The organism is Rhodococcus jostii NBRC 16295 (assembly GCF_001894825.1).
Taxonomy (GTDB): Bacteria; Actinomycetota; Actinomycetes; order Mycobacteriales; family Mycobacteriaceae; genus Rhodococcus_F; species Rhodococcus_F jostii.
Genome location: NZ_BCWY01000017.1, coordinates 1 through 115,343, shown reverse-complemented (window position 1 = coordinate 115,343; position 115,343 = coordinate 1). Strand labels below are relative to the sequence as shown.

Here is a 115,343-nt window from a genome sequence, read left to right as displayed (position 1 = left end):
CAGAGAACTGTGATTGCCCGCCCGCCCGCTGCACGTACACCACCAGCCGTCGGGCGACGTCACGCGTCAGATCGGGGCCGTAGTCTTCCTCGACCAGTGCCAGCGCCAGGTCGATGCCGGCGCTCACGCCCGCGGACGTGTACGTGGTGCCGTCGCGAACATAGATCGCATCGGGCTCGACGACGGTGTTCGGGTGCCGGGCGGCAAGTTGGTGTGCGACTTTCCAGTGCGTGGTCGCGCGCTTGCCCTCCAAGAGACCGGCCGCCCCCAGGATGAACGCCCCTGTGCAGATGGAGCCGACCCGAGCAGCACGCGTCGCCAGGGTGCCCGTGGCCTCGACGAGGTCACGGGCGATGGCGGTTCGCGGGTAGATGTCGCCGCCGGCCACGAGGAAGGTGTCGGGGGCCGGCTCTGATTCTGCGTTGCCGTCCACGGAGATTTTTATGCCGATAGACGACGCGACGTCGGCACCGGTCGGTGACAACAACACGATCTGGTAGTCGGCGCCGCAGAGATTCGCCTCCGCGAACACCTCGGCGGGGCCGGCGACATCGAGCAGTTTCACCCCGTCGTAGACAAGGACCGCGACCCGATGCGGGTGGGGGCTCGAATGCACGCTCACCGCCTGTCCGGATTCGGGTGATTCATGGCCGGACCGAGGCGGCGCCGGACGCTCGATAGAGGGCACCGTAGAGGGACGGACACACCGTCCGTTCTACAACATCGAAACGTGAAAGTGCAGGGCCCATGACCGAGATCATCGCAGGAGTAGCGATCCCCCAGACGCCGGCGGCGGCAGAAGCCACGAGCTTCGTCCAGAAGATGACGAGCCCCCTCATCTTCCATCACTCACGGCGCGTGTTCATCTTCAGCATGCTCCGTGCTCACGCGCTCGGCCTGCAACCCGACCCCGAACTGCTCTACCTCGCCGCGCTGTTCCACGACACGGGCCTTTCCACCCCCTACTCCGACGTCGAGCAGCGGTTCGAGCTCGATGGCGCTGACCATGCCCGCAAGTTCCTGCTCGATCGCGGTTTCTCCGACACCGCCACCGAGGTGGTCTGGACGGCGATCGCGCTGCACACCACGCCGGGCATTCCCGGCCGGATGGGAGCAGAAGTCGCCGCCACCAATTTCGGTGTCCTGACCGACGTCGTCGGGCTGGGTCTGGGGGAACTGAACCGAGAGCAGGTGGAGGAGATCACCGCTGCCCATCCGCGGGGCGACTTCAAGAACGAATTTCTGCGAGCCTTCGTCGACGGGCTCAGCCACCGGCCGGACACCACCTATGGCACCGTCAATGCTGATGTCCTGGAGCACTTCGTACCCGGCTTCCGCCGCACGAGCATGGTCGATCGCATCATGGGGTCGGTCTGGCCCCAGTGACCAGCTCCACCGCGACACACCGCGTGTTGAAAGGAGGTGCCGTGGGCGCGATCCGAGCTGCCCTCACACTTCATGCACGTTCGTCAGAATGAATCCATCCCGCGACTGCTCGACCACCACTGTGGAAAGGACACCATGCCCAGCGTGAATCTCGGCAAACAGCACCCCACCGTTTACCAGAGCTTGATGAAGATGGACGCGGAAGTGAGGGCCGCCCTGGAAACAGCGGGAGTGGACCCGCTTCTCGTGGAGTTGGTGAAGATTCGCGTCTCGCAACTCAACGGCTGCGCCTTCTGCCTTCGCCTGCACGCGCGCGACGCCCTCGCCAAGGGTGAGACGACGGATCGACTCGCGGTCGTCGCAGCGTGGTGGGAGGCGCAGTACTTCAGCGCCCAGGAGCGGGCAGCGCTCGCTCTCGCCGAACAGGTCACAGCGCTCGCCGTTCCGGAACGGCGGACCTGGGATGACGGCTCCCTCACCGACGTACAGGTGTCCGCGATCAGCTGGCTTGCGACCGTGATGAACGCCTGGAATCGGGTTGCGATCACCAGTCATTACCCGGTGGCGCCGTAGCCTGAGGGATGCCGGGGCTCGCTCGTTCGCTGCTAGGTTCGCTCGACGGCGAGACCGGGCCACAGTGTCGCTGCGACCTTTTCGGCTAGGTCTTCCCGATCGCTGTCGCCGCGGAGGAAGGCAGCGTAGTAGCTGCCGAAGCATAGGGTGGCCACGGTATGGGTATCGATGTCCTGTCGTACTTCGCCACGACTTTGCAGATCCTTCAGCACCCCTTCGACCAAATTGACCCGTGGCTCCACCGCGTGCTCGCGCACAATCTCGAGCAGCTCCGGGGTTCGGAAGGTCTCGCCCATGAAGTTCCCCATGAGGATCATCGCGTCTGGATTGAAGTAGCAGGGATCGACCCGCCGAATCGCCTCGGCGAAGGCTTCGAACGGGCGCAATTTCGCGAGTTCCAGGTCCGGGTAGGTCGCGCGCTGTGCGCGGAAGCCGAAGTCGAGAGCGTCTACGACGAGTTCGAATTTTCCTGGCCACCGCCGGTAGAGGGTGGGGCGAGTGACGCCCGCATCTGCTGCTATATCACCCAATGTCATCTTGGAGTACCCGTCGACGACAAGGCGTCGACGGGTCGCCTGGATGATGGCGTCGTCGAGGCTCGGGTCACGGGGCCGGCCTCCGCGGGTGCCGGTGTCGGCTTCTGAATCCTTGTGCGGGTCTGTTCTGACTGCTTTCTCGGTCATAGCCACCCCGATCACCTTGTTTCTGTTACAATGAGCGATTGTAACCTATCGGGTAGTGCGCGTCGCACATACTTCAGGCTCGGCAGATTCTTGCTCGTGGGGCAGTAACAACGGCGCCGAGGCCGATGCCTGCCATGGCGATCACCACCCCACCGTAGATCCTCGTGGTATCGACGAGTCCGATGCGTCCGACAAAGTACCCGGCGATCAGTGCCGGGGCGCTGTTGGCGAGGTAGGCGATCATGTAGATGCTCGACAGGAGTCCGGCGCGTTCGTGAGGCCGTGCGAGGGGCATGACAGTGTGAATTGTGCCTTGAAACCCTGCGCCGAATCCCACGCCGGCAACCGCTGTTCCCGCGAGAAGCGTTACAGATGAGGTAGTTTCGGCACCTACGAGTGTGATTGCCACGCCGGCGACGAGCGCGGCTGCGCCGACCGAGAGGATTCGGTGGGGTGCTACATTGCGCAACAGGAAGACCGCGACAGCACCGGTGCCGGTGAGGGTGGCCACCATGATCGCCCCGATCAATGACGAGTGGACGCCGAGCGTGGTGCGTGCAAGCGATGGTCCCAGCGAGAGGTAGAAGCCGCCCAACGCCCATACTGCGATCAGGCACGGGCTGGCCCGTAGGAGCATGTGGAGGGCACCGGCGGGGACCGCAAGGGCGGGGCGAACCGATGCCAGGGCTCCGGGCTGTCGTGCCGCGGTTTCCGGTATGGCGCAGATTCCGACGATCTCGAGAGCGAACAAGGCGAAGAACACGAGGAATACCGTGCTGGTGGGCCGGGGTAGGTGCTCGCTGATGAGGCTGGATCCGATTGCCCCCAGAGCGAGACCTGCCGGGGCGGCGATGCTGTTGACGGTAACGCCACGGCCGGGAGTGCGCTCGAGGTCGATCAGTGCGGCGCCGAGCGCACTGATCGCGGCACCGGTGGCGAGGCCTTGTACGACGCGAGCCACGAGGAGTAGTCCGATCCCGTCTGCGGACGCGAAGGCAATCATCGATGCCGCTTCGACGGCCAGCGCGGTGAGAAGTACTGGCCGGCGGCCGATGTAGTCGGACAATGAACCTGCGGTGAGCAACGCCAGTAGCAGACTGGCGGCGTAGATGCCGAATACCAGCGTCGACTGCAGGGGTGTGAATCCCCATTGCGTCTGATAGAGGGCGTAGAGCGGGGTCGGGGCGGCGGATGCCCCGATCAGAGTGACAACGTCGACCGCGAGCAATGTGAAGGCGGCGGTGCGACGAAGTCCGCCGTGCCGAGGCGGCGGTTCCAACGCAATCGTCATGCAGGGACTCCTGAGGTCGAGGGGTATCGATTCACTTACGTTACACATCTTGACTGTAACGCAACTCGGTCCTAGTGTGGCTGTAGCCACAGAGAGTGGTGTGAGTCTCACCCAGGAGCGCGTCATGAATCCCAGTCAGGCCCTGATCGATCGCAGCATCCCGTTCCTCGACGAGGTCAGGAATCGGACCGCCGGCGGCGAGTTGGAGGGGTGGCTCAACACCACGTACGGACCGGGGACGGAGCTGTACGACGACCTGGCTCGCATGATCACCGAAGGCGTCGACGACGGCTGGGCTGCCAATGTCGAACTCGACGGACCGAAATATCGGCGCAGCCGGATCGCCTCGCCCAGCGAGGAGCTCCACTACTTCAGCATCACCGCGGTCTACATGAACAGCGTTTCCCGGTATCGAGGTCAGTACCACCAGCATCCGTACGGCGAACTCAACCTCGTGGTTCCGCTGGATCCCGGCGCCGAGTTGGCCGGCCCGCGCGGATGGTGCGGCGCAGGCTGGACGGCACCCGGACCGGGAAGCCACCACTACCCCGAGGTGAGGGGCGGCGCTCTGATCGCTCTGTTCTATCTGCCGGCCGGACGGATCTCCTACGACATCACGCCCGCCGTCACCGTCTGATTCAGGAAAGGGGGCGCATTCTCTATGAACAATGTGACCACCACCGCCCCGCGAGCGACTCGAGCCGTACCCGGCGCGAAGGGCCACGCGACCGTCGAGCAAGCGTTACTGAGCAGACGAAGCGTGCGCGCCTTCCTGCCGACACCGGTGCCGCGCCGCGATGTGGAACACCTACTCGAATTGGCGGCACGGTCCGCCAGCAACTCCAACTGCCAACCGTGGCAGGTCCACGTGGTCACCGGCGCAGCGAAATCGCGCCTGACTGCAGCACTTCTCGCTGCCCACGACTCCGAGGGACGCGTCAGCACTCGCGAGTACAACTACCAGCCCGAGCCGGACGGATGGGTGGAACCATTTCATGCTCGTCGACGTGCATTCGGTGAGGGCCTGTACGGCAGAACCTTGGGCATCGAGGCGACCGACTCGGCAGCCCGAGTGGGCCACCATCGGCGCAACTACGACTTCTTCGGCGCTCCCGTCGGCATCATTCTGACGGTCAGCCGGCACACGCTCGATGGTGCGCTGGTGGACGCCGGCCTGTTCCTCCAAGCGCTGATGCTCGCCGCCCGCGGCGCCGGGCTCGACACGTGTCCTCAGGCCGCATTCATCGACTTCTACCCGGTTCTGCGTGAACGCCTCGACATCCCGGACGATCAGCTGATCGTCTGTGGACTCGCATTGGGTTACGCGGACCCCGAGCACCGGCTGAGCAAACACAGCACCACCCGCGAAGCCGTCGCCTCCTTCGCCACCTTCTACGGTGACGCCCCGTAGAAAATCATTCATCGGCGTGACGATGTGCGCCCGGCCCGCCCGCACCGGATTCGAGTCCGGTGCGGGCGGACCGGTTGTGTAGCGCTCTACTTCCGGTGGCGCACGGACGATCGTTTCACGGTGATCGTCTCGCGAAACTGAATACGTCAGCGATGGTGCCGGCGCCTGGACAACGGAAGGCTCTCCGCACGTACGGCTTTGGCCCCCACGAGATTGTGGGGGCCAAAGCCATGTTCCGGGAGCGCGTTTAGGCCACCGTCTCGATCGTGGAAGGTCGATAGAACAGGAGAAGTTGGCCGACGCCGCCGAGGATCCCCAATCCGGCCGCAACGAGGAGGCCGGCCCACCCATCGGCCGGGTTGCCGCCGAACACCGCCTGATCGATGCTGATCCGTCCTGCACCGAGCATGGCAACGCACACCGCCGCTACCGCGATGACGAAGGTGTACTCCCAACCCGAGGTCATCACATAGAACCCCTTCGTGCGGTGCACCGTCCACGCAGCCACCAGCATCAGTGCCACAAACGCTGCCGCGGCGAGCGAGGTGAAGAGTCCGACCGCCAGCGCAATGCCGGCGGCGATCTCGGCCCCGGCCGCGACCCGAGCATGAAGGAGGCCGGGTCGCATGCCCAAGCCCTCAAACCATCTGGCATTACCGGCAAGTCGGCCACCGAGAAATATCTTGTGATAACCGTGGGCGGCCATCGTCACGCCGAGGCAGAGACGCAACAGCAGCACCGCGAAATCGAACGAGCTCATCGCTGTGGCCTCCCGGCGACGGCCCGGACAATGGGGCCGACCTCATCTCCGTCGGCCATCCGTGTCGGCCGGAGGCCATGCCTGACGTGTATCGACGCTGCCGGATCTTTCGTGCTCAATGGGTTCTCCTTGACGATGTTGTGAGGTGGGCCGCGGCCTCGGGGTGCCCAACGCGCCCCTCGCTCGAGGGTGAATGTGCCCCGACGATGACGAGACCCCGGCGAGCGAAGCCTACGTTCCTGTTTAATTACGGTCAACCTTTGTAACGTAATAGTGCGGACGTAGGCCTATCCGGCGCGCCTGCGAGCGCAACCCACCCTCGAGGCGTGGTCGGGGCAGGGCGTGCTGACACCTCAACTGGCTTTCCGTTACAACTATTGACTGTAATGAAAAGCACATCTACGGTTCCATCACCGGCGTCGATGCCCCTACTGCTTCCCGGTAGGCGCGGCGCGAGGACGGTCGCACGACCGAGATCAATCAACGCGCACCTCACCGAAAGTGAAATTGCAATGGCCTCTGAACTTTCGAGTTCGCACGCACCCGTAACCGGTGTCCGTGTCGGTGAACTCATCGACGGGCGGCCCGTGGGCCGCTTCCATCACCTGCTCCTCGCTCTCGCCGGCGCGGTCATGTTTCTCGATGGCTTCGACACTCAGGCAATCAGCTTTGCTGCGCCGGCCATCGGGCGGGAGTGGGGACTTTCCGTTTCCGCTCTCGGCCCCATCTTCTCCGCGGCCATCGTCGGACTGATGGTTGGCTATCTGTGCCTTGCGCCGCTCGCCCATCGATTCGGGCATCGGCGCACGGTGCTTGTCTGTACTGCGATGTTCGGGATCTTGACCCTGCAGTGTGCGCTCGCGGAATCATCGATTCAACTGATCGCACTGCGATTCCTCACCGGGGCGGGGTTGGGTGCGGCCATTCCCAGTCTCGTTGCCTTGACCAGCGAATTCGCACCCGCACGGCGACGCTCTTCGTTCGTGATGTTCATCTACTGCTGGTATGCCTTCGGCTTCGTCGCAGCCGGTGTCGTTTCCGGCATCGTCATTCCGCTGTGGGGCTGGCGCGCGATGTTCGTCGTCGGGGGCTCGGTCCCCTTGGTGCTGATGGTGTTCTTGCTTCGCTACTTGCCGGAATCTCCCCGATACCTACTCCAGCGCGGTGCCCACAATCGCGCGCACGCCATCCTGCGCCGCCTCGACCCGGACCTGCCCATCGATGCCATCGTCCTGGCGGACGCATCAGACTTCGCGCAGCCTGCCGTGCCCGCCAACGGCAAGGTGTCGGTGGTGCTCGACCTCGTACGAGGTCGCTGGTTCCTCAACACCCTCCTGCTCTGGCTTGCCTTCGTCGCGAACCTGGCAGCGTTCTATGCCATCCAGAGCTGGCTGCCGACAATCGTTGGCTCCCTGGGGGAACCGTCACGGGTGGTGATCGCGTCCACGGTTCTCACCACCGTGGGTGGCATTGCCGCGGCGATCATCATCGGCCCTGCCATGGACAGAACCAGCCCATTTCGCACGCTCGGTGTGGTCTATCTCGTCGGTGCCGGATTTGTGGCCCTACTCGGATGGGTGATCGGGGGAGGCAGCACCCGGGCGCTCCTGGGAGCGGCCTTCCTGACCGGAACGTGCGTGACCGGCGGCCAGATGAGCGTGATCGCGTTGGCGACAGTGCTCTATCCGACAAGCATGCGCTCGACCGGTGTGGGATGGGCGCTCGGCATGGGGAGACTCGGTGGTATCGCCGGGCCTCTGATGGTCGGTGCCGCGCTGGGCGTCGGTGTAGCGCCCCGCGACGTCTTCTTCGCTGTGGCGACGATCCTTGTCGTAGCAAGTATCAGCGTGCTGGCACTCGAACGGCGCGTGCGGTCACAGCAGCGCTCCGTGGGCTGATCGAAATGCCTGAGACGAGATGACGCCTCGATGTCCACGGCCATCGGGACCAGTTCGGCAACTGCCACCCGAGCTGGCCACGGCCCCTTCGCGCCACTGTCCTCAGCGATACGCATTCTGACTCGACCTGGCCATTACGAATTGCGAACAAGGAGATTTCATGTCCTTTCATTCCCGGGAACGCCTCACAGTCCTCCTCGTCCACGGCGCATGGCATGGCGCGTGGTGTTGGCAGTCCGTCAAGGAAGAATTGACCAGAAACGGGTTGGAGGTCGAAACCGTCGACCTCCCCAGCGCCAACCCTCGAGGGGGACGACGAGGAGGACTTCATGATGACGCGCGTGTTGTGCGGTCCGCTCTCGATTCGATAGAGGGGAACGTCATCGCGGTCGCACATTCCTACGGCGGCCTCCCACTGAGCGAAGGGGCAGCGGGCGCCACCAATGTTGCACACCTCATCTATCTGACAGCATTCCAGCTCGATATCGGCGAATCTCTCTGGAGCGCCATTGGGGGACAACCAACATCGTGGTTGCAGATAAGAGACGACGTCACGATGCCAACGGATACGCGAGATGTCTTCTTTGCCGATATCGATGAAGTCATCGCAGATGCTTCGACAGCGAAACTTTCGCCACAAAGCCTGTCCTCTTTCAAGGAATCACAAACTGCTGCAGCGTGGAAATCGACACCTAGCACGTACATCATTTGCGAGAACGACAATGCGATTCCGGTTCCGGCTCAGGAAGCCATGTCCGCACGGGCAGGACGTACCATACGCCTCGCCTCCAGTCACTCACCCTTCCTTTCCCGACCCAACGATATTGCGCAAATAATCACGGACCACGCAAACCCAACTCCAGCAGGATTCACTTCCTCTGGCCCCCAACCCCTAACCGCAAGAATGAAAGGCGATTGATCGCGACCCACCGCGGACGGAAAGGCGGCAGCTGAGGCGATCAACGGGGTTGCGCCGTCCGATACGCGACGGATGATCCGCACACCTCGTGCTGGCTCGTACCGACTGGGTGCGAGACGTTGCTGCGCGTGCCGATGTCCGTCCACCAGGCCGTGGGGGAGTCCAGGGTGGTACTGACGATCCCTGGGTAGTTGTCGGCAACACATCTAACGTGGAGCTATGGAACTTGGACTGCACATCGCCGACTTCACCTTTCCCGATGGCCCGTCGACCCTCGCGAACGACTTGCGCCGCATTGCCGTGACCGCCGAGGACGTGGGTTTCACCAAGATCAGCGTCATGGATCATCTCTGGCAGATCGAACCGGTGGGACCGATCGACACCGAGATGCTCGAGGCCTACACCACTCTCGGTTACCTCGCTGCCGTCACGAAGAAGATGGACTTGCTGGCCTGGGTCACCGCCGCGGTCTACCGCGAGCCGGGCCTCCTCGCCAAGGCCGTGACCACGCTCGACGTCCTGTCCCAGGGTCGTGCGTACCTGGGAATCGGCGCCGCCTGGAACGCGGCCGAGAGTGTGGGACTCGGGCTCCACTTCCCGCCCACGGCCGAACGCTTCGAACGACTGGAGGAAACACTGCAGATCTGCCTGCAGATGTGGAGCGAGAACGACGGACCGTTCGAAGGAAAGCACTACCAGCTCGGCCGCACGATGAACGTGCCGCAGCCGCTACGGCGCCCACACCCGCCTATTCTGATCGGCGGTGCGGGTGAGAAGAAGACGCTTCGGATGGTCGCGCAATACGCGCAGGCCTGCAACCTGTTCGGTGGACCGGAGGTCGCGCACAAGCTGGAGGTGTTGAAGGGGCACTGCGACGCACTCGGAACCGACTACGACGCCATCGAGAAGACCGTGATGTTCCCGCTCGACCCGGGTGCGGGCGGACAGAACGTCGACAGCCTTCTGGGTCAGCTCGAGGACTTGTCGAAGCTGGGCATCACCCACGTTCACGGATGGGTGCCTCAGGTCGCGTCGATCACGCCCCTCGAGATCTTGGGCGAGCGCGTCGTTCCGGTGATCGCGGACTGGTGATTCGACCGCTCGGTCACTGACCGGATCGTCTGAATGATCCGTCCTGAGAAGCGGGTTCTGGTGACGCTGAGGCAGGCCGCGGGTGGGTGTGGCGGGGGGATTGGATGACGTCGGCATCGGGTCGTCACCAGCGTCCTCGTCGGAATGTTGTCGACCGCGCGGCCGCGTGATAGCCACCGCGGGCGGATCTCCTCAGCGCGGGGCCCGGCCGGGTTGCTGCGAGTCCGACCGCGAGGTTGTCGAAGCGTCCCGGTTCAGCACTCACTTCTACTGGTCAACAGTGTCATTCACGTAGATGACAGTGGTCGGCTGGGCTGAATCGACACGCTGACACCGTGTGGCACCGACGGCGACGTGTAGTTTGCCGGACGTTGTCCATGGGTGAAACGAACCGATTAGTATGCGCAGTTGGTGCGACGGACGTCGGTAGTCGGCTCAGCGGCTGTCCGGACGCGCAGGGTTGGTGCGGTTCCGGATCGAACGAGGGTGGTTCTGGTGGAGTTTCCGATGTTGTCCAAAGGGCAGAATCTGTCGCTGCCTGCTGATGTGGAGCAAGTCGACGTGGTGCTCGGGTGGACCGAGTCGGACGTCGAGGTCGATGCGTCCGCACTGTTGTTGAACGCGGATGGGAAGGTCCGCTCGGATGCGGATTTCGTGTTCTACAACCAACCGGAGTCGTCGGACGGGTCGATCCGGTTCCTGGGCACGAGCGGTACCGAGGAAGGCGCGCAGGCGAGGATTGCAATCGACCTGTCCGCCGTGCCGGAGGACGTGCACACCGTGGCGTTGGCCGGCAGCATCGGGTCCGGTAGCTTCGGGGATCTCGGGAAGCTCGCTCTACGCGTCGTCGACGGGGCCGGGCACACCCTTGCCGAGTACGTCACCGCCGATGCCACAACCGAGTCGGCGTTCGTGTTCGGTGAGGTGTACCGCCGCAACGGTGAGTGGAAGGTCCGGGCGGTGGGGCAGGGCTGGGAGTCCGGGCTGGCGGGTTTGGCCACGGATTTCGGTGTCGACATCGATAACGACACGGATCCCGAACTCGCCGCCACCCCTGATGACTCATCCGACCATGGCGAATCCGCCGAAGCGGTGGCGCACGGCTCCGCTGGCGACGCCACGCAGCTGGTGCCCGAACTGCCCACCACACCCGCCGCACCGGCGGCACCGGCGGCACCGGCGGCACCGGCGAAGGCGAAAACCCGGGGCGTCCGCACCGCCAAACGAATCGTGAAGAAGTCGAAGCCAGTCGAATTCGTACTCGCCGAACACGACACCTGGCAGCCGGCGCGGTTGTTCTCGGTCATCGGCGTCGGAACCGGGGAGGAACAGGAACGTAGGGCAACCTCGGCGTTGATCGCCACCATGCAGGCGGTGCGCCCCTTCGCACGCGCGGTGTGCGCCCGGATGGGGGCCCCGGCCGGTGCCTTCGAAGGATATGTGGAGGTGGCGTACGAGCGGGGTGAGACGAAGGTGATCCCCGACGCCGTGCTGAAGGTCTCCCGCGGCAGCCGGTTGTGGACCGGTCTGCTCGAAGTCAAGACCGGCAACGGCAAGCTCAAGAAGGAGCAGCTCGAGAACTACCTCGACGTGGCGCGGAAGAATAAGTACGACGTGGTGGTCAGCCTGTCGAACGACGTCCCCGCCTCCGCCGGTGAGCTCCCGGTGGAGGTCGACCGCCGCAAGCTCGCCAAGGTCGCGCTTCGCCATTTGTCGTGGGCGGAGGTGGGTCATGAGGCGCGGATGTTGCTCTCGCACGGCGGGATCGACGACGATCTGCAGGCCTGGATTCTCGCCGAGTTCCTGCGCTACCTCGATCATCCGCGCTCGGGGGCGGCCGAGTTCGTCGACATGGGCCGGCACTGGGTGACCGTCCGCGACGCGGTCACCGCAGGCACCCTGCGCGCTGGGGACCAGAAGGCTGTCGCCGTGGCGGACACCTGGGTGTCGCTCTCACGTCATCTCGCGTTGCGGTTGACCGCTGAGCTCGGTGTCACCGTCAAGCACATCCTGCCCCGCCGCCACGGCAGCGACCCGGCTGCTCGGAATGCGGCGGTAGCGGAAAGATTGGCGACGGATGGGGTGTTCGAGGCGGTGCTGCGGATCCCGGAGACGGCCGGGGATTTGGGGGTGATCGCGGATGTGCGGACCAACAAGATCCGCTGCCGCACCAGCGTGGAAGCGCCGAACGAGGGAACGTCGGGTCGTCGGCTGTCGTGGCTGCTCAGGCAACTCAAGGACGTACCCGGGGATGTACAGGTCGAAGCGGTGTACTCCGAGCGAGGCAACGAAGCGTGCGAGCATCTCGATGCGGTGCGAGCGGATCCGAAGGTACTCACCGACGGCCGGGCCGGGGAGATCGTCTCCTTCTCCCTCGAGCAGTCTTTCCCGATGGGCGGCCGGCGGTCGGGTACCGCCGCGAGTTTCATCACCAGCGTGACGTCGTCGACCGAAGCCTTCTACGGGACCGTGGTGCAACAACTACGGGAATGGGTGCCCGCCGCACCGAAGCAGACCGAACAACCGAGAACCGACACCGCCGAAGCCGAAGGCGACTAACGGATCTGAACGCGTCGGCTACCCGACCACGTCCACCATTGCACCGACTATGAGTGGGCGACCTGCGGAAGCCCAATGCGTCGATTGCAGGAGGCTGCGACCTGCGCAAGAGGCGTCCTCGATCCCAGACCTAGCGCGTGGAAGGTTAGGAGGCGGCGACTGAAGGTGACGAAACTGCAGTCGCCACAGCGACAATGGGTACGAGTTCGCGTGCGGGCTCACTTTGTGAGGCCCTACGCCCGGCGCCGTTCGCTGCCGCAACCGCCGCTACTTGCGGCCCGCCGCCCACTTCATGCCCCAGCCGTAGGTCTTGTCGAGATCTGCTTGGCTACCTTCGACGTACTTCACCTCGCGCGTGACGGTGATGCCCTGTCCGGTGTTGTTCAGCATCGCGATGGCGCAGATGCGAGCGGAGCTGTTCGACGAGTCGAGTCGAACCTCCACCTCGGGACCGCTGGTGGGGTAGAGGGTGACAACACCATCCACGGCCGCCCAGTTGGGGGCACCGTCGTAGATCATCGCGAAGATGAGGATGCGCTTGAACATCTCCGGTCGGTCGAGGTTGATATGCATGTTCTCGCCGCCGGTGACCGTGCCGGTGCGGTCGTCGGCGTCGAGCTTGATGAACGGCGGGTCCTGGAGCGAACCGAACGTGTTGCCGAGTGCCTGGACCACGCCCTTCGACCCGTCGGCGAGTTCGTAGAGGCAGCCGAGGTCCAGGTCGATGCCGTTGTTGCCGCCCGCGGCGGCCGCGAGCTTCGCAAAGAAGCCAGCCTTCTTCGACTGCGGTGTCGCGCCCGTCGACCAGTTGAGGTTGACCCGCATCGCACCCTGCCGCTCACCTGACTTTGTGAGGCTGACCGACGGCGCAGCCTTCGACAAGGTCACCTTGCTCAGATTGACCCCACCCTGCGGTACTGCAGGAGTGGACGGGCGGCGGGTGTAGTCGATTGCCACAGGGGAGAACCTTCCGATTGACTGACCGGGTCGTGTCCGACCGTTGTCCGATTTGCACGATTTCGGTCCAGAGTAGCCGCAGTCGTGCGCGACGCACTTCAGCCGGCCACGGTCACCCTGAATCCCGCGCACCCCACTCGATCGCCGGGCAGGTGTCCATCACCATGGCGACGCCCGTCGCGGTCGTTCGCTGGAAGGCAGCCTCGTCGATCACGCCCAATTGGAACCAGACGCCTTTCGCGCCTACCTCGACTGCCTGGTCGGCGAACTCCCCGGCGGCCTCGGATTTGCGGAAGACGTCGACGACGTCGATGGTGAATGGGACGTCCGCGAGGGTGGCGTAACCCTGCTCGCCGAGCACCGTCGGCGCATCAGGATGGATCGGGACGATTCGTTTCCCCCGGCGCTGCAACAGCTCCGCGATCCGGTACGCCGTCCGGTCGGGATTACCGGAGAGTCCGACGATCGCCCAGGTGTCCAAGTCGTCAAGTATCGACGACACGGCGTCGGGGTTCTGCCATGGAGTGCTCATAGGCGCAAAACTACTACTCGGATGCTTCGCAGAGATATCGGAATGCCATCCGACTTCCCGTGAATCTGAGCGGTCGAACGCGTCCGAGAGAATCGGGATGGCCTCGCTGGGTGCACACCGGCGATACGCGACAGCGAATCCGGCAGGTCGAGTTCAAGTTGTTTTAAGCACTTCAAGCGGAGTCAGTCGCAGACATCCCGCGACCCTCATACGCCTCTATGTGATTACAAGGAACCATCCCGACGCTCGCTGCGTTTCGCGTGATGGACGCCCGATCGCCGAGATCCGCTCGCGGCGTTTAGTCAGGATCGATACTTGTCCTAACAGTCCGCTACTGTCGGTCTGTTGGGCGGGAAGGCTGAGTACGTGGAGGAACAGTTAATGGCGGATATTTCTCAGGGTACCGACGTCGCACCGGATTTTGATACACGTCTGCGTAGCGAGGCGATGCGATTTCTAGCAGTCCGCACAAATGACGGTCTCGATTCGATCAGCAGACAGGAACTGCTCGACTTCACTATCGACGGCGAGATGTTTCGATTGATGGATCCCACTCGCGGCATTCGCAAGCCACGCCAGCTCTCCTCCGCACTGTCGATTAGCACCACGTACCGTCGCGCTGGTGAAGAACGACCGTACGAGGATACTGTCGGTGCAGATGGGCTCCTTCGCTACAAATGGTCGGGGAAGGATCCCGAGAACATGGACAACCGGGGTCTTCGTGCGGCAATGGAGCTGAAGGCCCCGCTCATCTGGTTCTATGGCGTGGGTCCGAGCCGCTTTCAGCCCATCTACCCTGTATCCATTGTCGCTGAAGAAGCTGAGCAGCACCAATTCGTTGTCGCAACGGAAGTCGCGCGTGATTTGCACCGGACAGAATCGCCTGTGGAGGAGCATCTCCGCCGATACATCGTGGCGGAGACCAAGCGACGATTGCATCAGCCTGTCTTCCGGTCCACTGTGATGCGCGCGTACGACACCCGCTGCGCGGTGTGCGCGCTCGGGCATAGCCAACTTCTGGACGCGGCGCACATTGTCCCAGATACCGATGAAGGGGGTATCGCTTCTGTCCGAAATGGTCTGGCAATGTGCAAGATTCACCATGCAGCCTTCGATGCCCGCATTCTGGGCATTCGGCCGGACCTTGTGGTTGAAATTCGACAGGACCTGCTCATCGAGATTGACGGACCGATGCTCGAATATGGGTTGAAGGAACGACATGGTCAGAAGCTCATGGTAATTCCATCTGTGCGGGCCGAGCGGCCAGACCGGGAACTGCTTGAGGCGAGCTACGACAAGTTCCGATCGGCGGGGTAGCCCGTCCATCGGCGCGAATTTCTTCGGATGCATGTTCGAGCGTTCGAGTACGCCGGCGGGCCTAGTTGAAGCGAATGGGATGCTGTCTGGCCCGAGGTCCAGACAGCATCCGTTTCCACGGCCGCGTTCGGGACGTAGGGGCTACGAACTCTGCGAAATGTTAGCCCAATCGCAACTCTCCCAATGTCGGCGTAGAGCGTCGCGGTCCGGGTGATGGCTCGGGTTCTCGGGCAGCCTCAAGGGCTTGCCCTCGTGACTTCCGTACTCGGTGTGAATGAGGTCAGGTCCGACCCGTATCCGCACGTCCTGGTCGATGGTTATGCGTTGGAGGTCGAACAGCGTGTGAATATCGGCGCGAAGTAATAGGCCGTTGGTCACGTGATTTGTGTGGACCCCGTAGTAGCGGTCGATGTGTGCCGCCTCCAATACGGCGAGAACCGTTGATCCAGTAACTGCACAGGTGCTGTCGTAAGAATCAATCAGGGAGTTGCGAAATTGCCCCTGTCCTTGACGTACTGCGATGTCTCTCTGCGCACGTTTGCGTAGATCGTCACCGGGTGCATAGGCAGCGAGGCCGTCCGAAAAAGCCTGATCGAAATCGGGCTCCTTTTCGAACAAACCGCGCAAATACGCCCGTCCCTTCGGGTCCTTCACCTCGATGCGACCATTGCTCGCCGGCACCGTGATTCCGGTAGCCGCGGCCATCTCCTTCCATCGTGGCTGTCGCACCGGTGCTGAGCTCTGCGACTCCAATGTAAAGCGCCACCGGTATCCTCCGGTTGCCACGTCATGCCAGTGAGCAGGTGGATGGGACGAGGTCAATTCGAACGTTGCGGAGGTCGCTCGTGCGCATCCGATGAGACCCGTACCCGCCATCCAGAAGGAGATGTCATCGGCCGGTTCGATCTTGGTGCGCGGCCGCGTATCCCAAAAACCATCTTTCTGCGCCAAGTCCCAGTGATCTGGGAAGTCCTTCGATATGACCAGTGCCCATGCAGTCAACGCTCATGCGCCTATCCCGTATCGCACCGGGTAGAGGCATGTCCTGAAGCGGAAGCGTCTACGTACATCTCATACTGTCTGCCACTTGTGTGGCGGGCGTGGGAGATAGACGTGTGTCACGGCTACCCGCATTACCGTGCGGTGGTGTGGGTTTGACCGTGTCCCACACCGACGCTTGTGGTGCAGGAACATGCTGTTTCGGATTCACCCCCAACCGCTGTGTCACGTCAGGGAGGCTGTGGCGGACCCGGCGGTGCCGTGGTCTGCTCGGGGTGGGACCGTTCTTGTCGCGGCACCGGCGCACCGGTGCATGTTCGGCGACCCGGATCGCGGGCGTCTGCCCCCGCCTACGGGTGGGCTTGTTTCTGCCGAGCAGTGCGCGTTTGGCCAGGTTCACCCCGGCGACGTGGTCGCGGTTGCCGCCGACCCGGCAGCGTGAACACCACGCGGTGTGGTAGCCGCCGGGTCGGGAGAGGGGTTCGTCGCAGCCCGGACATTGTGCGGAGGATCCTCGGGCGGGCACCGAGACCACTGTGATTCCGACCCCTGCGGCGGTGTGGGCCAGGGCGGCGACCGCTTGGCGGCGGGCGGACTGCGCGGCCCGGTTGTTGTTGACCCGTCCGTGTCCGCGGGTCTCGAGGGTGGTGAGATCCTCGACCGCGATCACCTGTGCGCCCGCGGCGGTGGCGTAGTCGGTGGCCTGGCGGGCGAAGTGGAACGCGAGTTCCCGGTTGACCTTGCCTCTCTTGGCGCCTACCGCCTCGCGGTGGGCGTCGAGGACGGCGATCTTCGCCTCCAGCTCGGCGCGGACCTCGGGTGGGGCGGTGGCGGACAGTTGCGTCAACCGGGCCGCCTTGGCGTGCAGCAGCTGCCCCTCGGCTTGCAGGCGCGCCAGTTTGATCCCGAGGCCGCGGTCGTCGTAGGTCCAGCCCCGGTAATCCGAGGACAACCCGCCGGAACCCTCTGCCACGATGGCGGCGGCACCCAGAGTGGTCGGGGACCAATCGACCCCCATCGCCATGGTGGTCGATTCCAGGTCGGCTGCGGGGACGAGTTCGGTGGCAGCGCACCGCCAGAGCAGGCCCCGGTGGTCGAGGACCAGGGTCGGTAGGTGCCAGTCGGTGATCGTCCGGCCGTGCAGGTGCTCGGGGATGGTCGCGGTGAGCCGGACACTGCGCCACTGCGCCCGCCCCGCCGGGGCGGGGCAGGTCGGCAGCTTCACCGTCAACACCAGCTCACGGTCTGCCATGGTGATCTGCGCGAGTTGCCGGTCGGCGGAGGAGATTCGGGCCATTGCCGCCATCCGGGGTGGTCCCTGTATTTCGGTGATCCGCAACGGGACGGCCGGTGCCCCGCCGTCCCTGCGTGAGCGTGCGGCGAGCTGACGTCGCACGCCCCGGAGGAAGCCCGACGGCACATAGTCGCTATGTTCGGTCGGCGGCGCCACAACCCCGGTGTCCGGGTCGAATCGGGCCGAGAGTGCCGTGATCGCGGTGTCCCGGTATGCCAGGGTCCGCAGGGTGGCCATCACCTGCGCCGTCACCACCCGCGTGACCCGCGACGGCACATAGACGCCGTCCGGGTAGATCGGTGTCCAGCCGAGGCGGGCCGCGGCAACGTGACCCTGTGCGGGCAGCCTGCGGTCCTGGCGGTCGCGGCCGGCGGCGAGGACATCGAACGTCGCCGGCTGCCACAGCCGTGACACCAACTCGGCGCCGGCCGCGGTGATCAGGTCGAGCAGCCACCCCACCCGGGTGTCGACGTCGTCGAGGCCGATCGGCTCCCCGGTCGCGTCATCGACCGCCATGTGGGCGCGGGTGGTGAACGCGAACTGCCGCGGCGCGGTCGATCCCGGCCCGGTCATGCTGGTCGACCAGGAACGAAGGGCAGTCGAACGAACCGGGTCTCGCCCAGCTGACGGCAGTAGTCGCGGCCGCAGCAACCAATTCCGAAGGTTTTGCGGATGCTGTCGCATCCGGAGGTGTGGAGCGGCCAGGTGCTGTGATCGCCGGGATCAACTCTCACAACCCGCAAGGCCGACAGCTCTCCACCGGAGAGATCGTCCGCCGATGCCCCCCGGTGACCCCATTCCCAACCGTGCGGCGGCGTCGCCCCGAAGCCTGTGGTGATGATGTATCGACCGCAGCTGAGAGAACCGGCAGGACAACGATGCCGGCACCACCCTGACGTCATCAATCAACCCTCCCACCAGCGATGTGTCACCCCTGTCTCGTAAGACCTCGACTGTAACGCCGACCACCGACAAGCAGCCCCGAACCAGCCCACCGGCGAACCAGGGCCAACCGATCTCGCCACACCACCCGCACCACCGTCTACCGACCCTCGGCCGCGTGGTCGAGCATCCGGCCCACTCCGCCCGCTGCCCCGCCGACTCGAACCGTGATCCATGCAGACCCCCGATGCACCTCACCAGTAGCGCTCTCCCGCAACATCTTTTCCTGATTGGCCAACGACGCTGTTGTCCTCTCGAACCCCACACCCGGCAATACACTGCCTCCACCCTCTCCGGCGTCGCTCCCGCACACTCCCATCCGGGCCTGCCCAGGTAGGAGCCGAGGTCCGGGCGGTCAAAGATTCGGTGACCCGAAACCGGTGCGCCGAGAAGGTCACCGGCCCTCCCATGCCGCCTTGCACACCCCAACCACCGACATAACAAGTATTCCGCGGCCTCACCAATTCACACCGGCAGACAGTGTCAGAACCTATTAATTAGTGTTAGATATATCGGCAACAGTTGAAAGCCTGTCGGGCCGTGCTCGTGTGCAGTGTTGTCTTTGGTAGTGCTGTGTCTCAGTTGGATTTGTTCACCAGCGCGTGCAGAGCGTCGCGTGTCTCTTCGTCTGCCGAGTAGATGACAGTGCCTACCATCCCGCGGGTAAGGAGCACCTTGTAAACATTGCGCACCAATTTGTTGAACCGGGCATCGCCGACTCTTTTCGAATTTCGCATATCGGGATCTCGATTAGCGGAGCGAATAGTTGTGAACTGGCCGTCGCGCCACACGAGATCGGGCCCGAGGATGACGCCATTCCAGTCGTATTCAAATCCTTGGGCGGTATAGACGCATCCGACCTGGTCGAAGCCACCGTCCTCGGTGGCCCACAATGGTGCTGATGGTGCGTCTCCGACACGTCTGTCGCTCTTACTGTTCCAGGGCCGTGACCAGTTACCGATCTGGACATTTGCGGGTAGCGAACCGTCCTTGTTGGCGTCGCTCCACGGCCAGCAATAGCCGGCTGTCATTCGGGCGGTGTAGCCGCACTCTTGCTGCTGCGAGAGGAGATGCTCTAGTTCTTGCGGTGTATCGGCAACGCGAACCGCGAACTGCGGATCACCCCTCCACTCGTACGGCCCACCCTCGACTAGCCCGAGTAGGCGCTTGACCCAAGTACGTACTCCTCACTAACACCGCAGCGAAACTGTTCGCCGAGGTGTACGTGCTGTGTCACGAGGCCGATGGTCGTGGCGTGACGCTGGATCTGTTCGAGCGAGCCCATTTCACCGGGACGAACCACCTGATGCTCATCCAGGAGAAACACCGGTACGCGAGCGGCGGCGATCAGCTCGTCGATCTGAGGACGGTCGGTTCGCAGTTCTGCCTTGGTGTACCGGTCAACGGACGTTTCGCGGATGCGGTGTGCCTCGTCGAGAACGAGCACGTCGAGCCCGTTGCGCTCTGCGGTCATGAACTGGTTGAAGTACTTGAACATCTTCTGCACTCGCGGGGAACGTGCGCCCGCGACCTTACGGAGCGTCTGCGTGAATGATCGAGATCCGTTTGCGTGCAAGACGGTTCGGCCCGCGTCGGGCGAGCTCGCCGACGAGAGACAATGCGATCACACTCTTGCCGCTGCCCGGCCCGCCTGTGACGATGATGATGCGTTTGCCGTCGTTGGCGCGCGCCCGCTCGACGGAATGCAGCACCAGGTCGACCGCGAGCTGTTGCTCGCCGAGTAGGTGGAACTGTGGTCGGTCGCGGACTTCGGCGGCTGCAACTTTGAGGAGTTGTTGGGAGGGAGCAACCGCGGAGCGGATAAGAGTGTCGCCCGCCGTGTGGCCCGTCGTGGCGGACAAACGCGTCTTGAGGAATGTGACCATGTCGCCCCGGTCCGCGGCTGTATACAGTCGTGCGGTCGCACTTACAGGGAAGGCTCGTAGATCGGCGACTGCGCCGGGATCAGTGGCGTTGTGAAGGTACGCGATTCCTGCGAGCGCATCGGGCTGATCGGCGAGTGCTTTTGCGAAGTCGGAGAGATAGTCGCAGTAGCCCTTCACCTGAGCAACGGGGTGCAGCTTCGGCCCGCCAGGTATGCCTGGGACGTCGACGAGTTCCACGCTGTCTTCGTAGCGGTGTGCCGCTGACCACTGTTTGAGTTCGACGACCACATACGACGGCTCACCCGTTCTCGAGTGAGTGCCGGCGAGGACGACATCGGCCCGCTGCGAAGTCAGTGGGAGATGGTATTCGACGAGCATCTCTACGCTGCCTAGTGTCCCGCGTCAGAAATTCGTGAGATATATTTGGCGAGGGAATCGAGGATCTCCTCGGCGGTCTTGTGCCAGACGAACGGCTTCGGGTCGTCGTTCCAGGTCTTGACCCAGTTGCGAACGTCTTTCTCCAGGCGCAAGTCGATGCAGCCGATGGCGCAGCGGCTGCAGGTGGATCATCAGCGGTTGCAGCAGTTCGTGACCACCTCGAAGTGGGACGTGGCGCCGGTGCGGAAAACCTTGTCGCGCAGGGCTTGTGATCTGATCGCCCCGGATGCCTGGGTCATCGACGACACCGGGTTCACCAAGGACGGTGATCGCTCCCCGGGCGTGGCCCGGCAGTACTCGGGCACCCTCGGCAAGGTCGGCAACTGCCAGATCGCGGTCAGCGTGCACGCCGCTTCCGATGCGGCCTCGGCGCCGTTGGGCTGGCGCCTGTTCCTGCCCGAGAGCTGGGACGACCGGTCCACCACCGACCCCGACGCGATCGCGGCGATCACCGCCCGCCGGAAGCGGTCCGCGATCCCCGACACCGAGCATCACCGCACCAAGTGGGAGATGGCGATCGAGATGATCGACGAGCTGATCGAGTGGGGTCGCATTCCGCCGGCGGCGGTGGCGGACGCCGGCTACGGCGACGCCACCGCCTTCCGGCTCGCGCTGACCGAACGCGGCATCGACTACGTCGTCGCCGTCAAGGGCGCCACCAGCGCCTATCCCGGCGACGCGGTCCCCGAGGCGCCGCCCTACAGCGGCCAAGGGCGCCCACCGGCCCCGCGCTATCCGGGCCCGGCCGCGAGCTGCAGGGACCTGGTCCTGGCGGCCGGACGTAAGGCCCTGCGGACCGTGACCTGGCGGCGCGGCAGCAAGGCCGACCCGGCCAATCCGACCGCGGCGATGCGCTCGCGCTTCGCCGCGCTGCGGGTCCGCCCCGCGAACCGGGACATTCCCCGCGCCGAGGACGGCGCCCTTCCCGAGGTCTGGTTGCTCGCCGAGTGGCCCACCGGCGCCGACGAGCCCACCGACTACTGGCTCTCCACCCTCCCCGAGGACACCCCGCTGCCCGAGCTGGTGCGCCTCGCCAAGATCCGCTGGCGCATCGAGCACGACTACCGGGAACTGAAAACCGGACTCGGACTGGACCATTTCGAGGGCCGTTCCTGGCTGGGCTGGCACCACCACGCCACCCTGGTCACCGCCGCTCACCTGTTCATCACCACCCTCCGCCTCACCGACCCAAAAGCGACTGGGCAGGACTGACCCTGTACGGCATCGTGCGCGAACTCCAACGCGCACTTGCCCGTTGGATCGGTACCTGCCCACTGTGCCACCACACCTTCCCGACATAACAAAGTACTACTAGTGTCCTGAGTTATTGATCCGTTGAATATGGTTGGTAGCATCGGGTAATGGCACTTTCTGGTCGCCCGAAGGCGGAATTGGTTCTGTCCGATGTCGAGCGTGACACGCTGCTGGGTTGGGCTCGACGCGCGAAGACGTCGCAGGCGTTGGCGCTGCGGGCGAAGATCGTGCTGGCGTGCGCGGAGGGCGTGACGAACAAGGATGTCGCTGCGAGGCTTGGAATCTGGCCCCAGACGGTGTCCAAGTGGCGGGCCCGGTTCGTCAAGGATCGACTGGCGGGCCTGGCGGACGAGCCGCGGCCGGGTGCGGCTCGCACGATCACCGACGAGCAGGTCGAGACGGTGATCGTCAAGACCCTGGAGGAGACGCCGGCGAACGGGGACACGCACTGGTCGACCCGGTCGATGGCCCGCACCACCGGCATGTCCCAGACCGCGATTTCCCGCATCTGGCGCGCTTTCGGCCTCAAGCCGCATCTGGTGGACACCTGGAAGTTGTCCACCGATCCACAGTTCATCGAGAAGGTTCGCGACATCGTCGGCCTCTACCTCGCCCCGCCCGACAAGGCACTGGTGCTGTGCGTGGACGAGAAATCGCAAATGCAGGCGTTGGACCGCACCGCCCCGATGCTGCCGATGATGCCCGGCGCGCCGGGCCGCAAGACCCACGACTACATCCGCCACGGCACCACAAGCCTTTTCGCCGCCCTCGACATCGCCACCGGCAAGGTCATCGGCCAGCACCAGCGACGACACCGCCACCAGGAGTTCCTCCGGTTCCTCAAGACCATCGACAAGAACACCCCCGCCGAGCTGGACCTGCACCTGATCTGCGACAACTACGCCACCCACAAGACCCCGGCGATCAAGACCTGGCTGGCCGCCCACCCGCGGTTCCATCTGCATTTCACCCCGACCAGCGGTTCCTGGTTGAACCTCGTCGAACGCTGGTTCGGCGAGCTGACCAACCGCAAACTCCGCCGATCCACCCACCGCAGCGTGAAAGAACTCGAGACCGACGTCCAAGCCTGGATCGACGCATGGAACGACGACCCAAAACCCTTCGTGTGGACCAAAACCGCAGACGAAATCCTGGACAACCTCGCCAACTACTGCACGCGGATTAATCAACTGAACAACGACTCAGGACACTAGCCCTGCATCGCTTAAGTCGCGGGCCAGAACTGGGAGACTGCGACTCCAGGACTTCTGCTCTGCGTCGCTCGCCCGGCGACCGGTTCGAAACAGCATCTGTTCAAGAAGCTGTTCAGCCAAGGACTCGGGATGAGCCATGCCGACGATTCTGTCGGCAGAGGTACGAAGCAAGGTCACAGTGGGGTCTCCCGGACAGCACGAATCAATTCGTGCGGGTGGGGGCATGTCCGTGGCTGTGAATCACAGCGGAAGTCCGTCGGGCCGCAACACACAGATTAGCTGAGTTGCGCACTCTGCTCGTGCAGCGGTGTGCCGTTCCAGCCGAATGGCCCGCGATGTCCAAGCCGTGGCAGCTTCCACCAATTGGTCGCCAGCACGCCACGTTCGGACGAAGAGTCCTTTTCGGTCTCGGATCCAGGTCACCATGGACATCTCATTCCATGACTGGCCGCGAGGTCGCCGACGCCGAGGATCAGCGCCTCCAACCGCGGCGGCACCTTCCGCTTCACCCGCGCGGTTGTGCCTCACACATTCTGTGGTCAGGTGCGATAAGACCGATGCTTCATGCGATTACCGACGCCGGGTCCGCTGTCACGGTTGGGACGTTTGGCGGTGACCAGTTCGGCAGCACCATCGCTCGCGCCCGCATCACCGACCTTGTTGGCTACTGCCAGTCGGCAGTGGTCGGTGCCGCGGCCCGGACGCAATCGGCGAGTGACACCGAGTCGCGACCGTGTCTTGGTAGTGCCTCTGCGACTTCTCGCTGCCAGTAGGCTGCAGCACGGCGAGCGACATCAGCTTCCCTCCAACTCTGTGTACTTCGTGGTCTTGCCCCGCGACTCCTCTTCTGGGTACTTCTTGTCGTTCAGCTCGACCTTTTTCCTCACGACCTCGGCGAGGTCGACGTCTAAGACCTCAGCCAGCCGCAGCAGGTAGATGAAGACATCGGCGACCTCTTCCTCGACATGCGCACGCGTCTTCGCATTATGACCGACTGCTTCGCTTTGCTGGGGAGTCAGCCACTGAAAGATCTCGGTGAGCTCGCCGACTTCGCCGCTGAGCGCCATTGCAAGGTTCTTCGGGGTGTGGAATTGGGACCAGTCTCGGCGTTCGGAGAAGTTCGACACCAGTGACTGGAGATCTTTTATTCCCATGTCGAATTCTTATCACGCACATCGGGCTGGATTGTGAAGACGCGGAACCTCCCCGATGCGCGGTGTCGTGTGGTTCTATGCCGGCAGGGTCGGTTCGACAAAACGATAATGGTGTTCGACCCTGTCCTTCCCAATCTGAGGAGTCTCGCGGCCCCTCAAGCCAGATGAAGTCATCTTGATCGAAGGTGCTTGCTGGAACATCCTGTTTGGTCACCGGATCACGGGGTCGAGTCGAACATGCTCGCATCGTGGATTACGAAACCCAAAAAACCTTAAGGGGACCGATCTGTCATTTGCCGCGCCCAAGTAAGGTTTCGCCGCGGAGTGTCGGCCGGGGCGAAACCACTCCTCGTTTAACGACTCGCTGCCTATCCTCGCTCGTCTTCGATGTCGTCGATCCGCCGAACCCAGTCATCGAACAGGCCCTGGCCGTCCATGAAGCGCTGGAGCGCCCGTGAGATCTTCGCGAGAGGCTTCCTCAGATCTCGACTCATGGAAGCGACGCGCTGGGCGCTATCGTTCATGCCGTCCAAGCCCTTGACTGCCTTCTCGCCGCCATCCCGAAGGCCTCGAATTCCTGCGGTGAATGTCTCGAACTCGCTGTCGTCTCTCACGTTCGAGAAATCGTCGGCGATGTTGAGCAGGATTCCGGAGATCGCGCTATCCATCCGGAGCGCCTGATCGGCGTACTCCGTGGCGGTGTCGAGGATGCGATCAGCCATTGGGTCCAGTTCGCTTGCCAGTCGTCGGGCGACGGCCAACTTGGCCGCGGCCCCTGTGGACCGTCCGGCGGTTTCAAGCTTCGGTGCATAGTCGGTGAAGACGGCGCCGATTTCTGTAATTTCCGAGGACAGCGTCTCGATGGTCTTCGTCCATGTGGGAAACAGCACCTCAACCTCGGCCATGTCGTCGAGAAGGCCGGGTGCGTCATCGCCGACTTCCTCTGTGAGTGTCGCGTCGTCAGCGGCGGCGGCCAGCACTTCCGGCCGCTCGGAGATTGTGTCCGCGATTTCGGCGAGTCGGAGGGCGAGCTTGTTGACGGCCGCTCGGTAGAGCGGGCTCTGCTCGTCTTGCAGTCGAAGCGCGGTCCAGTCCTCGTACTGCGTTGAGGCGATGATGGCGTTCACCTCATCGTCGGAATCTTCCTTCAGGTTCTGGACCACTGTGTACAGGATCGGAAGCAACAGTTCCTTGACCCCACGCCTTTCGGCGTGCTGTGCGAACTGAATCAGTTCGCGCCTGCACTCGGGCCTCTTGAGATACCGGGCGGTGACGATCGGAATGAAGAAGGTGGTCGCGGCGAGTGCATCGTCGATGGTGTCTCGCCATCGGGCGGGCACCCCATGAGATGTCGTCTCTGTCCACGAACATGTGGATTTCGTTGCCTGTGATGAGGGAGTACTCCGCCTCAATTCGCTCGCACAGTCGGAGAATCCGTCCATGCTCCGCATCGTTGTCGGCGTGGACGTAGCTCCAGAATCCTGCAGGCTGTTCACTTGTCGCCATGCGGCGAATCGAACCAGACAAACTAGTCGGTCGGTATCCGTCGCCCGAATGTATCGCGAAGTGTCACATACCTGATTGATGCCCCGGCCCGGCTTCCGACTTGTATGGCGGGGCGGTCTCGTGTTCGAACCGACGGGTTCGTAATGTGCAGTGGGAGAACGTGGGACTGGCTCAAGGTCGCTTCCTGCCACCCGACCGGCCGGAGGGTTGGCTCACGGAGGGTTCTGCTCTTCCCGCGGTCTCCGTTCGCGGCCTGGCTCAACACAGGAACGTTCACCCGCGGTGACCGAAAGTCGGAATGCTGGCCACGAATACCCCGTCCACCAGCACGGAAAGAGGCACACCACGGTGATCGTGATCGGCATCGACCCGCACAAGCCCACCCACACCGCGACCGCGGTCGACTCCACCAGCAATAGGACCTCGGCTCGATCCGGATCAACGCCGCCTCAAACGGCAGATCGCGAAAAGACTGTGGCGCACCATGACAGACGACCACTTCGACAAACTCAACGCGATCGTCTCCGAACCCGCGTAGGTGTCTTCTCGTCTCGTGCACCTGTGGGAGTCCTGGCTGACTGCGGATGGCGATACGCCGTCAGTTACCAACGAGCGGCGATAGGGGTCGTGTGCCCGAAATCGCGAGTCGGCGACGCACGCAGCCACCGCCGCTGCGTTTCGTCTACGAGGCCCTCACCGACCCGGATCGCGACCCCATGCGCCCGTGGTTGGTCATGCACGACGACGAACAACGCCCCGGAATTGCGGACGCTATTGATCCGAACGTGGTGGTCTATACTTCGATCTGGCCGTGGCGACCGGATGCGCGGATCCGATTCGATTGATCGCATATCTGACGCTGGATCGGTCGAAAATGACTTGAGCACAGAATCTTCAGCGATCGACGCACTGGGTCCGAGAGCGCCGTCGGTGCGAGTGGACTGTGTGGCTCCTGTGGGGGACTTGAGCGTCGCGTAGCCCACACAGACAGGGCATTTTTTCGTCGAGTGGAGCGCGCGCCGTTTCATCCCGGCGAGATCGGCCCCGACGTGCGCCGGTAGGGACACGCAGTCCGTGATGTCGACGCCGCCAGGTTGTGGCCCGATTCCCGGGGACCGAGGGTGCCGTCGGCGGTATTGACCACAGGCAAGGATCCGATCACCACCTGGGAAGGCCGTCCCGCGGCGACTGGAGAGATCACCCCAGTCGCCGCGGGGGTGGGTTCAACGGCCGGTCAGCGCCCGGGCCTGTTGTGTCAAAGCGACTGTCGCCGTACGCAACTGGTCGGCGGAGTCGAGTGGCTCTGCGTATCCGACCCGGGTCACGGCCACGCCGCGGGGGGTGGTGACGCGCAGGTCCAGTCCGTAGCGGTCGGCGCCCTCGCAGGTGGCGGCGCTCGCGTCGGGGAAGCCGCCGAGCGCCTGGGCCATGGCACGCAGGGCGTCGGCGTGGTCGGCGTTGAGGTGCTCGATCGCCGGGCCGGCATGCGGGGTGACGGGGTCCGCGGTGGCAGCGGCGTAGGACTCTTCGCTCGCCGAGTCCATTCGCCCGTAGCCGCCGACCCACCGCACACGCTGCACCCGCAGCACCCAGAGCGAGAAGTCGCTGAAGTCGATGTAGACGTGCGCCGCCGGGACGGCCGCCAGGTGCGCCTCCCGGGCGGCGGCGAGTTCGTCGCCTTCCGGGCGGTAGACGTACCCGGCGAGGGTGATGCGGGTGCTGGCCAGCGGATCGGAGGGCGGGTTCGGCGCGACGATCGCGATGCTGGCGCGGGGATCGTGCGCGAGGTTGCGGCCGTGCTCGGCCATCTGCGACACACACAGCACGGGCGAGCCGTCGAGCAGACCGTAGGTGACGAACGACGCCCACGGGTCGCCCTCCCTGGTCAGGCTAGCGAGGGTGCCTACGTTCGTCGTAGCCGCGACCGTCCGGGCCTCCTCGGCGGCGGACGGGCGGGCGGGGTTGGCGACCTCCTCCAACGGTGGCGGGACGGTCGGGGCGTCGCCGGGATCTCCATGATCTGTGTTCGTCATTCGCTGAACGGTACGCCGCCAGGAATTGGCGGTGGCATTGCCGCCCACCTGCGCTTACCGTTGAACTGAGGGCTCGATCGCCAAGTGGCTATGCGATGCGACCGGGTCCTCGCGAAGCATGATCGTGGGTGATGCGAGATGACCGCGTTGGGTGTGCTGGCGCTGGTGCTGGGTGTGCTGTTGATCGTCGTCGAGGCACACGCACCGACCGCGGGTGTGCTCGGCGGGATCGGGGCCCTGTTCGTCGGCGCGGGTGTGTGGCTGCTGTTCACGTCCAGCGACACCGCGCAGATGATCGCCATCCCGGCGGCCGCGGGAGTCGCGGTGGTCGGCGTGGGTCTCGCCGTGGTGGGCGGCCGGAAGGCACTCGCCGCCGGGCACGCGCCCGTGCGCACCGGGATGCAATCCCTCATCGGATCCGACGCCACCGTCCGCAACTGGAAAGGCCGGCAAGGTCAGGTCGAGGCCGCCGGAAGCCTCTGGCGGGCGCAGACCCTGTTCGGGGACGACGAGACACCCACCGCGGGCGATTCCGTCATCGTCGAGCAGATCCGCGGACTCACCCTCACCGTGCGCCGCCGCGAACCCTGGGAGCTGCAACTATGACCACCATCATCGTCATCCTGTGCGTCGTCATCACCCTCCTCGCCGTCCTGGCGAGCAGCTCGATCCGGGTGCTCCGCGAGTACGAGCGGGCCGTCGTGTTCCGGCTCGGCCGGCTGATCGACCTGAAAGGCCCGGGGCTGGTGCTGCTGATCCCCGCGATCGACCGGATGGAACGGGTCAGCCTGCGGACGGTGACCCTGAAGATCCCCGTCCAGGAAGTGATCACGCACGACAACGTGCCGGCCAAGGTCACCGCCGTCGCCTACTTCCGGGTGGTCGATGCCGATAAGGCGATCGTCGAGGTCGAGGACTTCCTGGCCGCCACCCTGCAGATCGCCCAGACAACCCTGCGCTCGATCCTCGGCAAGGCCGACCTCGACTCCCTCCTCGGCGAGCGGGAACGCCTCAACGAAGACCTGCAGAAGGTCATCGATCAGCAGACCGAACCGTGGGGCGTCAAGGTCACCACCGTCGAGATCAAGGACGTCGAGATCCCCACCAACATGCAGCGGGCCATCGCCCGGCAGGCCGAGGCCGAACGGGAGCGTCGCGCCAAGATCATCAACGCCGAAGCCGAATTCCAGGCGTCCGCCAAACTCGCAGAGGCCGCCGACGTCATCAGCCGCAACCCGACGACCCTGCAGTTGCGGTACCTGCAGACACTGAGCGCGATCGGCGCCGAGAACAACTCCACCGTCGTGTTCCCGATGCCGCTCGACCTGGTCCGCCCGTTCCTCGCCGCGGCCAAGGATGCGGCAGCGACGGACGACGGCGACGAGCGCGCCCGGTTCGAGGCTCAGGCCAATCTCGCCGCGATGATCCCGCCCGCGGGCCCGGAGACGCGCACACCGCACCACGCACGCAACTGACGTGCGCTGCCGTTCACCGTCCGGCCACCGCACGTGCCCCGGGAGGTGACCGGAGTGCGCTTGGCTAGGGTGGGCAAGCAGCAGGCGTCCACCCGGGCCCCTGCCCGTCGGGCGAGCGGAAGCGAGAGACCGATGAGCGGCACAGAGGCAGCCGACATGCGGACGGCCGAGTATCCGCGACCGTCGCATTTCGTGCTGCACCTCAGCGACACCCATCTCGTCGACGACGACCTGCTGTACGGGGCCGTCGACAGCGAGGCCACGCTGCGGCAGATCTTCACCGAGATCGAGGCGTCGCACTCCCGCCCGGACGCGCTGGTGTTCACCGGAGACCTGACCGACAAGGGACAGCCGGGGGCGTACGAGAAGCTGCGGGAGATCGTCGAACCGGTAGCGGCGTCGCTGGGCGCGACGGTGATCTGGGCGATGGGCAACCACGACGACCGCGGCCACTTCCGGACGGAACTGCTCGGGCAGGAGCCGTCGTACGAGCCGATCGACCACGTCTACGACGTCGACGGGCTGCGCATCATCACCCTCGACACGACGGTCCCCGGACATCACCACGGCGAGATCTCCGAGAGCCAATTGATCTGGCTCGCACAGCAGCTCGCGGTTCCGGCCCCGCACGGATCCATCCTGGCGCTGCATCATCCGCCGGTGCCGTGCGTCCTGGACCTGGCGGTGCTGGTGGAACTGCGGGACCAGCCGCGCCTCGCCGACGTGCTCCGCGGCAGCGACGTCCGGTCGATCCTCGCAGGACACCTGCACTACTCGACGACGGCGACGTTCGCCGGCATTCCCGTTTCCGTCGCGTCGGCCACCTGCTACACCCAGGACCTCAACGTCCCGGCCGGCGCGCTGCGCGGACGCGACGGCGCCCAGGGCTACAACCTCGTGCACGTGTACCAGGAGACGATCGTCCATTCGGTGGTCCCGATGGGCAGCTACGACACCGTCGGCGAATACGTCACCGCCGAAGAAACCGAGAAGCGGCTCGCGGCCGAGGGCGTGCGGATCCCGGACGCCGGTGAGCAGATTGTGAAGCCCGTCCGGGTCTGATCAGCCCCTGCGGGGAAACTTCTCCCGGTAGGCCATGACGTCGGAGAGCCGGAACCGGCGATGGGTGCCGCGCATCTCGAGGGGAAGCGCGTCCGTGTCGGCGAGCCGGCGCACGTAGGTGTCGGAGACGCCGAGGATCTCCGCGGCCTGCGACGTGGTGAGCAGGTCCGCGACCGCACCGAGTGCCACACTCTGCCCGTCGGCGAGGAGCGTGAGCAGTTCGAGCACCGCCGCACGCGCGGGATCGGGAACGTTCACACCCTCGACCGTGACGGCCGGGGACGCCGCGAGGGCCGCCCCGAGCTCGGCCGCGACCGTCGGGTCGAGCGCGGGAACGATGTGGTCGATGCTCATGGGTCCACGATCTCATGAGTCTGCCGGGCGAGGCCGCGGAGCGGTAGCCTTTTCAGATGGACGAGTTGCACAATCCCGAAGCCTTCGAACTCGCGCGCGCCGACCAGATCGACGTGACGCCGGAGATCGACGAGATCGGCGAGCTGCTGCGCAAGTCCGGCCGCAAACACGCGGTCGACGAGACGGACGAGCCCTGGCGGCACGGATACCCGTACGACACGAAGATGACGCGCCGGCAGTACGAGAACCGGAAGCGGAAGCTGCAGATCGAACTCCTCAAGTTCCAGGCGTGGGTCAAGGAGAACGGCGAGAAGGTCGTCATCCTCTTCGAGGGCCGCGACGCGGCCGGCAAGGGTGGCGCGATCAAGCGGTTCACCGAACACCTCAACCCTCGTGGCGCGCGGGTGGTGGCGCTGGAGAAGCCCACCGAACGCGAACGCACCCAGTGGTACTTCCAGCGGTACGTGCAGCACCTGCCGGCGGGCGGGGAGATCGTGATGATGGACCGCTCCTGGTACAACCGGGCAGGCGTCGAACGCGTCATGGGCTACTGCACCCCCAACGAGTACCTCGAGTTCACCCGGTCGGCGCCCGAGTTCGAGCGGATGCTCGTGCAGTCGGGCATCCACATCGTGAAGTTCTGGTTCTCGGTGGGCCGCGAGGAGCAGCACGCCCGGTTCGTGTCCCGCAGCACCGACCCCGTCAAGCAGTGGAAGCTCTCACCCACCGACCTCGCGAGCCTCGACAAGTGGGACGCCTACACCGAGGCGAAAGAGGCAATGCTGTTCTACACGGACACCCCGCACGCGCCGTGGACGGTCGTGAAGTCGAACGACAAGAAACGCGCCCGCCTCGAGGCGATCCGCTGGATCCTCGACCGATTCGACTACACCGGCAAGGACGAACGCGTCGTCGGTAAACCCGACTCGCTCCTCATCGGTTCTCCCGCAACGGTCTACGACGAGGGCGAGCGCCCCGCCGATTCGATTCCCGCCGTCTGATCAGGCCCCGGTCTCCCACGGCGCCGCGATCGGGAAGTAGTTCTCCAGGAACTGCGTCACCTTCCTGGTCCGCAACTCCAGGTCGATCTCCGGTGCGCTGCCGTCGTTGAGACAGAAGAAGTCCATCGACCGTTTCGCGAGCAGCGAGTCCATGTCGCGCAGCCCCGACTTCATGGTGGTGTCGACGTACTTCACCCGCGCCGCCGTCTGCACCACCGCGCGGCCACTCATCAGCGCGTAGTAGTGGTACAGCGAGTTGGTCACCGAAATGTTGGAGCTGGCCCGGAAAGTGCTTGCGGCCGTGGCGGCGAACTCGTCGGGGAACTCCTTCTCCATCTCCTCCATCACGCTCTTGCGGAGCGGGGTGGCGGCGTGTTCGAGGTGCCGGGTGGTCATCAGCCCGAAGCGGTCCTGAAGCAGTCGCCGGTTGACGCGGGCCGCGTTCTCGAAGCCGCTGCGTTCGTCGTCGTTGTGTCCCAACCCGATTCGGGTGGTCGCCTCGATGAACATCGTGATGCCGCCGGGGGAGAAGAACATCTGTGGGCCCACCGAGCGGCCGAAGAACATGTCGTCGTTGGAATACAGGAAGTGTTCGGCGAGATCGGGGATGTGGTGCAGCTGGCATTCCACGGCCTGCGAGTTGTGGGTGGGTAGCACCGACGGGTCGGCGAAGAACTCCTCGCTGGGCACGAACGTGACCCGTGGGTCGTCGGCGAGCCACGCCGGACGGTCCGAGTCGGTGGCCACGAAGATCCGCCGGATCCACGGCGCATACATGTGCACCGAGCGCAGCGCGTACTTGAGTTCGTCGATCTGCCGGAACCGGGCGGCGGAATCGTCACCCTCGCCGACCACGTAGTTCTGCATCCGCTTCGCGCGCTGCGCCTGGAATTCCGCCGAAGATCCGTCCACCCAGGAGAACACCAGGTCGACGTCGAAGTTGATGTCCGACGCGTGGTCGGCGAACATGTTCTCGATGGTGGGCCACACCCGGCCGAACCGCTGGACGGTGCCGCGGACCGCCTCCTCCGAGCGCACCACGCGCCGCGTCAGCGAATTCTCCATCGGCAGCACGATCTCGTCGTCGCTGATCGACCACAGCTCGATCTGCACGCCCGTCGACGCCCCGTAACTCAGGCCGCTCGCCAGGTGCACGCGCGGACGGAACAGCCGGAAGATGCGGGCCTTCGACGTCGCGGACAGGCTGCCGTCGGAGACGAGGACGGCCGGGCCCTTGGCGTCGACGGTCTTGGAGTAGAAAGGACGGTCCTCACACGCGGCGACCAGGGCCGCACGCAACGCCTTCCGCTGCGCCCAGTTGACCGCGATCACCGGACGCTCGTCGTTGCCCCGCACCAGCAGGTACTCGATCCCGGCGCCGTCGAGGACGTCGCGGACGAACAGCAGATCCTCGACCATCGCCTCGTGCGGCGTGGTGTGCGTGATCGGCAGAGCGAACCGGCCCTTGAACCGGACCACGTCGGCGCGGTCACGCAATCTCGACGCCGCGGCGGCGGAGGCGTGCGCGACCGCGTCGGCGGTCTCCTGCTCCGGGGGTACGAAGTAGACGTCATGCGGAGCGGAGGATTGCGTAATGTCGGGCCTTTCGGTGGCTGTCGCGAGTGCGATCAGTGCCAGTGTAGGCCCCGGTTCGGGCGCGGCGGTCAGTCGAGGACCGTGAAGAACGAGTCGCCGTCCTCCGCCGACCCGTCGATCTGACCGCGGTCGGTGCGCGAGTCCTCCACGATGACGCCCTCGACCACGGAGGCGTGCTTGGTTCCGAACACCGGAATGTCGATTTCCTCGTCGTCGATGACCCGGTCGACGTCCTCAGTCAGCTCGTCGTCGGGCAGATCCGCGATCGACACCTCCTGCTGCTCCTCCAGCGGGGTATCGGGCTCCTCCTCGGACAACTTCTCGTCGAGCGACTCGCCCTCGCGCTCCTCACGTGCCGTGGTACCGAATTTGTCGGCTTCACTCCAGTCGTCGGGCGGATCGACGACGTCGTCGCCGTCGTTGTTCCGCACGTCGTCGGAGTCCAGGCTCTCGCTGGGGCTCAGCGTGTCACCGGGCCCGTCTTCGATACTCATATGCATCAAATGCCCAGATCAGGCGTCGTTGAAACTTCGATCGATCGAGGTCAGGCCGCAGCCGATGCGCTCCGCAATGTCTCGAGCGCGTCGATCTGCGCCGGCGACCACGGCGCCGAGCTCAGCCGGCTCGAATCGAGGTGCACGAGTACGACGGTGAGCTCCGCGGCCTGCACGCCGTCCTGCTCGAGGGTGATCCGGAGGGTCAGCGAAGTACCGCCGATGCGGTCGAGGGTGACGGTGACGTCGGCGTCGCCGGTGAACAGCTCGCGCCCGAAGTTGCTGACGACGTTGACGACGGCGATCTGCGTGACCGGGTCGAGCAGGTCGCCGCACGCCTCGACGAGCGCCCGGGACCACGCCGCGCCCGCCGCCTCATGCGCGCAGTAGAACGGCACATGGCGGCTCACGGACGCCGGCGCATCCGGCCTGGCGTTGTTCCGCAGGGCAATCGTGTAACGAGGCATGGATCGGACATTACCCAGGAGCGACGGCCACCGCGCCTCGGGGACTACCGACCCGGACCGACTGCAGCGAGGAGTCTCTCCAGGGCATACGGCCAGGGTATCCGTTCCTGCTCCAGTCGGAGATCGTCCTCGCGCAGCGACTCCAGAGCGGAGGCTTCGGATTCGGTGAGGTGAGAGACCTCGTTGAAAGTGGGCTTGTGCTCGCGGACCGCGAGAGTCCGCCACCGATCCAGGGTGGCCGTGTCCATCAACAGACTCCGCACGTGCGGAAGGTGTCGGCGCAGACGGTCGAGGATGGCGAAACCGTGACTGTCGAGGTCACCCCAATACCAGACCTCCGAGTCGACGACCCACGGGATTCCGGCCAACTCGTGAACCGTGTACCCGCCACCGTGCAGTGCCACAGTCTCCGCCAGCCGAGGTAGCGCATACAGACCCTCTTTGTTCTCGAGAATGAGGGTGCGCGCCGGGGTCAGCGGCAACGCGGTGAGTTCCTCCACAGAGGTCGCGAAGCGCCTCGGAGTTCCGCTCATGAGCTCGGGATCGCACAGTGCGACGTCGCGCAGGCCGGGCAGGCTCCGGATACCGAGTTCCCGGCTGCCGCGAACGCCCTCGAGCAGAGTCTCCACCATTCCGCGATGACGCGATAGCCATTTCGTGTCGACGCCCGGAACGGGAAGTTGACGAATGAAATACCCGGAGTTCGGATGGTCGCTCAACCACCGCGCAATGGTTGTCAGCCTGACGAAGTCGTCGTCGTCCAGGTCGTGCCATTTCGCCGCGGTCGCGGCAACCGCCGCCGACAACGCCGGGGTGCCGGGACCCAGGCGGTCGACAAGGGCATCACGACGCATCACCAGGGCGCACCATTCGGTTTCGCGGCCACCCGCGGACGCAATCTGATCAGCCCCGGCCAGTGTCAGCCGCACCGGCACGTCCTGTGTGCCGAAGCTCGGCCACCGGCGAATCGCCCAGTCCACGTGGCCGGCGCCGGTGTAGGCGCGCCAGGAGCGGACCCACGCGACCACCGCGTCGGGATCCTCGGCAATCTGGTGCTCGGACGGCGGATGCAGGGCAACTGTCAGCGAATCCTGTTCGGCAAGTGCGGAGTCGGCCAGCCAGCGACGTCGGCGACTGCTGTAGGTGGTCAGCGCCTTCGCCGCGGCAGCGGGCGGCAGAACACACCGCACACTCATGTGGCGCCCACGTCGTCGAATTCGATGAGGCTGAGTTCGGTGTGCATCCGGTCGCGGATGCTCACGGTCGCAGCGCCGCCGATGTACTCCTCGAGGGTGCCGAGCAATTTGAGCGGGGTAGCGAGCACCATGTGAAAACCGAACTGCGCGAATACATCCAGGGCTCGGCGTGTGTACGCGGAATCGGCGCGGTCGAACGCCTCATCCAGGATGACGGTGCCGTAACGGGGAAGGTCTGCGCCGTCGGGGGCGAGCTGATACCGCAACGCCGCTGCCAGGCAGAAGAACACGAGTTTCTGTGCCTGACCGCCCGACAATCCCGAGCTCGAATCGTGATAGTTGCGAGCCTCTCCGGCACCGTCGACCTCCACGCCGATGAACCCGACGTGCAGGCGAGTGTCCAGAACCTGGCGCTGCCACCGCTGATCTGCGGGTTCCTTCGACGCCAGGCGCTCCAGCACAGCCGCCATCCGCTCGAATCGTTCCTCGGCCGCGGGACGCTGTTCGATGTCCCATCCACCGCTCGTGATCCGGGTCAGGTCGTCGAGGAAATCGGCCGCCGCCGGCGACCGTCGCTCGCGGACGTCGATGCGCAACCACCGGTCGGTGTCGAATGCGGAACGACGCAGCGAGTCGTTCACCGGGTCGATGCGGGAACGGATCTCGGCGGGCGCCTTGCGGATCGTGCGAGCGAGTTCGCCGATATTGCGGTGCGACTGGTCGTGCAGCAACTGGAAGAACCGATCTTCGTACCGGGGAAGACCGTCGGAGCGCAGGCGCTGGAGGATTGTCAGTGCGTCGTCGACGTATTCGGCGTCGATCCGCAGCTCACCGCCGCGGGACTCCCATCGCGCCAGATATTGGGAGAGAATCCTGACGATCGACGCGTCGGCGGCGGACACCGCGTTCTGCGCCTCGGCCCTGTCTTTGCCGATGCCCTGGCCGACCTCGAACAGGGCCTTGTCGATGTTGTCCGACGTCACCCGGCGCGAGAATTTCTGAAATCGCGCCCTGATCCGCGCGGCGACAGCATCGGGAGCCGCGTCATCCGCGTCGAGTTCGGCCTGCGCGATCCGCGTCTCGAGTTCCGTCACCGCCGTTCGGTGCACCGTCAACGCAGTATCCGCCTGACGCCGGGCTGCGTCGGCCTCGTTCTCCGCCTTCTTGGCGAGCTCGAGGGCAACCGACACCGCAGAATGCTCCGGGTTGTCCTGCTGCCATGATTCGAGACGGCTGTCGACAGCGTCGACGGCAGCCTGCGCACCGCTCACGTCGACGTCCGCCCACTGCGCATCGAGGACTGTCTGTGCTGCGCGGTTCTGCACGGCGATCTGCTGATCCTCCCGGTCCAGCGCGTCGAGTCGGCTCGTCGCACCTGCGATCGTGGCGTCGAGGTCCGCGATTCGTCGGCGAATGTCCTCCAGCTTGGTTTCGTTGTCGAATCCGAGAACCCACCGCCGGCGATCGTCGATGCGGCTGCGGTCGTCCTTCTCGTGTCGCTCGGCGGAGTGTTTGACCTGCCCGGCGCGTGTCACGGCGCGGACGTGATCCGCGAAGCCGGCAGCGGTGTCGACGCAGGCGTAGTCGTAGCGGTCGGCGAGATGGTGGTGGATCCACGCGGCGAGCGGACCGTCGGCGACCTCCACTCGACGCACCAGAGACGACGTCCCGGTCTTCGGCACCGCCGACGGTGTGACGCCCACCCGTACTCGGCGATACACGAGGCGCGCGCCGAGGTGGGTGGCATCGACGGCCGCGGCAACCGCCGGATACACGTCTTCCGGGACGAGGAGGGTGCGGCCGAGGCCGCCGAGGACTCGCTCTATGGGTCCGGTCCACTCGGAGTATTCGTCCCGCACCGCGATCAATTCGCCGGCGAAGGGCACCGCGTCGTCCGGAACACCTGCGGCGGAACAGATCGACTCGCGCGCGCGGAGCAGAGTCGGATCGATGTTGGAGCGTCTGCGGGCGACGATCTCGCGATCGGTGATCAGCGCCGCGCGCTCCTTCTGTGCAGTGCCGCGCTGTTCGGCGAGCGCGTAGCGGGCGCCGTGCCGTTCCTCGTGGGCGGTGGTCGCCTGATGCACCTGATCCTCGAGTTGCCCACGCAGTCGCGCGAACTCCTCGGAGGTCTCCGGAACGGTTCCTTCCCAGGCCGACACCGCCTCGGCGATCTGCTGGCGCCTTGTTCGGACGCGCGCAAACATCTTCAGTTCTGCGTCTCGCTGCGCGTGGAGGGTGGCCAGTCTGCCGCCCCCGATTCCCTCGAGTTTCATCGTCAGATCGAGGGTTTCCTGCCGTGCACGTTCGGCTGCGGCGGTGGCTTCGCTCGCACCCGCCTCCAGCAGAGGCGTCAGTGCATGGCGTTCGGTGCGTTCACCACGCAGGAGCGACAAGGTCATCTCCGCGTGAACCGCTCCGAGGTGCGCGTTCTCCTCGTCCGTGTCGCGCAGGGACTGAAGCCCGCGTTGCCGGGTGTCGGCAAGATCGACGAGCGGTGCGAGCATCTCCACCTGACGCCGCGCGTCGACAACGACGCGGTGCGCCTCCTGCAGGTCGTGGAACTGGTTGACCGCGCGTTCGGCCATCGCGAAGGTGTTCGGAGTGTCGAGCATGTAGTCGCGGAACAACTGGTCGAGGCTGCCGAGGCTTTTCGCCGACAAGGTGCGGTGCAGCAGGCGCTGAGCGCCCTCCGAGGAGATGCCGAGGCGGGAGCGGAAGCTACGGGCGAACGGCCCGTACGCCGGGCTGACGGTCGACTCCGGCCACCGCTTCCTGATCGCCCTCGTGTCGATGCCGCGTGTCGTGAACGACGCGAAGTCGGTCAGGTCGAGTTCGTGTTCGAGAATGAGATGGAGGTGGGTGACGTCCGCTGCGGCGTTCTGCCCGCGCCCCAGATGCATGAGCTTGACGAGGGTGATCGGCAGATCGTCGGGGCCGGCGCGGTAGGTCAGGGCGATCCCGCTCCACGTCGCGCCGGTGCGCAGGTACGAGGCGACCAGACCGTCGGTGTCGGCGCCCGCCTCCCGCCGCCACGCGCCACGGATGTACGTGACGAAGTTGCGTCCCGAGTTCGTGGCCTCCTGCGCGGCCGCATTGAACCGCAGCTGATTGCCCGGGACGAGCACAGCGGAGATGGCATCGATGAGCGTGGACTTGCCGGAGCCGGAATTGCCGGTGATCAGGAAACCCTTGCGGGCCACGGAAAGGTCGTGGTGGCCGTGCAACGTTCCCCAGTTGACGACCTGAACGCGCGCGAGACGGCGTTGACCGGGATGGATCACGGTGTGTCCTCCTCGAGAATGCGCCGAAACTCCACTTCGACGAGAGCGACCTGTTCGGCATCGAACAGCTGCCGCAACACCGGGGAGATCTCCATCCGGTCGTCGGTCGACGTCTTCGTGAGCAGCGAATACTTGTCGAGCTTCTTCCACGACGCGTTGACGCGCTTCGCGTAACCGGCCGGGTCGGTGTCGCCGGCCGTGCGATACAGCTCGAGCTGTTCGCGCAGTTCGTCGAGGTCGACCATCACCCGTTCGCCGGGTTGCGCGCGCAGCAGACGCTGGCGCAATGCGAGCAGCATGACCGTGTCCATGAACGTCAGACGCTCGGTGCGCAGCACCGTGGGGGTATTGGCATCGCCGGTCTCGGCGGGGCGGGTGAACGCCAACTCGTTCTCGTCGTCGATGACGAGATCGAGGAAGACGTCGGCGAGTCGGGACCGGAGGAGTCGCTCGTCCCGGATCACCGCGCGCCACACCTCGGGATGCTTGGCCGTGGTGACGAGAGGGCCCTTGAGTAGCTGCACGAGTGCGCGCCGCGTCTCCACGTCCAGTTCGCCGGTGTCGCCGGGGTAATGGCCGCCGGTCGTCGGCTCGTCGTTCATGTCGAGCTCCCCGTCGGTTCGAACGCCGGGCGAGTGGTGAACTCGTCGTCGGCCGGATCGAACAGGCGACGACGAATTGTCGCCCGACGCGATACTCCGGCTCCCGAGATCCAGTGGATGTCTTCGGTGCCGTTGATCGCGTGCCCGTGATGGGCTGCAAGGACCATCAATCCCACCGCACTCGCGAGACCTTGAGTGGCAGGGTAATCGCGCAGGACGTCACCGATCGTGGCGCGACCGTGCGCGCGTAGCGTTGCCGCGACGTTGTCGGACAGTTCGTCCATATCGATCTCGGATTCTCGGACGAGCTCTCGAAGTTCGTCGAGATCGACGGTCCCGGCTTCGTGGGTCAGCACCGGTTCGGTAACGAGGTTGTCGGCGGGGTTGTGCAGGCGAAGAGCTGCGACCGATTCGATGCTCATACCGACGCGTACCAGTTCGAGGTCGAGCAGGTCGTAGGGTCGGCGACGTGTGGCCACGGCAACAGCACTCTGCTGCGCGCTGCGGAGCAACCGCTGCAGCCGGCGGTGTTCCTCGTAGTGACGCGACTGGACGAAGTGACGCAACGACCGGGACAGGGATGTCATCGTCGAATGCACTTCGGAGCCAGCCGTTTCCATCTCGGTCAGTAACGCGCGGAACCGTCGTTTCTGATCGTTGGTCAATTGGGAGGCGAACGGCCGCTGCAGCACTGCATCGATCCACTCGTCGATCTGAGACGACCGGGCCGGATCGAGAATCATGTCGTAGAAGGCAGTGAAGCTGCGGCCGGCATCGGAATCTCCGATCAGGTCGACCCCGCGGAACACATCTCCCAGAGTGTCGCCGCGATCACCGTCGTCATCGAGGATGCGGGCTCGCAGATCACGGTTGAGTTCCTCGAGTTCGGCGCGGACGCGGGCGAAGTCTGCGGGGACCTCCGAGGCCAGCGCGAGAATCTCGGCAGAACGCTCGACAGCGCGTTCGCCGTCGAGGACTGGGAAGACTCCCGACTCCACCGCTGCGACCTGCTGATCGATCGACGACCGTTCGGTCAGCAGCGCGGCGAGACGAGTCTCCGCGCGGGGATCGGAATCCCGCGCGAGGGCCTGCAACTGGGTGGACAGGGTGGTCAGACGAGATTCCGTTGCCGAACTCGCCTGACTGGTGAGGCTCGCGACGAATGCCATCGCGGCGAACGCGCCCTCCGTCGGTTCCAGGGTCTCCTCACGGGTACCAGCCGCTGCTCGTCGGAGCAGATAACCGGCCCGCACCCAGTCGGTGCAGTACGCCTGACCGGTTCGAGGGAAGTCGAGGCCCTCGTCGCGCATGGTCTGAAGGTCGGAGTCCAAGCGGGAGAAGAGTTCCGGAGCCGGGAGGCGGCGGGTCCCATGCTCGAAGTGACGGCCCAACAGCGCCAGAATTGCCGGCGCGGAATCGGCACGCAGCAACGTCCAGGCTGCGTGGTCCTGGCGCAGACGAAGAAGCCGATGAACGTCGGCGGTGATGGACATCGGTTTCCTCTCGTTGTCTTCGAGCTGGGCACATCGTGCCCTGACTCATTCGGCGATTCGTTCCCGCCCACCGCTGAGGTCTGCCAACTCTGCGGCCACGCGCCCCGCCTGCCAACCGTGTGCGTTGGTCACCGAATGCGAAGTCGTGACGACGGACGGGAACTGTTTCTCGAACACCGAACCCACCGCCTCGGTGCGTTCGGTCATGATCGGCACCAACTCCTTGCCGTACTGACTGGATGCGTCGCGGCCGGCTTGTTCCCGGGCGATCGCCAGCCGTTCCCCGATCCGGGAAGCGAACGCGAGCAGAAACGATCTGCGGAAGCTGGGTGAGCGCTTCACCCGGTCGCCGCCTGCCTCGCTCATCGCGTGCGAAGCCTGAACGAGCAGCGAAGTGAAGAGCATTTCGCACAGGTCCAGGTCGATCGGCATTCCGACCATGCTGACGAGGCCGAATCGTTGATGCCAGAGGACACGGACGCTGTTGGAGTCCGCCACACAGTTCAGCAACTGCACTTTCGCTTCGGGGTACGGGTTGTCGACGAGCAATCGGCGCGTGACTACTTGATCGCTCAGTGAGGTGTGCGCCTCGGCGTCGACCATTGCACTGTCGATCGCATACCTGGTCATGAGATCCTGCGCCTTCGCCGAGAGGGTCGCTGCCTCCTCGGCGAACGTGGTTGCTTCGGCCTTGGCCAGCAGGCCGCGGATGCGGGACAGCACCTTGGGTTCGGGACCGTGCTTGGCGGGCCGTGACGCCGCCGCCCCGGCGACCCAGTTCGGTGGGGTGGCCATCAGTGGCGTCATGGGGATCAGATAGCTGCAGAAGCCGAGGAGCGACAGGATCGCCGTCCAGGTGTCCGTCGGCTCGGCGTTCTCCGCGGCACGCCAGGCGGACAGTCGACCGCGGGCAGGTGCGTCGTCCGGGCCGATGTTCAGCTCGTCGAGCTGCTCGCGCCACGGCTCCGGGGCGCTCTTGTGCGCCGAGGTGCGGCTCGCATGCGAGCCGATCGCGGCAACCGTCAGCCGGGCGGTGCGCGCACCGAACTCCCGGCGCACCGCGTGCACCAGCTCCGCCGGCTGCCATCCCGAGTCGAACGCGTGGTCCATCGACGCGTCGAGCATCTGCGAGGCTCGATCCAGGAGGGCGGCCGTAGATCCGGAACCGTCGAGTTCTGCCAACTGGCCGACTGTCCGGCGCAGCGACTCCGCATTCGCCGACGGCCCGAAAGCGAACTCGATTCCCGCGAACACCAACGACTCGGCGTCGAAGTCGGGACGGAACTCACGATGGTGACGGGTGCCGCTACGCTGCTGTTTCTTGCGTTTGCGTGCGGCACGGTTCTGCTGGCTATTGCGGCTCACGGCGCCCTCCTCGCTCGGTGTGACCAGTCATCTTCCTACCAGGACTCTCCGACATCAACGAAGGCCCCGGGCGTCGATCGCGAGGTCACTCGAACAGGCTGCGGAGGTCGTCGGCGTCGAGGCTGGAGCTGAGCAGGGTGTCGGAGTCCATGACGCTCGCGAACAGCGCCGACTTCTTCGCCTTCAGGGCCATCACCTTGTCTTCGATCGTGTCCTTCGCGATCAGGCGATACACCATCACGTTGCGGGTCTGCCCGATGCGATGCGCCCGGTCGACCGCCTGGGCCTCGGTGGCCGGGTTCCACCACGGGTCGAGGATGAAGCAGTAGTCGGCCTCGGTGAGGTTCAGCCCGAAGCCGCCGGCCTTGAGACTGATCAGGAAGACGGGGGCGTCGCCCTCCTTGAAATCGCGGAGCACGTCGCCGCGACGCCGGGTGCTGCCGTCGAGGTAGCTGTGCGCGATGCCCGCGTCGTCGAGGCGGTCGCGGACCTTCCTGAGGAAGCCGGTGAATTGGCTGAACACCAGCGCCCGGTGACCGCCGGCGACGACGTCGGCGAGCTGTTCGAGCAGCGCGTCGACCTTGGCGGACGGGACGTCGCCGTACTCGTCGTCCACGAGTCCGGCGTCGAGGCTCAGCTGCCGCAGCACGGTGAGCGACTGCAGGATGGTGAAGCGGTTCTTGTCGACGTCGGCGAGCAGGCCGAGGATCTTCTGCCGCTCACGCTGCAGGTGCGTGTCGTAGATCTTGCGGTGCCGCGGGTGCAGATCGACATCGAGCACCTGCTCCTGCTTGGCCGGAAGATCCTTCACCACTTGCTCTTTGGTGCGGCGCAGCATCAGCGGTTTGACGCGGCGGCGCAGTTGCGCGAGAAGTTCGGTGTCGCCCTGCTTCTCGATCGGCTTGCGGTAGTAGTCGGTGAACCGGGCCGGATTCGGGAACAGCCCCGGGGCGGTGATGGAGAGCAGCGACCACAGCTCCATCAGATTGTTCTCCATCGGGGTGCCGGTGACCGCCAGCTTGAATGGTGCTTCGAGCCGGCGAACGCACTGGTAGATCTTGGACTGGTGGTTCTTGGTGAACTGCGCCTCGTCGAGGATCAACCCCGACCACGTGCATTCCGCGTACGCCTCGTAGTCGAGGCGGAACAGGGTGTAGGACGTGACGACGATGTCGGCACCCCGCACCAACTCGTCGAGGGGGACGCGTCGGCGGGTGCGGGTGTCGGTGATCGCGACGACGTTCGCGCCGGGGGCGAAGCGCGCGGATTCGGATTCCCAGTTCGACACCACGCTGGTGGGGGCGACGATGAGGAACGGCGGCGCGGCCGGGTTCGACTGCCGCGCATGGCAGATCAGCGCCAGCGCCTGCAGGGTCTTGCCGAGCCCCATGTCGTCGGCGAGGATGCCGCCGAGCCCGTGCTCCCACAGGAAGGCCAGCCAGCGGAACCCCTCCAGCTGATAGGGGCGCAGCTGGGCGTCGAGTGTGCTCGGGGCGTCGACGTGGTGGACGGTGCCCGGTGCCAGCAGGCCGTCCACCTGCTGCCGCCACGCCTTCGCCTGCCGCTCGACGGTGCCGAGGGTGGCGAACTCGTCCCACAGGCTCGCCTGGAACCGGCTGAGCCGCAACGTCCGGTCGGCGCGGTCGTGGAGGGCGCGCGCCTCGTCGATCAGTCTTCGCAGCGTGTGGAGTTCGGGCTTGTCGAGGGAGAAGTAGGCGCCGTCGGGCAGCAGCAGTTCGGTCTTGCCCGCGGTCAGCGCCGAGAAGACCTGGTCGAACGGGACGTCCCGGCCCTCCACGGTGAGGGTGACGCCGAGGTCGAACCAGTCGGTGCTGCCGGTGGACGGCGTGGTGGAGACCCCGATGGCGAGTGAATCGCCGGCTTCGCGGTAGTCGGCGCGCTCACCGGAGATGTCGACGGCCACGTCGGTCTTGCCTTCGAGCAGGGGCAGGACCTCGGTGGTGAACCGCATGGTGTCGAGTCCGCGCAACGCGGACGCCTCCGGGGTGTTCGACCCCAAACCGTAGCGCTCCCAGGCGATGTCGAGTGCGTCGAGCAGTGCTTGTTCGCGGGTGTCGTCGCGGTAGTCGTCACCGGGGGTTCGCGTGGCGAGCGGGGCCCGGTGCTCGTTGTCGCCGACGGTGTACAGCCATTCCCAGTCGACGGTGACCTCGTGGTCGGGGAGGTACGCCGCCCGCAGCACGAGGGTGGGCTCGGAGATCTCGGGTGGGACGAACGAGCCGTCCGAGGAGATCAGGGTGGCCAGGTTGCGCAGCTTCGGCAGGAAGTCCGTCAGGAACCGGGGCTCCTCGAAGTCGGGAACCTCGATGCGGGTGCGGCGGCGCGTCAGGTCCTGCAGGGCTGCGGGTGCGGGGGAGCCGAGCCGGGCGAGCTGAATGCGCTCGTCGGCGTCGACGTAGAACAGGCCGTGCGCCCGGAGCCCGATGAAGCCCACGGTCGACGTGTCGACCCGCTCGCCGTCCACGACGATCACCGCTTGCACGACCAGCGCGTCGATGTCGTGGTCCCGGGTGACGTCGAAGCAGATCTCGGCCGAGCGGTAGGGGGCGAGTGCGCCCAGACGCTTCGAGGAGTGGAGGAGCTCGACACCCACCCTGGCAGCCTCGTCGAGGAGTGACCACAGCTGGCGGCTGGGAAAGACGCTGAGGTCGAGGTCGGTGTGGTTCTGCCGGCGGTAGTTCATGCCCCCGCCGGCCAGTAGATGGATCTCGTGCAGCACCCGGATCTGCTCGGCGGGATGCTGGAAGTGGCTGCCCAGCTTGTTCCACGCCAGCCCGCCGACGATCCAGCCCTTCGAACCGGGCTGGACCGGCTTCACCAGCAGCTGAGGTGCCGAGTCTCCGGCCGACGTCTGGACCCGGAACTGGATGGCGAGCGGCGAACGGCGGCCGGAATCGCCGAACGGATCGGCCGGGGTGAGCAGGGAGCTCAGTGATCGGTCCCAAGTGGCTGCGACCGGCGCCTGCGTCTGCGCCGTCGCCTGCCTCATCGCCGTGATCAGCAGGGCCGCGACGTGCTTGCAGTTCATCCCGACCGGACACGTGCAGATTCCGTACCGGTACACCGTGCGGCCGGGAACGGATGCGACGAACGCCGACGCCGAGTACGGCTCCCTCGCCGTGCCCGCCACCTCGCCCCACAGCTCCTTGGCTGCCGAATCCCACGACATCTGGATCACCGCGTGGTCGCGGGCGTACTGCTCGCCGCGGGTGTAGGTGGTGGTGCCGAGCACCGCCTTGATCGACGACACGTCGATGTGGCGGAACTCCCCGGGCAGCATGCCCACAGGGTAGTCAAGCGTTCCGACACGGTTGCGGGGTGCGGTCACTCCCACCCCAGGGTTCCTTGTTCCGCACCGCGCCCGATCGGAGACTTCGGTGCATCGGGGGAAACCCAGCGATCGGAGAGAACACCATGGCCGAGATGGTCGAAACACCGCGGACGCCGCACACACGTGGGGTCGCCCGCACCCTCATCACCGCGTACGGAGTGGTCGCCTACGCCACGTTCCTGATCGTGTTCCTGTACGCGATCGGATGGGTCGAGGGCCTCGTCGTGCCCCACACGATCAACGACGGACCCGACGCCCCCGTAGCCGTCGCCGTGGTCGTCGACGTGGCGCTACTCATGGTCTTCGCGATGCAGCATTCGGTGATGGCCAGGCCCTGGTTCAAGAAACGCTGGACGAAGATCGTCCCGGAACCGATGGAGCGCTCGACCTACGTCCTGTTCGCGACGGCCGCGCTGGCGCTGATGATGTGGCAATGGCGTCCGCTGCCCGACCAGATCTGGGACGTTGAGACGAGCTGGGTCCGCGTCGCAATCTTCGCCGTGTCGCTCGGCGGATGGGCCCTCGTGCTGGCCGCGACGTTCGCCATCGACCACTTCGATCTGTTCGGGGTGCGCCAGGTGCTGCGCAATCAGAGCGGGAAGTCGGCTCTGCCCAGCCACTTTCGGACACCTGTGCTGTACCGGGTGATCCGGCATCCGCTGTACGCCGGTTTCATCATCGCGTTCTGGGTGGCGCCGACGATGACCTGGGGCCGGCTGCTGTTCGCCGTCGGGACCACCGGCTTCATCCTGGTCGCGGTGCGTTTCGAGGAACACGATCTGGTTGATACGTTCGGCGACGACTACCGCAGCTACCGCAAGCGGGTGCCGATGCTCGTCCCGAGGTGCGGCGTACAACCACGGTAGTTACAGACCGCCGGCGACGGCGATGGTGGTGGCGGTGACGTAGGACGCCTGGTGGGACAGGGCCCACAGCACCGCTTCGGCGATCTCCTCGGGCTGCGCGACCCGGCCGAGTGGCACCTTCCGGGTCACTCGGTCGGGCCGTCCCGGGTCGCCCGCGGCCGCGTGGATGTCGGTGTCCGTCGTACCGGGTGCGATGCCGACGACCCGGATGTTCGCGCTCGCCAGTTCCCGCCCGAGTCCCGTCGTGACACTGTCGACGGCGGCCTTCGACGCCGCGTACCCGACGTACTCGCCCGGTGCCCCGGTTCCGGCCGCGACCGAGCTGAGGTTGACGATGACGCCGGGACGCCCCTCCCGGATCCAGTGCTCCGCCGCCGCGCGGGCGTAGTTCATGGCACCGAAGACGTTGACGTCGAACACCTCCCGCAGCGTCGCGTCCGGAGTGGTGAGGAACGTGCCGAGCGGGCCGGTGGTCCCGGCGTTGTTGACCACCGCGGTGAGTTGCCCGCGCTCGTCGGCCGCGCCCACGACGGCGGCGGCGAGGGCGGCGTCGCGCACGTCGGCACGCACCGCGGTGGCGCGGATGCCGCACTGGTGCAAGAGGTGTTCGGCGGCCTCCGCGTCGTTCTGGAAGGTGAACGTGACTTCATAGCCGCGGTGGACGGCGAGGCGCACCACGGCGGCGCCGATGCCGCGCGATCCACCGGTGACGAGGATGTGTTCGCTCACGCTATGAGCGTATCGGGGCGGTCCAAACGAGGACCGGGGTTGACCGCTATCGGTTCTACGGTGAACGCATCCGATTCGCCGACGCAGGAGGACCGCATGACCGTCAATCCGATTCCCGAGGGCTACACGACCGTGACGCCGTGGATCATCTCCCGCGACACGGCCGCGCTCATCGACTACGTGAAGGCGGCATTCGACGGCGAGGAACTCGGCCGGATGGTGGCCGAGGACGGCACCATCGGGCACGCCGAGGTGCGGATCGGGAACGCCGTGGTGATGATGTTCGACGCGCGACCCGACTGGCCGCCGACGCCCGGGTTCCTCCGCCTGTACGTCGACGACGCCGAGGCGGTGCTCGCCCGGGCCGTCACCGCCGGCGGCACGCTGGTCACGCAGGCGACGCACCTGTTCTGGGGCGACGTCGTCGGGCGCGTCCGCGATCCGTTCGGCAATCTCTGGTGGGTTCAGACCCACATTGAGGACGTCGACGAGGCGGAGATCACGCGGCGCATGAGTGACCCGATCTTCACCGCCGCGATGGACTACGTGCAGAGCGCGGACTTCTTCCCCGGACGGTAACCTGGGTCAGCGATTCGGCCTGCCGAAGGTGATGCGCGGCGCCGTCACGGTGATGGACGCGATCCGGACCGCCAGTCCGGGTGGTGTCGGCGGCTCGGCGTCGATGATGGTGGGGTGGTAGTCGACCTGGTCGGGCGAGGGGCGGGCCGGGGCGAACACACTCCGCGCGACGTTGATCGGTGTGCGGGCGATCGCGTCGGCCGACTGCTGGATCTGTTCGAGTGTCCGGAACATCGTGTCGAAATTGTCGGACTGCTGGGTGGTGCTCACCGCCTCGACCACCGGCCGCATGGTCCGCAGCAGGAACACGACCTCCTCGAGGAGTTCCTCGGTGAGCCGGAGGATGTGGAACGACGTCTTCGCCACCTCGATCGGCACCGTGACGGTGCAGACGGCGACGCGGACGGGCCCCTCGGCGGCCGCGGCCGCTCTGTGGAACGTGCCCTCGACGAACGCGACCACCGGGGTGGCGCACGAGGGCACGAAGCGGGAAACGAACGTCATCCAGCCGACCCCCTCACCGCGCGGCGCCCTCTCTGTGCCGGGGAGGTTACCGTGCACGCGCTCGCCTCGCAGGACGAGCGATCTCACCCCGGCAGCAGCGCCCGGACGGCGTCGATCGTGTCGGCGTCGGCGGCCGTCTTGTCGGGGCGGTACCGCAGGACGCGCGCGAACCGCAACGCGAGCCCGCCCGGGTAGCGGGAGCTCACCTGGACGCCGTCGAGTTCGATCTCCACGACGAGGTCGGGGTGCAGGTACACGGTGTGGTCGTCGCGCGTGCGTTCGTGGCGCGGGAATTCGTCCGTCTGCCACTGCAGCAGCGCGTCGGTGAGACCCTTGAACGTCTTGCCCACCATGATCGGATCGCCGCCGTCCGGGTCGCGCGCCCCGAGGTGCAGGTTCGACAGGTAGCCGGTGCGCCGCCCGTACCCCCACTCGGCGCCGAGCACGATCAGGTCGAGGGTGTGCTCCGGTTTCACCTTCTGCCACGCGCGGCCGCGCCGGCCCGCCGCATACGGTGCGGTGAGCGACTTGACCATCACGCCCTCGTGACCGGCGGCGAGCGCGTTGTCGAAATGCGTTGCGGCGCCGTCGGCGTCAGGTCGGATCAGCCCGGGGATGCGGTGTTGTGGGGCAACCCGTTCCAGGGCGGCCAACCGCTCCTCCAGCGGTGCGTCCAGCAGGTCGACGCCGTCGAGGTGCAGGCAGTCGAAGAAGTACGGGTGCAGCAGCAGCTCGCGGGACGATTCGGCGCCGAAGCGGCTCATCGTCTCCTGGAACGGGCGGGGCCGGCCACTGTCGGTGAGGGCCAGCGTCTCCCCGTCGAACACCGCCGACGTGCACGGCAGGTTCACCACGAGTTCGACGAGTTCCGGCACGCTGCCGGTGATCTCACGCAGGGTGCGGGTGAAGATCCGCACCTCGTCGCCGTTGCGGTGCACCTGGATCCGCGCCCCGTCGAGTTTGTATTCGACGCTGACGTCGCCGCCCAGTTCGGTCCACGCGTCGGCGAGCGATTCGGCCGGGGAGGCGAGCATCGGCCGGACCGGGCGGCCCACCTCCAGCCGGAATGCGGTGAGCGCGTCGACCCCGCCGTCGAACGCCGCGACCGCGGTCGCGGGCAGACGTCCCGACAACATGAACGCCCGGCGCACCGGCTCGACCGGCAGATCGGCGGCCGCCGCGATTGCGTCCGTCATCACCCCCTCGAGGGCGCCCTGGCGAAGGTCGCCGGTGAGCAGGCGCAGCAGGAAGTCTCGTTCGTCGGTGGTGGTGCGGGCGAACAGTTCCGCGAGCAGGTCGCGCCGGCGTGCGGCCGATCCGGAGCCGGAGACCTCGGCGACGGCGGAGATGGTCCCGTCGACCTCGGACACGGTGACGGTCGCGTCGTCGGCGGGTGTGGCCGGGATGTCCGCGACTGTCCGCCAGCCGATTCCGATCCGGCCCTGCCGAAGCTCCCCGGACAGCCACGCGACCACCGGTTCCACCTCCGACGGCTCCAGCCGGGTGAGGACCTCGCGGAGCGCCCCGACCTTCACCTTGCGCGACCGGGTGGCACCCACCTCTCGTGACGTCGCGACGATTTGCGAGAACAGCACACCCCGACGGTAGCCGGACGGTGTGGTGGGCGGTCAGAATCCGCCTGATCGAAAGGATGGGCCGACCCGGCCGTCGTTCCTAGGCTTCGACGATGAGCACCCCACGTCGCCGGCCGCTGAAGACGGTCACGGGAGTCAGCGGCGCCGTGAGCACCTATGCCGCCGCCATCGATCCGCAGCAGTCGACCGTCGCGTCGTCGATCGAGATCGCGAAGGTCGCGGAGGCGAACAAGTTCGACGCACTGTTCGCCGCCGACTTGCTGAGTTTTGGGGCCCAGGGCGCGATCGGCGCGCAGGAACCGCTGATCTTCCTGTCGGCACTGAGCGCCGTCACCTCGCACGTAGGGCTGATCGCGACGGTGACCACCACATTCCACCACCCGTACAACCTCGCGCGGCTGTTCGGCACCCTCGACCACGTGAGCAACGGCCGCGCCGCCTGGAACGCCGTGACGTCGTCGCTGGGGGAGGAGAACTACAGCGACCAGGACCTGCCCAGCCCCGAGGAACGGTACGCCCGGGCCACGGAATCCCTCGAAGTGATCAACTCACTGTTCGACAGCTGGCAACCCGGGGCGCTCACGTCCGACGGTGCCGGGGGCGCCACGCTCGACGCCGACCGGGTGCGACCGATAGACCACGCCGGCAGATACTTCACGGTGAAGGGTCCACTGAACATCCCGCCGCTGCCGCAGCGTCGACCCGTGCAATTCCAGGCCGGGCAATCCGCGGCCGGCCTGGAACTCGGGGCCCGCTTCGCGGAAGTCGTGTTCACGTCGCTGCCCACGCTCGAGGACGCCGTCACCTACACCAAGAGCATCCGGGCCCGCGCCACCGAACTCGGCCGCGCCGACGGACTGCCGCTCATCATGAGTTCGTTCCACGCCACCTACGGTGCGTCCGAGGCGGAAGTGCGGCGGCTGGTCCGGGAACAGGAGGAGGCGACGGACCTCGACGCGGGCCGGATCCGGCTCGAGGACATGCTCGGCGGCGACGTCGACCTGTCCGGGCTGCCGCTCGACACACCGATCCCGGCGGACGTGCTGCCCGACGTGCGGTCGGTGAACCGCCGCCGCGGCCGGGTCGAGATCTTCAGCCGGCTCGCCGCGACCGGGCGGACGCTGCGCGAGCTGATCATCGCGTCCAAGGACACCGGTCACTGGGCGGTCGCCGGAACCCCCGAGCAACTCGCCGACGCCGTGCAGGAACGCTACGACGCGGGTGTTCTCGACGTCATCTCCCTCGGCGGACTCGCCGAGGAGCGGACCCGTGACTTCGTCGTCAACGGGTTGCTCCCCGAACTGCGGCGGCGCGGAATCGTCGGTGACGACTACGTGGGCGGCACGTTCCGCGACAATCTGGAACTACCGCCGCTGCCCCCTCGGGACTGACGTCAGTTCTCCACCGGCGTGCCGTCGACGACGATCCGCACGCGATCCGGGTAGAACGACAGGTGGTCGTCGATGCCCGACGCCTCGGCGGTGGTGAACGGGTAGAACCAGGCGGCATCGTCGACGGGCTCGGAGCCGCCCGACCCGGTGAACGACAGATACGACGCCGTCCCCTTGTACGGGCAGGACGTCCGCGTGTCGGAGGCGGTGAAGAATTCGGACCGCACGTCGATGCGCGGAATGTAGTAGCGCACCGGCAGTGACGTCTCGAACAGCAGTCGCGGCCGGACCGTGTCGGCCACCAGCGTGTCCCCGATGTAGACCTCCACGTGCCGCGACGACGGCAGCACGTCGACGCGGACATATGGGTCGCGGGCGTGGACGAACACCTGCTGATCCTCCTCGTACCAGGCGTCCATCCGGTGCCAGTAGAACGCGACGTACGGGCTGAGGTCGAGGGAGTCGTCCAACGGGACGTCGTACCCCCACACCGACTGCTCCGCGCGACGGTCACCGACGACGAGATCCCAGTACCGCGCCTTGCCCTTCCACGGGCAGGTCGTGGACGCGTCGACGGGCTCGAGGAGGGCGAAGTTCACGTCCTCGCGGGGAATGTAGTAGACGGGCAGGTGCCCCTTCTCGAACAGGTACACCGACCGGGTGGTGTCGGCGACAGCCTGGCCGCCGAAGAACACCCGAATGCGCTTGTGATTGGGTTCGATCGCGACGCGGCCGTTCTCCGCGGACTGCTGGACAGCGGCGGCATGCGTGAGAGCTGTGGACATCACTCCATGGTGGCACTTCCGGCGCCCGTGCGTGGTTGAGGAGTCTCTGGACTCGTCGACCACGCACGGGTGCGGAGCGCCGCGACCCCGGCGGTCACGGCCCACACCGTGAACGGGTAGAGCGCACTGCGTTCGGTGAGGCCGAACGGCGCGCCGGGCAGGAGGATCGCCGCCATGCCGAGGATCCCGACGACGCTGCAGAGACCGGTCCACAGGGCGAAGGCTCGCCACCGTGGGTAGAGCCCGATTGCGACGACGGCCATCGCGGCGTTGCGCGCGACGAACGTCGGGGTCGCGACGATCTGGTGGAGGTGGGCGTCCACGTTGATCGGGATGAAACCCGTCAGCGCGGCGCTGACCGCGGCCAGGCCGAGCAGTGCCAGCGCGGCGCGTCGGATGCGTCCGCGTGGGAGGAACCCGCGCAGGCACACCGCCCCCACGAGAATGAGCACCCCCGTCAGGATGAACGCGCTGTTGATCACCGCGTGCAGCGGCGAGCAGAGCCGGACGGCGGCGACCTGGGCCGCGGAACCGTCGCAGCCCGTGACACCCAGATTGCTGACCGAACTGGTCCGCACCACGTACGGCCGCGGCCAGGCGCCCGCGGTTACGGCCTCCGCGACGAAGTACAGGGCGATCAGCACCCACGCGGCGCCGCCCACCCGCACAGCCGACAGTCGCTGCGGGGGAGAAGACGTTCGCACGACGCTCACCCCTCCGTACCGTACCGGCTCACGGAGTGGATTGTTGACAATCTTCGGGAGCGGCTCGACCATGTAGCCATGGCCCCGCTGACGACGAATCCGGAAGCTGACTCCGAAGAGACGGGACACGGCGGCGCGTGGCTGAGCTGACACGTCCCGCCGCCGACCTGCACGCCGACCTCGCCGAGCTGGGCGTCGACCTCGACACCGGATCGCGTCGGCGGGCCGAATACTCCTTCGACGCCTCCAACTACCGGGTGCCGCCGCTGGCCGTGGCGTTTCCGCGCACCGCCGCCGACGTGGTGGCGATCGTGAGGGCGTGCACCGACCGCGGCATCCCCGTCACCAGCCGCGGCGGCGGCACCTCGCTCGCGGGCAACGCGATCGGCAGGGGGGTGGTGCTCGACTTCTCCCGGCACATGAACCGGGTGCGGGCCGTCGACGCGTCCGCCCGCACCGCCGTCGTCGAACCCGGCATCGTGCTGACGGACCTGCAGAAGGACGTGCAGCTGGCGACGGACGGCGCGTTCACCTTCGCGCCCGACCCGTCCAGCAAGTCCCGCGCGACCGTCGGCGGTGCGATCGGCAACGACGCCTGCGGGAACCACTCCGTGCGGTACGGCCGCACGTCGGATCACGTCGTCGCGCTCGAACTCGTGACCGCCAGCGGGCACCGGCTGACCGCCACCCGCGACGGGCTGCGTGCCACCGACCCGGACGACTCGTCGGCGGTGAGCGAGGCCGCGCGGATCTCCGCCGGACTCGACGAGCTGACGCAAGGGCATCTCGGCGACTTCCGGCTCGAGCTCGGCCGGATCCCGCGGCAGGTGTCCGGTTTTCATCTGGCGAACCTGTTGCCCGAGAACGGCTTCGACGTGGCCCGCGCCCTCGTCGGTAGCGAGGGGACGTGCGCGGTGATCGTGGCCGCGACCGTCGCGCTGGTGCCGGTGCCGCCCGCGGCGATGCTGCTGTGCCTCGGCTACCGCGACCTGGTGGACGCGGCCCGCGACAACGCGATCATCCTGGACTACTCCCCGGCCGCGATCGAGGGCATCGACTCGGCGATCGTCGACACCATGCGGCACCTGCGCGGCGCCGACTCCGTGGTGGGACTGCCCGACGGCGAGGCGTGGCTGTACGTCGACCTCGACGGCGACGACCTCGCCGAGGTGGAACTGCGCGGGGCGGAACTGGTGTCGAAGCTGCGTGCGGCCGGACGCCTCGTCGACGCGCGGGTGGTCGGCGATCCGGCCGAACGCGCGTCGCTGTGGCGGGTCCGCGAGGACGGCGCCGGACTGTCCGCCCGGCTCGTCGAGGGCGGCGAATCCTGGACGGGCTGGGAAGATTCCGCCGTCGCACCCGACCAGCTGGCCGACTACCTCGTCGACATCAAGGCACTGCTCGCCGAATTCGGCCTGACCGGCGTCATGTACGGGCACTTCGGCGCCGGGTGCATGCACATCCGCATCAACTTCGACCAGCGCACCGACGAGGGCCGGGACGTGATGTCGCGGTTCATCCACCGCGCCGCCGAACTGTGCGTGCGGTTCGGGGGCTCGATGTCGGGGGAGCACGGCGACGGCCGCGCACGGTCGGCGCTGCTACCGATCATGTACACGCCCACCATGATGGCGGCGTTCGCCACGTTCAAACGGCTGTGGGATCCGGCGGCCGTGCTGAACCCGGGCAGCATCGTCGACCCCGAACCGCTGCTGGGGAGCCTCGCCCTCGACGGCGTGAATCCGCGGGCGTGGCAGACCAGTTTCGATCTCACCCCCACCAGCGACGTCCCGGTCGCGCCGTTCGTCCACGCCGTCCAGGGCTGCATCGGCGTCGGCCGCTGCCGCGCGTCGACGGGTGGCGTGATGTGCCCCAGCTTCCGCGCGACCGGCGACGAAAAGGACTCCACCCGCGGCCGCGCCCGCGCGCTGCAGGAGATGGTCCGCAACTCGCCGACCGTCGCCGACGGCTGGCGGTCCGAGGACGTCAAGGAATCCCTCGACCTCTGCCTGTCCTGCAAGGCCTGCTCCACCGACTGCCCGGTCGGCGTCGACATGGCCACCTACAAATCCGAATTCCTCGACCACCACTACCGCGGACGGGTGCGTCCGCTGTCGCACTACTCCCTCGGCTGGCTGCCGGTGTGGCTGCGGATCGCGGAACGGTCGGCGCCCGTGGTGAACCGGCTGACCGCCGGCCGGCTCGCGAAGGTCGCGGCCAAGCTCGGTGGGCTCACCCCGCACCGGTCGATGCCGGAGTTCGCGTCCCGCAAGCAGATCCGACGCGAAGTCGGGGACACGTCGGGAAACGCCACCGCGGACGTCGTGCTGCTCGCCGACACGTTCACCCGCGGATTTCGTCCGGAGGTGGTCGGGGCCGCGTCCCGGGTGCTCACCGAGGCCGGCCTCAGCTCGCAGTGCCGCAGCGACGTGTGTTGCGGGCTCACCTGGATCTCCACCGGACAGCTCAAGCAAGCACAGAAGACCCTCGCCAAGGCTGCCGAACTCCTCGACGACGGCACCGACCGGCCCATCGTCGTCCTCGAACCGAGCTGCGCTGCCGCGTTCCGCAAGGACCTCCCCGAACTCGTCCACACCGACGCCGCACGACGCGTCGCCGCCCGGATCCGGAGCTTCGCCGGCGCCGTGCTCGAGCGCACCGAAGCCGGATGGAGCCCCAGCGTGCCGGTGCCCGAAGACGTCACCGTGCAGACCCACTGCCACGAATACGCCGTGTTCGGCGCCGCCAGCCAGCGGAAGGCGCTACAAGCGGTCGGGGTGCCGCGCGTGCGGGAAGCCACCGGATGCTGCGGCGTCGCAGGAAACTTCGGATTCGAGGCCGACCACTACGACCTCAGCATGCAGGTCGCGGAGCAGGCACTCGCCCCCGCCCTCCGCGACAGTCCCGAAGACGCAGTCGTACTCACGGACGGCTTCAGCTGCCACATGCAGGTGCGGCAACTCGAACCGGACCGATCGTCGAAACATCTCGCCCAGCTGCTCGATCCCGCACCGCCGTCGAAAACCGAACACCAGAGCGGAGACTGACATGTCGCAGTTGTCGATGACCCCTGAACAGCGCGAGAAGTTCCTCGCCGACGTACACGTGGGGGTGATCGCCGTCGACCGCGACGGACGGGCCCCGCTCGCCGTGCCCATCTGGTACGGCTACGAACCCGGCGGCGACGTGTACGTCTGGACCGGGCGCGGCTCGGTCAAAGAGCGGCTGATCCGCGCAGCCGGCCGGTTCAGCCTCGTCGCCCAGCACGAGCAGCCGCCCTACAAATACGTCAGCGTCGAGGGTCCGGCGGAGTTCGACGAATCACCCACCGTCGACGACATCCGCGGGCTCGCCGCCCGCTACCTGCCCGCCGAGGAGGTCGACGGGTTCGTCGAGCAGGCGTACGACGACAGCGCGATCATCATCCGGATGCGGCCGGAGCACTGGCTGAGCGTCGACTACGGCAAAGGCGCGTAGCGCCCGTGCGTGGTTAACGAGTCTCTGGACTCCTCAACCACTCACGGGCGGCGGAGCCGCCTCCGTTCGGTTCACGCTGATTCTGACGATGGCGGGGACGCCCGAAGTGCGGAAGCGTTGAAGGGCAGTTGTTCCGCATCGACAGGAGCGCCCTTCATGACCGAACTTCTCGACCTGAGCACCGACGTCCTCGTCATCGGTGGCGGCCCCGCCGGAACGTGGGCCGCCCTGCGCGCACGGCAATCCGGGGCGGACGTCGTCCTCGTCGACAAGGGGTACTGCGGAACCAGCGGCGCCACCGCGCCTTCGGGCACCGGCGTCTGGTACGTCGACCCCGACCCGTCCGCGCGGGCGAAGGCCAAGGCCAGCCGCGAGACGCTCGGCGGGCATCTCGCCGACCACCACTGGATGGACCGCGTCCTCGACCAGACGTACGCGAACATGAACCTCCTCGCCGAGGAAGGCCGGTACCCGTTCCCCGTCGATCCCGACACCGGCAGGCAGATCCGCACCGGACTCCAAGGGCCCGAATACATGCGACGCATGAGGGCGTGGATCAAGAAGGCGGGCGTCCGGATCCTCGACCACTCACCGGCCCTCGAACTGCTCGTCGACACCGACGGTCAGGTCCGCGGTGCGGCGGGCTACCAGCGTCAGGACGACCGCGACTACCGGATCACCGCGGGCGCCGTCGTCATCGCCAGCGGCGGTTGCGCATTCCTGTCCCGCGCCCTGGGCACGAACGTCGACACCGGTGACGGCGCGCTGATGGCCGCCGAGGTGGGCGCCACGTTCTCCGGCATGGAATTCTCCAACGCGTACGCGATCGTCCCCGCCAACTCGACCATCACGAAGACCGCCTACTACGGCTACGCCACCTTCTTCCACGCCGACGGACGTGTTCTCGAAGGTGCCGGGTCCACCAAGGGGCGGTCGGTGATCGCGAAAACGCTGCTGTCCGAGCCGGTGTTCGCACAAATCGACCGCGCCGACGACGAGGTGCAGCGCCAGATGCGCCTCGGCCAGCCCAATTTCTTCCTGCAGTTCGACCGCCGCGGGATCAACCCGTTCACCGACCGTTTCGAGGTCAGCATGCTCGCCGAGGGCACGGTGCGCGGAACCGGCGGCATCGACATCGTCGACGACACCTGCGCCACCTCGGTGCCCGGGCTGTTCGCCGCAGGCGACGCCGCAACCCGGGAACGCATCTGCGGTGGCTTCACCGGCGGCGGCAGCCACAACTCGGCGTGGGCGATGTCGTCCGGCAGCTGGGCCGGAACCGGGGCCGCGCGCTACGCGCGAACCGAACGTCGGGCGTGGGCGGGCGAACTCCGCCATGCCGGCCGGGCCGGGCTGCGTCCGACGGGGCGGTCGGGGCTGGAGGCGTCCGCCGTCGTCGCGGCCGCGCAGGCCGAACTCGTCCCGTACGAGAAGAACTACCTGCGGGACGGTGCGCGGGTGCAGGGTGCGCTCGACGGGCTGGAGTCGCTGTGGACGGCAGTGTCGCTGGGGCTCGGGGGCGACTCCGGCGACGAGCGGGTCCGTGCCCGTCAGGCCGCCGCGATCACGGCGGTGGGCCGGTGGATGTACCACTCGACGCTGGCGCGCACGGAAACCCGCGGAATGAGCAAGCGCGCCGACTATCCCGACCTCGACCCCGCGCAGCACCACCACATCCTCACCGGCGGGCTGGACGACGTGTGGACCTCGACCGGTGCTGCACACAGTGGGCTGCTGCGAGCCGCCTCGTGATCGAGGTGCTGCTCGCCGAGGCGTGCATCGGCTGCGACAAATGCGTCGACGCGTGCCCCACCAACGTGTTCGACCGCACCGACTCCGGCATCCCCGTGATCGCGCGGCAATCGGACTGCCAGACGTGCTTCATGTGCGAGGCGTACTGCCCCGTCGACGCCCTCTACGTCGACCCGCAGTCCACCCCGCTCGTCGACGGGCAGAACATCCCGGAGGACCACATCGGCCGGTACCGCGAGAAGCTCGGCTGGGGGAAGGGGCGTGCCGCAGGATCGCTGACCGCAGTCGGGCCGTCCCTGCCGCACGGTGCGCCGCCGCCCAGGCTCCGCCCGTGAGTGGTTAACGAGTCCAGAGACTCCTTAACCACTCACGGGCGGCGGAGCCGCTAGATTGGAGGTACCGGATCCGTCGTCACCTGGTGCAGGGGTGCGCATTGCAGAATTCGAAGTCGACTCCGATGACCGTGCCCGGACTGCGGGTGTACCGGCCCGAGTCCCCCGCGGCGCGGGCGGCGCTCGTCGGGGCTGCCGTGGTGGTCGGCATCGTGCTCGTGTGGATGGCGGGACGGTCGGGGCCCGTGCGTCCCGGGATGGTGGCGGCCGGAATCGCGATGCTCTTCGTGGCCCGGGGTCTGCACCTGCGACGGCCGATCACGATGACACATTCGGTGGCGGCGGTGCTGTTCGTGGCCGCCGCCGATGTCGCGTACACGAGCGCACACCCGGCTCCGGGATTCGTCCTCCTCGTGGCCACCGGACCCGTGCTGATGCTGCCGGTGCGCAGCGTGCCGCAACCGGAAGACTGGGCGCGCATCTTCGCGCTGATCCAGCAGACCGCGGAAGACCCGTTGTCGCCGTTCGCGCTCAATTCGGCGAAGTCGTACTACTTCAACGCGGCGGGGACCGCGGCGATCGCCTACCGCACGCGGTCCGGGATAGCGGTCGTGTCCGGCGATCCCCTCGGCAACGCCGTCGAATTCGGCACGCTCCTCGACGAGTTCTCGGAGTTCGCCGCCGAACGCGGTTGGCGTGTCGCGGTGCTCGGCGCGGGGGAACGAGTCGGCAGGCTGTGGGAAACCGGCGGCGACACCCGAAAGCCGTTGAGGGCGGTCCCCATCGGGCGCGACGTGGTGATCGACGTCGGAAGCTTCACTCTGCACGGCAGGAAGTTTCGCAACCTCCGGCAGGCCGTGCAGCGCACCCACAATGCCGGGATCACCACCGAGATCGTCCCCGAAGCGGCCCTCGACGAACCGGCGCGTCGGGAGTTGACGGACATCGTCGACGACGCCCGCGCCGGACATCAGCGCCGCGGGTTCTCGATGATCCTCGACCACCTGCTGGACGGGACGCTTCCCGGACTTCTCCTCGTCGTCGCCCGCGATTCGACCGGGCGTGCGGTCGCGTTCCAGCGGTACGGAACCGCGGATTCGGCGCGCGAACTGAGCCTCGACGTTCCGTGGCGCGGCGACGACGCACCGAACGGCACCGACGAACGCATGACCGTCGACGTCATCCGGTACGCCGAGCAGATCGGTGCGCGGTACGTGTCGCTGTCGTTCGCGGCGTTTCCCGAACTGCTCGACCCCCACGCGCCCGGTGCAGGAGCCCGGCTCTTCCGCCGGGTCCTGCACCTCGGCGACGTGCTGATCTCGCTGGAGTCGCTGTACCGCTACCTGGGCAAATTCCATTCCACCGGGAACCGGCGCTACGTCCTCCTGCGGTTCCGCTACCTGCTGCCCGTGGCGTTCGCGTGCCTGACGTTCGAGTTCGTGCCACACCGGGAGCGAGGCTGACGGTCGAGGTCAGTAGTCGAGTTTCTTCTCGTTCGTCGCGGTGAGCGCGTCGACGACGGCCGCGAGATCGGACTTGGAGACGTCCGGAGTCGCGTCCTTCGGTGTCGGTCGAGGCGCCTTCTCCGGTGGGGACTGCTTCTTGCCGGGCCGTTGATCCGTCATCTGTACACCTTCGATACGCCGAACCGGGCAGGGTTACTGACCAGTACACCGCCGGGGCTCGAACTCCGCAACTCGGCGGGACCCTGATGTGACGTGGTACACGTCGTGCGAGTTACCGATCAGCTATCCGGCTGCGGCGACAAGTGCTCGTGGACGGCGATCCAGCCCGCGCCTTCGTGGCGCCGGAACAGGATCGTCTCGCGTTCGTCGAGCTCGACCGTTCCCGTCGAGTCCTGCACCGTGGTGCCGACCCGGTGCGTCAGTACCGCGACATCCGGGGCCGGGAACGTGACGTTCTGCTCGCGGGACGTGCACTCGAGGACGCGGAAGCCGTCCGCCTCCCATTGGGTCCACAGGTCCTGGTAGGCGTCACGACTCGGCAGCGGCACCGGGTGGGTGTAGAAGACGAACGTGGCGTCCGGGCTGAACGAGGAGAAGTAGGCGGTCGTGTCGTGCTCGCCGAACGCCCGGATCAGCGAGTCGATCGCGTCCTGGACGTCCGCTGTCGTCGTGTCAGCCATGAGCGTGGGTCTCCTCGAGTGCCAGTGCGGCTTCGCTGTCTTCGATGAACCGCTCCTCGGTGCCGAGGTCGAGGGACCGGGAGAGGACCCAGTACACGATTCCGGACACGGCGAGGCCGACCGCGAACGCGACGTCGACGTCACCGAGGGCCGCGGCGACCGGTCCGACGTAGAACGGCAGCACCATGAACGGCACCGAGGCGACGATGCCGGCGAAGAAGGCGGTCATGCCCCGCCACGACCACATTCCGTACAGCCCGTCGGGGGTGAACAGGTCGGTGATGGCGTAGTGCCCGCGGCGCACGAAGAAGAAGTCGGTGAGATTGACGGCGGTCCACGGCACGAGGAGGTACAGCATGATCAGCAGCGTCGTGTTGAGGACCGTGGTCGAATCGGTGAACAGCAGGCTCAGCACCAGCCAGACCGCGGCCAGCGCGAGGACGGTCACCACCCGGATCCGGCGCGACGGGGTGACCTTCCGGAAGGAGTCGATGCCGGTGATCACGGTGAGCATGCCGCTGTAGGCGTTGAGGCCCATCGTGGCCACCAACACCAGGGTGGCGACGAGCGCGAGGACGCTGCCGAGGAAGGGGACCACCGAGTTGCCGGCGTCGTGGATGCCGGCGAGCGCATCGGTGGCGCCGAGCCGGGTGGCCATCCAGGCGCCCACGGGGATCAGCCAGACCGGTGACGCGGAGGCGCCGACGAAGACGGCCGACACGATGGCGGACGTCCGCGTGTTGCGCGGCAGGTACCGGGAGTAGTCCGACACGTACGGCGCGTAGGTGATGTTGTAGGACGCCGCGACGCTGAACTGGGCGACGAATGCCAGCAGCGTGAACCCGCCCGTCGCCGCGCCCGCGTCGCCGCCGGCGTGCCCGAACACGACGCCCCACGTGAGGATCGCCCACAGCGGCAACGACAGCCAGAACAGCACCCGGAACGACAGGTGCAGCAGATCGTGACCGTAGATCGCGAGCAGCGTCGCGACCGCGGTGATGACCACGGCGATGACGGCCGCGTTCCACCCGAAGATGCTGTGCAGGCCCGTCTTGATGATGACGACGTCCACGACGTTGAACCCTACGTACGTGAACAACGTCCCGACGAGCGCGAGCACGACACCGCGGTAGCCGAACTGTGCGCGGGACTGCACCATCTGGGGGAGCCCTAGGACCGGTCCCTGCGACGCGTGGAAGGCCATGAACAGGGTTCCGAAGAAGATGCCGAGGATGCCCGCGACGACCGTCCAGCCCAACGACAGGCCGAGGGCGGGGCCGACGAAACCGATCGCCACGGTGAAGGGCTGGAAGTTCCCCACGAACCAGAAGGGTCCCTGGTCACGGACCTTTCCGTGGCGCTCGTCCTCGGGCACGTAGTCGATCGAGCGGGTCTCGATGCTGCCACCGAGGGTCGCGGCGGTGTCGCCGGAGTGATCTGTCACTGGAACTCCTGGAAGGTGATGTGGCTCTGATCACTACTCTGCGCAGTGCGCCGTCCCGGCACCAGAGGCGAGATGTACAGTTCGTCTATTACGGTTGGGCTATTCGTACAAGGAGTGCCCCGGTGATCACCGTCCAGGACGTCCTGACCGCTCCCACGCTTCGGCTCACGTCGATGACCGGGTCCGCGGGAGTGGGCAACCCGATCACCGCCGCCCACGTGTCCGAACTGACCCGCCCGCGGGACTGGCTGCAGGGCGGGGAGCTGCTGATGACCGTCGGTCTCATGCTTCCGATGACCGAGTCCGGGTGCCGCGACTACGTGGGCGACTGCGTCGCGGGCGGGGTCGCCGCCCTGTGTCTGGGGCTCGGGCACGGGCTGCCGTACCAGGCGCCGCCGGAACCGCTGGTCGAGGCGGCCCGTGACTTCGGGGTCCCGCTGCTCATCGCGCCCGACTCGGTGCCGTTCATCGCCATCACCAAGTGGATCTTCTCCCGGATAGCCGAGGAGGAGAAACGCGCGCTCGAGGACGCCATCGAACTCAGCTATCAGCTCACCGCGGTCGCGGCCGGACCGTCGCCGCTGAGCGGTCTGCTCGACAAGTGGCGGTCCGTCAGCGGCTCGGTGTGTGCTGTGCTGGACGCGTCGGGCAGGGTCGTGCAGCTCTCGGACGGCGTCGACGAGGCGTTCCTGCAGGACGCCGTCGACCAGGTGGACCGCTACACGACCCGCGCGAAGGGTTGGACGGCGTTCGGCGGCGCCGGTCGGCGGGAACTCGAACTGCACCCCGTCCGCGTCGACAACCCACTCGCCTTCGTGGTGCTCGAACGGTCGGCGCACAGCGCGCTGCGGCACGCGTCCAACGTTCTCGTATCGCTCTTGTCGCTCGAACTCGAACGCCGTCACGTGGCCGGTGAACCGGAGCGCCAGCGCCGGGCGGCGGCGCTGGCGCAGCTGCTCCGGCCGGGGCTCCGGAGGGAACGCGCGCACCAGATCGCCGCCGGCATCGGGCTGTCCCGGGATCCGCTGCAGATCGCCGTTGTGCGCTCCACTCCCGAGTCGGCGGCCGACCTGGCCGCAAGGATCGGTGCCGCACTGCCGGATTGTGTCCTGAGGCAGCGCAATTCGGACATCGAGATCGCGCACCCCGAACTCGCCGGGCTCGCGGAACTGCTGTCGGGCGTCGCGGAGGGATGCGCGATCGGGATCGGCGCACTGGTTCCCGTCGACGCCCTGGCCGTCTCTGCCATGCAGGCGCGATCGCTCGTCGCCGTCAGTGCGCGACTCGGCCGCGCCGTCGACGCCAAGGAAGGGGAGACCGTCCAGTTGCTGCTGCGCCTCGGCTCGGCCGACGTGCTCAGCGGCTTCTCGACCGCGGTCCTGGCGCCCCTCGACCAGCTCGAGCCCCGCGAACGCGTCGAACTCCAGCGCACGCTCGAGGAGTGGCTGCGAGCGAACGGTGCGTGGGACCCCGCGGCCGCCGCCCTGTCGGTGCACCGCAACACGGTCCGGAACCGGATCGACAAGATCGCGGCGCTGACCGGGCGGAACCTCGATCAGGCCGACGACCGTATGGAGTTGTGGCTGGCTCTCAAGGCCCGGGCGGTGACTCCGTCCACGGACGAACCCGACTGACGTCAGGCCCGGACCAGGATCTTCACCGCCGTGTCGTTGTGTTCGATCAACGTCGTGAGGCCCTCGGAGACGAGGTGGTCGAGGTCGATCCGGCCGGTGATGAACGGGGCCAGCTCGATCACCCCGCTGCGCACCATCTCGATGACCGCTTCGTGATCGCGGACGTAGGCGATGGTGCCGCGCAGGTCGATCTCCTTGAGGACGAGCTTCTGCATGTCGACCGTCGCGGGCTTGCCCCAGATCGACACGTTCACCACCACAGCCGCGGGCCGGACGGCGTCGAGGATGGTGTCGAGGACGGCGTTGACGCCGGCGCACTCGAATCCGAGGTCGGCGCCGACACCGTCGGTCAGCTCGAGCACCCGGGCCTTCACATCCTCCGACGACGGGTCGATCACGTGGTGCGCGACCCCGCTGGACAGCGCCTTCTGCTTCCGGGCGTCGCTGAGTTCGGTGACGATCGTGGTGACGCCCAGGCCCTTCAGGACCGCGGCGACGAGGAGTCCGATCGGCCCGGCGCCGCCGACGAGCGCGACGTCACCCGCCTTGGCGCCACTGCGGACCACCGCGTGATGCGCGACGCTGAGCGGTTCGATCAGGGCCGCCTCGTCGAGCGGGATGTCGCCGATCTTGTGCACCCACCGGCGGTCGACCACTACCTTCTCGCTGAGTCCGCCTCCGCCACCGGCCAATCCGATGAAACCCATCTTCGTACACAGGTGATAGTTGCCCGCCTTGCAGGACGCGCACTCGTTGCACACGAAGTACGGCTCCACCACCACGTTGTCGCCCACGGCGACATCGGTGACGCCCTCACCGACCTCCTCCACCGTTCCGGAGAACTCGTGCCCCATCGTCACCGGCGCGTTCTCGTGCGACAGCGGATGCGGATGCCCCGGCGGGGAGATGAAGATCGGGCCCTCCAGGTACTCGTGAAGGTCGGTGCCGCAGATGCCGCACCACGCGACCCGGAGTTTCACGGCGCCCGGCCGCAATTCCGGTTCGGGGATGTCGTCGATCCGGATGTCGCGTCGTCCGTGGAAGCGTGCTGCTCTCATGAATCCGCCCTCACTGCATTGTGAACGTGCTGATGAGCCGAACGGTACGACGCGGCAACCGGGCTGGGAAGGGTTGCAGTGCGTTGCAATCCGACGACGTCTGTGTGACGTTCACCGGCGGATAGCTGGTTTGGCCGGATCTGCGGGTACCTTCGAAGGGAAAGAACAGTTCGATCTGGGGGAGTGAGGCATGGCACGCATACGCACGGCGGCTGAAGCCGAAGTCAACGCCGCCGAGCAGATGCAGAAGCTCGGTTACGGCGACGCCACAGCGCTACTCGGAGGCGCCGACGGCGGCATCGACGTCTACTCGTCGCGCGCGTACGCGCAGGTGAAATGGCGTGGCGGCAGTGCAGGCAAGTCGGACCTCGCGAACCTCTACGGCACCCGCGGAACCAGCCACGCCCGAAAACTCCTGTACTTCTCCGGTCCCGGATACACCGACGACGCCGTCGCCTACGCGGACGCCGTGGGCATCGCCCTGTTCCGGTGCGAACCCGACGGCGAAACCCCACCCGTCGGCGCCCACGCCCCGAAACTGGTGGCCGCCGCGCGTAACTCGACGGTTGCGGTGGCCCCGTCCCCGCCGCCCCCACCCGAGCCCGAATCGCCGGCGCGCATCGTCGGCCGCAACGCATGGGCGATGGTCGCGGGCTTCTTCGGCGCGCACTGGCAACTCCTCGGCGCCGTCGTCTGCACGATCGTCCTCATGATCGCCCCCTTCGGCGAAGGGAACGTGGGGCTGCGCGTGTTCGCGACGATCCTCGCCGTCGTCGGCGCGCCGGTGTTCTGGCTCCTCTTCGTCCAGCACCGGCACGCCAAGGACCGATAGTTCGGCCCCGTAACGATCTCGCTCGTCCCGACGACAGCCAGCGTGACTGTCGACATTCGAGTGGAATCGCGGAGATGAAAATGGGCTTGATGAACGGCCTCATGGGTAATGCGGGAAAGATCGACCCGGCGGCTGCGCACGCGGAGTACTCGCGACTCCTCGGAAACGGTGAACAGATCCACGCCGCGTATCTGCTGGTTCGCGACGCTTTCCTGTTCACCAACCGACGACTCATCCTCGTCGACAAGCAGGGATTCACCGGCAAGAAGATCGAATACCACAGCGTGCTCTACAAATCGATCACCCATTTCGCGGTGGAGACCGCCGGAAACTTCGATCTCGACGCCGAACTGAAGATCTGGATCTCCGGCAATCCGGTGCCGCTGCAGAAGCAATTCTCGAAGTCCGTGGACATTTATGAGGTGCAGGCGATCTTGTCGCATTTCGTCGCCGTGTAGCGGCATCAAGCTCCACAACGAGAAACCACCGTCCGTAACGTCCGGCGGTGGTTTCTCGTTGTGGATTCGGAGTCGGCGAATCTCAGTTCGCGGTCGGCAGCGACTTCAGCGACGTGACGGTGGCGACGCAGGCGCGAGCAGCCTCGGCGCCCTTCTTGACGAAGTGATCGTGGAAGTAGTTGAGGTGCTCGTCGTGCTCGTGGAAGTGGTGCGGTGTCAGTACAACCGAGAACACCGGTACATCCGTGTCGAGTTGCACGCGCATCAGACCGTCGATCACCGCGGTCGCGACGAACTCGTGCCGGTAGATGCCGCCGTCCACGACGAGCGCGGCGGCGACGACGGCGTCGTAACGTCCGGTGAGCGCGAGCCGGCGTGCGTGCAGCGGGATCTCGAACGCGCCCGGCACCTCGAAGAAGTCCAGCTCGTCCTTCGAATACCCCAGCGTGGTCACCTCGTCGGTGAATCCCTCGCGTGCGCGGTCGACGATGTTGCGGTGCCATGTGGCCTGGATGAACGCGATTCGTCCCTGACTCTCACTCATGGTCTGAAACTACTGCACCGGTGCTAGTGCTGTGAACGGGGCAGTGCCGTCGACCGGCCCCACCCCGAGTCGTCGGTGAGGTGCTCGAGCAGCGGCTGAATCCGGTACGGCAGCGGGCTGGTCAGCGCGATCGTGGTGGTCGAGTGGGTGATGCCGGGCAGGTTCGCGATCTTCTCGAGCAACTTCTGCAGCTCCGCGTGCGTCGACGTCGCCACCCGCACCAGCAGATCCTCCCGGCCGGTGGTCGCGTGGATCTCGATGACCTCCGGCAGGTCGACGAGTCGGTTGCCGACGGCGGTCAGCTTGCCCTGCTCGAGCTCGAGACCGACGAACGCCTGGATCGGGATCCCGACCTCGGCGAGGTCGAGGTTGGGGCGGAACCCGGTGAGCAGCCCGCTGGTCTCCATGCGCTTCATGCGGGACTGGACGGTGTTGCGGGCGACGCCCAGCGAGTTGGCGAGTTCGGCCACGCTCATGCGTGAGTCCTTGCCGAGCAGTCCGAGCAACTGCACGTCGAGCTTGTCGATGCTGAGCACTTTGGGTACCTCCGGGAAGTGACGACCGTCACCTGTTGCGTGAACTGATCAGTTGAGCCGATTTGCGTTGACCAAATCTTAGACCAGATACAGGATCAAGCTCACGAAATGCTCAACGCGACGGATCGGGAATCGCAGATGACTCAGCTAGACGACGCTCGCACCAGTGCAGCATCCTTTGATCTCGCCGACCGATACCGGGCCGATTCGGGCCCAGTGTTGATGACCGGTGTGCAGGCCATCGCCCGCCAGCTGGTGGAGCAGCACGAGCGCGACCGCCGCGCCGGGCTGAACGTCGCGACGTTCGTCTCCGGCTACCAGGGCAGCCCCCTCGCCGGCCTCGACCGCACCATCGCCGCCATCCCCACGCTGAGCACCGACCACGACGTCAAGTTCGTGCCCGGCATGAACGAGGAACTCGCCGCGACGTCCGTCTGGGGCAGCCAGGTGGACCTTCCCGCCGGCGAGCGTACCCACGACGGCGTCGTCGGCGTCTGGTACGGCAAGGGTCCCGGCCTCGACCGCGCCAGCGACTCCATCCGGCACGCCGCCATGTACGGCGCCAACGCGCGCGGCGGCGTCCTCGTCCTCGTGGGCGACGACCCCAACGCCAAGTCCTCCACCATTCCCTGCGCCAGCGAGCGGTCCATGGCCGCGATGGGCATGCCCGTGTTCTTCCCGCGCAACGCCGAGGAGGTCATCACCTTCGGCCTCTACGGGGTGGCGCTGTCGCGGATCTCCGGCTGCTGGTCGGGCATGAAGATCGTCGCCGACGTGGCCGACGGACTCTGGACCCTCGACCGCGACTTCGCCGACCTCGACATCGTGCTCCCCGAGATCGAGTGGAACGGCAAGCCGTGGTCGTACCGGCAGCGCGTGCTCGCGTCCCCGCCCGACAGCGTCTACGCCGAGGCCGACCTCTACGGACCGCGCTGGGCGATGGTCGAGGCGTTCAACGCCGCCAACGAGATCGACAAGATCGAGGTGAACCCGCGCACCGCATGGCTGGGTATCGCCGCCGTCGGCACCGCCTACGACTCGCTGCGCCAGGCCCTGCTCGACCTCGGGCTCGGCGACACCCAGCTCGAGGACGCCGGCATCCGCATTCTCCGCGTCGGCATGCCCTACCCGCTGGGCGCCGACAAGGTTCGTGAACTCGCCGACTGCGTCGAGCAGGTCCTCGTCGTCGAGGAGAAGATGCCGTTCGTCGAGTCGCAGCTCAAGGACATCCTGTACGGCGGTGCGAGCGCACCCGCCGTGCTGGGGAAGAAGAACGCACAGGGCAAGAACCTGATCCCCGTCGACGGTGAACTCACCGCCGCCCGTCTCACCGGGCCGCTACGCCGCGTCCTGAAGGACCGGGTCGCTCTCACCCCGGCCCCGCCGCCGCGCCTCGAGCTGACGGTCCTCCCGACGTCGCGCACCCCGTACTTCTGCTCCGGCTGCCCCCACAACCGCTCCACCGCGGTGCCCGAGGGATCGATCGCGGGCGGCGGCATCGGCTGCCACACCCTCGTCACGATGTCCGGCCGCACCGACAGCGCCGTCACCATGCTCACCCAGATGGGCGGCGAGGGCGCGCAGTGGATCGGGCAGGCCCCGTTCACCGACGTCCCGCACATGTTCCAGAACGTCGGCGACGGCACCTACTTCCACTCCGGCCAGCTCGCCGTCCAGGCCTGCGTTGCCGCCGGCGTCAACATCACCTACAAGGTGCTCTACAACTCCGCCGTCGCCATGACCGGCGCGCAGGACGCCGAGGCCGGGCTCACCGTGCCGCAGCTGACGCACAAGCTGGCATCCGAGGGCGTCAAGCAGATCATCGTGTGCGCCGAGGACCCGAAGCGGCACAAGGGCGCCCACTTCGCCGCCAACACCCTGCTGTGGGACCGCACCCGCCTCGACGAGGCGCAGCGCGCCCTGCGCGACATCGAGGGCGTCACCGTGCTGATCTTCGACCAGCAGTGCGCCGCCGAGGCCCGCCGCAAGCGCAAGCGCGGCAAGCTGCCCACCCGCCGCACCCGCGTCGTCATCAACGAGGCCGTCTGCGAAGGCTGCGGCGACTGCGGCGTCAAGTCCAACTGCCTGTCCGTGCAGCCCGTCGACACCGAGTTCGGCCGCAAGACCAAGATCGACCAGACCAGCTGCAACACCGACTACTCCTGCCTCGAGGGTGACTGCCCGTCGTTCGTGACGGTCGAGCTGCCCGAGGAAGGCGCGCCGAAGACGTTGCGCGAGATCCCCGTTCCGCCGGAGGTCGGCGACCCCGATCCCGCCGTGTGGACCGGAACGCACAACCTGTTCATGGCCGGTGTCGGCGGTACCGGCATCGTCACCGTCAACCAGGTGCTCGGCATGGCCGCGCTGCGCGCCGGGCTGCACGTCGAGGGACTCGACCAGACCGGTCTCAGCCAGAAGGCCGGACCCGTCACGTCGCACCTGCGGCTCAGCGATCAGAAGACGCGTTCGGGAAGCTCGGCGCCGTCCAACCGGATCAGCCCCGCCACCGCCGACTGCGTCCTCGCGTTCGACCTGCTGACCGCCGCCGACGCCAAGTACGCCGGATTCGGCAGCTCCGACCGCACCATCACCGTCGCGTCGACGAGCCAGACCCCGACCGGCGACATGGTCTACGACCCCGCCGTCCGCTACCCCGACGAGGACAAGCTGCTCGAGCGTCTCGACGTCTCGGCCCGCGAACTCACCGCGATCGACGGGCTCGCCGCCGCCACCGCACTGTTCGGCAGCACCGCGGCCGCCAACTTCCTGCTTGTCGGCGCCGCGTACCAGGCCGGCGGACTGCCCGTCCCCGCCCGGTTCATCGAGGAAGCCCTCGAGATCAACGGTGTCGCCGTCGAGTCCAACAAGGCCGCGTTCCACTGGGGACGCGTCGCCGTCGCCGACCGGGCCGCGTTCCTCGCCGCCACCAGTTCGGCCGCCGTGCCGCAGCGCAGCGACACCGTCGTCCCGGCACACCTGTTCGCCGGATCCACCCTGGGCGGCGCGACCCTCGAACTCGCCGAACGCCGCGCCGCGAATCTCGTTGCCTTCCAGGGTGACCGCGTCGCCGCCCGCTACATCGCACTGGTGCAGCAGGCGTGGGACGCCGAGCGCGAACTGGGCGGCCGGACCGAGTTCAGCGAGGCCGTCGCCGCCGGACTGCACAAGCTCACCGCCTACAAGGACGAGTACGAAGTGGCCCGGATGCTCACCGACCAGGCGTTCCTCGACGCCGCCGCCGGCGAGGTCCCCGGCGCGGGCAAGCTCACCTACAAGCTGCACCCGCCCGTCCTCAAGGCCATGGGCCGCAAGACCAAGATCGGTTTCGGCCCCCGCTCGCACGTCGCGCTCAAGACCCTCGCCAAGGCGAAGTTCCTGCGCGGCACCGCGTTCGACCCGTTCGGCTACGCCAAGGTCCGCCGCCTCGAGCGGCAGCTGCTCGCGCACTACGAGACCACCGTCGCCGGACTGATCGCCGACCTCTCCGCCGACAACTACGACACCGCCACGCTGATCGCCGCGACTCCCGACCTCGTGCGGGGCTACGAGGACGTGAAGCTGCGCAACGTCACCGTCTACCTCCAGCGTCTCGCCGAACTCGGCGTCGACACCTCCACCATCACGATTGCCACCACTCCGGAAAGGTCCTGAGAACACATGACTGTCACCGCGGAACGTCACGACACCGCACTGCCCGAGGGCGCGGGAGTGTTCGAGCGCACCGATTTCCCCACCGCTGACGCACACGAGCAGGTGACGTTCTTCCAGGATCCCGGCACCGGCCTCAAGGCGATCGTCGCGATCCACGACACCACCCTCGGACCGGCCCTCGGCGGCACCCGCTTCTACCCCTACGCCGACGAGGCCGCCGCCCTCAAGGACGTGCTGCGGCTGTCCCGCGGGATGACCTACAAGTCCGCGATCGCCGGAGTCGACCTCGGCGGCGGCAAGGCCGTCATCATCGGCGACCCGGCCACCGGCAAGTCGGAGGCGCTGCTCGAGGCGTACGCCCGCTTCGTCCAGACACTCGGCGGCCGGTACATCACCGCCGGCGACGTGGGCACCAACTCGGACGACCTCGACGTGATGGGCCGCGCCACCGACTACGTCGTCGGACGCAACACGGCCGCCGGCGGGTCCGGCGACAGCGCCCCGATGACCGCGCTCGGCGTTTTCCAGGGCATGCGGGCCGCCGCCCAGGAGAAGTGGGGAACCCCCAGCCTCGCGGGACGCACCGTTGGCGTCGAGGGCACCGGCAAGGTCGGCTACCAGCTGATCGCGCTGCTGCTCGCCGACGGCGCATCGGTGATCGCCACCGACGTCAACGCTGCCGCCCTCGACCGCGTGGCCCGCGATTTCCCCGAGGTCAAGGTCGCGTCCAGCGTCATCGACCAGGAACTCGACGTCTACGCACCCTGCGCGATGGGCGCCACGCTCACCGACGAGTCCGTCGCCGCGATCACCGCCGACATCATCTGCGGGGCCGCGAACAACCAGCTCGCCCACCCCGCGGTCGAGCACGACCTCGGCGAACGCGGCATCACCTGGGTGCCCGACTACGTCGCCAACGGCGGCGGACTCATCCAGGTGGCCGGTGAACGACTCGGCACGTCCGCCGACGACGTCCGCGCACAGGTCGAGAAGATCTTCGCCACCGTCGTGCAGATCCTCGACGTCGCGAAGCGGGACGGCATCCTCGCCGGCGCCGCAGCCGACGCCGTCGCCGAGGCCCGCATCGCCGCAGCCAGGTAGGCGGCTCCGCCGCCCGTGAGTGGTTGACGAGTGCAGGGACTCGTTAACCACTCACGGGCGCGAAGCGCCTACGCCGTGAGGCGGCGGTGCAGCTCCCAGGCATTGCGCTCGACGCGGTTGGATTCGAGCATCCCGTCGGCGCGGACGTTCCACACCGCGGTACCCGTGAGGTGGATGGGTTGCCCCTCGGGTTCGGTGCCCATGAATCCGCGATTGCGGCCGGTCATTTCCCACAGCGACGCGACACGGGAGCCGTCCTCGTTCTGGAACGTTTCGACGGGGATGAACTCCAGATCCTCGACGGTCGACTGGAACTTCAGCACCCATTCCTTGAAGGCGTCCCGGCCGCGGATCGCCTCCCCGCCGGTGACGATGACGAAATCGTCGACGACGAGCTCGTCGATGGCGTGCGGGTCCTGGGGTGTCTGCCACACCCGGGCCCAGAAATTCTCGACTGCGTGAACTCCGTGTTGTACAGACATGGTTTCCTTGCCTCTCGCTAACTTGGAATTTCCAAGTTAGCATGAAAATGACGAGGTCGCGGCCCCGTTTTTCGTCAGTGTGCGGCGGGCGGTGCGGCTAACCCTGTGAATCGCCCGCCGGCGCCGGAGTTCCCTGCTGCACGTGCACGGTCGACGCAGGAACGCGCCGCCCGTCCTCGGTGACGAAGGCGAGGGACACGGCCTCGCCGGTGGTCTCGTCGGAGTACTCGGGGGAGGTGCTGCCCGGGCGCGGCAGGTGGTCGCGACCGAACTGGCCCAGGGCCCCGATCACGACATGCAACTGCTTGCCCTTCTCCGTCAGCACGTACTCCTGACGTTCCCGCGACCCTTCCTGGCGATAGGCGCGGCGTTCGAGGATCCCTTCGTCGACGAGCATCGCCAACCGGGCGGTGAGTACATCCGACGCCACACCGAGACTGCGGGTGAACTCCGAGAATCGACTGTGACCCCAGAAGGCGTCGCGGACGATCAGCAGCGTCCACTTGTCGCCCAGCAATTCGAGGGTGCGCGCGATGGAGCAGCGGGCGGGTGTGGCCGGCGACGGACTCATACGACGAGGATACTCAGCGGCTTCGCCGCCCGTGCGCGGCGAAAGAGTGCAGAGACTCGTTAACCACGCACGGGCGCGAAGCGCCTCATGCGCGCATCCCGGTGAAGACGGCGTCGAGGAACTCGTCCGCGATCTCCTCGGGAGTCTCGGCTCCGGTCGGTGTGATCCACAGGTAGCTGTAGTTGAACATGCCGAGCAGGCCCTTGACCATCAGCCGCGGGAGCGCGTGGAACCGGCCGTCGCGAATACCCTGCTCCAACGCGTTCCGCCAATGGGATTCGTAGCGCTCCCGTTCCGCGATGATCCGGTCACGACGTTCGTCCGTCAGAGCGTGGTACTCGCGGAAGAACACGGTCCACTCCGCGCGGTGGTCGGCGATGTTGCGCATGAGCGCCCGGGCGAGGCCCCGCAACCGTTTCTCCGGATCCGCCTCCGACAGCGCGAGTTCGTCGGCGACGGTATTCATCTGGGCGAGTTGGCGACTGCTGATCTCGTAGAGGATCGCCTCCTTGCTGCCGATGTAGTGGTACAGCGCGCCGCGGCCGAGGCCGGTGGCGTCGCCGATCTCGGCGACCCCGGTGCCGTGATACCCCGACTTCGCAAACAACTCGGCGGCCACTCGCAGGACTCGGTCCCGGTTGGCGTCGTACTTGTCGCTCATCGAACGGCCCCTCTTATCTCCTCGCGGTCGAAGATGTGAGTCTAGACGTCCCGCGGGTCACCGATCCCGGGCCAGCCCGCTGATCAGGGTGTCGAGGAAACCGTCGGCGATTTCTTCGGGTGTCCGCGCGCCGTCGGCCGTGAGCCAGAGGTAGCTGTAGTTGAACATGCCCAGCACACCCTTGATCATCAACGGTGGCAGCGGCGTGAACACCCCGTCCCGCACGCCCTGGTCGACAGCGTGCCGCCAATGGGATTCGTACCGTTCGCGGGCCGCGACGACCCGGGTCCGCCGACCACCGGTCAGGGCGTGGTACTCGCGGAAGAACACCGTCCACTCCGCGCGGTGCTCGGCGATGTTGCGTAGGAGGGCCCGCGCCAACCCGCGCAGCCGGCGTTCCGGATCCGGTTCCGTCAACGCGAGTTCGTCGGCCACGTCGTTCATCTGGGCGAGTTGCCGACTGCTGATCTCGTACAGGACCGACTCCTTGCTGCCGATGTAGTGGTACAGCGCACCACGGCCGAGGCCTACCGCGGTGCCGAGATCGGCGATCCCGGTCCCGTGGTAGCCCGACCGGGCGAACAACTCGGCGGAGACACGCAGGATCTCGGCGTGATTCAGGTCGTATTTGGTACTCATCGACGTGCTACCTGCTCTCCGCACCGGGATCAGCGACCGACGCGCAGGATCAGGGCCTGCCCCTGGCCGCCGCCCCCGCAGAGGGCCGCGGCGCCGACACCGCCGCCGCGCCGGCGTAGTTCGAGCGCGAGGTGGAGGACGATGCGCGCGCCCGACACCCCGATCGGATGACCGAGAGCGATCGCACCGCCGTTGACGTTGACCCGGTCGGCGTCGATGCCGAGGCGTTCGGACGCCACCAGGGTGACCGCCGCGAACGCCTCGTTGATCTCGACGAGATCGAGGTCGCGCGGTGCGATCCCCTCGCGTCGGCATGCGGCGAGGATCGCGTTCGACGGCTGCTCGTGCAGGCCGGAGTCGGGCCCGGCGACGACTGCCTGCGATCCGATCTCGGCCAGCCACGGCAGACCGAGCCGGACGGCGGTGGACTTCCGCGTGACCACCACCGCGCAGGCGCCGTCGGAAATCGGCGAGGAGTTGCCCGCCGTCAGCGATCCGCCGACGTCGAACGCCGGACGCAGCCCGGCGAGGTCCGCTACCGACGTATCGGCCCGGATACCCTCGTCGTGGCGGACATCGCTCGACTCGCCTCGCGTCGCGGGGCCGGGCACGGAAACGATCTCGTCGGCGAACAATCCGTCCTTGCGGGCGCGTGCCGCGGCGCGGTGCGAGCGTACGGCCCACTCGTCCTGGGCCTCCCGCGTGATCCCGTAGCCGGGGTTACGCGACTCGGTCAGCGCGCCCATCGACGACCCGGTGAAGGCGTTCTCGAGGCCGTCGAACGCGAGGTGGTCGATCAGGACCGCGTCACCGTACTTGTGTCCGCGGCGGCTGCCCTTCAGCAGGTGCGGGGCGTTGCTCATCGATTCCTGACCGCCCGCGACCACGACGTCCGCGTCGCCGCTGCCGATCATCCGGTGCGCCAGCACGATCGCATCGATTCCGGAGAGGCACATCCGGTTGATGTTCAGTGCCGGCGTCGTCATGGGGATGCCGGCGTCCGCTGCGGCGACCCGCGCCGGGAGCTGGCCACCGCCGGCCGTCAGGACCTGGCCCATCACGACCTGATCGACGAGGCGCGCGTCGACGTTCGCGGCGCGGAGCGCACCGCCGATCGCATGGCTTCCCAGGTCCTGCGCGCTGTGGTGGGACAGAGTTCCCAGAAACCGCCCGAACGGAGTGCGGGCGCCCGCGACGAGAACGGTGGGGTCGGTGGCCGTCACGGTTCTCCTCCGCCGGTGGCCCGCCGCTCGAAGGCGTCGGAGTAGGCGTACCCGTCGAGCAGTCGTCCCGCGGTGACCATGTACTGGATGGTGGGCGTTCCCTCCTCGAGCCAATTCAGCCGGGCATCGCGGTAGAGGCGTTCGATCGGATGTGTACGCGTGTAGCCGATTCCGCCGTGGATCAGCAGCGCGCGGTCGGTCACCCGGCCGACGGCCTCGAGTCCGAACAGCTTGCACATGCTCGCCTCGGCCGGGATCCGTTCGCCGGCATCCCATTTCCGTGCGGCATCGGCCAGGATCCCGCGCAGCGCGTAGACGTCGGTGGCCATCTCCGCGAGGTACCGCTGGATCGCCTGCCGCGTCCCGATCGGCTTGCCGAACGTGACGCGGCTCTTCGAGTGGGCGATCGACAGTTCGAGGGCACGCTCGGACGTGCCGAGGGAACTCGCCGCGATGAACACGCGGCTGATCTCCAGTGCTCGTTCGAGGTGCTCGTTCCCCTGGCCTTCGGCGCCGATGAGCGCGGCGGCGGGCACGCGGACAGCGTCGAGGGTGACGCGTCCGTGTTCGGTGCCCTTGCATCCCATCGTCTCGGGGAGCGCGGCGATCGAGAGGCCGGGGGTGTCGCGCGGTACGAGGAAGGCGGACACCTCGCGGTCGGTCGTCTTGGCGAACACGATGAAGTGAGACGCGATGTCCGAGTTGGTGATCAGCCACTTCTCGCCGGTGATCACGTAGTCGTCGCCATCGCGCACCGCGGTCGAGCCGAGGTCTGCGCCGGTGCCGAATCCGGGTTCCGTCAGTGCGAACGCCACCGAGTTCCGTCCCGTCGCGGTGCCCGGGAGGACGTCAGCCTTCTGCTGGTCGCTGCCGATCTCGGAGAGTGCGTGGGCGAAGGAGTTGTGCACGTGAACGATGACCCTGAGCCCACCCTGCACCTTGGCGAACTCGGCAATGATCGGCAGGTACTGCGCGATCGACAGTCCGCTGCCGCCGTACTCGCGGGGCACGAGCAGGCCGAACGCGCCGATCCGCCGGAGAACGGGCAGGACGATGTCGTAGGGAACCTGCTCCTCGTTCTCGATCCGCCGCTCGAGCGGATCGAGTTCGGACCAGATCGCCTCGAAGATGCGATCCCGGAGGGCGATGTAGTCCGCCTCGGGGAGGCCGGCGGTCTGGGGGAGTGTCGCGGTCATGGTGTGACTTCCTTGTCGTTGGTGAGTGGTGACGGGAGGCGGGGCGTCACAGCGCCCAGCCCCCGTCGACGGTGAGCACGGATCCCGTGCAGAAGGTGGCGTCTTCGCTGAGAAATACTGCAGCCTTGGCGATTTCGTCGGCGGTACCGAACCGGCCGAGGACGGTTGCCTCTTCGATGCGTCTGCGTGCGGAAGGTGATACCGCGTCGGTCATGTCGGTGGTGACGAAGCCGGGGGCGAGCACGTTGACCCGGATGCCGTCCCGCGCGACCTCCTTGGCGAGGGATCGGCCGAATCCGATCATCGCGGATTTCGCGCCCGCGTAGGCCGTGTCGCCCGCGTGGCCGATGACGCCGACGACGGACGACACCAGCACGATGCTCGGTGACCTGCCGTCGACGAGGTGGGGGAGCGCGGCTCGTGCGAGTGCGACGGTGCCGCGGAGATTCGTCTCGATGACGCTCCACCAGGCGTCCGGTTCGGTCTCGGCGAGCCGTCCGCCCGACCACTGGCCCGCATTGAGGATCAGCGAGTCGAGACGCCCCCAGTGGGAGACGACGCGTTCCACGGCCAGGGCTGCGGTGGATTCGTCGTGCAGGTCGAAGTGGACCGGCAACACCTGATCGGGGGCGCCGGCGGCCAACTTCTCGGCCTCGTCGTGCCCGGTGCGGTACGTGCATCCCACTCTGCAGCCGCGCTGGGTCAGGGCTGTGGTGACGGCGGCTCCGATGCCGCGTGAGCCGCCGGAGACCAGTGCGACGCGGTTGTCGTCGTGATCGTTCTCGTCCATGCCAGAAATGTACCGATCGATCCAATAATAGTCCAGGAAATGTCCATAACTCCATGTGAAACCGCCTTATGGTGCACTCGATCGCGAGATACAATAGTGGATCGATTGGTACAAGAAGTCTTGCCAAGGACCGGCGGCCGTGCTAAACCTGTGATCGTCGCCACACGGCGACAACGTGGACGCGAAGGCCGCACGACCACCTCCGACCGAGGTGCGACGACACGCGGGAGCCGCACCGCCCTACATCAGCAGTGATGGGAGATTCGACATGAGAGTTATCGACGACGTGGAGGCCACCCGGGTCAAACCCGGGAAGGTGGCCTTCGCTTCCTTCGTCGGCACCGCGATCGAGTGGTACGACTTCTTCATCTTCGGAACCGCGGCCGCGCTGGTGTTCGGGACGGCGTTCTTCCCGTCGCTCAGCCCGCTGTCGGGCACGCTCGCGGCGTTCGCGACCTTCGGCGTCGCCTTCGTGTCGCGCCCGGCGGGCGCGATCGTCTTCGGGCACTTCGGCGACCGGGTCGGCCGGAAGAAGATGCTGGTGTTCTCCCTGGTCCTGATGGGTTCTGCGACGGTCGCCATCGGGCTCATTCCCACCTACGGCGCGATCGGTGTCGCCGCGCCCGTGCTGCTCGTCGTCGCACGCCTGGCCCAGGGCTTCGCGGTCGGCGGTGAATGGGGCGGAGCGGTGCTGATGGCCGTCGAGCACGCCCCCCGCGAGAAGCGGGCGTTCTACGGCAGCTGGCCCCAGGCCGGCGTTCCCGCCGGACTCGTCCTCGCGACCCTCGCCTTCCTCCTGGTCGAGCGGCTGCCGGAGGAGCAGGTGCTGGCGTGGGGATGGCGACTTCCGTTCCTGGCCAGCGCGGGTCTCGTCGCCGTCGGCATGTACGTGCGCCTGAAGGTCGTCGAATCGCCGGAGTTCGAGAACGTCAAGCGGGACAGAAAGATTGCGGACTTCCCGATCCTCGCGGTGCTGCGGGGTGAGAAGCGCGCGCTCGGCGTCGGGATACTCACCCAGGCCGCCTCACTCGTGCCGTTCTACCTCGTCACCGTCTTCGTCTTGTCCTACGGGCCGAAGGAATTCGGCCTCTCGCGGCAGACGATCCTGCTGAGCCTGCTCGTCGCGTGTGTCCTCGACATCGTGTCCGTGCCGTACGCATCGATGGTCGCGGACAGGATCGGACCGCGGAAGATGCTGATCTTCGGGTCCCTCTACATGGCCGCGGTCGCGTACCCGTTCTTCTGGCTGCTCTCCACCGGGACCGCGGCCGGCCTGCTGCTGGCGATGATCCTGATCATCACGATCGGTCACGCGGTCACGTACTCCGCCGTGGCGGGATACGTCACCAGCCTGTTCCCGGCCGAGGTCCGGTACACGGGCGCATCCGTCGCCTATCAGTTCGGTGGCGTCGTCTTCAGCGCCCCCGCACCGTTCATCGCGGTGGCGGTGGCCGCGGAGACGGACGGTCAGTGGGCCCTGGCCGCGTACATCGCGGCGGCGTGTGCCGTCACCGTCCTCGTCCTGACCCTCGCGAAAACTGCAAAGGTGACCCACTGATGTCTCTCGACGGTGCACCCTCGTCCACCCTCACCGGCGCCTGGCACGAGATCGAATCCCTCCTGGACCGCGACCCCTTCGGCGGCGATTTCAACACCGCGCACGAAATCTGCACCCGCTACGCGTCGGACCCGAATCGGCTGGCGCTGACCGTCCGCCACGAGGACGGGTCGGCCGACCGCTGGACCTACCGCGAACTCGACCGGCTCGCAGCTAAGGCCGCGCGGGTGTTCGCCGACGCAGGACTGAAGCGCGGAGACCGCGTGGCGGGACTGCTGTCCCGGCAGGTCGAGAGCTGGATCACCGCACTGGCGGTGTGGCGGTCCGGGCTCGTGTACGTGCCGCTGTTCGGCGGATTCGCCCCGGACGCGATCGGTCTGCGCCTCGACGCGGCCGGCGTCCGCGCGGTCGTCGTCGACCACGCCTACCGGTCTGCGCTGGCGGAGGCGCAGTCGAGGTACGGACTCGATCCGGCCGTGTTCGTCGTCAGGCCCGACACGCCGGGCAGCGGTGACACGTCGTTCTGGTCCGCGATGGACGCCGTCGACGCCGACGGCCCACTCGCGACGACGGCCCTGGGGGACACCGCGACACTCCTGTTCACCAGTGGAACGTCCGGAACACCGAAGGCGTGCACCATGACCCACTCCGCGTTCGTCTCGGTCATGCCCTACGCGAGGAGCGTCCTCGGTCCTGCCCGCGACAGTGTCGTCTTCTCCACCTCGGATCCGGCGTGGGCGTTCGGGCTGCACAGCACCGGCGCGGCCGTCATGGCGCTGGGCGTGCCCCGGGTGATGTATTCCGGGAAGTTCGTCCCCGAGGCCTGGCATCGCGTCATCCGGGAGGAGAAGGCGACAATCCTGACAACGGCGCCGGCCGCGTTGCGGCGACTGACGGCCACGTTCGCGGAGAACGGAGTCCCCACGTCACTGCGCACCGTCGCCGCGGCCGGTGAACCGCTCACCGCCGCGGTGGCCGCCGCCTGGGCCGACACCGGCGCACCGGTGGTGCGCAACGGGTACGGACTGTCCGAGGTCGGCATGTTGCTGGGCGACACCCAGGGCACCGAAACCCTGGCCGGGCCGGGACTGATGTCCGCCACGATTCCGGGATTCGACACCTTCCTCGCCGACCGGGACGGCGAACCGGTGGACGCCGGCGAACCCGGCCTCGTCGCGGTCCGGCGGCCCCGGCACCAGATGTCCAGCGGCTACGAGAACGCCCCCGATCTGTGGGCCGCCCGCTGGCGCGGCGACGTGTTCCTCACCGAGGACCGGGCGATCCAGCACCCCGGCGGCGGGTGGCAGATCCTCGGCCGGGACGACGACATGATCATCGCGTCGGGGCACAACATCAGCCCCGTCGAGGTCGAAAACGCCTTGCTTCAACATCCGGCGGTCGCGGACGTCGCCGCCGTCGCGTACGAAGATCCGATTCGCGGCGGTGTCGTCCGCGCCGTCGTCGTCCGGGAACCCAGCCGCACGGACGACGAGGGAGCACTCACCGCGGAACTGAAACACCTCGTCGCGCAACGCGTCGGGCCGTACGCGGCACCCAGAGTCGTCGACTTTCGGCCCGACCTCCCGCGTACCGAGGTGGGCAAGTTGCGCCGAGCGGCGGTCCGCGACCTTCCGATCCACGCGGACAGGGGCCACTGAGTTGCGCGCAATGATGGTGACCGCACTCGACGGTCCCCGGGCGCTGACCGCGGTCGAGATCGACGACCCCGTCGCGGACGAAACCACCCTACTGGTCGACGTTCACGCGGTCGGGGTGTCGTTTCCGGATCTGCTTCTCACCCAGGACCGGTACCAGTACAAGCCGGACCTGCCCTTCGTCCTCGGCGGCGAGGTGGCCGGAATCGTGCGGTCGGCGCCCGACGGAAGCGGATTCTCACCGGGAGACCGTGTCGTCGGACTGACCGGTGTGGGCGGCGCGATGGCCGACGTGGTCGCGTTGTCCCCGGATTCCACGTTCCCTCTGCCCGACACCGTCTCGATGTCCGGGGGAGCGGCCCTGCTGTTCAACTACCTCACGGTGCACTTCGCGTTCGTCCACCGAGGCCGGCTCGAGAAGGGCGATTCGGTGCTCGTGCACGGCGCGGCCGGAGGCGTCGGCACCGCCGCACTCACCCTCGCCCCGAACCTCGGCGCGTCGCGGACCATCGCCGTCGTCAGCAGCGAGGAGAAGGCGGCCTACGTGCGGAGTCTCGGCGCGTCGGACGTCGTCTCCACCGACAACTGGCGCGACGAGGTCCACGCGATCACCGGCGGTCGTGGCGTGGACGTCGTGGTCGACCCGGTCGGGGGCGATCGCTTCACCGACAGCATCCGCTCCCTCGCCACCGGCGGCAGGGTTCTCGTCATGGGCTTCACCGGCAGGGACATCCCGTCCGTCAAGGTGAACCGGCTCCTCCTGAAGAACGCGTCCGTCGTGGGCGTCGCGTGGGGTTCGTGGTGGGCCGAGGATCCGGGACGGCTGTCGTCGCAGTGGAGCGAACTGGCGCCCCTCCTGGCATCGGGTGCACTCACGGTGCCCGAGCCGACGGTCTATCCCTTCGAGGCGGCCGCCGACGCACTGCTCGACCTCGAACACCGCCGCACCGTCGGGAAGAGTGTCCTCACCCTGCGGTGAGGCGGCTCCGCCGCCCGTGCGTGGTTGACGAGTCCCTGCACTCGTCAACCACTCACGGGCCGCAGGCCTATGGTTGTGCGATGGAAACCGAGTTCGTCCGCTGGACCGAGGACGGCATCGAGCATTCGGCGGTGTGGCGGTCCACCAGCGGCGCGACGCCCCCGAAGAAGGTCCGGGTGGCCGACGACTCGATGACCGCCGACGAGGCCTACCGCCTCGCGTGTGAGGGGACGGCGCTGCTGTGGCGCGGTGACTTCCACAACGCCCGCCAACTCGGTACCGCCGTCGCCGCCCGTGCCGACCGTAAGTCCCGCAAGACGTCGACCGATCCGGCGACGGCGTTCCACCTGCACAGGCAGACGCAGTCGCGGCGGGCGGGCATCCTCGGGATGCTGCTGGTGCCGTTCGACGCCGACCAGACCGTCCCGTTGCGCCGCGCCCCCGACGTGCGGCAGGCCGTGCTCGAGGCGTACGGACCGACGGATCAGCCCACCGTCAGCAGTCTGCGTGACCTGCTGGGGGCGATCGGCGCCCACGAGTGGCAGAAGAAGGGCGTCGAAATCCCCGCGCTCGGTGCGCGGATCCATCCCGGCTACGGCGTGTTCTCACCCATTCGCGGCGAATACGTGGACCTCGTCGCCGACACCCCGCTCCCGTCCCTGACCTCGGCGTTCGACATCGGCACCGGCACCGGGGTGCTGGCCGCCGTACTCGCCCACCGCGGTGTCGAGAAGGTGACCGCGACCGAACTCGACGCGAACGCACTCGCCTGCGCCCGGGCCAATCTGGACCGACTCGGATACGCCGACCGGGTGCGGGTGGTGGAAACAGATCTGTTCCCCGAGGGCAGGGCGCCGCTGGTCGTGTGCAACCCGCCGTGGATTCCCGCCCGGCCCACCTCACCGATCGAGTACGCGATCTACGACCCGGACAGCCGGATGCTCCGCGGATTCCTGGGCGGCCTGGCCGAGCACCTCGAGCCCGGGGGAGAGGGCTGGCTCATCCTGTCCGACATCGCCGAACACCTCGGCCTGCGGACCCGCGACGACCTGCTGGCCCTGATCGACGACGCCGGCCTGACCGTCCTCGGCCGACGGGACGTCTCGCCACGGCACGGCAAGGTCTCGGACCGCTCGGACGCGCTCCACGCCGCTCGTAAGCGGGAAGTGACGTCGCTGTGGCGGCTCGGTGCACAGGACGCGCCCACCGGGTAGCCCGGGGTGTGTCACTCGGCCGAACTCAAACCGACCATCGACCCCGACGTCATGTAGACCAGGCGGGTATCCGACGCCGCGACGACGGGCGTGCTGCCCCACGAGTCGTCGTCGATCACCGTCTGCAGCGGAAGTGACCACAGTTCCTCGCCGGACCGCGCGTTCTCGGCGCGCAGGGTGTCCGATTCCAGCACGACCACGGTGTCGCCCTCTGCGGCGATCACGGTGCCGTACGCGTCGGAGTCCCGGCGCCACAGCCGTTCCCCCGTCCTCAGGTCGACGGCGGCTCGGGTCCGGCCCTCGATGTCGCGCAGCAACGCGACGTCACCGACGACGGCAAACGCGGTGCCCTGCGTCGCGTTCGGACCGTACGACTCCGGCGTATTGACGTGCGGCGTCGACACGAGATCGGGGCTCGTCCACCGCAGTTCGCCCGTCGTACGGTCGTAGGCGCCGTCACCGAGCAACACCGGAACGGTGGTGTCGGTGGGGTGGTCGATGTCGAGGGTGTGCACGGCTTCCACGCCCGACGTCGCGATGACGCGACCGGTGCGATCGACGGCCTCCGAGCCGAGCACCCTGCTGAGACTGCAGTCGCTGCGGACACGGACGACCACCCCGCCCTCGGTGGCCCGAGCGGACTGCGTGCAGTCGGGCAGCGTGCGGGTGAACGTCGGACGTCCGGTTGCGAGATCGAACCCCGCCACCTCGCCGCCGAGTTCGAGCACTCCCTGACCGTGGTCGGTGCTCATGAGGTGGCCGAACGCGTCCTCCCACGCCGAACCGAGATCGAAACGCTGGGACCAGCGCGCATCGGGATCGGTGGGGACGCCGCTGTGCACCCGGATGTCGTCGGATTCCGGGTCGCCTTCCATGACGTACAGCCAGTCGTCGGCGACCGTCAGCGCGAGGATCGTCCAGTCGGTGGCAGTGCGGGTCACGGACCCGGTCTCGGTGTCGACGGCGAGGAGAACGGGCGCGCCCTCGAACGGGGTCGTGTAACAGACCAACCGGCCGGCGGCGAGAGCGCCGGCGCACCCGCCCAGCGACTCGACCGGCGTTGCCCACCGCACCGTCCCGGTGTCGGCGTCCACCCCGACCAGCCTGGTCTCGTCCAGCCCCGACGTCTCCTGGTTCACCAATCCGATCATGGTCACCAGCACGTCTCCGGCGTCGACGAAACCCGGCTCGCCCGAGTCGAATCCGCCGCCGGACCCGGGTTTGCGGAAGACCGCGAACTGTCGGTCGTACGTGGCGGCCGCATCCAGTGACCACTCCGCTCCCGGTGCGTTCGGGGACGCCTCCGGAGCGGCGGGACCCACCCAGCCGGTCAGCCCGGGGATGTTCACCTCGGGGTACGCCGGTTCGTGTGCGACCACGGTGGTGACCGCTCCGGCCACCGTCACGGCCGCCACGAGCGCTGCGGCCCACAGGTTTCGAGTGCTCTTGTCGAGGACCATGACGCCTACAGCTCCAGTCCGGGTGTCGTCGCCAGGGATTCGAGAAGCTCGAACGGCAGCGGGGTGGCCGGGGCGGTCGTCGTCGAGCTGACCGAAACCTGGGTGCCCGACGGCCGCGTCAGCGTGACGTAGCGGCCGGCCTCGGTGACGGACGGTGTTCCGGGCTCGGACCCCGTGGACGTGTACCCGTCCCGCCGCTCCAGCACCGAGCCGTCGGGCAGCCGGGTGGCCTTCGCGGCCTGCGGATCATAGGACGGGTCGTACTTGTCCGGCTCGGCGGGAATGGTGTAACCGCCCTCGATCGCGAAGCCCAGGGTGCCCTCGGATCCGGGAGTGACCACCTCGATGTCCTCGCACACCGAGTTGTCGCTGTACTCGGCCAGTTGCAGCGAGCCGAGCGGTTTCGACAGCGCGACGCTCTGCTCGCCCCAGGCGGCGTCGAGGACGGAATTCAACCGGTCGAGATCCTCGCGAGTCAGTGCCGGTCCGTCGTTCTCGGAGCCGATCCCGGACCCACACGACGTCGGGGGAGGCGGGGTGCCCGCGGGAACCGGTGTGCTCACCCGCAGTTCGGGCCGCAGCACGATGGCGGTGAGTTCCTCGGTCGACAGGGGGATCTGCCCGCTGTACTTCGTGCCCGGGTCGGACTCCGCGAAGTTCTCGTCGGTCGCGTTGGCATGGATCCAGGTGCCGTCCGGGAAGTAGCCGGCGACACTACGGGACAGCGTGCGGTTGCCGTCGTACTCGGTCCAGGTGTCGTCCGCATCCAGAACCGTGCCGTCGGGCAGAGTCGTCCGACGGTCGAGTTCCCCGGCCACACACGGCGGAATCGGCCGGTTCGCGTTGCTGACCGACAGCCACAGCGACCCGGGCGCCGAGTCGCGGAGCAGTGGTCCCCGGGCACTGGTGACGCCGCCGAAGTCGTCCTCGAAGTCCGGTGTCTCCGGCTGGTCGTACACCGGAATCGGCTCGAACAGCAGCGACTCGGTGGGGCTGACGAGGGGAATCGCCACTGCCTCCGGCAGAGCGTCGAGGACGGCGGCGGTCATGGCCGACGCCTTCAGTGCCGAGAACCACGGGAAGCGCGGGTTGTCGTAGCTCTGCTCTCCGAAGATCGAGATGCCGAAAGTTTCGCCCGCGGACGGTGGTTCCACAGCGTCGCAACCGGGAATGTCGACGGGGTACTCGACCGTCGGGGTGATGTACGACGGAAATCCGGGAGCGTCCTCGACCGTGGCCGTGCCGGACCCGGAGTCGAGCAGTCCCGCGACGATCACCCCGCACGCCATGATCGACACCACGACCAGACCTGTCGTCCAGTGGTCCTTGCGCCTGTCCGCCCCGTCCCGCATGTGCCCCCACCCGAATCGCAGGCGCCCACTCCGAACGAAGGAGCATCCGAAGTCCTATTCGCCGGAATCGTGACGAGCGTTACCGCCCGTGCGCGGTTGACGAGTCCAGAGACTCGCTAACCACGCACGGGCGCGGAGCGCCTACGGGCCCTGCGGATACGGAAGATGGCCGCTGCTGTCCTCGTTGACCAGGACGGCCCGGCCCAACCGGGGGAAGGCGCGCTGCGCGCACGCGGGCCGGTCGCACACCTTGCACCCAGCGCCGATCGGCACGACCGTGCTCGGGTCGTCCGTCTGGATACCGCGAGAATAGACCAGCCGATCGGCGTACCCGATGTCGCAGCCGAGGCCGATCGCGAAATTCCGCTCCGGAGCGAGGTAGCCGAGGCCACCGCTGTGGGTGGTGCGGGCCATCCACAGGTACGCGCGTCCGTCGGGCATCTTGGACACCTGCGTGAGGATGCGGCCGGGGTTCGCGAACGCCTCGTGGACCACCCACAGCGGACAGCTACCACCTACCCGCGAGAAGTGGAACGCGGTGGCGGACTGACGTTTCGAGATGTTCCCGGCGCGGTCGGTGCGGACGAAGAAGAACGGAACCCCGCGCTGCCCCGGCCGCTGCAGCGTCGACAGTCGGTGACAGATCGTCTCGAACCCCACCTCGAATTTCAGGCTCAGCAGGTCGATGTCGTAGCGCAGTGATTCGGCGGCACCCAGAAACAGTGTGTAGGGCAGGATCAGGGCGCCGGCGAAGTAGTGGGCCAACCCGATTCGCGCGAGCGCGGCGGATTCGGCGGTCAGCGACTCGTCCTCGGCGACAATCGCGTCGATCGTCTCCGACTGAGTGAAGAACGCCACCTGCATCGCGATCTGGAATGCGCGCTGACCGGCGGTGAGTCGACGGGCGAGCGTCAGTGTGCCTGCCTCGGCGTCGTACAGTCGCTTGGGGCCCAGCTGATCCGGTTCGTCGGTGCGGATGCGCACCGTCACCCCGTGCCGGTCGCGGAGGATGCGGGCCAGCTGCAGGTCGAGCGCGCCGATCGACAGTCCGTTGCCGGTGAACATCGCCTCGGCGGCGTCGTCGAGGCGGCCGATGTGGTTGCGCCGATCATAGAAGAAGTCCCGCACCTCCTCGTACGGCATCGGCACGTGCGCCGGATCCGGGGCCGCGTCCCCGGCGATCTGCGCCGAGAACTGGTCGAGTTGATCGGTGGTCGCCCGCAGCCGGCGGTGCAGCATCACGAGTGTGCGCCCAACGGACGGCATCCGGGCGACGAGTTCGTCGATCTCCGCCAACGAGACCTCGCCGGACTCCGACGTGTCCGCGAGCGCCTCGTGCACGTCCGCGACCAGGCGGGCATCGGTGTCGGAGGCGAAGAACTGGACGTCGAGGTCGAACACCTCGTTGAGCTTGAGCAGTACCGGCACCGTGAGCGGGCGCTGGTCGTTCTCGAGCTGATTGACGTAGCTCGGCGACAGCCCGAGAGTTTTGGCGAGGGCCAGCTGCGACAGTCGGCGTTCCTCCCGGAGCCGCCGCAGTCTGGGCCCCGCGTACATCTTCTTCATGCGTTCCGCTCCTCCCGCACCGCGCCCCCAGACAGTACCCAAACCGCATTCGCAGCATTCGCAGCATTCGCAGGATTGCCCGGTTCGATACGCACTAATAGGCCTTTGTGAGGCCTTTCTCGGCCTCTAGCCTCTGCGTACCGTGCGAAAGGAGGCAGGACGAGGACCACGGAGGACATGATGAAGACACATCTCGTACGCACGCGACGCTCGGCGGAGGAGTTCCCCAAGGACGAGCACCTGGCCTGGAAGATTGCGGAAGTCGCCACCGATCCTGTCGAGGTGTCGACGGCGACGGCGGAGATGATCGTCAACCGGATCATCGACAACGCCGCCGTTGCCGCGGCCTCGCTGACCCGCCGCCCGGTGTCCAACGCCCGGGCGCAGGCGCAGTCGCATCCCTACAGCCAGTCGTCATCGAACACGCACGGCGCGACGGTGTTCGGGATCGACGGCACCTACTCGCCGGAGTGGGCGGCATGGGCCAACGGGGTCGCGGTGCGTGAACTCGACTTCCACGACACGTTCCTGGCCGCCGAGTACTCGCATCCCGGTGACAACATTCCGCCGATCCTCGCGGTCGCCCAGCACGCCGGACTCGGCGGACGCGACCTGATCCGCGGTCTCGCCACCGGCTACGAGGTCCAGATCGACCTGGTGCGCGCAATCTCTCTGCACGAGCACAAGATCGACCACGTCGCGCATCTCGGGCCGTCGGCCGCGGCCGGGATCGGCACCGCCCTCGGTCTCGAAACGGAGACGGTGTACCAGGCGATCGGTCAGGCCCTGCACCTGACGACGGCGACGCGGCAGTCGCGTAAGGGGGAGATCTCCAGCTGGAAGGCGTACGCGCCGGCACTCGCCGGCAAGGTGGCCGTCGAGTCCGTGGATCGGGCGATGCGCGGCGAGGGGTCGCCGTCGCCGATCTGGGAGGGTGAGGACGGTGTCATCGCGTGGCTGCTCGGCGGACCGGACAAGGAATACCACGTTCCGCTGCCCGGCCCGGGTGAGGACAAGCGGGCGATCCTCGACAGCTACACCAAGGAACACTCGGCCGAATACCAGAGCCAGGCGCCGATCGACCTCGCCCGCCGGATGCGCGACCGGATCGGTGATCTGTCGCAGATCGCGTCGATCGTCCTGCACACCAGCCACCACACCCACGTCGTGATCGGCACCGGCTCGAACGACCCGCAGAAGTTCGACCCCACCGCCTCCCGGGAAACCCTGGACCACTCGGTGATGTACATCTTCGCCGTCGCCCTGCAGGACGGCACGTGGCACCACGAGCGCTCCTACGCCCCCGAACGGGCGCAGCGCCCCGACACGATCGAACTGTGGAACAAGATCTCCACCGCCGAGGATCCGGAGTGGACGCGTCGCTACCACTCGACCGATCCGGACGAGAAGGCGTTCGGCGCCCGCGCCGAGATCACGCTGAAGAACGGTGAGGTGATCGTCGACGAACTCGCCGTCGCCGACGCGCATCCGCTCGGGGCCCGGCCGTTCGCACGAGACCAGTACGCCGCCAAGTTCCGGACCCTCGCCGACGGCGTGATCGCGCCGGCCGAGCAGGACCGCTTCCTCGACGCCGCATATCGTGCCGCCGAACTGAAGCCCGGCGAACTCGGCCAGCTCACCTTCACCGTCACCGGCGACGTCCTCGCGCGGGCACCGAAGTCGCCGAAGGGACTGTTCTGATGACCGGGCTGATCGCCGCGGCGACATCGGCCGCGGACAAGCGGGCAGCGTTCCGGGCCGGGCTCGAGTCGGGCACGCTGCAGCGACTGCCCGGCGCCTTCAACCCGTTGGTGGCCAAGCTGATCCAGGAGATCGGCTTCGAGGGCGTGTACGTGTCCGGCGCGGTGGTGTCCGCGGACCTCGCCCTGCCGGACATCGGGCTGACCACCCTCACCGAGGTGGTGGAGCGGGGGCAGCAGATCGCCCGCGTCACCGACCTGCCGGTGCTGATCGACGCCGACACCGGTTTCGGCGAACCGATGAGCGCCGCCCGCACCGTCACCGTCCTCGAGGACGCCGGCGTCGCCGGGTGCCACCTCGAAGATCAGGTGAACCCGAAACGCTGCGGCCACCTCGACGGCAAGGCCGTGGTGCCGACGGACGAGATGGTGCGACGGATCCGGGCGGCGGCCTCGGCACGGCGCGATCCGAACTTCGTGATCTGCGCCCGCACCGACGCCCGCGGGATCGAGGGCCTGGATGCGGCGATCGCCCGGGCCAAGGCGTACGTCGACGCCGGCGCCGATCTCGTCTTCACCGAGGCCCTCGCCGACGAGTCGGAGTTCGAGAAGTTCCGTGCGGGAATCGCCGTCCCGTTGCTCGCGAACATGACGGAATTCGGCAAATCCGAACTGATCTCGGCGACGATCCTGCAGGACATCGGCTACAACGCGGTGATCTACCCGGTGACCGCGCTGCGGCTCGCGATGTACGCGGCCGAGGCGGGGCTTCGGCAGGTCGCCGAGGAGGGGACGCAGGCGGGGCTGCTCGACCGGATGCAGCACCGCAGCCGGCTCTACGAACTGCTCGACTACGAGCGCTACAACGAATTCGACAGCGGCATCTTCAATTTCCGGATCGAGGGGAGTGGGTCATGACCGAAGCAATTCCCACCATCTACAAGGGGCTGGCCGGTGTCGTCGTCGACACCACCGCCATCTCCAAGGTGGTGCCGGAGACCAACACGCTGACCTATCGCGGCTACGCCGTGCAGGACCTGGCGGCGCACTGCAGTTTCGAGGAGGTGGCATACCTGCTCTGGTACGGCGAACTTCCCGCCCCCGCGCAGCTGGAGCTGATCAGTCAGCGCGAGCGGGCTGCGCGCCGCGCCGACCGCTCACTACTGTCGCTGCTCGCGAAGATGCCCGACAACTGTCACCCGATGGATGTGGTGCGCACGGCGATCAGCTACCTCGGCGCGGAAGATCCGGCGGAGGACGACAATTCGCCGTCCGAGAATCTCGCGAAGGCACTGCGGATGACGGCGGTGCTGCCCACGATCGTGGCCGCCGACTTCCGGCGCAGGCGCGGACAGGATCCGATCGCACCGCACTCGCACCTGGGATTCGCGGAGAACTTCCTGAACATGTGCTTCGGGGCGGTGCCCGACCCGGCCGTCGTGAAGGCGTTCGAGGTGTCGCTGATTCTCTATGCCGAGCACAGTTTCAACGCGTCCACGTTCGCGGCCCGGGTGGTGACGTCGACGTTGTCCGACATCTACAGTGCGGTCACCGCCGCGATCGGGGCTTTGAAGGGTCCGTTGCACGGCGGGGCCAACGAGGCCGTCATGCACGACATGCTCGAGATCGGTGAACCCGACCGCGCCGAGCAGTGGCTGCTGGGCAAACTCGCCGCCAAGGACAAGGTGATGGGTTTCGGGCACCGGGTCTACAAGAACGGTGACTCGCGGGTCCCGACGATGAAGGCGGCACTGCTCGACGTCGCCGCCCACACCGGCGGCGAGAAGTGGGTGCGGATGTACGACATCCTGGAGAAGACGATGGCCGGCGCCACCGGCATCGCACCGAACCTCGACTTCCCGACCGGTCCGGCGTACTACCTCATGGGATTCGACGTGGAAATGTTCACGCCGATGTTCGTGATGAGCCGAATCACCGGGTGGACCGCCCACATCATCGAGCAGGGTGCGTCGAACAGTTTGATCCGCCCGCTCAGCGAGTATTCGGGCGTCTCCCAGCGATCCGTCGTCGCCTGACAGCGTTGTGCGCCTTTGTGGTTGCTGCTGCTACCAGAAAGGCGCACGGGCGCTAGCGCTTCTTGACGTGCGAGACGATTTCCGGATCACTCTGTCCGGTCGCCTTCATCTTCTTGTCGGCGCGCTTCTCCTTCAGCGATTTACCGGATTTCTTCGACATGGAATTGCGGGGCGATTTGTCAGCCATGGACCATCCCTGAATGCGGAACCTGGACGGCTCCGATAGAGCCGACAGTACGCCATATCCCGGGAAACCCGGACCGATCGTCGAAAGGGCACCTTCTAGGACGACGGATCGTCGAACAGGGTCTGCTCCTCGGGGTTGTTGAACAGGCCCATCTGCTCGGGCCGCGGCTTGGTGTCGGGTCCGCCTGCGGTCGGGGGCAGCACGACTGTCCGGAGGGCGTGGCGGAGGGTGCCCACGATCCGTTCCCAGTGATCCGCGGTCGCGTCTTCGGTTTCCCGCAACTGGGTGACCCAGGCGGTGCCGGTGTCGAGGAGCGCGAGGATCCGGTCGCGGTCGTGCCCGCAGACGTCGGCGACGACAGCCGGATCGCTGTCGGCCGCCGGTCCGGGATCGAGATGGAACAGCGTCAACAGTTCCTTCGGCAGGTCGGTGGACGACATCCGGCTCTCGGTGCGGCCGGCCGATTCCGGTTCGAGGTCCTCGTCCGGCGTGGACTCGCGGTTGAAGAACAGTTCGCCGCCGAATCGTGTCGCGAATTCGCCGTCGACGGTGCGCAGGAAATCGGCGAACGCCTTGCAGCTGTCCGTGAGGTGCTGCGGAACGAACGGGTTGCCCGACACTTCGAGGAACGCCGACAACCGGTCGTCGACCAGCACGAACTTGATCCGCGACCAGGTGCGGTTGAGGTCGGCGGTGACCTCGGCGGCGCGGGTGCGGTCGCTGATGTCGTGCACCAGCGGCGCGAACAGTTGCACGTCGACGGAATCGGCGAGCGGGCCGACGAACAGGATGGTGTTGCCCATCCGGATCGGGACGTCCCCGTCCGGGTCGCGTTCGGGCAGCAGACCGAGCATCGGCACCAGCGCGAGTGTGATCAGCTCGTGCAGGTGCTCGACGTCGCGCGGGACGACGGCCGCGGCGGGGTCGAGCTGCGCCACCAGCGGCGGCCGTACCGCGACCGGGTCGAACGTGGCCTCGGGATCGGTGCTCGACGTCTCGGTACTCAGGAACGCCGGATGCGTGATTCCCCAGACGTCCCGGAACGCGGCCACCGCCATCGCGGCCAGCTGATCCGACCATGACAGTGTCTTGTCGACGTAGAACGCGGGGGAGCCGTCGTCGGGTTCGTCGTCGGGGCCGCGGGTCGGCCGGTTCCAGCCCAGCTCGGTGAGGTACGTCTGCTCGGCGTCGGTCAGCGCGCGGTCGGGGTGCAGGTAATGGTTCGACGGCACCTCGCAGCGCACCGTGTCGCCGTCCCACACGACGAACTGGATACACGGCATCAGTCCCTGGGATTCGTCGAGCTCCTCGAACCCCGATTCGAGCACCAGAAGGTCCTCGTCCTGCATCGCCGCCAGATAGTCCGCGAGTCGCCGCTGGAACTCGGCCCAGTCGCGGTTCACGCTCGAATCCAGATCGAAGTCCTGCATGTCTGCTCCGTCCGGGTCGGCACGAGTCACCTATTCCGCTCTATACGGTAGCGGCGATCGCCCATACCGCAGCGCAGGAGGGGGCGGCAGGGTCAGACGGGGTGACCCGCGGCGATCCGTCCGGTCAGCCGGGTGACGGCGTCGAGGAGGTCCCACGACGTGCCCGGTTCCACCGCGACGGCGGTATCGCCCCACACCAGGTACCGGCCGTCGCCCTCGATGTCCCGCCACGCGAGACCGCCCACGGGCCGCGGCGAGTGCCGCCCGCCCCCGACGACGGTGACGACCCCCTGGCTCGTCGCCGGCCGGTCGAGGATCCGCGCCGCCGCCGGTGCGTTCCCGCCCGATGCCACCGGGACCACGACTCCCGCCGCCCCGCCCGCGTCGGTGTCGGGCAGCTGTGCGATCAGCTGCCGGCCGACGTCGTACGGTTCGCAGTTGCGCATCACCACCTCGGAGCCCGGGTGCTGCACCGCCGCGATCCCGTGCCCACGGGAGAGGGCTCCCGTCATACGGATCGGGGTCCCCGCGGCACCGATCGAACCGGAGATCTCGATGCGGAGGTCGGGGTCGGCGAGCACGAGCAACGCCGATTCGAGCGGGTCGTGTTCGGGCCCGGAGAAGTCGGCGCGGATCCGGCGCTGCTCGGCGTCGTACTCGTCGGCCGTGGCCAGCGCGCTGGTGACCTCGAACGGATACGGGATGCGGTCCTGGCCGGTGCGGGCCCACAACGCCGAGAACTGCGGCCCGCTCAACACCCAGTGCCCCACGACTACTCGCCGATCACGGCAGGCGTGACGAGCGGCAGCCTCCCGACGAGTTCGCTTCCCTCGTCGATGCTTTCGAGGTAGGTCGGGGGGTCCTCCTCGTCGTCACGCTCGGCGGGTGCGGCGGCCTCGCTCGGCCGTTCGGAGGTGGGGGCGCGGTGCGAGGCCACGACGTTGTGCGCGTACTGCGCCACCCCGCCGCCGACGGCCCCCGCCAGTGCCGCACCCGCGATCGATCCGGGCGCGGCCTGCGCGGTCTCCCGCGACATCTCGCGCCGGAAGTCCTCGCCACCCTTCCGGTGCTCATCGGAGGTACCCGCCTCGGAATCGGGCTCGGCCACCTGCCGATCGCTGGGTATGCCGTGCACCCCGTTCGGCCCGAGGTCGAAACCCACCGGCTGAGCGGTCGACGCGGCGTGGGTCGCGGCGAGGCCGTCAGCGGGCAGTTGTTCGTCCGCCACCAGGTACGCCGACGCGTACAGGGACTGCATGGCGGCCTTCGCGTCCTGTTCAGCGGCGTCGGCCTGGGCGGCTGCGGTCCAGTTCCCCGGCAGCACCCGGGTCCAGTCGGCCGGGGGTTCGAGAGGCTGACCGACCGCGCCGCGCACCGCTTCGGCGCCGGCGGTCGCGACCCGCAGCGCATTCCCGACCTCGGTGAATCTCCCGCTCACGTGTTCCGCCCCGGCGGCGTAGTTGTCGACCGTCGACGCCACCGCCGCCGCAGTCCGTCCGCGCCAGCCGTTGTCGATCGCAGCGCGGGTCGCGTCGTGGAATGCGGAGACCGACTCCTGGAAGGCCCGTCCGAGGTCGTCCCAGGCCGCGGCGACCGCCCCTGACTCGGCCGGGTTCAGGGCGTCGACCGCGGTCCTGATGGCGTGATGGTTCCACGTGCCCGACTCAAAATTCTCCCCGCCATTCATCCCCGACCTCCGATGGTTGGACGCTCCGGTCCCGGAGTGGACCCCCAATCCGGCGGGAAGCCACCTTACCGACTGCCGTGCCGGGCGCCGGCGGACCGGAGTGGCTACTGGCCTCGCGGCCTGGTGGTGAGCGGCGGGATGGTGATCACCGGACGCGTCGTCGTGGTGGTGGTGACCGGCGGCAGCGTCGGCTGGGTGGCGGACGCGGGCGGCGGGGCCGCGACCTGAGGCGCGGTCTGCTCGGTCGTCGTGACGACGGGCGGCCGGGGCACCGGCGTCGTGACGGGGGCCACGGCGATGGTGGGCGGTGGCGCGATGGTGGTCCTGACCGGCGGCGGAGGCGGGGGAGCGGGGGTCGTCGACGGAGCCGGCGGCGGTGCGGTGGTGACCGGTGCGGGTTCGGTGGTGAGGGTGACCGCCCGCGGGGTGGTGAGGTCTGCCATCTGCCAGGTGGGGGTCGGCGGGACGAACACCTGGAACGTGGACTTGGCCGGTTCGGCGCTGTACGGACCGGCGGCCTGCAGGCCTTCCGACGTCAGCGGCGGCGGCGCGACTGCCGGCCCGCGACTGCCGAACGCGCCGCCCGCGGCGCCGATCATCAGACCGGAGACCGCCGAAACGGTGGCAATCGCGAGTGCCCCGATCGCTACAGTCCTGTCGTCCATGCGTTACCCGTCCTCGGCGTGCAAATGCGTCCACCATAGAGGGCGCTGCCCCGCGCTGCCGCATGTGTCCGGGCGGCGAGTCGCCCGGCATCGTTCGCTCGATCGTTGCTGCGCGACCGCCGGGGTTCGGCGCACGCTGACGAGAACCCTTGCCGGTACCGGCCCGCGAGCCGACGATCGAGCCGTGTCCATATCGCTCCGACCGGGGGTAACGATGATTCTGCTCGCCAGGTTGTTCCGCCGTCGCCCGCTGTCCGAACGCACCGGGGCGGCTGTCGCTGCGTCGGCGATCCTGTTCGCTTCGTGACCGGACCCGAGATCGTCGCCGACGTCCTCGTGCTCGGCGGCGGGCCCGCCGGAGCGTGGGCGGCGCTGTCGGCGGCCCGGGAGGGTGCCCGGGTGGTACTCGCCGACAAGGGGTACTGCGGCACCAGCGGACCCACCGCGTCGGGCGGCAACAACCTGTGGAACATTCCGCCCGGACCGGCGCGCGAACGGTCGGTGCAGGCCCGCTTCGAGGACGGCGGCCGGCTGTCCGAACCGGCCTGGATGTACCGGGTGCTGGAGGAGACCCACCGCCGGGTGGACGAACTCGCCGGCGCCGGGTACCCGTTTCCGTCCGGCGACGACGGCCGGGACGTGCGCACCAGCCTGCAGGGACCGGAATACATGCGCCGGATGCGCAGACGTGTGCACCGCGCCGGGGTCACCATCCTCGATCACAGTCCCGCCCTGGAACTGCTCACCGCCGGTGACGGCTCCGTGTCCGGCGCCGCGGGTCTGCAACGGCAGAACGAGTACGCGCCCTGGTCGGTGCGGGCCGGGGCGGTGGTCGTCGCGACCGGCGGCTGCGCCTTCCTGTCGGGGAGTTTCGGAACGAACGTCGACACCGGTGACGGACTACTGATGGCCGCGGAGGTCGGGGCGACGTTCTCGGGCATGGAATTCTCGACGGCCTACGCGCTGGCGCCCACGTGGAGCGGGCACACCAAGGGGTTGATGATGCAGTTCGCCACCTACTACGACGCGGACGGTCAGCCTCTCGGCGACGGCGGCTTCTCCGCCCGCGAGGTGGCGATGGCACACCTCGCCACCGGTCGCCCGGTGTACGCGCGGCTCGACCGGGCCAGACCCGACATCCGCGCGGCCATGCGGGCGTCGCAGCCGAACTACTTCCTGCCACTGGACAAGGCGGGCATCGACCCGTTCACGCAGAAGTATCCCGTGCGGGCCGTCCTCGAAGGCACGGTGCGAGGGACCGGTGGTATCCGCGTCACCGGAACCGACTGCGCCAGTGACGTTCCCGGTCTGTTCGTGGCGGGTGACGCGGCCACCCGCGAGTTGATCACCGGCGGGCGCAGCGGCGGCGGCAGCCACAACGGGGCGTGGGCGATCTCCTCGGGAACCTGGGCCGGCGCCGGGGCGGCCCGGTTCGCGCGGGTGCGATCCGCTCCCGACAGGGTGCGCGGTGCGGGGACGGCGGGACTGCGCGGACCCTCGGCCCGCCGGCAGGCGTCGCGCGCCATCGTCGGACTGGTGCAGGAGCACACCCTGCCGCTGCGGCGCAGCTACCGGCGCACCGCGACGAGTCTGCAGGACAGCGTGACCGCCCTCGACGAGGCCTGGGCGGGCGCCGCAGATCTGCTCGGCGGATCCGAAAGGGAACTGCTGCAAGCCCGTTCGGCCGCCGCGATGCTGGCCGTCGCGCGGTGGGCGACGCACTCCGCGCTGGCGCGGACCGAGACGCGGGGCATGCACGTGCGCACCGACCTGCCCGACACCGATCCGGCGCAGACCCGTCGCCTGCTGTCGGGCGGGCTCGGCGCGGTGTGGGTGCGACCGGAACACGGCACCGCCCGCGCGGACGCCGGGACGGTGGCGTCGTGATCGAAGTCGTGGTCGCCGACCGCTGCGTCCAGTGCGACATCTGCATCAAGGTCTGCCCGACGGACGTCTTCCGCCGAGGCGCGGACGGGGTTCCCGTCGTCGCGCATCAGGAGGACTGTCAGACCTGCTTCATGTGTGAGGCCAACTGTCCCACCGACGCACTGTATGTCGCGCCGTTCGACACCCCGGTTCCCGAGGGCTCGACGCACACCGACGCCGAGGGGCTTGCGGAATCCGGGGCGCTCGGCGCCTACCGCGCCGTGATCGGGTGGGGTGGCGGGCGGACGCCGGGTTCCAGCCTCGACCGGAACCACCTCTTCACCCCCCTGTGAGTACTTGTTAACGTCCCGCGGTTAGGAAGTACTCACAGGGGTGGCTTTGCGGATGAACCGGCCGATCTCGCGGATGGCGCGGGTGCCCTCGGGCAGGAGACCGGCGGCCGCCTGGAAGACGTGCACCTGCCGTTCCCACACCTGCAGTTCGCACGGCACACCCGCCTGGGACAGCCGCTCGGACATCAGTTCCGCGTCGACGTACACCATTTCCTGCGAGCCGGTCTGGATCAGCGCCGGCGGCATCGAGGCGAGCGAGCCGTCCACGGGGGACGTGGACGGCTCGTGCCCGCCCCGGGTGTCCAGTCTTTCGATGATCCTGGACAGGGCGCCGACCGCGCGTTTGGGGAAGACAGCGCAGAGGTCGGCGTTGGGATGGGCCAGCTTGTTCACGGGGTCGAGGTCGGTCAGCGGCGACAGCGCGACGTCCGCGGCGGGGCGCGGCAGACCCTGCCGCAGGGCTTCGAGCGTGACCATGAACGTGAGGAATCCGCCTGCCGAGTCGCCGGCGACGACGATGCGGTCCGCGGTGTAGCCGTGCGCGAGCAGCCACCGGTAGCCGTCGACACCGTCCTCGACGGCCGCCCGGATGGGGTTGCGGGGGATCATGCGGTACGCGACGTTCAGTGTCGACGCCTGCGACTCCGCGGAGATCCGGGACACCATCTGACGATGCGAGTTGATCCCGCAGCACAGGAACGCCCCGCCGTGGAGGTAGAGGATCGCCCGGTCGCCGAGCTCACCGGGCGGGCGGATCCATTCGGCGCGACAGTTCGGCAGCCGGACCGGCCTGCGCTGGGTTCCGCGGATGGGTCCGAGCGAGTACCCGAACAGGTCGACGACTCCCGTCGGCCACGGCAGTTCGGGGTAGCGCGCCCACCCGTCGAGGAACGGCCGGACGGTGCGGCGCAGGGTGTGGGCGAGGGCCGTCGACTGCAGGCTGGTTCCGGCGAACTCCCGCCGCGTCACCGGGAGGGGTGACGGGCAGAATTCGTAAGTCGCAGTGCTCATTGCCTGCCTCCGTTCCGGCCTCGGTGCCCATCGACGTGCTGCCTTCAGGTTTTCCACCTCTTTGCGCCGTACGGTCTACATCGAAGTTGGTCGCACGGACGCTACGCCCGACGTAGCATCCAGGCGGAAGTCGTAATGGGATAGTGACCGAGCGGGGGTGAACGTCCAGGTGGGGATCATGCCGGTTACCGATTCGATATTCCTTCTCGGCGAATCGCGAGAGCATCCGATGCACGTGGGATCGCTCGAATTGTTCACACCGCCGGAGGATGCCGGTCCTGACTACGTGAAGTCGATGCACGAAACCCTGCTGAAACACACGGACGTCGACCCTGCTTTCCGGAAGAAACCGGCGGGCCCGGTCGGGAGTCTCGGGAACGTGTGGTGGGCGGACGAGTCGGATGTCGATCTCGAATACCACGTGCGTCATTCGGCTCTGCCGGCCCCGTACCGGATCCGGGAACTGCTGACGCTCACGTCCCGGTTGCACGGCACGCTGCTGGACCGTCATCGCCCGCTGTGGGAGATGTATCTGATCGAGGGGCTCGACGACGGCCGGTTCGCCATCTACACCAAACTGCACCATTCGCTGATGGACGGGGTCTCAGGGCTGCGGCTGCTGATGCGGACGCTCTCCACCGACCCCGACGTGCGCGACGCACCGCCGCCGTGGAATCTGCCGCGCAGGGCGTCGGCCAACGGAGCCGCCCCCGACCTGTGGTCGGTGGTGAACGGGGTCCGTCGCACGGTCGGTGAGGTGGCCGGTCTCGCGCCGGCGTCGCTGCGCATCGCCCGCACCGCGATGGGGCAGCACGACATGAAGTTTCCGTACGAGGCGCCCCGGACCATGCTCAACGTCCCGATCGGCGGGGCACGCCGGTTCGCCGCGCAGTCGTGGCCACTCGAACGCGTCCACGCCGTGCGGAAGGCGGCGGGGGTCAGTGTCAACGACGTGGTGATGGCCATGTGCGCGGGCGCGTTGCGCGGGTACCTCGAGGAACAGAATGCGCTGCCGGACGAGCCACTGATCGCGATGGTCCCGGTGTCGCTGCGCGACGAGGAGAAGGCCGATTCCGGCGGCAACGCGGTGGGGGTCACGTTGTGCAACCTGGCGACGGACGTCGACGACCCGGCCGAGCGGCTGACGGCGATCTCCGCCTCCATGTCGCAGGGGAAGGAACTGTTCGGCAGCCTCACCCCGATGCAGGCGCTGGCGTGGTCCGCGGTCAACATGTCGCCGATCGCCCTGACACCGGTCCCGGGGTTCGTCCGTTTCACGCCGCCACCGTTCAACGTGATCATCTCCAACGTTCCGGGACCGCGGAAGACCATGTACTGGAACGGGTCCCGGTTGGACGGCATCTACCCGACGTCGGTGGTGCTGGACGGGCAGGCACTCAACATCACGCTCACCACCAACGGCGACAACCTCGATTTCGGTGTCATCGGGTGCCGCCGCTCGGTGCCGAGCCTGCAACGCATCCTGTTCTACCTGGAGACCGCTCTCGGCGAACTCGAGGCCGCGTTGCTCTGAGACACAGGCTGTTTCAGCGTCTGCCCGACTCCTGCTCGACGAGTGCCCGCCTCGACTCCTCGTGGAGTACCCCGAGCAGTTCGTGTTCGACGTCTGCGAATTCGGGCGACGTCATCATCGACAGTTCGCGGGGGCGGGGCAGACCCACCGTCACCTCGCGGCGGACGGTGGCGGGCCGCGCCGACAGCACGACCACCCGGTCCGACAGGTAGACGGCCTCCCGGATGTCGTGGGTGATCATCAGGACGGTCCACCGGTAGCGTTGCCACACGTCCTGCAACCACGTCTGCATCTCGGTGCGGGTCAACGAATCCAGGGCGCCGAACGGTTCGTCGAGCAGCAGCACCGGACGGTCCTGGACGACGGTGCGGAGCATCGCGGCGCGTTGCCGCATCCCGCCGGACAGCTGACTGGGGCGGGCGTCCTCGAATCCGGCGAGACCGAACACGGAGAACAACTCGCGGGCCTTGTCCCGCGCCTGCTTGCGGGGCACCCCCTGCACCTCGAGGCCGAGGGTGGTGTTGTCGAGGACGCTGCGCCACGGGAACAGCAGGTCCTTCTGCGGCATGTACGCGCACTTCGAGGGACCACTCCCGGCGGGACGCACGGTGTCGCCGCCGATGGTGACGGTGCCGGAGTCCGGTTGGTCGAGGCCGGCGAGCATGGCGAACGCGGTGCTCTTGCCGCACCCGCTGGGGCCGATGACGGACACGAACTCGCCGGGTTCGACGGTGAACGAGATGTCGTCGAGTACGGGTCGGATGCCGCCGCGGACCGGGAATCCCTTGGTGAGCCCGGACAATGCGACGCGCGCGGTCTCACTCATGCCGGCCCCTTTCGTTCTTGATCCACGGGGCGACGACGCGTTCCACGGCGAAGGTGAGCAGATAGAGACTGACGCTGATCACCGCGGTCACGAGGACGGCGGCCAGCACGAGGTCGGTGCGGAAGGAGTTCTTCTGGGTCGCCATGTAGATGCCGAGACCGGACGTGGCACCGACGTATTCGGCGAACACCGCACCCACCACGGCGTACGTGATGCCGATCCGCAGGGCGGTGAAGAAGCGGGGGATGGCCGACGGGAGCCGCACGTAGCGGAACTCCTGCCACCGCGAAGCGCCCATGCTGCGCAACAGCGCCCCCGCCTCCCGGTCGGCCGCGGCGAAACCCTCGATCAGGCCGATCGTCATCGGGAAGAAGGTCGCGAGGGCGATCACGAGAATCTTCGGCAGCAACCCGAAACCGAACCAGATGATCATCAGCGGCGCGATCGCGATGATCGGCAGCGTCTGCGACACGACGAACAGCGGAACGAACGCGCGTCGCAGCCACGGCGAGAAGTCCACGAGCACGGCGAGCGCCCAGGCGAAGAGCAGGGACACGGCGAACCCGATCAGCGTCACCTGCAGCGTCGCGGAGGCGTGACCGGAGATGGCGTCCCGTGCCCGCCAGCCCTGCTGGATCACGCGCAGCGGCGACGGCAGCACCTGCGGCCGGATACCGCTGACCGTCACGTACACCTGCCACGCGACGACCAGCAGTGCCACGACCACGACCGCGGGCACCGCCCGTCGCAGCAGCGAGGACGTGCCCGGGGCCGTGGTGCCGCGACTCGTGTCAGGGCTGAGTGAGGTACTCATTGGTGAAATACGTCGACCAGTCGGGTTCCGTGGTCAGCGGTGCCCCGTCGGGGCCGGTGAGCAGGCCGTGCTGGAACAGGAAACCGGAATATCCCGCCCACTGCTCGGCCGTCTGGGTTCCGACCTTGCCGGAACTGTCCTTCATGTACTCGGACGACAGCATCTGCTGACTCTCCCGGACGAGGGACTCGTCGGTGAAGGCGCCCGGGTTGGCGTCGATCAGCATCTGCGCGGCCTGATCCGGCTGGTCGGCGGCGAACTGGTATCCGCGCTGCAGGGCCTGGACGAACTTGCGGGCCTGCTCGGGATGGTCGGCCATCCACTGCTCGTTGCCCTCGATGACGAGCGCGTAGGCGTCGGGGAAGCCGTAGTCGGTGTAGTGGAAGTAGCGCATCGGCGTGCCCTGGTGCTCGGCCTCGATTCCTTCCCAGCCGAAGAACGACACGGTGAAGTCGGCGGTGCCGGAGTACACGGCCTCGTAGGCCGACGTGCCGAGCGTGACGGTGGTGAATTCGCCCTTGCCGCCGTCGTTCCGGATGATCTGCTTCAGCGTCTCCTCGCCGTCCGGGTCCGCGAATCCGGCGTAGATCTTGCCGTCCAGGTCCCGGGGGCGGGTGATGTCGGCGCGATCCGCCTTCACCGCAATACCCGTCGCCCAGTGCTGCAGCGGGGCCATGACCGACGTCGTCTGTGCGCCCGCGGCCTTCGAGAATGTCGCGGAACTCTGGAAGCTCACCCCGAACTCGGCGTTCCCGGCGTCGACCAGGGTGTCGGGGGAGGTGTCGTTGTAGGGGAGTACCTGCACGTCGAGTCCTGCGTCCGCGAACCAGCCCTGCTGCTGCGCGACGAACAGACCGGTGTGGTTGGTGTTCGGGGTCCAGTCGAGGGCGAATCGGATGGTGTCGTCCGACTGCGAGTCGCCGGCGCAACCGGTGAGCAGCGACAGGGCGGCGACGAGGACGACGGCTGCCGTCGCAGCGCGTTTGGTGCGAGAGAAGAGTGTCACGACGCGGGCCATTCCTGGGTGTTGAGGGCGGTGTCCCAGAACATGAGTTCGTAGCGGCTGGCGATCACGAACGCCTCCACCATCGCCTCACGCTGGGCATCGGTCGCGGCCTCGGCGGCGGCGTCCACCAGTTCGCGTGCACGGGCGACGGCGGCGTGGAACTCCTCCGCGTCGTACGTGGTCACCCACTGTGCGTACGGGTGCGACGGGTCGGCGGACAACACGTCACGGGCACTGGCCGCGAGCCGGCGTCCCACGTCCGCGTAGATCCAGAAGCAGGGCAGCACAGCGGCCGCGGCCACGGCGTACGGCTCGGTGGCGGAGACGGCGGTCAGGTACGAGATGTACCCGAGGCAGGCCGGCGAATGCTGCGGCTCCGCGTCCGACTCGGGGAGTCGTCCGCTGGTCAGCAGATTCTGGTGCAGCGTCGCTTCGACGGTGGCGGCCTCGGCTGCCGAGCCCGCCCAGAATCCGGCCTCGACGGGTCCGGGCGCGTGCGCGGCCACCAGTGACAGCGCCTTCGCGTACCCGGTCAGGTACAGGAAATCCTGCTCGATGTACGTGCGGAACACGTCCAGCGGCAGCGTTCCGTCACCGAGGCGGCGCAGAAACTCGAGTTCGTCGATCGCCTCGCGCAGCACCTTCGTCCGGTCCCACAAGTGGTCCGTGAATCGGGCGTGCTGGCCGGCGCCGGCAGCGTCTTGGACAGAGCTATTCACAACGTTGACATCCCTTCGTCAGCATTACCTGAGCAGGTTCCCGGGTGTGTTCTCAGCCCCGCCCGTGCGGAGCACCCCGTGTCAGAACAAGCCGACCCTAGCACCGCCCGCGCCCGGGACGGAAAGGCCCGGGTGGGTGGACGGGGTCGGCCGCCGAGGAACGCGGCCGCGCTCGGCGGCGTCCGGCAGTCGCGCGCGTTCGATCGGTCCGGCCTGCTCATCGTTGGTACTTTGGCGAGAGATTCCCGGTACGTGCTGCGTGAGGAGATTCGTCCGTGGATGTCGAGAAGTCCGGCGACACGCTCGTCGTCCGCGCCCGGGACGGCGAGATCCGCGGCTACCCCGAGGGCGACGTCTACGCGTGGAAGGGCATCCCGTTCGCCGCCGCCCCCGTCGGCGATCTGCGGTTCCGCGCGCCGGTCCCTCCCACACCGTGGGAGGGTGTGCGCGACTGCGTCGACTTCGGCCCGATGGCGCCGCAAGGGCACGGCACCGCCGTCCCGATCGATGCCGGACTGGAAATGGACGAAGACTGCCTGTCGGTCAACGTCTGGGCACCGAGACCCGACGGCACTCCGCGTCCGGTGATGGTGTGGATCCACGGCGGCGCGTACTGCCTGGGAACCGCGGCACAGGGCATCTACAACGGGCGCATCCTGTCCACTCTCGGCGACGTCGTGCTGGTCTCGTTCAACTACCGGGTGGGGGCACTGGGGTTCCTCGACCTGTCGTCGTTCTCGACGGCCGAGCGCGTGTTCGAGACCAACTGCGGGCTGCGCGACCAGGTCGCGGCGCTCGAGTGGGTGCGCGAGAACATCTCGTCGTTCGGCGGTGACCCGGACGAGGTGACGGTGTTCGGCGAGTCGTCGGGGGCCGGGTCGATCACCACGCTGATGACGTGTCCGAGCGCGGAGGGGCTGTTCCACCGCGCGATCGCCCAGAGCCCACCCGCCACGTCGGTCTACGGGAGCGAGCGGGCCGCCACCGTCGGGAAGCAGTTCCTCGACATCCTCGAGGTGGCGCCCGGTCAGATCGACAGACTGCTGCACCTGCCGTACCACACGATCATCGAGGCCAGCGACACCCTCGTCAACGAGGTGCCCACCAAGATCCCCGGCACGCTCGCCATGGCGCCGGTGGTGGACCGCGACTTCCTGCCGCGCTACCCGGTGGCCGCGTTCCAGAAGGGCTACTCCCACCGCATCCCCCTCATCATCGGTTCCAACAAGGACGAGTCGTCGATCTTCAAGTTCATGAAATCGCCTCTCCTGCCGGTCACTTCGGATTCGGTGCAGGAGATGCTGAGGGCGATCGCGACCGATCACCCCGAACTGCCCGCCGCCCGGCTCGCCGACATCCTGTCGGCGTACCCGGACCGCGGGAAACCCCGGGGCGCGCTCGCGATGTCCCGGGACGCCGCGTTCCGGATGCCCGCCCTGTGGGTGGCCGACGCCCACAGTCGTCACTCACCGACGTGGATGTACCGGTTCGACCAGGCCACGCCGATGCTCAAAGCCGCACGCATCGGAGCCGGGCACGCCACCGAACTCCCGTACGTCTTCGGCAATTTCGACACTCTCAACATCGACCCGACGTTCTGGCTCGGCGGCCGGAAGACGGCGCTCGAGGTGTCGGGCCGGATCCAGCGCCGCTGGCTCGCGTTCGCGCGGCACGGCGTCCCCGCCGCGCTGGACGGGTCCAAGCACTGGGCGCCCTACGACGAGGAGCACCGCTCGACGCTGCTGATCGACGGCGCGGACACCCTGGTCGAGGATCCGGACCGAGAGATGCGGATCGCCTGGGGCAACGACGTCATGGGCTTCAACTGACGGGCACCTTCGCGTCCAGTTCCTTCAGGACGGGCAGCGCGAAGCAGGCCAGTCCGATGACCAGCACCGGAATCGCCAGCACGAAGAACGTCGGCTGGATTCCCCACTTGTCGATGACCGGCCCGGCCAGCAGATAACCCAGAGGTCCCGCGGCGTACGCGGTGGACGTCATGACCCCGGTGACACGTCCGCGCATGTGCTCCGGACTGCGAGTCTGCATGGCGTAGTTGGCGATCGGGCCCACGGGACCGAACACCAGACCCTGCAGCAGGGCCAGCGCGAGGATCGCCCACAGCGGTGGCAGGAACGCCATCGCGACCATCGCCGCGCCCAGCACCGTCACCGCCACCAGCATCAGCGTCCGGCGCGACACGAACGGCGCGAGCGGCCCGTACGCGAGCGCACCCACCACGCCGCCGATGCTGAGCGCCATCAGGACGGAACCCAGTTGCGCGGGCTTGTCCAGTTCGGTGAAGTACACCGGGAACACCACCGATTCGACGGGCATGTACAGCGCGACCACCGCCATGTCCACGAGCGCGATCGTGCGCAGGAGCCGGTTGTGCCACACGAACTTCAGGCCCTCGAGCGTGCCGTGCCAGATGGAGGTCGGGCGGGTGGCCGTGTCGGGCCTGCCGGCGTTCTCGAGCCGGAGGAAGGCGATGGTCACCACCGACAGAACGAAACCGACGGCGGTGACCCACAACGTGTTCACCGCACCCACCGTCGCGATCAGGACGCCGCCGATGCCCGGCCCGACCAGATACGCCACGTTGTAATTGGCCTCGTAGAGACTGTTCATCCGGTCGAGCGACCACCCCGCGGACTTGGTGGCGGCGGGCAGCATCGACTCCCGCGCCGCGATTCCGGCCGGATCGAACGCGGCGCCGATCGCGGCGAGGACGGCGATCGCCGTGACGGTGAGACCCGTCGTGTTCGCGATGACCGGGATGGCCGCCACGGACAGCGCGGACAGGCAGTCGGAGATCATCGACGTGCGCCGGCGTCCGAACAGATCGACGAACGTGCCCGCGAACAGGCTCGACAGCAGCAGAGGCAGGGTGGCCGCGCCCGCGACGATCGCCGCATCGGACGCGCGGCCCGTCTTCTCGAGCACGAGCCACGGCAACACCACGATCGCGATGCCGTTACCCGTGGACGAGAACAGCGTCGCGAGGTTCAGAAGGACCAGGGGCCCGAACCGGCGAGTCACAGCCGTCTCGGTGGCGGTCACGGCAAGGATCCTCTGGTCGACTCGATCGGTGGTCCTTCGACGCTAACAGCGAGGTCGGGGCTACCGCGAGCGAATTTCGGGCGCTACTGGTTGCGTTGCAGGGTCAGCTCGGCGAGGGTGCGGGCGCCCACGCACGGGTCGCCGGTGCCCGACCGCTGCTGCACCCACCACGTGATGACGCCGGAGTACGCGGCCGTGATCCCGCACGTCGCGGAATCACCCGGCCGACGGGCGCTGAACGCCGACGTGCCCGCGATCGTCGTGGCCTCCACCTGATACCCCAGCTGTTCCGCCACGCCCCGCTCCCGCTGCAACGAGTTGTTCTCGAACCAGCCGAACGTCACGTCGATCGATCCGGCGGCCGACGACACCGTCCACATACACACCGCACCGAAGAAGTACTGGTCGATGCCGGCGCCGCCGAGCGTCTCGGCGATCTTGTCGTTGGGCACGGCGTCACACTCCCGGAGAAGCTTGTCGAACTGCGGCGAGCCGCCGTCGCCGGAGTCGGCTGCGCCCTCCGGCAGCGGGGTGCCGGTCACGGACGTGCCGCAGCCTGCCAGGACCATCGCCGACGCCAGCACCGCGGCCAACCGGCGGCCGCCGGTCACTTGGCCTTCTCCAACGTGAGCCGACCGAGCGCGGTCGGGGCCGCGCACGGATCGGAGGGCGCGGTGCCCGTGCCGTAGCGGACGAGCCAGTGCACGAAGTCGGAACCCGTCGCGAGCGCGACCTCGCAGAAGCCGACGTTCTGCGAGGAGAATCCGCGGTGCCCGGCGATCTCGAGGTCGTGGACCTCGTGACCGATCCCCTTGGCCACCGACCGCTCCCGGTCGATGGGGCTGCCGCGGTACCAGGTGAACATCACGTACCGTTCGGCGCCCGCTTCCCACCGGCACTTGATGCCGTTGCGCGACATCGGGGCGAGCCCGGCGATACCGGCCCGCTCGTACACCTCGGCGTCGGTCAACGAGCCGCATTCACCGACGAATGCGCCGGGCTGCGGGGACACGGAGGTGGCCGGCGCGGACGCCGCCGGATCCGTCTCGGAACCGTTGCCGGAACCGCAGCCGGCGAGGGTGACCGCCGCCGCGATCAGACACGTCGCGCGGACGGCCGGGCCGAGACGATCAGACGAGCTCCGCATAGCTCGGATTCTCGGCGATGTACTTCTCCACGTACGAGCACGACGGGATCACGGAGAGCCCACTGGACTTCGTGTCGTCGAGGGCGGCCTTCACCACCACGGCCGCCAGCCCCTGCCCGCGGAACTGCGGGTACGTCACGGTGTGGTGGAAGTCGCGGGCACCGTTCCGCTCGAAGTAGTCGGCGTATCCGGCCAGCTGACCGTCGAGGTAGATCTCGAACCGGGATTCCGACACGTCGTGCTCCACCGTGGCCGCCACAGATCGCTCCTCTGCTCATGCGGCGTGCGCGCAGTCCGCGCACGCTGTCACTCGCAGATTACCGTCAGTCCGCGAGGTTGGTACGCAGCAGCATGACGTTGTAGTCCGACCACGTGGTGGCCAGGAAGTACAGATCGGATCCCTGCGCCCACGGGTGCATGTACGCGCCGTACAGCTCGGGTACGTCCCGGCTGCTCACGAGCACTTCGGGTTCGCTCCAGCCGGATTCGAGACGGTCGGAGCGGCGCATTACCACCGAATTGCCGGCGTCGGTGTACATCGCGACGAACTGGCCGAGGTACTCGTTGAACTGCACCGACAACTCGCTGACCGGTCCGGGGATGACCGGCGCGGCCACGACGGCGTTGGACTTCACCCACGCCTTGCCGTCCCAGTACTCGTACGCCGTGAGGTTGCGAATGTCCGCTTCCTTCACCCGCGACAACCGGGCGTCGCCGGAGCGCCCCGACGGGGTGCCGAACGCGTAGACGAACCCGTCGTGCTTGACGTAGGAGCCCATCTGGAAGTTCTCGGCGCCCGTTGTCGGCACGTTGGGCCGGAGCGTCAGCGGGTCGGTGATCCAGTTCTCGCCGTTGTCGACGGAGTACGCGATGCCGGAGGCGTTGGTGTCCCACTCGCCGGGTGCGCCCCAGCTCCGCACGGACATGTAGTTGATGTACTGCGTCGCGCCGGGACCCTCGCCGACGGAGATGCCGGTGGTGGGGATGACCGTCTGCTCCACCCCGGGGATCTTCTTGCTCTGGATGATCTCCTTGGAATGGTTCGGCCCGTCGACCGGAGAATTGTCGATGCCCATCCCGTTGGTGAGGTCGTGATCGGAGCTGCGCAACAGGATGTTGCTGCGCCAGTCGCCGACCAGCCCGCACAGCGGATTGTCGCTCAGCCCGACCGTGTCACCGAACGCGGTGAGGATCTCGCCTCCGCCGTTGTCCCACATGATGCCGAGGTCGGTGCCGAGTACCCGGAACCGGCCGATCGTGTCGTTGGAGCTGCGCGGCCCGGTGATGTGGGCGACAGCCTGAGTTTTGCCACGCAACTCGGGGAGGCGGCCGTCGCTTCCGTTGAGCCAGGGAATGGGGTTGATGCCCTGGTTCGAGCTCGATCCGAGGCTGCCGCTTCCGCCGAGGCACGGCGCCGCCGTCGCAACAGGGGGCGACATCGTGAAAAACGTGCAGGTAGAAGCCAGTAGAGCGGGCATCGCCAGGGAGGCGACACGGCGGAGTCTGGTCACGAGCGCACCTCTCTGCGACGAATCGAGTCGGGTCCGGTCACGCTAGCAACACCTCACCTGTCACACCAGTCCCTTGGGTAACCATTGGGTATCGCACCCGGCCCGGGTAGCTACAGAATCGCTCCGGGGTTGAGGATCCCGAGCGGGTCGAGTGCGTTCTTGATCCGCTGCGTCAATTCCATGACGTCCGGTCCCAACTGGTCGGGCAGCCAGGCCTTCTTCAGCCGGCCGACACCGTGCTCGCCGGTGATCGTGCCGCCGAGCGAGAGTGCGAGGTCCATGATTTCGCCGAAAGCCAGGTGGGCGCGCTCGGCCATCGCGGCGTCCTCGGGGTCGAACACGATGAGCGGGTGCGTGTTTCCGTCGCCGGCGTGCGCGATCACCGCGACCATCACTTCGCGCTCGCGGGAGATGGCCGCGATTCCCTCCACCAGCGCAGGAAGTTTCGGCAAGGGCACACCGACGTCCTCGAGCAGCAGGCTGCCGAGTCTCTCGACCGCGGGAATCGCGAATCGTCTTGCTGCGGCAAAGGCTTCGCCTTCGTCGGGGTCGTCGGTGGTGAAGACCTCGGTGGCTCCGTTGACGCGGCACGCGTCCGCCATGACGGAAATCTCTTCGGCCGCAATTGCTCCGGGCGCGTCCGATCGGGCGATCAACATCGCCTCCGCCGTCCGGTCCAGGCCCATCTTCAGCGCATCCTCGACGGCGCCGATCGAGGCGCGGTCCATGAACTCGAGCATGGACGGCCGCAGGGTGCGGGTGATGGCCAGCACGGTGTCGGCGGCGGCCTGGACGGTGGCGAACGACGCGACGAGGGTGCTCGAGGGCGGCTGGGCGGGAATCAGTCTCAGCGTCGCCTCCGTGACGATGCCGAGGGTTCCCTCGCTCCCGACGAACAGCTTGGTCAGCGACAGTCCGGCCACGTCCTTGAGTCGCGGGCCGCCCAGGCGTACGTCCGTGCCGTCCGCGAGAACCACCCGCAGCGCCAGGACGTAGTCGGTGGTGACGCCGTACTTGACGCAGCAGAGGCCGCCCGCGTTGGTCGCGACGTTGCCGCCGATCGAGCACATCTCGAACGACGACGGGTCGGGCGGGTACCACAGGCCGTGCTCGGCGGCCGCGGCCTTCACCTCGGCGTTGAGCAGTCCGGGTTCCACGACGGCGATGCGCGTGACGGGGTCGACCTCGATCCGGCGCATGCGTTCGGTGCTGACCACCACGCTGCCCGCCACCGCCGTGGCCCCTCCACTGAGCCCGGAGCCCGCTCCCCGGGGAATCACCGGGACCCTGTGCTCGGTCGCCCAGCGCATCACCGCCTGGACGTCCTCGGTGGTCGTGGGGCGGGCGACGGCGAGGGGGAGGACCGCCTCGGGGTCGCGCGCCCAGTCCTGCCGGTACGACGCCAGGATGTCCGGGTCGGTCACGAGGCAACCCTGGGGGAGCGCGGCGGCGAGCGTCGCGAGTGCGTCGTCGGTGACCGTCATCGTGACTCCTGGAATGCGGGTGTCGGGCGCCCCGACGGTAACCCAGCCGGCCACACCTGTCCTCGAATTGGTCAGACGTCCAACTGAACCGATTCCGACCCGGATTCGCGGATATCGCTCCAACCTGGACGTTCGGTGTAGAAGCGAGACTCCCTTAGACCATCTGTTAGTTACTTACGCGTAGGAGTCTCACGATGTGGGATCAGGGGGGTGAATTTTTTCGAGGTGCCCCACGGTGGGGTAAGGAACCGGGTATGGGGGAGAAGGTGCAGGTAGAGGCGTCTCGCGAAGCGTGAGAACCCGGACATATCGGGTGTAACACAGGTCACATTCGTCACTCTGTTACCGGATCGTATCGACCAGGCAATGCAAAACCACGCTTCTACGGGTTAGCGTCTTGCATCGTCAAACACCGGCGAAGCGTTACACCCAAACGGAGATTCTCACTAAATGTGAGCTAGAACACGGTTGGGGCCGGGTTTTGCCGCACCGACCCTGGAAGGACCCGCACCGATGAATGCACTCCACCGAGATCCCAGCAGCTACATCTCCGCGATGTTCTCGTACGAGTTCCTCGATGGTGGCATCGACTACGATTCCATCGAACAGATCCATCGTGGCGAGTTCGACGAATGGATCTTCGCATTGGCGGGTTCGGGATTGTTCACCAACGAGGAAGTTCGGTCCATGGTGCAGGAGTGGCGCCTGAACCCCAAGACCCTCCTCAACACGCTTCTCGCCGACGCGGACGAAGTCACCGCCAAGCGCTGCGAGGTCACCTGGGCCGCACTCGACCGCGTCGCCCCGTTCGCCCCCTCCGTGCCGGTCGCCGTCTTCGGCTGAAGGCCGTCCCGCCGCAGGGCTCGCCGTCGTCACACGAGTTCGGTTCGATCTCCGTTCACGACTATCGCCTGATCGTCCGTCAAGGTGCGGTATTCGATGCCGGCGAGCCTCAAAGCGGTGACAGTGCGCCGCACGGCGGCCGCGTCCTCCAAGGGCGCGACGTCTTCGGCCCCTGAAAGCCCCGCAGGCGGGTGATGCGGCACGATTGCGAAGCCCACCACGCCCAGGCCGTCCCAGAGCGGCTCCATGCCACAGGTTGCGACCACCTCCGCCGGGTCATCGGAGGAGTCGAGACCGTGCAGCGTCGGAGTCATCACACAGGCCCCCGCGCTGTAACCGGCGTACACCAGCGAGTCCATCCGCAGCAGTTCCGGGATCACCCGGTCCGCCCCGCTCCGGGCCATCTGCGCGCGCAACACGAATGTGTTCCCGCCGCGCACCCACAGCATGTCGAACTCGTCCAGCCGCTCCTTCAGTGCGGCGGAACGCGCATGCCCCTCGTCGCCGACGTAGTCGCGCAGATCCACCTCCTCCGGGGTGAACCCCAGGCGCGTCAGCGGCATCACGTCACTCACGACCGCGGAGGTCCGCGCCGTCCGCGGCCACGCGTCAGCCGCCGCCGCGATCACCCCCACACGCCCCGGACTCCCGACGAGCGACATCAACGGCGCAGGATCCGCACCGAACCGATACGAGGACAGAAACAGTCGCACCGCGATCAGATCGTGAACGCGAGGTTGTCGACGATCCGCTTGCCCGCGTCGGTGTCGCCGCTCAGTGCGATCTCGTCGCGGTGATCCGCCGCCCTCGTCCTGCCCCCAGCCAACCGCGTGAACAACCGGGAGTCGAGGGTCACGGTGGTCGTCGCCGCGGACGGCAGTTCGTCGACCACCGCGGCTCTGCCGTCGACCGCGATGTGAATGTTCCTCGCGAGCGGTCCGGTGAGTTCGAGGGTGATCCGCGACCCGTCCGGAGCCTTGCCGCGCTTGCCGACGAGGAACGCGACGGCGCCGGCGATCTCCTCGAACGCCGTGTCCCCGCGGAGGCCTCCCTCGTCGCCCGGCAGCGCGAGTGCGTCCCGGAGGTCGAGCTCGTGCATCCAGCAGTCGAACACGCGGATCCGCATGAACCGGAGATACGGCGCCGGACCGACCGGTGTGGTGGTCTCGGCCTCGAACGCTTCGTCGGTCATCTCGCCCAGCTCCGACCGCCTGCGGGCGACGATCGCACGGAAGCGTTCGAGCATCTCGGGGCCCGAGCAACCCCGGAGTCCCTCGACCCACTCTTCGTTGAACGCGCCGATCTCGTTGCGCACGTGTGCGAGGCCGCGGACGTCGATGCTGGTGTGGGGTGCGGAGATTCCGGCGAGGAGCGACTCGGTTCCGATCAGGTGCGCGGTCACGTCGTGGACGGTCCACCCGGGCAGGGCGGTGGGCGTGAACCACGCGTCGCCGGACAGCGACGACAGCACTTCGTCGAGCACGTCCCATTCCTCGAACAACGCGTCGAGGATCGGTTCCTTCTGCAGGGCATTCACGGGTCGTACGCCTCCTTTTGCCTCAACTCTAGGACCTCCCGGCGCAGGGCCCGAGTATTTTCGCCAGCGGCGGACGAATGCGCCGGTGACGGCGTCGAAGGCCTCCCCGTCCCGGGTTCCGTGTGGTAGACCGATGGTGAGAATCTCCATTAACAAAAGGAGTGCGGATGTTCCCTGGAAACTTCGTGGCGACCACCCCGGACAAGCCCGCCGTCGTTCGTCCGTCGACGGGGGAGCAGCTGACCTACCGGGAACTGGACGAGCGGTCCACCCGGCTCGCCCGGCACCTGCGCTCGCTGGGTCTGAAGGTCGGCGACCACCTGGCGCTCGTGTCGAGCAACGACCTCCGCGTCCTCGAAGTGTATTGGGCGGCTCTGCGATCAGGGCTGTACATCACGGTGGTGAACTGGCATCTCACCCCCGAGGAGGCCGGGTACGTCGTGGACGACTGCGGCGCCGAGGTGCTCATCGTCTCCGCCGACGCGGGCGGCGCCGTTCCGAGCGACCCGGGCGAGCTTCCCCGCGTCCGCCACCGGCTCGTGTACGGCGGCGAACTCGACGGATTCGACAGCTACGAGGACGCCCTGGCGGCGCAGTCCGCCGAACCGCTCGATTCGCAGCCTCGCGGGCAGGACATGTTGTACTCCTCGGGTACCACCGGCAGGCCGAAGGGGATCAAACCCGCTCTGCCCGAGGGTGAAGTGGACACGACGATGGATCCCTACACCGCGGTGTTCGCCCCGATGTACGGATTCGATTCCGACACGATCTATCTGTGCCCCGCGCCGCTGTATCACGCTGCGCCGCTACGCTTCTGCGGAACCATCACCTCCGTCGGCGGCACGATCGTGCTGATGGACCGCTTCGACGCCGAGGAGTCGCTGCGGCTCATCGAGGAGTACGGGGTGACGCACAGCCAATGGGTGCCGACGATGTTCGTCCGGATGCTCAAGTTGCCGAAGGATGTTCGCGACAAGTTCGACGTGTCGAGCCTGAAGGTGGCCATCCACGCGGCGGCGCCGTGCCCGCCCGACGTGAAACGGTCGATGATCGAGTGGTGGGGGCCGGTGATCCACGAGTACTACGCCTCCACGGAAGGCGCCGGAGCCACGTTCATCGACAGCGCCCAGGCGCTCGCCAAGCCGGGCTCGGTGGGCCACGACGGGGTCATGGGCATCGTGCACATCTGTGACGACAGCGGTGCCGACGTGCCCGTCGGCGACATCGGAACCGTGTTCTGGGAGCGGGAGGAACGGCCGTTCGAGTATCACAACGACCCGGCCAAGACCGAATCCGCGACGCACCCCGACCATCCGACGTGGACCACGAGCGGCGACATCGGATACATCGACTCCGACCGCTTCCTCTACCTCACGGACCGCGCCGCGTTCATGATCATCTCGGGCGGAGTGAACATCTACCCGCAGGAGTCGGAGAACGTTCTCACCATGCATCCCAAGGTGTTCGACGTCGCCGTCATCGGCGTGCCCGACGAGGAGATGGGCGAGCAGGTCAAGGCCGTCGTGCAACTCGTCGAGGGAGTGGAGCCGTCGGACGACATCGCCCGCGAACTACTCGACTACGTGCGCGACCGGGTCAGTCACTTCAAGGCGCCGCGCAGCATCGACTTCTCCGACGACCTGCCGCGCACGCCCACCGGCAAACTCGTCAAGCACAAGCTCCGGGCCCGCTACCTGAACGCCGGCTGAATTCGCGCACATCACCTGTCCCGCGCCGAACCGCAGCGCGGGCAGGTGCTGGCGGCGTGATCGGTGAGGAACAACCCGCAGTCGGGGCACACGCGGTCGAGCCAGCAGACGGGGTCGCCTCCGACGTCGTGGTCCGGTTCGCCGACGGGCTGGGCCTCGTCGCGGCGGGTCGTCACGACTGATCCCGCATGTACTCCGCGAGAACCTCGGCATGGCTGTGCGTGACGTCCTTGGTTGCCGTGAGCAGAACGATCGGCCGCCCGTTCGCGAGTTCCTGCACCCGCGCGACCGCCCTCCGGCCGGTCGGCGAATCCAGTTCGTGGACGTATCGCTCGCGGAACTCGCTGAACGCGGCGACGTCGTGCGAGTACCAGTGACGTAACTCCGTCGACGGCGCGAGGTCCTTGGCCCAGTCGTCGAAATGGAACGCGTCCTTGCGGAGCCCCCGGGGCCAGAGTCGGTCCACGAACAGTCGCAGTCCGTCGCCCTCGGTGGGATGGTCGTAGACCCGCTCGACCACGACGGGTGGGTCCGCGGTGACGTCCGCGGCGCTCCGTTCCTTCGGTTTGCTCATGATCGAACCTCCGCTTCCTTGCGGTGTCTACCGTCAGACTACGACCGATCACCCTGTGACCGGGTTCACAAACGGGCAGAAACATCTGTGAGAACGACTGTTCGGACTCGATTCAGACACCCACCCACAGACTTCTCTGTTCCCTACGTCACGCTTTCTCTGGCTACTATCAGCTCAACTCAGTCGAGGTCGGGGGAATTTCTCCGCTCATCATCGGTTGATCGCCGCTCGTCGCGGCACACACACCATCTACCGCAGGAAGTCGATAAATGGATACATCGCAGAGCGCGTCCACTGCGCGCCCGACGGTCGGCGTCGTTCGGGAGTCGAACGACGGT

General features: G+C 67.3%; 102 protein-coding genes, 2 pseudogenes and 1 riboswitch (1 of these 105 running past the window's edge). Of the genes and pseudogenes, 41 read left to right on the top strand and 63 right to left on the bottom strand.

Going from position 1 to position 115,343, the window contains the following annotated elements:
- Positions 1-688: the 5' portion of a GlxA family transcriptional regulator gene (locus RJ1_RS14020; protein WP_073360764.1), read on the bottom strand. It extends 386 nt beyond the left edge of the window; only the first 688 of its 1,074 coding nucleotides appear in the window; it begins with the start codon at positions 686-688; its stop codon lies off the left edge, out of view.
- Positions 689-747: 59 nt separating this feature from the next.
- On the opposite strand from RJ1_RS14020, the gene RJ1_RS14015 reads away from it, so the two are divergent.
- Both RJ1_RS14015 and RJ1_RS14010 read left to right on the top strand, forming a co-directional pair.
- Positions 748-1,386: an HD domain-containing protein gene (locus RJ1_RS14015; RefSeq protein WP_073360762.1), complete on the top strand. Its 639-nt coding sequence runs from the start codon at positions 748-750 to the stop codon at positions 1,384-1,386.
- A 135-nt stretch (positions 1,387-1,521) separates the two neighbouring features.
- A complete protein-coding gene (locus RJ1_RS14010; protein WP_073360814.1) occupies positions 1,522-1,959 on the top strand; it encodes a carboxymuconolactone decarboxylase family protein in 438 nt (145 codons plus the stop codon).
- A gap of 32 nt (positions 1,960-1,991) precedes the next feature.
- On the opposite strand, the gene RJ1_RS14005 is transcribed toward RJ1_RS14010, so the two are convergent.
- Positions 1,992-2,642, bottom strand: a complete 651-nt coding sequence (locus RJ1_RS14005) for a TetR/AcrR family transcriptional regulator (RefSeq protein WP_073360761.1) — start codon at positions 2,640-2,642, stop codon at positions 1,992-1,994.
- A 73-nt stretch (positions 2,643-2,715) separates the two neighbouring features.
- Positions 2,716-3,933, bottom strand: a complete 1,218-nt coding sequence (locus tag RJ1_RS14000) for an MFS transporter (RefSeq protein ID WP_073360759.1) — start codon at positions 3,931-3,933, stop codon at positions 2,716-2,718.
- A gap of 124 nt (positions 3,934-4,057) precedes the next feature.
- Here RJ1_RS14000 and RJ1_RS13995 point away from each other — a divergent pair, with 124 nt between their 5' ends.
- Positions 4,058-4,570 carry a DUF4863 family protein gene (locus RJ1_RS13995; protein WP_073360758.1) on the top strand — a complete coding sequence of 171 codons (513 nt, stop codon included), beginning with the start codon at positions 4,058-4,060 and terminating at the stop codon, positions 4,568-4,570.
- Between the two features lie 24 nt (positions 4,571-4,594).
- Positions 4,595-5,344: a nitroreductase gene (locus RJ1_RS13990; RefSeq protein ID WP_073360756.1), complete on the top strand. Its 750-nt coding sequence runs from the start codon at positions 4,595-4,597 to the stop codon at positions 5,342-5,344.
- A 247-nt stretch (positions 5,345-5,591) separates the two neighbouring features.
- On the opposite strand, the gene RJ1_RS13985 is transcribed toward RJ1_RS13990, so the two are convergent.
- Positions 5,592-6,104 carry a DoxX family protein gene (locus RJ1_RS13985; protein WP_073360755.1) on the bottom strand — a complete coding sequence of 171 codons (513 nt, stop codon included), beginning with the start codon at positions 6,102-6,104 and terminating at the stop codon, positions 5,592-5,594.
- A 326-nt stretch (positions 6,105-6,430) separates the two neighbouring features.
- On the opposite strand from RJ1_RS13985, the gene RJ1_RS13980 reads away from it, so the two are divergent.
- From RJ1_RS13980 to RJ1_RS13965, 4 genes are all read left to right on the top strand, one after another.
- Positions 6,431-8,002 (top strand): MFS transporter, encoded by a 1,572-nt coding sequence (locus RJ1_RS13980; RefSeq protein ID WP_338049563.1) that lies wholly within the window; start codon positions 6,431-6,433, stop codon positions 8,000-8,002.
- Between the two features lie 160 nt (positions 8,003-8,162).
- On the top strand, positions 8,163-8,921 hold the full coding sequence (locus RJ1_RS13975) for an alpha/beta hydrolase (protein WP_083400471.1): 759 nt from the start codon (positions 8,163-8,165) through the stop codon (positions 8,919-8,921).
- A gap of 219 nt (positions 8,922-9,140) precedes the next feature.
- Positions 9,141-10,013: an LLM class F420-dependent oxidoreductase gene (locus RJ1_RS13970; protein WP_073360751.1), complete on the top strand. Its 873-nt coding sequence runs from the start codon at positions 9,141-9,143 to the stop codon at positions 10,011-10,013.
- Between the two features lie 495 nt (positions 10,014-10,508).
- Positions 10,509-12,572: a TerD family protein gene (locus RJ1_RS13965; protein ID WP_073360811.1), complete on the top strand. Its 2,064-nt coding sequence runs from the start codon at positions 10,509-10,511 to the stop codon at positions 12,570-12,572.
- A gap of 267 nt (positions 12,573-12,839) precedes the next feature.
- On the opposite strand, the gene RJ1_RS13960 is transcribed toward RJ1_RS13965, so the two are convergent.
- Entirely contained in the window at positions 12,840-13,529 is a 690-nt protein-coding gene (locus tag RJ1_RS13960; protein WP_073360750.1) for a TerD family protein, read from the bottom strand.
- Between the two features lie 112 nt (positions 13,530-13,641).
- Positions 13,642-14,061 (bottom strand): CoA-binding protein, encoded by a 420-nt coding sequence (locus tag RJ1_RS13955; RefSeq protein ID WP_073360748.1) that lies wholly within the window; start codon positions 14,059-14,061, stop codon positions 13,642-13,644.
- Between the two features lie 345 nt (positions 14,062-14,406).
- Here RJ1_RS13955 and RJ1_RS13950 point away from each other — a divergent pair, with 345 nt between their 5' ends.
- A complete protein-coding gene (locus RJ1_RS13950) occupies positions 14,407-15,378 on the top strand; it encodes an HNH endonuclease (RefSeq protein WP_255284881.1) in 972 nt (323 codons plus the stop codon).
- 141 nt (positions 15,379-15,519) lie between these two features.
- Here the strand turns inward: RJ1_RS13950 and RJ1_RS13945 are convergent, their stop codons facing one another.
- The 3 genes and pseudogenes from RJ1_RS13945 to RJ1_RS13935 all read right to left on the bottom strand — a co-directional run bounded on the left by RJ1_RS13945 (position 15,520) and on the right by RJ1_RS13935 (position 20,499).
- Positions 15,520-16,083, bottom strand: a complete 564-nt coding sequence (locus RJ1_RS13945; protein ID WP_240319750.1) for an HNH endonuclease — start codon at positions 16,081-16,083, stop codon at positions 15,520-15,522.
- Between the two features lie 355 nt (positions 16,084-16,438).
- Complete coding sequence (locus tag RJ1_RS13940) at positions 16,439-18,244, bottom strand: zinc ribbon domain-containing protein (RefSeq protein ID WP_073360744.1); 1,806 nt, start codon at positions 18,242-18,244, stop codon at positions 16,439-16,441.
- A 947-nt stretch (positions 18,245-19,191) separates the two neighbouring features.
- Positions 19,192-20,499: pseudogene (locus RJ1_RS13935) on the bottom strand (DUF2075 domain-containing protein).
- Positions 20,500-21,021: 522 nt separating this feature from the next.
- Between RJ1_RS13935 and RJ1_RS13930 the strand changes: the two are divergent.
- A pseudogene (locus RJ1_RS13930) lies at positions 21,022-22,149 on the top strand (IS701 family transposase); the annotation flags it as partial.
- Positions 22,150-22,298: 149 nt separating this feature from the next.
- Positions 22,299-23,405: an IS630 family transposase gene (locus tag RJ1_RS13925; RefSeq protein WP_073360741.1), complete on the top strand. Its 1,107-nt coding sequence runs from the start codon at positions 22,299-22,301 to the stop codon at positions 23,403-23,405.
- Positions 23,406-24,199: 794 nt separating this feature from the next.
- On the opposite strand, the gene RJ1_RS13920 is transcribed toward RJ1_RS13925, so the two are convergent.
- The 3 genes from RJ1_RS13920 to RJ1_RS13905 all read right to left on the bottom strand — a co-directional run bounded on the left by RJ1_RS13920 (position 24,200) and on the right by RJ1_RS13905 (position 28,098).
- Positions 24,200-24,559, bottom strand: coding sequence for a nucleotide pyrophosphohydrolase (locus RJ1_RS13920; RefSeq protein WP_073360740.1), 360 nt, complete (start codon positions 24,557-24,559; stop codon positions 24,200-24,202).
- Positions 24,560-24,927: 368 nt separating this feature from the next.
- A complete protein-coding gene (locus RJ1_RS13915) occupies positions 24,928-26,001 on the bottom strand; it encodes a TIR domain-containing protein (RefSeq protein ID WP_240319748.1) in 1,074 nt (357 codons plus the stop codon).
- A gap of 1,287 nt (positions 26,002-27,288) precedes the next feature.
- Positions 27,289-28,098, bottom strand: a complete 810-nt coding sequence (locus RJ1_RS13905) for a HugZ family pyridoxamine 5'-phosphate oxidase (RefSeq protein ID WP_073360808.1) — start codon at positions 28,096-28,098, stop codon at positions 27,289-27,291.
- 138 nt (positions 28,099-28,236) lie between these two features.
- Between RJ1_RS13905 and RJ1_RS13900 the strand changes: the two genes are divergently transcribed.
- The 3 genes from RJ1_RS13900 to RJ1_RS13890 all read left to right on the top strand — a co-directional run bounded on the left by RJ1_RS13900 (position 28,237) and on the right by RJ1_RS13890 (position 30,635).
- Positions 28,237-28,704 carry an NfeD family protein gene (locus RJ1_RS13900; protein ID WP_073360738.1) on the top strand — a complete coding sequence of 156 codons (468 nt, stop codon included), beginning with the start codon at positions 28,237-28,239 and terminating at the stop codon, positions 28,702-28,704.
- The gene (locus RJ1_RS13895; RefSeq protein ID WP_073360737.1) at positions 28,701-29,573 is read left to right on the top strand and encodes a slipin family protein; all 873 of its coding nucleotides are present in this window, start codon (positions 28,701-28,703) and stop codon (positions 29,571-29,573) included. The genes RJ1_RS13900 and RJ1_RS13895 overlap by 4 nt, the downstream gene beginning before the upstream one ends.
- 132 nt (positions 29,574-29,705) lie before the next feature.
- A complete protein-coding gene (locus tag RJ1_RS13890; RefSeq protein ID WP_073360735.1) occupies positions 29,706-30,635 on the top strand; it encodes a phosphodiesterase in 930 nt (309 codons plus the stop codon).
- On the opposite strand, the gene RJ1_RS13885 is transcribed toward RJ1_RS13890, so the two are convergent.
- Complete coding sequence (locus RJ1_RS13885) at positions 30,636-30,989, bottom strand: helix-turn-helix domain-containing protein (protein WP_073360734.1); 354 nt, start codon at positions 30,987-30,989, stop codon at positions 30,636-30,638.
- 56 nt (positions 30,990-31,045) lie between these two features.
- On the opposite strand from RJ1_RS13885, the gene ppk2 reads away from it, so the two are divergent.
- Positions 31,046-31,990, top strand: a complete 945-nt coding sequence (gene ppk2, locus RJ1_RS13880) for a polyphosphate kinase 2 (RefSeq protein ID WP_073360732.1) — start codon at positions 31,046-31,048, stop codon at positions 31,988-31,990.
- Here ppk2 and RJ1_RS13875 read toward each other — a convergent pair whose 3' ends face one another.
- The 9 genes from RJ1_RS13875 to RJ1_RS13835 all read right to left on the bottom strand — a co-directional run bounded on the left by RJ1_RS13875 (position 31,991) and on the right by RJ1_RS13835 (position 45,788).
- A complete protein-coding gene (locus RJ1_RS13875) occupies positions 31,991-33,487 on the bottom strand; it encodes a stealth family protein (RefSeq protein ID WP_174694982.1) in 1,497 nt (498 codons plus the stop codon).
- 167 nt (positions 33,488-33,654) lie between these two features.
- The gene (locus RJ1_RS13870) at positions 33,655-34,086 is read right to left on the bottom strand and encodes a hypothetical protein (protein WP_083400469.1); all 432 of its coding nucleotides are present in this window, start codon (positions 34,084-34,086) and stop codon (positions 33,655-33,657) included.
- 44 nt (positions 34,087-34,130) lie between these two features.
- The gene (locus RJ1_RS13865; protein WP_073360728.1) at positions 34,131-34,547 is read right to left on the bottom strand and encodes an acyl-CoA thioesterase; all 417 of its coding nucleotides are present in this window, start codon (positions 34,545-34,547) and stop codon (positions 34,131-34,133) included.
- A 44-nt stretch (positions 34,548-34,591) separates the two neighbouring features.
- Positions 34,592-35,743 carry a DUF3322 domain-containing protein gene (locus RJ1_RS13860; RefSeq protein ID WP_073360726.1) on the bottom strand — a complete coding sequence of 384 codons (1,152 nt, stop codon included), beginning with the start codon at positions 35,741-35,743 and terminating at the stop codon, positions 34,592-34,594.
- The gene (locus RJ1_RS13855) at positions 35,740-39,027 is read right to left on the bottom strand and encodes an ATP-binding protein (protein WP_073360724.1); all 3,288 of its coding nucleotides are present in this window, start codon (positions 39,025-39,027) and stop codon (positions 35,740-35,742) included. The genes RJ1_RS13860 and RJ1_RS13855 overlap by 4 nt, the downstream gene beginning before the upstream one ends.
- The gene (locus RJ1_RS13850; RefSeq protein ID WP_073360713.1) at positions 39,024-39,629 is read right to left on the bottom strand and encodes a DUF4194 domain-containing protein; all 606 of its coding nucleotides are present in this window, start codon (positions 39,627-39,629) and stop codon (positions 39,024-39,026) included. The genes RJ1_RS13855 and RJ1_RS13850 overlap by 4 nt, the downstream gene beginning before the upstream one ends.
- Complete coding sequence (locus tag RJ1_RS13845; protein ID WP_073360712.1) at positions 39,626-41,122, bottom strand: DUF3375 domain-containing protein; 1,497 nt, start codon at positions 41,120-41,122, stop codon at positions 39,626-39,628. Before RJ1_RS13845 ends, RJ1_RS13850 begins: the two co-directional genes overlap by 4 nt.
- A 45-nt stretch (positions 41,123-41,167) precedes the next feature.
- Positions 41,168-42,487, bottom strand: a complete 1,320-nt coding sequence (locus tag RJ1_RS13840; protein ID WP_240319747.1) for a DUF2786 domain-containing protein — start codon at positions 42,485-42,487, stop codon at positions 41,168-41,170.
- An 85-nt stretch (positions 42,488-42,572) separates the two neighbouring features.
- The gene (locus RJ1_RS13835; RefSeq protein WP_073360805.1) at positions 42,573-45,788 is read right to left on the bottom strand and encodes a DEAD/DEAH box helicase; all 3,216 of its coding nucleotides are present in this window, start codon (positions 45,786-45,788) and stop codon (positions 42,573-42,575) included.
- A gap of 134 nt (positions 45,789-45,922) precedes the next feature.
- Between RJ1_RS13835 and mddA the strand changes: the two genes are divergently transcribed.
- On the top strand, positions 45,923-46,705 hold the full coding sequence (mddA, locus tag RJ1_RS13830) for a methanethiol S-methyltransferase (protein WP_073360705.1): 783 nt from the start codon (positions 45,923-45,925) through the stop codon (positions 46,703-46,705).
- Here the strand turns inward: mddA and RJ1_RS13825 are convergent, their stop codons facing one another.
- Complete coding sequence (locus tag RJ1_RS13825; RefSeq protein ID WP_073360703.1) at positions 46,706-47,434, bottom strand: SDR family NAD(P)-dependent oxidoreductase; 729 nt, start codon at positions 47,432-47,434, stop codon at positions 46,706-46,708. It lies immediately after the preceding gene.
- Positions 47,435-47,530: 96 nt separating this feature from the next.
- Between RJ1_RS13825 and RJ1_RS13820 the strand changes: the two genes are divergently transcribed.
- The gene (locus tag RJ1_RS13820; protein WP_073360802.1) at positions 47,531-48,013 is read left to right on the top strand and encodes a VOC family protein; all 483 of its coding nucleotides are present in this window, start codon (positions 47,531-47,533) and stop codon (positions 48,011-48,013) included.
- Positions 48,014-48,019: 6 nt separating this feature from the next.
- Here the strand turns inward: RJ1_RS13820 and RJ1_RS13815 are convergent, their stop codons facing one another.
- On the bottom strand, positions 48,020-48,517 hold the full coding sequence (locus RJ1_RS13815) for a hypothetical protein (RefSeq protein WP_073360803.1): 498 nt from the start codon (positions 48,515-48,517) through the stop codon (positions 48,020-48,022).
- Positions 48,518-48,600: 83 nt separating this feature from the next.
- Positions 48,601-50,112, bottom strand: coding sequence for an ATP-dependent DNA ligase (locus tag RJ1_RS13810; protein ID WP_073360702.1), 1,512 nt, complete (start codon positions 50,110-50,112; stop codon positions 48,601-48,603).
- A gap of 92 nt (positions 50,113-50,204) precedes the next feature.
- On the opposite strand from RJ1_RS13810, the gene RJ1_RS13805 reads away from it, so the two are divergent.
- On the top strand, positions 50,205-51,503 hold the full coding sequence (locus RJ1_RS13805; RefSeq protein WP_073360700.1) for an NtaA/DmoA family FMN-dependent monooxygenase: 1,299 nt from the start codon (positions 50,205-50,207) through the stop codon (positions 51,501-51,503).
- A gap of 2 nt (positions 51,504-51,505) precedes the next feature.
- Here the strand turns inward: RJ1_RS13805 and RJ1_RS13800 are convergent, their stop codons facing one another.
- Positions 51,506-52,288 (bottom strand): DUF427 domain-containing protein, encoded by a 783-nt coding sequence (locus RJ1_RS13800; RefSeq protein ID WP_073360698.1) that lies wholly within the window; start codon positions 52,286-52,288, stop codon positions 51,506-51,508.
- Positions 52,288-52,992: a DUF998 domain-containing protein gene (locus RJ1_RS13795; protein WP_240320001.1), complete on the bottom strand. Its 705-nt coding sequence runs from the start codon at positions 52,990-52,992 to the stop codon at positions 52,288-52,290. The genes RJ1_RS13800 and RJ1_RS13795 overlap by 1 nt, the downstream gene beginning before the upstream one ends.
- A gap of 137 nt (positions 52,993-53,129) precedes the next feature.
- Between RJ1_RS13795 and RJ1_RS13790 the strand changes: the two genes are divergently transcribed.
- The 5 genes from RJ1_RS13790 to RJ1_RS13770 all read left to right on the top strand — a co-directional run bounded on the left by RJ1_RS13790 (position 53,130) and on the right by RJ1_RS13770 (position 60,016).
- A complete protein-coding gene (locus RJ1_RS13790; RefSeq protein WP_073360697.1) occupies positions 53,130-56,039 on the top strand; it encodes an FAD-binding and (Fe-S)-binding domain-containing protein in 2,910 nt (969 codons plus the stop codon).
- A gap of 1 nt (position 56,040) precedes the next feature.
- Entirely contained in the window at positions 56,041-56,469 is a 429-nt protein-coding gene (locus RJ1_RS13785; protein ID WP_073360696.1) for a pyridoxamine 5'-phosphate oxidase family protein, read from the top strand.
- A 156-nt stretch (positions 56,470-56,625) separates the two neighbouring features.
- Positions 56,626-58,221: an FAD-dependent oxidoreductase gene (locus tag RJ1_RS13780; RefSeq protein ID WP_073360694.1), complete on the top strand. Its 1,596-nt coding sequence runs from the start codon at positions 56,626-56,628 to the stop codon at positions 58,219-58,221.
- Positions 58,218-58,556, top strand: a complete 339-nt coding sequence (locus RJ1_RS13775; protein ID WP_073360692.1) for a 4Fe-4S dicluster domain-containing protein — start codon at positions 58,218-58,220, stop codon at positions 58,554-58,556. Before RJ1_RS13780 ends, RJ1_RS13775 begins: the two co-directional genes overlap by 4 nt.
- Positions 58,557-58,678: 122 nt before the next feature.
- Positions 58,679-60,016, top strand: coding sequence for a bifunctional lysylphosphatidylglycerol flippase/synthetase MprF (locus tag RJ1_RS13770; RefSeq protein WP_174694981.1), 1,338 nt, complete (start codon positions 58,679-58,681; stop codon positions 60,014-60,016).
- Positions 60,017-60,025: 9 nt separating this feature from the next.
- Here the strand turns inward: RJ1_RS13770 and RJ1_RS46735 are convergent, their stop codons facing one another.
- The 3 genes from RJ1_RS46735 to RJ1_RS13760 all read right to left on the bottom strand — a co-directional run bounded on the left by RJ1_RS46735 (position 60,026) and on the right by RJ1_RS13760 (position 62,143).
- Entirely contained in the window at positions 60,026-60,178 is a 153-nt protein-coding gene (locus RJ1_RS46735; protein ID WP_162850333.1) for a hypothetical protein, read from the bottom strand.
- A gap of 119 nt (positions 60,179-60,297) precedes the next feature.
- On the bottom strand, positions 60,298-60,699 hold the full coding sequence (locus RJ1_RS13765) for a YybH family protein (protein WP_073360685.1): 402 nt from the start codon (positions 60,697-60,699) through the stop codon (positions 60,298-60,300).
- Positions 60,692-62,143, bottom strand: a complete 1,452-nt coding sequence (locus RJ1_RS13760; RefSeq protein ID WP_073360684.1) for a purine-cytosine permease family protein — start codon at positions 62,141-62,143, stop codon at positions 60,692-60,694. The genes RJ1_RS13765 and RJ1_RS13760 overlap by 8 nt, the downstream gene beginning before the upstream one ends.
- Positions 62,144-62,265: 122 nt before the next feature.
- Here RJ1_RS13760 and RJ1_RS13755 point away from each other — a divergent pair, with 122 nt between their 5' ends.
- Entirely contained in the window at positions 62,266-63,777 is a 1,512-nt protein-coding gene (locus RJ1_RS13755) for a PucR family transcriptional regulator (RefSeq protein ID WP_073360683.1), read from the top strand.
- A 2-nt stretch (positions 63,778-63,779) separates the two neighbouring features.
- Here RJ1_RS13755 and RJ1_RS13750 read toward each other — a convergent pair whose 3' ends face one another.
- Positions 63,780-64,835, bottom strand: a complete 1,056-nt coding sequence (locus RJ1_RS13750) for a 2,3-butanediol dehydrogenase (protein WP_073360682.1) — start codon at positions 64,833-64,835, stop codon at positions 63,780-63,782.
- A 190-nt stretch (positions 64,836-65,025) separates the two neighbouring features.
- On the opposite strand from RJ1_RS13750, the gene RJ1_RS13745 reads away from it, so the two are divergent.
- Complete coding sequence (locus RJ1_RS13745) at positions 65,026-65,667, top strand: restriction endonuclease (protein WP_073360681.1); 642 nt, start codon at positions 65,026-65,028, stop codon at positions 65,665-65,667.
- Positions 65,668-65,747: 80 nt separating this feature from the next.
- Positions 65,748-66,125: a PH domain-containing protein gene (locus tag RJ1_RS13740; RefSeq protein WP_073360680.1), complete on the top strand. Its 378-nt coding sequence runs from the start codon at positions 65,748-65,750 to the stop codon at positions 66,123-66,125.
- Positions 66,126-66,207: 82 nt separating this feature from the next.
- Here the strand turns inward: RJ1_RS13740 and RJ1_RS13735 are convergent, their stop codons facing one another.
- Positions 66,208-66,669: a 6,7-dimethyl-8-ribityllumazine synthase gene (locus tag RJ1_RS13735; protein WP_073360679.1), complete on the bottom strand. Its 462-nt coding sequence runs from the start codon at positions 66,667-66,669 to the stop codon at positions 66,208-66,210.
- A 23-nt stretch (positions 66,670-66,692) separates the two neighbouring features.
- The gene (locus RJ1_RS13730) at positions 66,693-67,205 is read right to left on the bottom strand and encodes an Lrp/AsnC family transcriptional regulator (RefSeq protein WP_073360678.1); all 513 of its coding nucleotides are present in this window, start codon (positions 67,203-67,205) and stop codon (positions 66,693-66,695) included.
- A gap of 138 nt (positions 67,206-67,343) precedes the next feature.
- Between RJ1_RS13730 and RJ1_RS13725 the strand changes: the two genes are divergently transcribed.
- Entirely contained in the window at positions 67,344-70,856 is a 3,513-nt protein-coding gene (locus RJ1_RS13725) for an indolepyruvate ferredoxin oxidoreductase family protein (protein WP_338049562.1), read from the top strand.
- 6 nt (positions 70,857-70,862) lie between these two features.
- Positions 70,863-71,957, top strand: a complete 1,095-nt coding sequence (locus RJ1_RS13720; RefSeq protein WP_073360676.1) for a Glu/Leu/Phe/Val family dehydrogenase — start codon at positions 70,863-70,865, stop codon at positions 71,955-71,957.
- Positions 71,958-72,025: 68 nt separating this feature from the next.
- On the opposite strand, the gene RJ1_RS13715 is transcribed toward RJ1_RS13720, so the two are convergent.
- From RJ1_RS13715 to RJ1_RS13685, 7 genes are all read right to left on the bottom strand, one after another.
- Positions 72,026-72,439 carry an ester cyclase gene (locus RJ1_RS13715; protein ID WP_073360674.1) on the bottom strand — a complete coding sequence of 138 codons (414 nt, stop codon included), beginning with the start codon at positions 72,437-72,439 and terminating at the stop codon, positions 72,026-72,028.
- 97 nt (positions 72,440-72,536) lie between these two features.
- Complete coding sequence (locus RJ1_RS13710; protein WP_073360672.1) at positions 72,537-73,010, bottom strand: winged helix-turn-helix transcriptional regulator; 474 nt, start codon at positions 73,008-73,010, stop codon at positions 72,537-72,539.
- 85 nt (positions 73,011-73,095) lie between these two features.
- Positions 73,096-73,671, bottom strand: coding sequence for a TetR/AcrR family transcriptional regulator (locus RJ1_RS13705; protein WP_073360671.1), 576 nt, complete (start codon positions 73,669-73,671; stop codon positions 73,096-73,098).
- A 57-nt stretch (positions 73,672-73,728) separates the two neighbouring features.
- A complete protein-coding gene (locus RJ1_RS13700) occupies positions 73,729-74,310 on the bottom strand; it encodes a TetR/AcrR family transcriptional regulator (RefSeq protein WP_073360669.1) in 582 nt (193 codons plus the stop codon).
- Between the two features lie 29 nt (positions 74,311-74,339).
- Positions 74,340-75,533: an acetyl-CoA C-acyltransferase gene (locus tag RJ1_RS13695; protein WP_073360668.1), complete on the bottom strand. Its 1,194-nt coding sequence runs from the start codon at positions 75,531-75,533 to the stop codon at positions 74,340-74,342.
- The gene (locus RJ1_RS13690; RefSeq protein ID WP_073360666.1) at positions 75,530-76,729 is read right to left on the bottom strand and encodes an acyl-CoA dehydrogenase family protein; all 1,200 of its coding nucleotides are present in this window, start codon (positions 76,727-76,729) and stop codon (positions 75,530-75,532) included. Before RJ1_RS13690 ends, RJ1_RS13695 begins: the two co-directional genes overlap by 4 nt.
- Before the next feature lie 46 nt (positions 76,730-76,775).
- Positions 76,776-77,519, bottom strand: coding sequence for an SDR family NAD(P)-dependent oxidoreductase (locus RJ1_RS13685; RefSeq protein WP_073360662.1), 744 nt, complete (start codon positions 77,517-77,519; stop codon positions 76,776-76,778).
- Between the two features lie 268 nt (positions 77,520-77,787).
- Between RJ1_RS13685 and RJ1_RS13680 the strand changes: the two genes are divergently transcribed.
- From RJ1_RS13680 to RJ1_RS13665, 4 genes are all read left to right on the top strand, one after another.
- Entirely contained in the window at positions 77,788-79,077 is a 1,290-nt protein-coding gene (locus RJ1_RS13680) for an MFS transporter (RefSeq protein ID WP_073360660.1), read from the top strand.
- Positions 79,077-80,735, top strand: coding sequence for an AMP-binding protein (locus tag RJ1_RS13675; protein ID WP_073360659.1), 1,659 nt, complete (start codon positions 79,077-79,079; stop codon positions 80,733-80,735). The genes RJ1_RS13680 and RJ1_RS13675 overlap by 1 nt, the downstream gene beginning before the upstream one ends.
- A 1-nt stretch (position 80,736) precedes the next feature.
- Positions 80,737-81,711, top strand: coding sequence for an NADPH:quinone oxidoreductase family protein (locus RJ1_RS13670; RefSeq protein WP_073360657.1), 975 nt, complete (start codon positions 80,737-80,739; stop codon positions 81,709-81,711).
- 80 nt (positions 81,712-81,791) lie between these two features.
- Positions 81,792-82,925, top strand: coding sequence for a methyltransferase (locus RJ1_RS13665; RefSeq protein ID WP_073360655.1), 1,134 nt, complete (start codon positions 81,792-81,794; stop codon positions 82,923-82,925).
- 11 nt (positions 82,926-82,936) lie between these two features.
- On the opposite strand, the gene RJ1_RS13660 is transcribed toward RJ1_RS13665, so the two are convergent.
- The 3 genes from RJ1_RS13660 to RJ1_RS13650 form a co-directional block, all read right to left on the bottom strand.
- Positions 82,937-84,385: an outer membrane protein assembly factor BamB family protein gene (locus tag RJ1_RS13660; RefSeq protein WP_073360650.1), complete on the bottom strand. Its 1,449-nt coding sequence runs from the start codon at positions 84,383-84,385 to the stop codon at positions 82,937-82,939.
- Between the two features lie 5 nt (positions 84,386-84,390).
- On the bottom strand, positions 84,391-85,737 hold the full coding sequence (locus tag RJ1_RS13655) for a hypothetical protein (protein ID WP_073360645.1): 1,347 nt from the start codon (positions 85,735-85,737) through the stop codon (positions 84,391-84,393).
- Between the two features lie 141 nt (positions 85,738-85,878).
- Complete coding sequence (locus RJ1_RS13650; protein WP_073360640.1) at positions 85,879-87,303, bottom strand: short-chain fatty acyl-CoA regulator family protein; 1,425 nt, start codon at positions 87,301-87,303, stop codon at positions 85,879-85,881.
- 180 nt (positions 87,304-87,483) lie between these two features.
- On the opposite strand from RJ1_RS13650, the gene prpD reads away from it, so the two are divergent.
- Genes prpD through RJ1_RS13635 form a run of 3 tightly spaced genes read left to right on the top strand, consistent with a single transcriptional unit; the run spans position 87,484 to position 91,039 of the window.
- Positions 87,484-89,004: a 2-methylcitrate dehydratase PrpD gene (prpD, locus tag RJ1_RS13645; protein ID WP_073360796.1), complete on the top strand. Its 1,521-nt coding sequence runs from the start codon at positions 87,484-87,486 to the stop codon at positions 89,002-89,004.
- Positions 89,004-89,921 carry a methylisocitrate lyase gene (gene prpB, locus RJ1_RS13640; RefSeq protein ID WP_073360639.1) on the top strand — a complete coding sequence of 306 codons (918 nt, stop codon included), beginning with the start codon at positions 89,004-89,006 and terminating at the stop codon, positions 89,919-89,921. Before prpD ends, prpB begins: the two co-directional genes overlap by 1 nt.
- Positions 89,918-91,039, top strand: a complete 1,122-nt coding sequence (locus RJ1_RS13635; protein WP_073360637.1) for a bifunctional 2-methylcitrate synthase/citrate synthase — start codon at positions 89,918-89,920, stop codon at positions 91,037-91,039. The genes prpB and RJ1_RS13635 overlap by 4 nt, the downstream gene beginning before the upstream one ends.
- A 52-nt stretch (positions 91,040-91,091) precedes the next feature.
- On the opposite strand, the gene RJ1_RS47690 is transcribed toward RJ1_RS13635, so the two are convergent.
- From RJ1_RS47690 to RJ1_RS13615, 5 genes are all read right to left on the bottom strand, one after another.
- Positions 91,092-91,226 carry a hypothetical protein gene (locus RJ1_RS47690; RefSeq protein WP_255284880.1) on the bottom strand — a complete coding sequence of 45 codons (135 nt, stop codon included), beginning with the start codon at positions 91,224-91,226 and terminating at the stop codon, positions 91,092-91,094.
- 95 nt (positions 91,227-91,321) lie between these two features.
- The gene (locus RJ1_RS13630) at positions 91,322-92,656 is read right to left on the bottom strand and encodes a T3SS (YopN, CesT) and YbjN peptide-binding chaperone 1 (RefSeq protein ID WP_073360636.1); all 1,335 of its coding nucleotides are present in this window, start codon (positions 92,654-92,656) and stop codon (positions 91,322-91,324) included.
- 92 nt (positions 92,657-92,748) lie between these two features.
- Positions 92,749-93,414, bottom strand: a complete 666-nt coding sequence (locus RJ1_RS13625; RefSeq protein WP_073360795.1) for an ESX secretion-associated protein EspG — start codon at positions 93,412-93,414, stop codon at positions 92,749-92,751.
- A gap of 14 nt (positions 93,415-93,428) precedes the next feature.
- Entirely contained in the window at positions 93,429-94,343 is a 915-nt protein-coding gene (locus RJ1_RS13620; protein WP_073360634.1) for a PPE domain-containing protein, read from the bottom strand.
- Between the two features lie 104 nt (positions 94,344-94,447).
- Entirely contained in the window at positions 94,448-95,008 is a 561-nt protein-coding gene (locus tag RJ1_RS13615; protein WP_073360633.1) for a hypothetical protein, read from the bottom strand.
- Between the two features lie 303 nt (positions 95,009-95,311).
- On the opposite strand from RJ1_RS13615, the gene RJ1_RS13610 reads away from it, so the two are divergent.
- Both RJ1_RS13610 and RJ1_RS13605 read left to right on the top strand, forming a co-directional pair.
- Complete coding sequence (locus tag RJ1_RS13610) at positions 95,312-96,895, top strand: FAD-dependent oxidoreductase (RefSeq protein WP_073360631.1); 1,584 nt, start codon at positions 95,312-95,314, stop codon at positions 96,893-96,895.
- Entirely contained in the window at positions 96,892-97,227 is a 336-nt protein-coding gene (locus tag RJ1_RS13605) for a 4Fe-4S dicluster domain-containing protein (RefSeq protein ID WP_073360793.1), read from the top strand. Before RJ1_RS13610 ends, RJ1_RS13605 begins: the two co-directional genes overlap by 4 nt.
- A gap of 21 nt (positions 97,228-97,248) precedes the next feature.
- Here RJ1_RS13605 and RJ1_RS13600 read toward each other — a convergent pair whose 3' ends face one another.
- Positions 97,249-98,238, bottom strand: coding sequence for an alpha/beta hydrolase (locus RJ1_RS13600; protein WP_073360629.1), 990 nt, complete (start codon positions 98,236-98,238; stop codon positions 97,249-97,251).
- Between the two features lie 178 nt (positions 98,239-98,416).
- Between RJ1_RS13600 and RJ1_RS13595 the strand changes: the two genes are divergently transcribed.
- Positions 98,417-99,772, top strand: a complete 1,356-nt coding sequence (locus tag RJ1_RS13595; RefSeq protein WP_073360792.1) for a WS/DGAT/MGAT family O-acyltransferase — start codon at positions 98,417-98,419, stop codon at positions 99,770-99,772.
- Between the two features lie 13 nt (positions 99,773-99,785).
- Here RJ1_RS13595 and RJ1_RS13590 read toward each other — a convergent pair whose 3' ends face one another.
- The 4 genes from RJ1_RS13590 to RJ1_RS13575 form a co-directional block, all read right to left on the bottom strand.
- Positions 99,786-100,598 carry an ABC transporter ATP-binding protein gene (locus RJ1_RS13590; RefSeq protein ID WP_073360628.1) on the bottom strand — a complete coding sequence of 271 codons (813 nt, stop codon included), beginning with the start codon at positions 100,596-100,598 and terminating at the stop codon, positions 99,786-99,788.
- Entirely contained in the window at positions 100,591-101,412 is an 822-nt protein-coding gene (locus tag RJ1_RS13585; RefSeq protein WP_073360626.1) for an ABC transporter permease, read from the bottom strand. Before RJ1_RS13585 ends, RJ1_RS13590 begins: the two co-directional genes overlap by 8 nt.
- Positions 101,390-102,430, bottom strand: a complete 1,041-nt coding sequence (locus RJ1_RS13580; protein WP_073360624.1) for an ABC transporter substrate-binding protein — start codon at positions 102,428-102,430, stop codon at positions 101,390-101,392. Before RJ1_RS13580 ends, RJ1_RS13585 begins: the two co-directional genes overlap by 23 nt.
- Positions 102,415-103,137 (bottom strand): TenA family protein, encoded by a 723-nt coding sequence (locus RJ1_RS13575; protein WP_073360790.1) that lies wholly within the window; start codon positions 103,135-103,137, stop codon positions 102,415-102,417. The genes RJ1_RS13580 and RJ1_RS13575 overlap by 16 nt, the downstream gene beginning before the upstream one ends.
- A riboswitch (TPP riboswitch) is annotated at positions 103,131-103,226 on the bottom strand. It overlaps the preceding gene by 7 nt.
- A 186-nt stretch (positions 103,227-103,412) precedes the next feature.
- Here RJ1_RS13575 and RJ1_RS13570 point away from each other — a divergent pair.
- Entirely contained in the window at positions 103,413-104,966 is a 1,554-nt protein-coding gene (locus RJ1_RS13570) for a carboxylesterase/lipase family protein (RefSeq protein WP_073360623.1), read from the top strand.
- Here the strand turns inward: RJ1_RS13570 and RJ1_RS13565 are convergent.
- From RJ1_RS13565 to RJ1_RS13540, 6 genes are all read right to left on the bottom strand, one after another.
- Complete coding sequence (locus RJ1_RS13565; RefSeq protein ID WP_073360621.1) at positions 104,959-106,200, bottom strand: MFS transporter; 1,242 nt, start codon at positions 106,198-106,200, stop codon at positions 104,959-104,961. The two genes, RJ1_RS13570 and RJ1_RS13565, sit on opposite strands and share 8 nt — an antisense overlap.
- Positions 106,201-106,283: 83 nt before the next feature.
- Entirely contained in the window at positions 106,284-106,811 is a 528-nt protein-coding gene (locus RJ1_RS13560) for a DUF3558 domain-containing protein (protein WP_083400468.1), read from the bottom strand.
- The gene (locus RJ1_RS13555; RefSeq protein WP_073360620.1) at positions 106,808-107,347 is read right to left on the bottom strand and encodes a DUF3558 domain-containing protein; all 540 of its coding nucleotides are present in this window, start codon (positions 107,345-107,347) and stop codon (positions 106,808-106,810) included. Before RJ1_RS13555 ends, RJ1_RS13560 begins: the two co-directional genes overlap by 4 nt.
- Positions 107,331-107,606, bottom strand: coding sequence for a GNAT family N-acetyltransferase (locus RJ1_RS13550; protein ID WP_012688515.1), 276 nt, complete (start codon positions 107,604-107,606; stop codon positions 107,331-107,333). The genes RJ1_RS13555 and RJ1_RS13550 overlap by 17 nt, the downstream gene beginning before the upstream one ends.
- Before the next feature lie 64 nt (positions 107,607-107,670).
- A complete protein-coding gene (locus RJ1_RS13545; protein WP_174694980.1) occupies positions 107,671-108,786 on the bottom strand; it encodes a glycoside hydrolase family 183 protein in 1,116 nt (371 codons plus the stop codon).
- A gap of 182 nt (positions 108,787-108,968) precedes the next feature.
- Complete coding sequence (locus tag RJ1_RS13540; RefSeq protein WP_073360787.1) at positions 108,969-110,342, bottom strand: FAD-binding oxidoreductase; 1,374 nt, start codon at positions 110,340-110,342, stop codon at positions 108,969-108,971.
- Positions 110,343-110,855: 513 nt separating this feature from the next.
- Between RJ1_RS13540 and RJ1_RS13535 the strand changes: the two genes are divergently transcribed.
- Positions 110,856-111,185 carry a hypothetical protein gene (locus RJ1_RS13535; protein ID WP_005254150.1) on the top strand — a complete coding sequence of 110 codons (330 nt, stop codon included), beginning with the start codon at positions 110,856-110,858 and terminating at the stop codon, positions 111,183-111,185.
- A 29-nt stretch (positions 111,186-111,214) separates the two neighbouring features.
- On the opposite strand, the gene RJ1_RS13530 is transcribed toward RJ1_RS13535, so the two are convergent.
- Positions 111,215-111,898, bottom strand: coding sequence for a Type 1 glutamine amidotransferase-like domain-containing protein (locus RJ1_RS13530; RefSeq protein ID WP_073360617.1), 684 nt, complete (start codon positions 111,896-111,898; stop codon positions 111,215-111,217).
- Between the two features lie 5 nt (positions 111,899-111,903).
- Complete coding sequence (locus tag RJ1_RS13525; protein WP_073360615.1) at positions 111,904-112,722, bottom strand: maleylpyruvate isomerase family mycothiol-dependent enzyme; 819 nt, start codon at positions 112,720-112,722, stop codon at positions 111,904-111,906.
- A 167-nt stretch (positions 112,723-112,889) separates the two neighbouring features.
- Here RJ1_RS13525 and RJ1_RS13520 point away from each other — a divergent pair, with 167 nt between their 5' ends.
- Entirely contained in the window at positions 112,890-114,431 is a 1,542-nt protein-coding gene (locus RJ1_RS13520; RefSeq protein ID WP_073360614.1) for an AMP-binding protein, read from the top strand.
- 11 nt (positions 114,432-114,442) lie between these two features.
- Here RJ1_RS13520 and RJ1_RS46730 read toward each other — a convergent pair whose 3' ends face one another.
- Positions 114,443-114,607: a hypothetical protein gene (locus tag RJ1_RS46730; RefSeq protein ID WP_162850332.1), complete on the bottom strand. Its 165-nt coding sequence runs from the start codon at positions 114,605-114,607 to the stop codon at positions 114,443-114,445.
- Complete coding sequence (locus RJ1_RS13515; protein ID WP_073360612.1) at positions 114,604-115,005, bottom strand: DUF488 domain-containing protein; 402 nt, start codon at positions 115,003-115,005, stop codon at positions 114,604-114,606. Before RJ1_RS13515 ends, RJ1_RS46730 begins: the two co-directional genes overlap by 4 nt.
- Between the last annotated feature and the right edge of the window lie 338 nt (positions 115,006-115,343).

What these genes read in the sequence shown, in the direction of transcription:
- RJ1_RS13765 (WP_073360685.1), bottom strand. Translation starts at nt 60,699, where the DNA reads ATGGCTGACACGACGACAGCGGACGTCCAGGACGCGATCGACTCGCTG.
- RJ1_RS13785 (WP_073360696.1), top strand. Translation starts at nt 56,041, where the DNA reads ATGTCGCAGTTGTCGATGACCCCTGAACAGCGCGAGAAGTTCCTCGCC.
- prpB (WP_073360639.1), top strand. Translation starts at nt 89,004, where the DNA reads ATGACCGGGCTGATCGCCGCGGCGACATCGGCCGCGGACAAGCGGGCA.
- RJ1_RS13955 (WP_073360748.1), bottom strand. Translation starts at nt 14,061, where the DNA reads ATGAGCACTCCATGGCAGAACCCCGACGCCGTGTCGTCGATACTTGAC.
- RJ1_RS13905 (WP_073360808.1), bottom strand. Translation starts at nt 28,098, where the DNA reads ATGACGAACACAGATCATGGAGATCCCGGCGACGCCCCGACCGTCCCG.
- RJ1_RS13985 (WP_073360755.1), bottom strand. Translation starts at nt 6,104, where the DNA reads ATGAGCTCGTTCGATTTCGCGGTGCTGCTGTTGCGTCTCTGCCTCGGC.
- RJ1_RS14015 (WP_073360762.1), top strand. Translation starts at nt 748, where the DNA reads ATGACCGAGATCATCGCAGGAGTAGCGATCCCCCAGACGCCGGCGGCG.
- RJ1_RS14005 (WP_073360761.1), bottom strand. Translation starts at nt 2,642, where the DNA reads ATGACCGAGAAAGCAGTCAGAACAGACCCGCACAAGGATTCAGAAGCC.
- RJ1_RS13715 (WP_073360674.1), bottom strand. Translation starts at nt 72,439, where the DNA reads ATGTCTGTACAACACGGAGTTCACGCAGTCGAGAATTTCTGGGCCCGG.
- RJ1_RS13780 (WP_073360694.1), top strand. Translation starts at nt 56,626, where the DNA reads ATGACCGAACTTCTCGACCTGAGCACCGACGTCCTCGTCATCGGTGGC.
- RJ1_RS13770 (WP_174694981.1), top strand. Translation starts at nt 58,679, where the DNA reads ATGACCGTGCCCGGACTGCGGGTGTACCGGCCCGAGTCCCCCGCGGCG.
- RJ1_RS13585 (WP_073360626.1), bottom strand. Translation starts at nt 101,412, where the DNA reads ATGAGTACCTCACTCAGCCCTGACACGAGTCGCGGCACCACGGCCCCG.
- RJ1_RS13520 (WP_073360614.1), top strand. Translation starts at nt 112,890, where the DNA reads ATGTTCCCTGGAAACTTCGTGGCGACCACCCCGGACAAGCCCGCCGTC.
- RJ1_RS13595 (WP_073360792.1), top strand. Translation starts at nt 98,417, where the DNA reads ATGCCGGTTACCGATTCGATATTCCTTCTCGGCGAATCGCGAGAGCAT.
- RJ1_RS13900 (WP_073360738.1), top strand. Translation starts at nt 28,237, where the DNA reads ATGACCGCGTTGGGTGTGCTGGCGCTGGTGCTGGGTGTGCTGTTGATC.
- RJ1_RS13735 (WP_073360679.1), bottom strand. Translation starts at nt 66,669, where the DNA reads ATGAGTGAGAGTCAGGGACGAATCGCGTTCATCCAGGCCACATGGCAC.
- RJ1_RS13660 (WP_073360650.1), bottom strand. Translation starts at nt 84,385, where the DNA reads ATGGTCCTCGACAAGAGCACTCGAAACCTGTGGGCCGCAGCGCTCGTG.
- RJ1_RS13515 (WP_073360612.1), bottom strand. Translation starts at nt 115,005, where the DNA reads ATGAGCAAACCGAAGGAACGGAGCGCCGCGGACGTCACCGCGGACCCA.
- RJ1_RS14000 (WP_073360759.1), bottom strand. Translation starts at nt 3,933, where the DNA reads ATGACGATTGCGTTGGAACCGCCGCCTCGGCACGGCGGACTTCGTCGC.
- RJ1_RS13555 (WP_073360620.1), bottom strand. Translation starts at nt 107,347, where the DNA reads ATGCGGAGCTCGTCTGATCGTCTCGGCCCGGCCGTCCGCGCGACGTGT.
- RJ1_RS13720 (WP_073360676.1), top strand. Translation starts at nt 70,863, where the DNA reads ATGACTGTCACCGCGGAACGTCACGACACCGCACTGCCCGAGGGCGCG.
- RJ1_RS13650 (WP_073360640.1), bottom strand. Translation starts at nt 87,303, where the DNA reads ATGAAGAAGATGTACGCGGGGCCCAGACTGCGGCGGCTCCGGGAGGAA.
- RJ1_RS13685 (WP_073360662.1), bottom strand. Translation starts at nt 77,519, where the DNA reads ATGGACGAGAACGATCACGACGACAACCGCGTCGCACTGGTCTCCGGC.
- RJ1_RS13545 (WP_174694980.1), bottom strand. Translation starts at nt 108,786, where the DNA reads ATGTCGCCCCCTGTTGCGACGGCGGCGCCGTGCCTCGGCGGAAGCGGC.
- RJ1_RS13975 (WP_083400471.1), top strand. Translation starts at nt 8,163, where the DNA reads ATGTCCTTTCATTCCCGGGAACGCCTCACAGTCCTCCTCGTCCACGGC.
- RJ1_RS13815 (WP_073360803.1), bottom strand. Translation starts at nt 48,517, where the DNA reads ATGACGTTCGTTTCCCGCTTCGTGCCCTCGTGCGCCACCCCGGTGGTC.
- RJ1_RS13665 (WP_073360655.1), top strand. Translation starts at nt 81,792, where the DNA reads ATGGAAACCGAGTTCGTCCGCTGGACCGAGGACGGCATCGAGCATTCG.
- RJ1_RS13615 (WP_073360633.1), bottom strand. Translation starts at nt 95,008, where the DNA reads ATGGACGACAGGACTGTAGCGATCGGGGCACTCGCGATTGCCACCGTT.
- RJ1_RS13740 (WP_073360680.1), top strand. Translation starts at nt 65,748, where the DNA reads ATGGGCTTGATGAACGGCCTCATGGGTAATGCGGGAAAGATCGACCCG.
- RJ1_RS13705 (WP_073360671.1), bottom strand. Translation starts at nt 73,671, where the DNA reads ATGAGCGACAAGTACGACGCCAACCGGGACCGAGTCCTGCGAGTGGCC.
- RJ1_RS13590 (WP_073360628.1), bottom strand. Translation starts at nt 100,598, where the DNA reads ATGAGTGAGACCGCGCGCGTCGCATTGTCCGGGCTCACCAAGGGATTC.
- RJ1_RS13885 (WP_073360734.1), bottom strand. Translation starts at nt 30,989, where the DNA reads ATGAGCATCGACCACATCGTTCCCGCGCTCGACCCGACGGTCGCGGCC.
- RJ1_RS13655 (WP_073360645.1), bottom strand. Translation starts at nt 85,737, where the DNA reads ATGCGGGACGGGGCGGACAGGCGCAAGGACCACTGGACGACAGGTCTG.
- RJ1_RS13805 (WP_073360700.1), top strand. Translation starts at nt 50,205, where the DNA reads ATGAGCACCCCACGTCGCCGGCCGCTGAAGACGGTCACGGGAGTCAGC.
- RJ1_RS13535 (WP_005254150.1), top strand. Translation starts at nt 110,856, where the DNA reads ATGAATGCACTCCACCGAGATCCCAGCAGCTACATCTCCGCGATGTTC.
- RJ1_RS13635 (WP_073360637.1), top strand. Translation starts at nt 89,918, where the DNA reads ATGACCGAAGCAATTCCCACCATCTACAAGGGGCTGGCCGGTGTCGTC.
- RJ1_RS13940 (WP_073360744.1), bottom strand. Translation starts at nt 18,244, where the DNA reads ATGACCGGGCCGGGATCGACCGCGCCGCGGCAGTTCGCGTTCACCACC.
- RJ1_RS13925 (WP_073360741.1), top strand. Translation starts at nt 22,299, where the DNA reads ATGGCACTTTCTGGTCGCCCGAAGGCGGAATTGGTTCTGTCCGATGTC.
- RJ1_RS13860 (WP_073360726.1), bottom strand. Translation starts at nt 35,743, where the DNA reads ATGAGTGTGCGGTGTGTTCTGCCGCCCGCTGCCGCGGCGAAGGCGCTG.
- RJ1_RS13835 (WP_073360805.1), bottom strand. Translation starts at nt 45,788, where the DNA reads ATGCTGCCCGGGGAGTTCCGCCACATCGACGTGTCGTCGATCAAGGCG.
- RJ1_RS13845 (WP_073360712.1), bottom strand. Translation starts at nt 41,122, where the DNA reads ATGTCCATCACCGCCGACGTTCATCGGCTTCTTCGTCTGCGCCAGGAC.
- RJ1_RS47690 (WP_255284880.1), bottom strand. Translation starts at nt 91,226, where the DNA reads ATGGCTGACAAATCGCCCCGCAATTCCATGTCGAAGAAATCCGGTAAA.
- RJ1_RS13865 (WP_073360728.1), bottom strand. Translation starts at nt 34,547, where the DNA reads ATGCCTCGTTACACGATTGCCCTGCGGAACAACGCCAGGCCGGATGCG.
- RJ1_RS13675 (WP_073360659.1), top strand. Translation starts at nt 79,077, where the DNA reads ATGTCTCTCGACGGTGCACCCTCGTCCACCCTCACCGGCGCCTGGCAC.
- RJ1_RS13820 (WP_073360802.1), top strand. Translation starts at nt 47,531, where the DNA reads ATGACCGTCAATCCGATTCCCGAGGGCTACACGACCGTGACGCCGTGG.
- RJ1_RS13995 (WP_073360758.1), top strand. Translation starts at nt 4,058, where the DNA reads ATGAATCCCAGTCAGGCCCTGATCGATCGCAGCATCCCGTTCCTCGAC.
- RJ1_RS13920 (WP_073360740.1), bottom strand. Translation starts at nt 24,559, where the DNA reads ATGGGAATAAAAGATCTCCAGTCACTGGTGTCGAACTTCTCCGAACGC.
- RJ1_RS46735 (WP_162850333.1), bottom strand. Translation starts at nt 60,178, where the DNA reads ATGACGGATCAACGGCCCGGCAAGAAGCAGTCCCCACCGGAGAAGGCG.
- RJ1_RS13600 (WP_073360629.1), bottom strand. Translation starts at nt 98,238, where the DNA reads ATGAGCACTGCGACTTACGAATTCTGCCCGTCACCCCTCCCGGTGACG.
- RJ1_RS13870 (WP_083400469.1), bottom strand. Translation starts at nt 34,086, where the DNA reads ATGCATATGAGTATCGAAGACGGGCCCGGTGACACGCTGAGCCCCAGC.
- RJ1_RS13745 (WP_073360681.1), top strand. Translation starts at nt 65,026, where the DNA reads ATGGCACGCATACGCACGGCGGCTGAAGCCGAAGTCAACGCCGCCGAG.
- RJ1_RS13620 (WP_073360634.1), bottom strand. Translation starts at nt 94,343, where the DNA reads ATGAATGGCGGGGAGAATTTTGAGTCGGGCACGTGGAACCATCACGCC.
- RJ1_RS13750 (WP_073360682.1), bottom strand. Translation starts at nt 64,835, where the DNA reads ATGAGAGCAGCACGCTTCCACGGACGACGCGACATCCGGATCGACGAC.
- prpD (WP_073360796.1), top strand. Translation starts at nt 87,484, where the DNA reads ATGAAGACACATCTCGTACGCACGCGACGCTCGGCGGAGGAGTTCCCC.
- RJ1_RS13890 (WP_073360735.1), top strand. Translation starts at nt 29,706, where the DNA reads ATGAGCGGCACAGAGGCAGCCGACATGCGGACGGCCGAGTATCCGCGA.
- RJ1_RS13725 (WP_338049562.1), top strand. Translation starts at nt 67,344, where the DNA reads ATGACTCAGCTAGACGACGCTCGCACCAGTGCAGCATCCTTTGATCTC.
- RJ1_RS13580 (WP_073360624.1), bottom strand. Translation starts at nt 102,430, where the DNA reads ATGGCCCGCGTCGTGACACTCTTCTCTCGCACCAAACGCGCTGCGACG.
- RJ1_RS13680 (WP_073360660.1), top strand. Translation starts at nt 77,788, where the DNA reads ATGAGAGTTATCGACGACGTGGAGGCCACCCGGGTCAAACCCGGGAAG.
- RJ1_RS13850 (WP_073360713.1), bottom strand. Translation starts at nt 39,629, where the DNA reads ATGAACGACGAGCCGACGACCGGCGGCCATTACCCCGGCGACACCGGC.
- RJ1_RS13895 (WP_073360737.1), top strand. Translation starts at nt 28,701, where the DNA reads ATGACCACCATCATCGTCATCCTGTGCGTCGTCATCACCCTCCTCGCC.
- ppk2 (WP_073360732.1), top strand. Translation starts at nt 31,046, where the DNA reads ATGGACGAGTTGCACAATCCCGAAGCCTTCGAACTCGCGCGCGCCGAC.
- RJ1_RS13540 (WP_073360787.1), bottom strand. Translation starts at nt 110,342, where the DNA reads ATGACGGTCACCGACGACGCACTCGCGACGCTCGCCGCCGCGCTCCCC.
- RJ1_RS13990 (WP_073360756.1), top strand. Translation starts at nt 4,595, where the DNA reads ATGAACAATGTGACCACCACCGCCCCGCGAGCGACTCGAGCCGTACCC.
- RJ1_RS13915 (WP_240319748.1), bottom strand. Translation starts at nt 26,001, where the DNA reads ATGGACGGATTCTCCGACTGTGCGAGCGAATTGAGGCGGAGTACTCCC.
- mddA (WP_073360705.1), top strand. Translation starts at nt 45,923, where the DNA reads ATGGCCGAGATGGTCGAAACACCGCGGACGCCGCACACACGTGGGGTC.
- RJ1_RS13710 (WP_073360672.1), bottom strand. Translation starts at nt 73,010, where the DNA reads ATGAGTCCGTCGCCGGCCACACCCGCCCGCTGCTCCATCGCGCGCACC.
- RJ1_RS13945 (WP_240319750.1), bottom strand. Translation starts at nt 16,083, where the DNA reads ATGGCCGCGGCTACCGGAATCACGGTGCCGGCGAGCAATGGTCGCATC.
- RJ1_RS13700 (WP_073360669.1), bottom strand. Translation starts at nt 74,310, where the DNA reads ATGAGTACCAAATACGACCTGAATCACGCCGAGATCCTGCGTGTCTCC.
- RJ1_RS13690 (WP_073360666.1), bottom strand. Translation starts at nt 76,729, where the DNA reads ATGACCGCGACACTCCCCCAGACCGCCGGCCTCCCCGAGGCGGACTAC.
- RJ1_RS13970 (WP_073360751.1), top strand. Translation starts at nt 9,141, where the DNA reads ATGGAACTTGGACTGCACATCGCCGACTTCACCTTTCCCGATGGCCCG.
- RJ1_RS13630 (WP_073360636.1), bottom strand. Translation starts at nt 92,656, where the DNA reads ATGCAGGACTTCGATCTGGATTCGAGCGTGAACCGCGACTGGGCCGAG.
- RJ1_RS14010 (WP_073360814.1), top strand. Translation starts at nt 1,522, where the DNA reads ATGCCCAGCGTGAATCTCGGCAAACAGCACCCCACCGTTTACCAGAGC.
- RJ1_RS13800 (WP_073360698.1), bottom strand. Translation starts at nt 52,288, where the DNA reads ATGTCCACAGCTCTCACGCATGCCGCCGCTGTCCAGCAGTCCGCGGAG.